This window comes from Flavobacterium frigidarium DSM 17623, from assembly GCF_000425505.1.
GTDB lineage: Bacteria > Bacteroidota > Bacteroidia > Flavobacteriales > Flavobacteriaceae > Flavobacterium > Flavobacterium frigidarium.
Window position 1 is genome coordinate 173,014 of sequence record NZ_AUDO01000001.1, and the last position, 115,343, is coordinate 288,356.

The 115,343-nt window shown below is 33.8% G+C and carries 113 protein-coding genes and 2 tRNA genes (2 of these 115 only partly in view); 76 read left to right on the forward strand and 39 right to left on the reverse strand.

All coding sequences use genetic code 11. The annotated features are described in order from the left end of the window. The 4 genes from rmuC to H603_RS0100825 form a co-directional block, all read left to right on the forward strand. Window positions 1–816: the 3' portion of a DNA recombination protein RmuC gene (gene rmuC, locus H603_RS0100810; RefSeq protein WP_026706798.1), read on the forward strand. It extends 561 nt beyond the left edge of the window; 816 of the gene's 1,377 nt are visible here — the last part of the coding sequence; its start codon lies beyond the left edge, outside the window; its stop codon occupies window positions 814–816. A 10-nt stretch (window positions 817–826) separates the two neighbouring features. Further along, a complete protein-coding gene (locus H603_RS0100815) occupies window positions 827–1,192 on the forward strand; it encodes a hypothetical protein (RefSeq protein WP_026706799.1) in 366 nt (121 codons plus the stop codon). Window positions 1,193–1,194: 2 nt separating this feature from the next. Next, window positions 1,195–1,743 (forward strand): acyl-CoA thioesterase, encoded by a 549-nt coding sequence (locus H603_RS0100820; protein ID WP_026706800.1) that lies wholly within the window; start codon window positions 1,195–1,197, stop codon window positions 1,741–1,743. A gap of 126 nt (window positions 1,744–1,869) precedes the next feature. Continuing rightward, window positions 1,870–2,409, forward strand: coding sequence for a YceI family protein (locus H603_RS0100825; RefSeq protein ID WP_026706801.1), 540 nt, complete (start codon window positions 1,870–1,872; stop codon window positions 2,407–2,409). A gap of 6 nt (window positions 2,410–2,415) precedes the next feature. Here the strand turns inward: H603_RS0100825 and H603_RS0100830 are convergent, their stop codons facing one another. After that, window positions 2,416–3,324: a TIGR01777 family oxidoreductase gene (locus H603_RS0100830; protein ID WP_026706802.1), complete on the reverse strand. Its 909-nt coding sequence runs from the start codon at window positions 3,322–3,324 to the stop codon at window positions 2,416–2,418. Between the two features lie 108 nt (window positions 3,325–3,432). Here H603_RS0100830 and H603_RS0100835 point away from each other — a divergent pair, with 108 nt between their 5' ends. The 6 genes from H603_RS0100835 to H603_RS0100860 are packed head-to-tail and all read left to right on the forward strand — an operon-like array spanning window position 3,433 to window position 8,444. Next, a complete protein-coding gene (locus H603_RS0100835; protein WP_026706803.1) occupies window positions 3,433–4,092 on the forward strand; it encodes a TetR family transcriptional regulator C-terminal domain-containing protein in 660 nt (219 codons plus the stop codon). Next, a complete protein-coding gene (locus tag H603_RS0100840; RefSeq protein WP_026706804.1) occupies window positions 4,092–5,396 on the forward strand; it encodes an ABC1 kinase family protein in 1,305 nt (434 codons plus the stop codon). Before H603_RS0100835 ends, H603_RS0100840 begins: the two co-directional genes overlap by 1 nt. Then, entirely contained in the window at window positions 5,393–5,671 is a 279-nt protein-coding gene (locus H603_RS0100845; protein ID WP_026706805.1) for a TIGR03643 family protein, read from the forward strand. Before H603_RS0100840 ends, H603_RS0100845 begins: the two co-directional genes overlap by 4 nt. A gap of 21 nt (window positions 5,672–5,692) precedes the next feature. Beyond that, the gene (locus H603_RS0100850; protein ID WP_026706806.1) at window positions 5,693–6,376 is read left to right on the forward strand and encodes an SDR family NAD(P)-dependent oxidoreductase; all 684 of its coding nucleotides are present in this window, start codon (window positions 5,693–5,695) and stop codon (window positions 6,374–6,376) included. Window positions 6,377–6,414: 38 nt separating this feature from the next. Continuing rightward, the gene (folE, locus tag H603_RS0100855; RefSeq protein WP_026706807.1) at window positions 6,415–7,014 is read left to right on the forward strand and encodes a GTP cyclohydrolase I FolE; all 600 of its coding nucleotides are present in this window, start codon (window positions 6,415–6,417) and stop codon (window positions 7,012–7,014) included. A gap of 11 nt (window positions 7,015–7,025) precedes the next feature. Then, a complete protein-coding gene (locus H603_RS0100860; protein ID WP_026706808.1) occupies window positions 7,026–8,444 on the forward strand; it encodes an SDR family oxidoreductase in 1,419 nt (472 codons plus the stop codon). Window positions 8,445–8,680: 236 nt separating this feature from the next. Here H603_RS0100860 and H603_RS0100865 read toward each other — a convergent pair whose 3' ends face one another. The 7 genes from H603_RS0100865 to H603_RS0100900 all read right to left on the reverse strand — a co-directional run bounded on the left by H603_RS0100865 (window position 8,681) and on the right by H603_RS0100900 (window position 15,350). Further along, window positions 8,681–9,976 (reverse strand): cryptochrome/photolyase family protein, encoded by a 1,296-nt coding sequence (locus H603_RS0100865; protein WP_026706809.1) that lies wholly within the window; start codon window positions 9,974–9,976, stop codon window positions 8,681–8,683. Window positions 9,977–9,978: 2 nt separating this feature from the next. Then, on the reverse strand, window positions 9,979–10,440 hold the full coding sequence (locus H603_RS0100870; protein WP_026706810.1) for an SRPBCC family protein: 462 nt from the start codon (window positions 10,438–10,440) through the stop codon (window positions 9,979–9,981). A 141-nt stretch (window positions 10,441–10,581) separates the two neighbouring features. Beyond that, window positions 10,582–11,022 carry a sterol desaturase family protein gene (locus H603_RS0100880; RefSeq protein ID WP_026706811.1) on the reverse strand — a complete coding sequence of 147 codons (441 nt, stop codon included), beginning with the start codon at window positions 11,020–11,022 and terminating at the stop codon, window positions 10,582–10,584. Between the two features lie 47 nt (window positions 11,023–11,069). Then, complete coding sequence (locus H603_RS0100885; protein WP_026706812.1) at window positions 11,070–11,909, reverse strand: phytoene/squalene synthase family protein; 840 nt, start codon at window positions 11,907–11,909, stop codon at window positions 11,070–11,072. A 10-nt stretch (window positions 11,910–11,919) separates the two neighbouring features. Continuing rightward, window positions 11,920–13,380, reverse strand: a complete 1,461-nt coding sequence (locus H603_RS0100890) for a phytoene desaturase family protein (protein WP_026706813.1) — start codon at window positions 13,378–13,380, stop codon at window positions 11,920–11,922. A 36-nt stretch (window positions 13,381–13,416) separates the two neighbouring features. After that, the gene (locus tag H603_RS0100895; protein ID WP_035675113.1) at window positions 13,417–14,316 is read right to left on the reverse strand and encodes a MerR family transcriptional regulator; all 900 of its coding nucleotides are present in this window, start codon (window positions 14,314–14,316) and stop codon (window positions 13,417–13,419) included. 71 nt (window positions 14,317–14,387) lie between these two features. Next, window positions 14,388–15,350 carry an ion channel gene (locus tag H603_RS0100900; protein WP_026706815.1) on the reverse strand — a complete coding sequence of 321 codons (963 nt, stop codon included), beginning with the start codon at window positions 15,348–15,350 and terminating at the stop codon, window positions 14,388–14,390. Between the two features lie 221 nt (window positions 15,351–15,571). Here H603_RS0100900 and H603_RS0100905 point away from each other — a divergent pair, with 221 nt between their 5' ends. The 5 genes from H603_RS0100905 to H603_RS0100925 all read left to right on the forward strand — a co-directional run bounded on the left by H603_RS0100905 (window position 15,572) and on the right by H603_RS0100925 (window position 19,787). Next, window positions 15,572–16,255, forward strand: a complete 684-nt coding sequence (locus tag H603_RS0100905) for a nitroreductase family protein (protein ID WP_026706816.1) — start codon at window positions 15,572–15,574, stop codon at window positions 16,253–16,255. A 124-nt stretch (window positions 16,256–16,379) separates the two neighbouring features. Further along, window positions 16,380–17,261 (forward strand): DUF808 domain-containing protein, encoded by an 882-nt coding sequence (locus tag H603_RS0100910; protein WP_026706817.1) that lies wholly within the window; start codon window positions 16,380–16,382, stop codon window positions 17,259–17,261. 11 nt (window positions 17,262–17,272) lie between these two features. Then, on the forward strand, window positions 17,273–17,725 hold the full coding sequence (locus H603_RS0100915) for a GNAT family N-acetyltransferase (RefSeq protein WP_026706818.1): 453 nt from the start codon (window positions 17,273–17,275) through the stop codon (window positions 17,723–17,725). Then, window positions 17,722–18,195: an SRPBCC family protein gene (locus H603_RS0100920; RefSeq protein ID WP_026706819.1), complete on the forward strand. Its 474-nt coding sequence runs from the start codon at window positions 17,722–17,724 to the stop codon at window positions 18,193–18,195. The genes H603_RS0100915 and H603_RS0100920 overlap by 4 nt, the downstream gene beginning before the upstream one ends. 56 nt (window positions 18,196–18,251) lie before the next feature. Then, entirely contained in the window at window positions 18,252–19,787 is a 1,536-nt protein-coding gene (locus tag H603_RS0100925; protein ID WP_026706820.1) for a M20/M25/M40 family metallo-hydrolase, read from the forward strand. 75 nt (window positions 19,788–19,862) lie between these two features. On the opposite strand, the gene H603_RS0100930 is transcribed toward H603_RS0100925, so the two are convergent. The 3 genes from H603_RS0100930 to rpmH all read right to left on the reverse strand — a co-directional run bounded on the left by H603_RS0100930 (window position 19,863) and on the right by rpmH (window position 24,389). Beyond that, entirely contained in the window at window positions 19,863–21,029 is a 1,167-nt protein-coding gene (locus tag H603_RS0100930; RefSeq protein ID WP_026706821.1) for an alginate lyase family protein, read from the reverse strand. 155 nt (window positions 21,030–21,184) lie between these two features. Next, window positions 21,185–24,037, reverse strand: a complete 2,853-nt coding sequence (carB, locus tag H603_RS0100935) for a carbamoyl-phosphate synthase large subunit (protein ID WP_026706822.1) — start codon at window positions 24,035–24,037, stop codon at window positions 21,185–21,187. 190 nt (window positions 24,038–24,227) lie between these two features. Then, a complete protein-coding gene (gene rpmH, locus H603_RS0100940) occupies window positions 24,228–24,389 on the reverse strand; it encodes a 50S ribosomal protein L34 (RefSeq protein ID WP_026706823.1) in 162 nt (53 codons plus the stop codon). 165 nt (window positions 24,390–24,554) lie between these two features. Here rpmH and H603_RS0100945 point away from each other — a divergent pair, with 165 nt between their 5' ends. Next, entirely contained in the window at window positions 24,555–25,070 is a 516-nt protein-coding gene (locus H603_RS0100945) for a hypothetical protein (protein WP_026706824.1), read from the forward strand. Window positions 25,071–25,126: 56 nt separating this feature from the next. Here the strand turns inward: H603_RS0100945 and H603_RS0100950 are convergent, their stop codons facing one another. Both H603_RS0100950 and H603_RS16210 read right to left on the reverse strand, forming a co-directional pair. Beyond that, a complete protein-coding gene (locus H603_RS0100950) occupies window positions 25,127–26,026 on the reverse strand; it encodes a lytic transglycosylase domain-containing protein (RefSeq protein WP_026706825.1) in 900 nt (299 codons plus the stop codon). A 12-nt stretch (window positions 26,027–26,038) separates the two neighbouring features. Continuing rightward, window positions 26,039–26,761, reverse strand: coding sequence for a lipase family protein (locus tag H603_RS16210; protein ID WP_051219074.1), 723 nt, complete (start codon window positions 26,759–26,761; stop codon window positions 26,039–26,041). A 392-nt stretch (window positions 26,762–27,153) separates the two neighbouring features. Between H603_RS16210 and H603_RS0100960 the strand changes: the two genes are divergently transcribed. After that, on the forward strand, window positions 27,154–27,438 hold the full coding sequence (locus tag H603_RS0100960; RefSeq protein WP_026706826.1) for a GNAT family N-acetyltransferase: 285 nt from the start codon (window positions 27,154–27,156) through the stop codon (window positions 27,436–27,438). Between the two features lie 77 nt (window positions 27,439–27,515). Here the strand turns inward: H603_RS0100960 and H603_RS0100965 are convergent, their stop codons facing one another. Beyond that, entirely contained in the window at window positions 27,516–29,150 is a 1,635-nt protein-coding gene (locus H603_RS0100965) for an ABC-F family ATP-binding cassette domain-containing protein (RefSeq protein ID WP_026706827.1), read from the reverse strand. A 216-nt stretch (window positions 29,151–29,366) separates the two neighbouring features. On the opposite strand from H603_RS0100965, the gene H603_RS0100970 reads away from it, so the two are divergent. Further along, entirely contained in the window at window positions 29,367–29,858 is a 492-nt protein-coding gene (locus tag H603_RS0100970) for a YqiA/YcfP family alpha/beta fold hydrolase (RefSeq protein WP_051219077.1), read from the forward strand. Between the two features lie 81 nt (window positions 29,859–29,939). On the opposite strand, the gene H603_RS0100975 is transcribed toward H603_RS0100970, so the two are convergent. From H603_RS0100975 to H603_RS0100985, 3 genes are all read right to left on the reverse strand, one after another. Next, window positions 29,940–31,394, reverse strand: a complete 1,455-nt coding sequence (locus H603_RS0100975; RefSeq protein ID WP_026706829.1) for an alanine/glycine:cation symporter family protein — start codon at window positions 31,392–31,394, stop codon at window positions 29,940–29,942. Between the two features lie 309 nt (window positions 31,395–31,703). Next, on the reverse strand, window positions 31,704–32,879 hold the full coding sequence (locus H603_RS0100980; protein ID WP_026706830.1) for a GlmU family protein: 1,176 nt from the start codon (window positions 32,877–32,879) through the stop codon (window positions 31,704–31,706). A gap of 148 nt (window positions 32,880–33,027) precedes the next feature. Next, window positions 33,028–33,279: a type B 50S ribosomal protein L31 gene (locus H603_RS0100985; RefSeq protein ID WP_026706831.1), complete on the reverse strand. Its 252-nt coding sequence runs from the start codon at window positions 33,277–33,279 to the stop codon at window positions 33,028–33,030. Window positions 33,280–33,520: 241 nt separating this feature from the next. Here H603_RS0100985 and H603_RS0100990 point away from each other — a divergent pair, with 241 nt between their 5' ends. From H603_RS0100990 to H603_RS0101010, 5 genes are all read left to right on the forward strand, one after another. Continuing rightward, complete coding sequence (locus H603_RS0100990) at window positions 33,521–34,057, forward strand: DUF4199 domain-containing protein (RefSeq protein ID WP_026706832.1); 537 nt, start codon at window positions 33,521–33,523, stop codon at window positions 34,055–34,057. Next, window positions 34,057–35,013: a glycosyltransferase family 2 protein gene (locus H603_RS0100995; protein ID WP_026706833.1), complete on the forward strand. Its 957-nt coding sequence runs from the start codon at window positions 34,057–34,059 to the stop codon at window positions 35,011–35,013. Before H603_RS0100990 ends, H603_RS0100995 begins: the two co-directional genes overlap by 1 nt. Window positions 35,014–35,132: 119 nt before the next feature. Further along, the gene (locus H603_RS0101000) at window positions 35,133–36,860 is read left to right on the forward strand and encodes a phospho-sugar mutase (RefSeq protein ID WP_026706834.1); all 1,728 of its coding nucleotides are present in this window, start codon (window positions 35,133–35,135) and stop codon (window positions 36,858–36,860) included. A 78-nt stretch (window positions 36,861–36,938) separates the two neighbouring features. After that, window positions 36,939–38,765, forward strand: coding sequence for an ABC transporter ATP-binding protein (locus H603_RS0101005; protein WP_026706835.1), 1,827 nt, complete (start codon window positions 36,939–36,941; stop codon window positions 38,763–38,765). An 82-nt stretch (window positions 38,766–38,847) separates the two neighbouring features. Further along, entirely contained in the window at window positions 38,848–39,549 is a 702-nt protein-coding gene (locus H603_RS0101010; RefSeq protein WP_026706836.1) for a hypothetical protein, read from the forward strand. Window positions 39,550–39,555: 6 nt separating this feature from the next. On the opposite strand, the gene H603_RS0101015 is transcribed toward H603_RS0101010, so the two are convergent. Together H603_RS0101015 and H603_RS0101020 are read right to left on the reverse strand one after the other, a co-directional pair. Continuing rightward, window positions 39,556–40,278 (reverse strand): hypothetical protein, encoded by a 723-nt coding sequence (locus H603_RS0101015; RefSeq protein WP_026706837.1) that lies wholly within the window; start codon window positions 40,276–40,278, stop codon window positions 39,556–39,558. Between the two features lie 196 nt (window positions 40,279–40,474). Beyond that, complete coding sequence (locus H603_RS0101020; RefSeq protein ID WP_026706838.1) at window positions 40,475–42,172, reverse strand: M23 family metallopeptidase; 1,698 nt, start codon at window positions 42,170–42,172, stop codon at window positions 40,475–40,477. 177 nt (window positions 42,173–42,349) lie between these two features. Here H603_RS0101020 and H603_RS0101025 point away from each other — a divergent pair, with 177 nt between their 5' ends. The 3 genes from H603_RS0101025 to rny all read left to right on the forward strand — a co-directional run bounded on the left by H603_RS0101025 (window position 42,350) and on the right by rny (window position 44,710). Next, window positions 42,350–42,640, forward strand: a complete 291-nt coding sequence (locus H603_RS0101025; protein WP_026706839.1) for a hypothetical protein — start codon at window positions 42,350–42,352, stop codon at window positions 42,638–42,640. A gap of 6 nt (window positions 42,641–42,646) precedes the next feature. After that, on the forward strand, window positions 42,647–42,940 hold the full coding sequence (locus tag H603_RS0101030; protein WP_026706840.1) for a cell division protein ZapA: 294 nt from the start codon (window positions 42,647–42,649) through the stop codon (window positions 42,938–42,940). Window positions 42,941–43,150: 210 nt separating this feature from the next. Further along, window positions 43,151–44,710 carry a ribonuclease Y gene (gene rny / locus H603_RS0101035; RefSeq protein ID WP_026706841.1) on the forward strand — a complete coding sequence of 520 codons (1,560 nt, stop codon included), beginning with the start codon at window positions 43,151–43,153 and terminating at the stop codon, window positions 44,708–44,710. Between the two features lie 81 nt (window positions 44,711–44,791). Here the strand turns inward: rny and xerD are convergent, their stop codons facing one another. Both xerD and H603_RS0101045 read right to left on the reverse strand, forming a co-directional pair. Then, the gene (xerD, locus tag H603_RS0101040) at window positions 44,792–45,691 is read right to left on the reverse strand and encodes a site-specific tyrosine recombinase XerD (protein ID WP_026706842.1); all 900 of its coding nucleotides are present in this window, start codon (window positions 45,689–45,691) and stop codon (window positions 44,792–44,794) included. 80 nt (window positions 45,692–45,771) lie between these two features. After that, a complete protein-coding gene (locus H603_RS0101045) occupies window positions 45,772–46,281 on the reverse strand; it encodes an outer membrane beta-barrel protein (RefSeq protein WP_026706843.1) in 510 nt (169 codons plus the stop codon). Window positions 46,282–46,602: 321 nt separating this feature from the next. Here H603_RS0101045 and H603_RS0101050 point away from each other — a divergent pair, with 321 nt between their 5' ends. Continuing rightward, a complete protein-coding gene (locus tag H603_RS0101050; protein ID WP_026706844.1) occupies window positions 46,603–47,148 on the forward strand; it encodes a porin family protein in 546 nt (181 codons plus the stop codon). A gap of 73 nt (window positions 47,149–47,221) precedes the next feature. Further along, the gene (aroQ, locus tag H603_RS0101055) at window positions 47,222–47,641 is read left to right on the forward strand and encodes a type II 3-dehydroquinate dehydratase (protein ID WP_026706845.1); all 420 of its coding nucleotides are present in this window, start codon (window positions 47,222–47,224) and stop codon (window positions 47,639–47,641) included. Between the two features lie 11 nt (window positions 47,642–47,652). On the opposite strand, the gene H603_RS0101060 is transcribed toward aroQ, so the two are convergent. The 4 genes from H603_RS0101060 to H603_RS0101075 all read right to left on the reverse strand — a co-directional run bounded on the left by H603_RS0101060 (window position 47,653) and on the right by H603_RS0101075 (window position 51,084). Next, a complete protein-coding gene (locus H603_RS0101060) occupies window positions 47,653–48,528 on the reverse strand; it encodes a cation diffusion facilitator family transporter (RefSeq protein ID WP_026706846.1) in 876 nt (291 codons plus the stop codon). Between the two features lie 96 nt (window positions 48,529–48,624). Next, the gene (gene murA, locus H603_RS0101065; protein WP_026706847.1) at window positions 48,625–49,935 is read right to left on the reverse strand and encodes a UDP-N-acetylglucosamine 1-carboxyvinyltransferase; all 1,311 of its coding nucleotides are present in this window, start codon (window positions 49,933–49,935) and stop codon (window positions 48,625–48,627) included. 78 nt (window positions 49,936–50,013) lie between these two features. Beyond that, the gene (locus tag H603_RS0101070; RefSeq protein WP_026706848.1) at window positions 50,014–50,721 is read right to left on the reverse strand and encodes a DUF4290 domain-containing protein; all 708 of its coding nucleotides are present in this window, start codon (window positions 50,719–50,721) and stop codon (window positions 50,014–50,016) included. Window positions 50,722–50,799: 78 nt separating this feature from the next. Next, a complete protein-coding gene (locus tag H603_RS0101075) occupies window positions 50,800–51,084 on the reverse strand; it encodes a DUF493 family protein (RefSeq protein WP_026706849.1) in 285 nt (94 codons plus the stop codon). An 87-nt stretch (window positions 51,085–51,171) separates the two neighbouring features. Here H603_RS0101075 and H603_RS0101080 point away from each other — a divergent pair, with 87 nt between their 5' ends. The 5 genes from H603_RS0101080 to H603_RS0101100 all read left to right on the forward strand — a co-directional run bounded on the left by H603_RS0101080 (window position 51,172) and on the right by H603_RS0101100 (window position 55,821). Then, a complete protein-coding gene (locus H603_RS0101080; RefSeq protein ID WP_245576069.1) occupies window positions 51,172–51,771 on the forward strand; it encodes an AAA family ATPase in 600 nt (199 codons plus the stop codon). Between the two features lie 69 nt (window positions 51,772–51,840). Beyond that, a complete protein-coding gene (locus tag H603_RS0101085; protein ID WP_026706851.1) occupies window positions 51,841–53,733 on the forward strand; it encodes a RecQ family ATP-dependent DNA helicase in 1,893 nt (630 codons plus the stop codon). A 2-nt stretch (window positions 53,734–53,735) separates the two neighbouring features. After that, a complete protein-coding gene (fmt, locus tag H603_RS0101090; RefSeq protein ID WP_026706852.1) occupies window positions 53,736–54,683 on the forward strand; it encodes a methionyl-tRNA formyltransferase in 948 nt (315 codons plus the stop codon). Window positions 54,684–54,859: 176 nt separating this feature from the next. After that, window positions 54,860–55,132 carry an HU family DNA-binding protein gene (locus tag H603_RS0101095; protein WP_026706853.1) on the forward strand — a complete coding sequence of 91 codons (273 nt, stop codon included), beginning with the start codon at window positions 54,860–54,862 and terminating at the stop codon, window positions 55,130–55,132. Between the two features lie 128 nt (window positions 55,133–55,260). Further along, a complete protein-coding gene (locus H603_RS0101100) occupies window positions 55,261–55,821 on the forward strand; it encodes a YqgE/AlgH family protein (protein WP_026706854.1) in 561 nt (186 codons plus the stop codon). On the opposite strand, the gene H603_RS0101105 is transcribed toward H603_RS0101100, so the two are convergent. After that, window positions 55,818–56,654 (reverse strand): aminotransferase class IV, encoded by an 837-nt coding sequence (locus H603_RS0101105; RefSeq protein ID WP_026706855.1) that lies wholly within the window; start codon window positions 56,652–56,654, stop codon window positions 55,818–55,820. The genes H603_RS0101100 and H603_RS0101105 overlap by 4 nt on opposite strands. Window positions 56,655–56,707: 53 nt before the next feature. Then, window positions 56,708–57,100 carry an START-like domain-containing protein gene (locus H603_RS0101110; protein WP_026706856.1) on the reverse strand — a complete coding sequence of 131 codons (393 nt, stop codon included), beginning with the start codon at window positions 57,098–57,100 and terminating at the stop codon, window positions 56,708–56,710. A gap of 152 nt (window positions 57,101–57,252) precedes the next feature. Here H603_RS0101110 and H603_RS0101115 point away from each other — a divergent pair. Together H603_RS0101115 and H603_RS16215 are read left to right on the forward strand one after the other, a co-directional pair. Beyond that, window positions 57,253–57,326, forward strand: a tRNA-Met gene (locus H603_RS0101115). A 1,019-nt stretch (window positions 57,327–58,345) separates the two neighbouring features. Beyond that, window positions 58,346–59,086, forward strand: a complete 741-nt coding sequence (locus H603_RS16215) for a DUF3891 family protein (protein WP_051219079.1) — start codon at window positions 58,346–58,348, stop codon at window positions 59,084–59,086. 528 nt (window positions 59,087–59,614) lie between these two features. Here the strand turns inward: H603_RS16215 and H603_RS0101125 are convergent. After that, window positions 59,615–60,070, reverse strand: a complete 456-nt coding sequence (locus H603_RS0101125) for a DUF4442 domain-containing protein (RefSeq protein WP_026706857.1) — start codon at window positions 60,068–60,070, stop codon at window positions 59,615–59,617. A gap of 213 nt (window positions 60,071–60,283) precedes the next feature. Between H603_RS0101125 and H603_RS0101130 the strand changes: the two genes are divergently transcribed. The 5 genes from H603_RS0101130 to H603_RS0101150 all read left to right on the forward strand — a co-directional run bounded on the left by H603_RS0101130 (window position 60,284) and on the right by H603_RS0101150 (window position 64,586). Beyond that, complete coding sequence (locus H603_RS0101130; protein ID WP_026706858.1) at window positions 60,284–60,739, forward strand: DUF4870 domain-containing protein; 456 nt, start codon at window positions 60,284–60,286, stop codon at window positions 60,737–60,739. Between the two features lie 80 nt (window positions 60,740–60,819). Continuing rightward, window positions 60,820–61,152 carry a PadR family transcriptional regulator gene (locus tag H603_RS0101135; protein WP_026706859.1) on the forward strand — a complete coding sequence of 111 codons (333 nt, stop codon included), beginning with the start codon at window positions 60,820–60,822 and terminating at the stop codon, window positions 61,150–61,152. Window positions 61,153–61,154: 2 nt separating this feature from the next. After that, window positions 61,155–62,924 carry a PspC domain-containing protein gene (locus tag H603_RS0101140; protein ID WP_026706860.1) on the forward strand — a complete coding sequence of 590 codons (1,770 nt, stop codon included), beginning with the start codon at window positions 61,155–61,157 and terminating at the stop codon, window positions 62,922–62,924. 2 nt (window positions 62,925–62,926) lie between these two features. Next, the gene (locus H603_RS0101145; RefSeq protein WP_026706861.1) at window positions 62,927–63,667 is read left to right on the forward strand and encodes a head GIN domain-containing protein; all 741 of its coding nucleotides are present in this window, start codon (window positions 62,927–62,929) and stop codon (window positions 63,665–63,667) included. Between the two features lie 85 nt (window positions 63,668–63,752). Further along, window positions 63,753–64,586 (forward strand): GIN domain-containing protein, encoded by an 834-nt coding sequence (locus H603_RS0101150; protein ID WP_026706862.1) that lies wholly within the window; start codon window positions 63,753–63,755, stop codon window positions 64,584–64,586. Between the two features lie 75 nt (window positions 64,587–64,661). On the opposite strand, the gene trxB is transcribed toward H603_RS0101150, so the two are convergent. After that, entirely contained in the window at window positions 64,662–65,609 is a 948-nt protein-coding gene (gene trxB / locus H603_RS0101155; RefSeq protein WP_026706863.1) for a thioredoxin-disulfide reductase, read from the reverse strand. 159 nt (window positions 65,610–65,768) lie between these two features. On the opposite strand from trxB, the gene H603_RS0101160 reads away from it, so the two are divergent. The 7 genes from H603_RS0101160 to H603_RS0101190 all read left to right on the forward strand — a co-directional run bounded on the left by H603_RS0101160 (window position 65,769) and on the right by H603_RS0101190 (window position 71,622). Then, window positions 65,769–65,843, forward strand: a tRNA-Pro gene (locus H603_RS0101160). 429 nt (window positions 65,844–66,272) lie between these two features. Further along, entirely contained in the window at window positions 66,273–67,040 is a 768-nt protein-coding gene (locus tag H603_RS0101165; protein ID WP_026706864.1) for a ParA family protein, read from the forward strand. A 4-nt stretch (window positions 67,041–67,044) separates the two neighbouring features. After that, a complete protein-coding gene (locus tag H603_RS0101170) occupies window positions 67,045–67,944 on the forward strand; it encodes a ParB/RepB/Spo0J family partition protein (RefSeq protein ID WP_026706865.1) in 900 nt (299 codons plus the stop codon). Beyond that, entirely contained in the window at window positions 67,945–68,514 is a 570-nt protein-coding gene (locus H603_RS0101175) for a DUF5683 domain-containing protein (RefSeq protein WP_051219081.1), read from the forward strand. It begins immediately after the preceding gene. A 55-nt stretch (window positions 68,515–68,569) separates the two neighbouring features. Further along, window positions 68,570–69,271 carry a 4-hydroxy-tetrahydrodipicolinate reductase gene (gene dapB, locus H603_RS0101180; protein WP_026706867.1) on the forward strand — a complete coding sequence of 234 codons (702 nt, stop codon included), beginning with the start codon at window positions 68,570–68,572 and terminating at the stop codon, window positions 69,269–69,271. A 66-nt stretch (window positions 69,272–69,337) separates the two neighbouring features. Further along, complete coding sequence (gene lepB / locus H603_RS0101185) at window positions 69,338–70,912, forward strand: signal peptidase I (RefSeq protein WP_026706868.1); 1,575 nt, start codon at window positions 69,338–69,340, stop codon at window positions 70,910–70,912. A gap of 92 nt (window positions 70,913–71,004) precedes the next feature. After that, complete coding sequence (locus H603_RS0101190; protein WP_026706869.1) at window positions 71,005–71,622, forward strand: WbqC family protein; 618 nt, start codon at window positions 71,005–71,007, stop codon at window positions 71,620–71,622. A 17-nt stretch (window positions 71,623–71,639) separates the two neighbouring features. On the opposite strand, the gene H603_RS0101195 is transcribed toward H603_RS0101190, so the two are convergent. From H603_RS0101195 to H603_RS0101220, 6 genes are all read right to left on the reverse strand, one after another. Continuing rightward, window positions 71,640–72,686 (reverse strand): endonuclease/exonuclease/phosphatase family protein, encoded by a 1,047-nt coding sequence (locus H603_RS0101195; RefSeq protein WP_026706870.1) that lies wholly within the window; start codon window positions 72,684–72,686, stop codon window positions 71,640–71,642. 50 nt (window positions 72,687–72,736) lie between these two features. Then, the gene (locus H603_RS0101200; protein ID WP_026706871.1) at window positions 72,737–73,603 is read right to left on the reverse strand and encodes a rhomboid family intramembrane serine protease; all 867 of its coding nucleotides are present in this window, start codon (window positions 73,601–73,603) and stop codon (window positions 72,737–72,739) included. A 42-nt stretch (window positions 73,604–73,645) separates the two neighbouring features. Beyond that, the gene (locus tag H603_RS0101205) at window positions 73,646–74,413 is read right to left on the reverse strand and encodes a rhomboid family intramembrane serine protease (protein WP_026706872.1); all 768 of its coding nucleotides are present in this window, start codon (window positions 74,411–74,413) and stop codon (window positions 73,646–73,648) included. Beyond that, the gene (gene mutL, locus H603_RS0101210; protein ID WP_026706873.1) at window positions 74,410–76,272 is read right to left on the reverse strand and encodes a DNA mismatch repair endonuclease MutL; all 1,863 of its coding nucleotides are present in this window, start codon (window positions 76,270–76,272) and stop codon (window positions 74,410–74,412) included. Before mutL ends, H603_RS0101205 begins: the two co-directional genes overlap by 4 nt. A gap of 165 nt (window positions 76,273–76,437) precedes the next feature. Then, entirely contained in the window at window positions 76,438–77,010 is a 573-nt protein-coding gene (gene ribH, locus H603_RS0101215; RefSeq protein ID WP_026706874.1) for a 6,7-dimethyl-8-ribityllumazine synthase, read from the reverse strand. Between the two features lie 40 nt (window positions 77,011–77,050). Continuing rightward, complete coding sequence (locus tag H603_RS0101220; RefSeq protein WP_026706875.1) at window positions 77,051–77,824, reverse strand: tetratricopeptide repeat protein; 774 nt, start codon at window positions 77,822–77,824, stop codon at window positions 77,051–77,053. A 245-nt stretch (window positions 77,825–78,069) separates the two neighbouring features. Here H603_RS0101220 and recF point away from each other — a divergent pair, with 245 nt between their 5' ends. The 6 genes from recF to H603_RS0101250 all read left to right on the forward strand — a co-directional run bounded on the left by recF (window position 78,070) and on the right by H603_RS0101250 (window position 83,285). Then, the gene (gene recF / locus H603_RS0101225) at window positions 78,070–79,149 is read left to right on the forward strand and encodes a DNA replication/repair protein RecF (RefSeq protein ID WP_026706876.1); all 1,080 of its coding nucleotides are present in this window, start codon (window positions 78,070–78,072) and stop codon (window positions 79,147–79,149) included. A gap of 72 nt (window positions 79,150–79,221) precedes the next feature. Continuing rightward, a complete protein-coding gene (locus H603_RS0101230) occupies window positions 79,222–79,617 on the forward strand; it encodes a rhodanese-like domain-containing protein (RefSeq protein ID WP_026706877.1) in 396 nt (131 codons plus the stop codon). 9 nt (window positions 79,618–79,626) lie between these two features. Beyond that, complete coding sequence (locus H603_RS0101235) at window positions 79,627–80,307, forward strand: DUF2461 domain-containing protein (protein WP_026706878.1); 681 nt, start codon at window positions 79,627–79,629, stop codon at window positions 80,305–80,307. Window positions 80,308–80,421: 114 nt separating this feature from the next. Then, a complete protein-coding gene (gene murB / locus H603_RS0101240) occupies window positions 80,422–81,441 on the forward strand; it encodes a UDP-N-acetylmuramate dehydrogenase (protein ID WP_262487947.1) in 1,020 nt (339 codons plus the stop codon). Between the two features lie 195 nt (window positions 81,442–81,636). Continuing rightward, window positions 81,637–82,743, forward strand: a complete 1,107-nt coding sequence (locus tag H603_RS0101245; protein ID WP_026706880.1) for a glycosyltransferase — start codon at window positions 81,637–81,639, stop codon at window positions 82,741–82,743. After that, entirely contained in the window at window positions 82,734–83,285 is a 552-nt protein-coding gene (locus H603_RS0101250; RefSeq protein WP_026706881.1) for an RNA polymerase sigma factor, read from the forward strand. Before H603_RS0101245 ends, H603_RS0101250 begins: the two co-directional genes overlap by 10 nt. A gap of 4 nt (window positions 83,286–83,289) precedes the next feature. Here the strand turns inward: H603_RS0101250 and H603_RS0101255 are convergent, their stop codons facing one another. Next, on the reverse strand, window positions 83,290–84,048 hold the full coding sequence (locus tag H603_RS0101255; RefSeq protein WP_026706882.1) for a glycerophosphodiester phosphodiesterase: 759 nt from the start codon (window positions 84,046–84,048) through the stop codon (window positions 83,290–83,292). Window positions 84,049–84,310: 262 nt separating this feature from the next. Between H603_RS0101255 and H603_RS0101260 the strand changes: the two genes are divergently transcribed. From H603_RS0101260 to H603_RS0101285, 5 genes are all read left to right on the forward strand, one after another. Then, window positions 84,311–87,484: a TonB-dependent receptor gene (locus H603_RS0101260; protein ID WP_026706883.1), complete on the forward strand. Its 3,174-nt coding sequence runs from the start codon at window positions 84,311–84,313 to the stop codon at window positions 87,482–87,484. 427 nt (window positions 87,485–87,911) lie between these two features. Beyond that, window positions 87,912–88,742, forward strand: coding sequence for an energy transducer TonB (locus H603_RS0101270; protein ID WP_026706884.1), 831 nt, complete (start codon window positions 87,912–87,914; stop codon window positions 88,740–88,742). 182 nt (window positions 88,743–88,924) lie between these two features. Next, on the forward strand, window positions 88,925–89,794 hold the full coding sequence (lipA, locus tag H603_RS0101275) for a lipoyl synthase (protein WP_026706885.1): 870 nt from the start codon (window positions 88,925–88,927) through the stop codon (window positions 89,792–89,794). Window positions 89,795–89,845: 51 nt separating this feature from the next. Then, on the forward strand, window positions 89,846–90,841 hold the full coding sequence (gap, locus tag H603_RS0101280) for a type I glyceraldehyde-3-phosphate dehydrogenase (protein ID WP_026706886.1): 996 nt from the start codon (window positions 89,846–89,848) through the stop codon (window positions 90,839–90,841). Between the two features lie 14 nt (window positions 90,842–90,855). Then, window positions 90,856–93,042 carry an ATP-binding protein gene (locus H603_RS0101285; RefSeq protein ID WP_026706887.1) on the forward strand — a complete coding sequence of 729 codons (2,187 nt, stop codon included), beginning with the start codon at window positions 90,856–90,858 and terminating at the stop codon, window positions 93,040–93,042. Here the strand turns inward: H603_RS0101285 and H603_RS0101290 are convergent. Continuing rightward, complete coding sequence (locus H603_RS0101290; protein WP_026706888.1) at window positions 93,032–93,844, reverse strand: purine-nucleoside phosphorylase; 813 nt, start codon at window positions 93,842–93,844, stop codon at window positions 93,032–93,034. The two genes, H603_RS0101285 and H603_RS0101290, sit on opposite strands and share 11 nt — an antisense overlap. Beyond that, the gene (gene lpxK / locus H603_RS0101295; protein WP_026706889.1) at window positions 93,816–94,841 is read right to left on the reverse strand and encodes a tetraacyldisaccharide 4'-kinase; all 1,026 of its coding nucleotides are present in this window, start codon (window positions 94,839–94,841) and stop codon (window positions 93,816–93,818) included. Before lpxK ends, H603_RS0101290 begins: the two co-directional genes overlap by 29 nt. Before the next feature lie 81 nt (window positions 94,842–94,922). Here lpxK and H603_RS0101300 point away from each other — a divergent pair, with 81 nt between their 5' ends. The 6 genes from H603_RS0101300 to H603_RS0101325 all read left to right on the forward strand — a co-directional run bounded on the left by H603_RS0101300 (window position 94,923) and on the right by H603_RS0101325 (window position 101,696). Beyond that, window positions 94,923–96,017 carry a Nif3-like dinuclear metal center hexameric protein gene (locus H603_RS0101300; protein ID WP_026706890.1) on the forward strand — a complete coding sequence of 365 codons (1,095 nt, stop codon included), beginning with the start codon at window positions 94,923–94,925 and terminating at the stop codon, window positions 96,015–96,017. Between the two features lie 3 nt (window positions 96,018–96,020). Further along, the gene (locus tag H603_RS0101305; RefSeq protein ID WP_026706891.1) at window positions 96,021–96,800 is read left to right on the forward strand and encodes a zinc ribbon domain-containing protein; all 780 of its coding nucleotides are present in this window, start codon (window positions 96,021–96,023) and stop codon (window positions 96,798–96,800) included. A gap of 39 nt (window positions 96,801–96,839) precedes the next feature. Continuing rightward, entirely contained in the window at window positions 96,840–97,688 is an 849-nt protein-coding gene (locus H603_RS0101310) for an alpha/beta hydrolase (RefSeq protein ID WP_026706892.1), read from the forward strand. Window positions 97,689–97,780: 92 nt separating this feature from the next. Next, window positions 97,781–98,593 (forward strand): 23S rRNA pseudouridine(2604) synthase RluF, encoded by an 813-nt coding sequence (gene rluF, locus H603_RS0101315; protein ID WP_026706893.1) that lies wholly within the window; start codon window positions 97,781–97,783, stop codon window positions 98,591–98,593. Between the two features lie 165 nt (window positions 98,594–98,758). Continuing rightward, window positions 98,759–100,564 (forward strand): hypothetical protein, encoded by a 1,806-nt coding sequence (locus H603_RS0101320; RefSeq protein ID WP_026706894.1) that lies wholly within the window; start codon window positions 98,759–98,761, stop codon window positions 100,562–100,564. Between the two features lie 106 nt (window positions 100,565–100,670). Beyond that, complete coding sequence (locus H603_RS0101325) at window positions 100,671–101,696, forward strand: 2-hydroxyacid dehydrogenase (RefSeq protein ID WP_026706895.1); 1,026 nt, start codon at window positions 100,671–100,673, stop codon at window positions 101,694–101,696. Between the two features lie 62 nt (window positions 101,697–101,758). Here H603_RS0101325 and lysS read toward each other — a convergent pair whose 3' ends face one another. Further along, complete coding sequence (gene lysS / locus H603_RS0101330; RefSeq protein WP_026706896.1) at window positions 101,759–103,462, reverse strand: lysine--tRNA ligase; 1,704 nt, start codon at window positions 103,460–103,462, stop codon at window positions 101,759–101,761. Window positions 103,463–103,797: 335 nt separating this feature from the next. Here lysS and H603_RS0101335 point away from each other — a divergent pair, with 335 nt between their 5' ends. The 12 genes from H603_RS0101335 to H603_RS0101390 form a co-directional block, all read left to right on the forward strand. Next, window positions 103,798–104,346, forward strand: a complete 549-nt coding sequence (locus H603_RS0101335) for an RNA polymerase sigma factor (RefSeq protein ID WP_026706897.1) — start codon at window positions 103,798–103,800, stop codon at window positions 104,344–104,346. A 20-nt stretch (window positions 104,347–104,366) separates the two neighbouring features. Beyond that, window positions 104,367–104,633 carry a hypothetical protein gene (locus H603_RS16220; protein ID WP_051219083.1) on the forward strand — a complete coding sequence of 89 codons (267 nt, stop codon included), beginning with the start codon at window positions 104,367–104,369 and terminating at the stop codon, window positions 104,631–104,633. Between the two features lie 10 nt (window positions 104,634–104,643). Beyond that, on the forward strand, window positions 104,644–105,111 hold the full coding sequence (locus H603_RS0101345) for a hypothetical protein (RefSeq protein WP_026706898.1): 468 nt from the start codon (window positions 104,644–104,646) through the stop codon (window positions 105,109–105,111). 72 nt (window positions 105,112–105,183) lie between these two features. After that, entirely contained in the window at window positions 105,184–105,945 is a 762-nt protein-coding gene (locus H603_RS0101350; protein WP_026706899.1) for a YHYH protein, read from the forward strand. 78 nt (window positions 105,946–106,023) lie between these two features. Continuing rightward, a complete protein-coding gene (locus H603_RS16225; protein WP_026706900.1) occupies window positions 106,024–106,635 on the forward strand; it encodes a toxin-antitoxin system YwqK family antitoxin in 612 nt (203 codons plus the stop codon). After that, window positions 106,616–107,275 carry an SCO family protein gene (locus H603_RS0101360; protein WP_026706901.1) on the forward strand — a complete coding sequence of 220 codons (660 nt, stop codon included), beginning with the start codon at window positions 106,616–106,618 and terminating at the stop codon, window positions 107,273–107,275. The genes H603_RS16225 and H603_RS0101360 overlap by 20 nt, the downstream gene beginning before the upstream one ends. Before the next feature lie 19 nt (window positions 107,276–107,294). Further along, window positions 107,295–108,740, forward strand: a complete 1,446-nt coding sequence (locus tag H603_RS16230) for an aryl-sulfate sulfotransferase (protein ID WP_051219085.1) — start codon at window positions 107,295–107,297, stop codon at window positions 108,738–108,740. A 145-nt stretch (window positions 108,741–108,885) separates the two neighbouring features. Further along, the gene (locus tag H603_RS0101370; protein ID WP_026706902.1) at window positions 108,886–109,611 is read left to right on the forward strand and encodes a hypothetical protein; all 726 of its coding nucleotides are present in this window, start codon (window positions 108,886–108,888) and stop codon (window positions 109,609–109,611) included. A 55-nt stretch (window positions 109,612–109,666) separates the two neighbouring features. Continuing rightward, window positions 109,667–110,446, forward strand: a complete 780-nt coding sequence (locus H603_RS0101375; protein WP_157510378.1) for a hypothetical protein — start codon at window positions 109,667–109,669, stop codon at window positions 110,444–110,446. A 1-nt stretch (window position 110,447) separates the two neighbouring features. Continuing rightward, window positions 110,448–111,149 carry a lipoyl(octanoyl) transferase LipB gene (gene lipB / locus H603_RS0101380; protein ID WP_026706904.1) on the forward strand — a complete coding sequence of 234 codons (702 nt, stop codon included), beginning with the start codon at window positions 110,448–110,450 and terminating at the stop codon, window positions 111,147–111,149. Between the two features lie 505 nt (window positions 111,150–111,654). Next, window positions 111,655–114,723 (forward strand): SusC/RagA family TonB-linked outer membrane protein, encoded by a 3,069-nt coding sequence (locus H603_RS0101385; protein ID WP_026706905.1) that lies wholly within the window; start codon window positions 111,655–111,657, stop codon window positions 114,721–114,723. A 3-nt stretch (window positions 114,724–114,726) separates the two neighbouring features. Continuing rightward, window positions 114,727–115,343, forward strand: the beginning of a protein-coding gene (locus H603_RS0101390) for a RagB/SusD family nutrient uptake outer membrane protein (protein WP_026706906.1). It continues 784 nt past the right edge of the window; only the first 617 of its 1,401 coding nucleotides appear in the window; the start codon lies at window positions 114,727–114,729; the stop codon falls past the right edge of the window.

Here is a 115,343-nt window from a genome sequence, read left to right on the forward strand (position 1 = left end):
CAAATGAGCAAGGAAACCATCAATTTAACCAAGGCATTGAAAGGTGATAGCAAAATGCAAGGAAATTGGGGTGAGTTAATTCTTGAACGTGTGCTGGAAAAATCTGGTTTAGAAAAAGGAAGAGAATACCATGTTCAACAGTCATTTACCGCTGAAGAAGGCAATCGCGTCTATCCTGATGTCGTAATCAATCTTCCTGATGGTAAAAAGATGATTGTCGATTCTAAAGTCTCTTTGACTGCTTATGAAAGATTTAGCAATGAAGAAGATGACGTTTTAAAACAGACCTATTTAAAAGATCACGTCATGTCTATTAGACGTCATGTTGAACAGCTTAGCAATAAAAACTATCATGATTTATACCAAATAGAGAGTCCAGATTTTGTGTTACTTTTTATCCCAATTGAGCCTGCTTTTGCTCTGGCTTTAAGCCAAGATTTTAATTTATATAACAGCGCTTTCGAAAAAAACATTGTAATTGTAACTCCTGCTACGCTACTGGCTACTTTGCGAACAATTGATAGTATGTGGACCAACCAAAAACAACAAGAAAACGCGTATGAAATCGCAAGACAAGCCGGTGCTTTATACGACAAGTTTGAAGGATTTGTGGGAGACTTGCTTAAAATAGGCAAGAAGATAGACGAGAGTAAATCAGAATACAGTAGTGCAATGAACAAGCTTGTAGAAGGAAAAGGAAACTTAATTACTAGCGTTGAAAAATTGAAGAAAATGGGTGCTAAAGCTAAGAAGGCTTTACCTGAAAAAGTGTTGCTGCAAGCTGAGGAAACAAATCAAGACCAAAACCAAAATTAAATTATATAAGATGAGAAGAATCATTGGGATTACAACAGCAATATTCATTCTAGCTATTGTTGGCTATTTTACAGTGACTTATTACGCAACGTATAGCGAGGGAACACGATCTGGTCACCTTATAAAAATTAGCCACAAGGGAATGCTTTTCAAAACATGGGAAGGAGAAATTAGTCAAGGACTATCAGGATCACAAATATTTTCGTTTTCTATACTCGACAAAGACAAGCAAGTAATAGCTGATTTGCAAGAAATGGAAGGTCAATATGTAAAATTAAGTTACATTGAGCGTTATAGAACATTTCCATGGTGGGGAGACACAAAATATTATGTCACGGCTGTGCGTAAAGAGAACTCACCTTTAAAATTTAATTAATTATGAATACTACTTTTAAAACAGTCGCTAGCTCAAATATTAGCATATCTGAATTAATGTTGCCTTCGCATACTAACTTTAGTGGAAAAATTCACGGAGGATATATATTATCATTACTGGATCAAATTGCGTTTGCATGTGCTTCAAAGTTTTGTGGTAATTATTGTGTAACTGCATCTGTAGACACGGTAAACTTTTTAAAACCTATCGAAGTAGGTGAACTAGTTACTATGAAAGCAAGTGTAAATTATGTGGGTAAAAGTTCCATGATCGTAGGAATTAGAGTGGAATCCGAAAATATACAAACAGGATACATCAAGCACTGTAATTCTTCTTATTTTACTATGGTCTCAAAAGATAAGGATGGTTCAAATGCTCGCGTTCCTGGCTTAGTACTTTCTAATTTGCAAGAGGTGCGCCGTTTTACCAATTGTTTAAAACAAATTTCGCTTAAAAAAGAAAAAGACCGTCACGAAGAAAATTTTAATTATAGTTCTATTGAAGCTTTGGCCAATTTAGAAAAATATAATGTCAGAATTGAATTGGGGTAATGGCATCAAAATATCGATTTTAGTGAGTTAAATAATATTTTAGATAAGAATAAAAGTATAGGTCGCTCTATAGCAGATAAATGCAACTTTTTTCGTAACTTTAAGAGAAGCTCAAAAGTAAAAGTTATGATAAAAAAACTACTCCTATTATTTATTCTCTTAGCAAATTCGATTTATGCACAGGAGCGACTTACAACTTCTAAAGGCGAAATAACCTTTGAAGCTTCGGTAGCTTTTTTTGAAGCAGTCGAAGCAAAAAACAACAATGTAATTTGCACACTTAATATCTCTCGTGGTCAAATCTATTTTACCGCCCATATAACTGATTTTCGTTTTGAAAGAAGCTTAATGGAGCAACACTTCAACGAAAATTATTTAGAGAGCAAACGGTATTCAAAAGCCGTATTTAAAGGTGTCATAGATAAATTTGACAGTAAAAATATCGACGCCACTGTAAGAAAACATTGGATCAGCGGAAAAATTACAATACATGGAAAGTCAAAAAGAATAAATGTCCCTGCTTTTATCACAAAAACAAAAGAAGGAATACTTATAAAATCTGACTTTTCCTTAAACACAGATGATTTCAATATCACAATTCCGTTTATGGTAAGAAGCAAAATTGCAAAAAAAGTAAATGTAGCCGTCATAGCTTCACTTAAATAAAATGTATTAGATTACTTTTCTTAATGCCTCTTCGATATCTGTAATCTTAAAGGTAAATCCTGTTTTCCTAATTTTTTCTGACGAAACTCTACGACCTGTCAAGACAATCTTTGACATTTGTCCCATACCCAATTTAATAATGGCAGCAGGAACATGAGGCAGCCACATTTTATAGCCATACACCGCTGCAAATGTTCTCGAGAATGCAATATTATCTGTGTCGTCTTGTATCGCGGCATTATAAGGTCCGCGAACAGTATCATCATTTATTGCTTTCAAATAGATTTCGCACAAATCATCTATATAAATCCAAGGCATGTATTGTTTGCCTGATCCTAATGGCGCGCCCAAACGATATTTAAAAATTGGTTTTAGTTTTTTAATTAAACCATCCCCCTCGCCTAACACAAGTCCCGTGCGAACTTTTACCGTCCGAATTCCTAATTGTCCAATAGTGTCAACGGCAGCTTCCCAAATTTGGCAAGTTCTTCCTAAAAAATCAGAAGCTGGTGGAGTTGATTCATTACATATAGCTTCTCCATTTACAGCACCATAAATACCAATCGCCGATGCCGATATAAAGGCACTAACCTTATGATTTTGCTTCGCCAGCACATTGCGAATTAATTTTATTGAGTCCTCTCTGCTAGCAACAATTGCTTTTTTACGTTTTTCTGTCCAACGTTCTCCCGCAATATTCTCACCAGCGAGATGAATGATGTAATCTGCGTTGTTGACCGCCGCATCTTCAATTGTTTGATTTTTTATATCCCATATATAATAGGATATGTCTTTTTTATTTTGTCGCTTGCTTCTACTTAATATAGACACACTGAAACCGTTACCTATTAAGAGAGCTGTTAAACTTCTACCTACGAAACCCGTACCTCCTGTAATTAAAACATTCTTTTTCATCTGCTTAAAATTTGAGCTTAAACAAATGTACAATTAATTTTGTTTAACTTTAACGTATTTTTGTTAAACAATTCATTATCTTTATACTCTCATTTAAAAACACAACCAATGGCTATTAAGAAAACGATGATAACAAAAGATAAAATAGTTTCACTTTATATGGAATATACTTTGGAACACAATGAAAAACCAAAATCAGTATACTTGTTTGCCAAGCAAAATAATTTTAGTGAAGCAGAATTCTATAGTTTTTTTGGCACCATAGAAAGCATAGAAAAGGAGATTTTTAAAATGTTCTTAGAAAAAACTGTTGCATTACTTCAAATGGATCCTAACTATCATGGATATGATATGAAGAGTAAGATGCTTAGCTTTTACTTTACTTTCTTTGAATTACTGACTGCAAATAGAAGTTATGTCTCACAAAGTTTAACTGCAGATAAAAATCAATTAAAGAATCTAAAACAACTTACAGGTCTGCGAGTGGCGTTTCTAGATTATGTCACTTCGATTATCTCAGATGAGTACCGCATCAAGCAAGAGAAACTACAAAAGATGCAAGAGAAAGCTTTACAAGAAAGCTCATGGATTCAATTTTTAATGACAATGAAGTTTTGGCTGGAAGATGATTCGGCTGCATTTGAAAAGACAGATATCTATATCGAAAAATCTGTGAAACTAAGTTTTGAACTGATGAATATTGCTCCAATTGATAGTTTAATCGATTTTGGGAAATTCATGTTTAAAGAAAAAATACAAAATAGATAATGAAAACAATAGACTATATACCTACCTCTAAAATTGAAAGAGCAACAAAACTAGTTCAAACTGGAGCAAAAGTGGGCGTGAATTATTTAAAGTATTATGGAGAAAAAATGGTCAACAGTGACCTAACTCGTGATAAATTAAATGAAGATAACGCCGAAGACATTTACGATGGATTGAAAAGCTTGAAAGGAAGTGCTTTAAAAGTTGCACAAATGCTAAGCATGGATAAAAGTTTTTTACCACAAGCATATGTGGAGAAATTTTCGTTGTCCCAGTTTTCAGTGCCACCTTTGTCTGCACCTCTAGTTTTAAAAACGTTCAAATCTAATTTAGGAAAAACACCTTACGAAATCTTTGATGAGTTTAATGCTACCTCTGTCAACGCAGCAAGTATTGGGCAAGTGCACCTTGCTGTAAAAGATGGAAAGAAATTAGCAGTTAAAATTCAGTATCCAGGTGTGGCAAACAGTATCTCATCTGACCTGGCTTTGGTTAAGCCTATTGCAATTCGTATGTTCAATTTGCAAGGAAAAGATTCTGACAAATACTTTAAGGAAGTTGAAGATAAGTTAATCGAAGAGACTAACTATATATTAGAATTAGAACAAAGCCAAGCTGTAGTTGCTGCTTGTAACCAAATTGAAAACCTGACTTTCCCTAATTATTATCCAGAATATTCATCTGAGAAAATAATCACGATGGACTGGATGACCGGTGTACATTTGTCAGAGTTTAAAAATAATGATCCCGCTGTAGCCAATAAACTAGGGCAAGCATTATGGGATTTTTATATGTACCAGATTCATATTTTAAAGAAAGTACATGCTGATCCGCATCCAGGAAATTTTTTGGTAAATGAAAATAAAGAGTTGGTTGCACTCGATTTTGGATGCATGAAAACGATCCCCAATGAATTCTACATTCCGTATTTTGAATTAATTGACCCGAAAGTAATCAACGACCCAAAAATTTTTAGCGATAAATTATTCGAATTAGAAATTTTAAGAAAAGATGATACTGCGGAGGAAGTAACTTACTTCACCCAAATGTTTCATGATTTACTTTCACTTTTCACAATGCCATTTCAAGAAGAAACCTTTGATTTTTCAAACGAGGTGTTTTTCGAAAATATTGCAAAACTAGGAGAGCGTTTCGCTAACGATACGAATCTTAAAAAAATGAATGGTAATCGTGGATCGAAACATTTTATATACATGAACCGAACATTTTTTGGACTTTACAATTTAATGTTTGATTTAAAAGCAAAGATTGTTGTAAGTCAATATACAAAATACAAAGCATGAAACTAGAATTAACTGATTTAGAAAAAGATCGAATTATTGAAATGGCGTGGGAAGACCGCACCACATTTGAGGCTATCCAAATGCAGTTTGGTATAAAAGAACAAGAAGTCATTGATTTAATGCGCCTCGAAATGAAACCTTCAAGTTTTAGAATGTGGAGAGCGCGAGTTCAGGGCAGGAAAACCAAGCATGAAAAATTACGCACTTTTGATGAAGGTAGATTCAAATGCAGCCGTCAAAGACAAATAAATAACAATAAAATTTCGAAGAGATAATAATTATATTTTACCCATAAGATGAAGAACATTTTAATCGTAGGAGGAAGTAAAGGAATAGGAAATGCCATTTTGCTACAGCAGTTAGAGCAAAACAAAGTGTACAATATAAGTAGAAATGCTCCAGAAGTAACGCATGATAATTTGGTGCATTTTTCTCTAAATGTTTTAGAGGATGCGCTACCAGAAATTGAATTAATAGACACTATAATTTATTGTCCTGGATCGATAAATTTAAAACCCATTGGTAGTTTGAGTATTGACGATTTTAGAAACGATTTTGAAATCAACGTTATTGGGGCTGTAAAAGTAATTCAGAAATATTTAGCCACTTTAAAGAAAGGAACAAATCCTTCAATAGTATTGTTTAGCACGGTAGCAGCAAAACTAGGGATGCCTTTTCACGCTAGCATTGCGACTGCCAAAGCTGGAGTTGAGGGATTGGTAAAATCATTAGGTGCTGAGCTAGCTAGTGCGGTACGTATAAACGCCATTGCTCCTACAATTACAGACACAACATTGGCCGCGGGAATTTTGCGTAACGATCGAATGAAAGAAAATATGGTGGAACGTCACCCTATGAAAGGATACCTGCAAGCTACTGAAGTTGCAGGAATGGCTGACTTCTTAATTTCTGATAAAGCAAAATCTATTTCAGGTCAAGTATTCGAAATGGACTACGGCATTGTATCATTCAAAATATAAATAATAATTATACCACTTTTTAAAAGTGATCAGCGAACATGAAAAACTACGAAAAAAAGGAATTATACAATACAGAAGCAACAACAGCAATAGCGGAAAATTACAGAAAAATAATCACAGGCATAGGTGAAGATGTCACAAGAGAAGGACTAGAAAAAACTCCAGAGCGAGCAGCAAAAGCGATGCAGTTTTTAACGCATGGTTACGACTTAGATCCGTTAGAAATATTAAAGTCAGCTTTGTTTACAGAGGACCATAGCCAAATGATCGTAGTAAAAAACATTGAGGTTTACTCAATGTGTGAACACCATATGCTGCCCTTTTTTGGGAAAGCTCACGTTGCCTACATACCAAATGGTAAGATCGTTGGTTTGAGTAAAATACCTAGGATTGTCGACGCTTATGCACGAAGAATGCAAGTTCAAGAAAGACTTACTGACCAAATTAAAGATTGCATTGAGGAAGCGCTACAGCCACTTGGAGTTGCAGTAGTTATCGAGGCGCAACACATGTGCATGCAGATGAGAGGTATCGAAAAACAAAACTCATTTACAACTACATCCTCTTTTACTGGTGCTTTTGAAAAAAATAAGACTAGAAAAGAATTTATAAGCTTAATTTCGAGTAAATTGAGTTAAAAAACTACTATATGAAAATTCTCTTAACAGGCGCAACAGGTTACATCGGAAAAAGACTTTTACCTATCCTTGTTAATCAAGGTCACGATTTAATTTGTTGCGTTAGAGATAAAAATAGATTCTACATTCCCTTAGAATATGCAGATAGTATTACCGTAATAGAAGTTGATTTTTTGAAAAAAGAGACTCTTGACACTATTCCTTCAAACATTGATGCTGCCTATTACTTGATACACTCCATGGCAGGCTCAGCATCAAATTATGATGAACTTGAAAAAACTTCGGCAGAGAATTTTGTTTCTAAAATAAATACTACACAAGCACAACAAGTCATTTATCTTAGCGGTATCATCAACGACGACTCATTATCTAAACATTTATCTTCTCGTAAAAAAGTTGAAGAAGTTCTCAGTACTGGTTCTTATGCTATGACCACATTGCGTGCGGGCATAATTGTGGGATCTGGTAGCGCTTCCTTCGAAATCATAAGAGACCTAGTTAACAAACTTCCTGTGATGATCACGCCAAAATGGTTAAATACAAGATGCCAACCTATCGCAATAAATGATGTATTAGAATTTCTATCTAAATCATTATTAAACTCAAAAGTCTACAACCAAAGTTTTGATATAGGCGGACCAAATATTCTAACTTACAAAGAGATGTTATTGGCATTTGCCAAAGCAAAAAAATTAAAGAGATGGATTTTTACCGTGCCTGTTATGACCCCCAAACTCTCTTCTTATTGGTTGTACTTCGTTACATCTACTTCTTACAAACTCGCTGCAGCATTAGTCAGTAGCATGAAAGTTGAGGTAGTTTGTCGCGATACAAAAATCAATCAAATATTGAACGTAACTCCCATGACGTATGATATGGCATTATCGCGTGCTTTATTAAAAGTACAAGAAAATAATGTGCTCTCAAGTTGGAAGGATTCCTTAGTAAGCGGTCGTTTCAAGACGAATATTTCCGCCTATTTGAAAGTACCTAAAAAAGATTGCTTTATTGATCGAAGAAAAAAAGAAATTATAGATCGTGATTTTACTATAAACCAAATCTGGTCTATTGGTGGTGAAACGGGGTGGTATTATGGAGATTGGCTATGGGATTTACGCGGCTTTATCGATAAACTTTATGGCGGTGTGGGTTCTCGCAGAGGGCGAACAAACAAACACACTATTCATGCCGGTGATGCACTAGACTTTTGGCGCGTTTTATATGCCAATAAAGAAGAAGGCAAACTGATTCTCTTTGCCGAGATGAAACTCCCAGGTGAAGCTTGGTTAGAGTTTAAAATCATTGGCAACACCTTGTATCAGTCAGCAACTTTTAAACCGCGTGGTATGTGGGGGAAATTATATTGGTACGCCGTTTTACCTTTCCACGGATTTATCTTTGAGGGAATGTTGAGCAAATTAATCAAGTAATTTATTTTAGGAGCTTTTTCCCGCTATCCGCTATATCTTTTCTTTTTTAAAAATAAAAAATAAATGGATGCCGCTACTATCTGGGCTAGAAGTTTAGTATTTGCAAGACAGCATTTTCTTAAATCCAGCATTACTTTACGACATAAAAAAACCAATAAAAAATGAAGTTCATTAAGTGCTACACCTAACTATACTCAATTTTTTAATGGTATATCAGTATTCGATAAAAATAAAATCTATTTGACTATTCCTTCTTTATATGTCGCGATTGCTCTTTCTCTTGCCATAGCGTGCTCTACCATAGGTTCGTTATATCCCAAATCAAATTCAGGAATCCATTGACGGATGTAAACTCCTTTTCCATCAAACTTCTTTAATTGTATTTCCGGATTAAAAACCCTGAAATAAGGCGCGGCGTCACAGCCGGTACCTGCAGCCCATTGCCAATTACCAACATTAGCCGATAGATCATAATCTAACAACTTTTCGGCAAAATAAGCCTCACCCCATTGCCATTGTATCAACAGGTGTTTGCATAAAAAACTAGCAACGACCATTCGCACACGATTGTGCATATAACCCGTTTCATTCAATTGTCGCATACCGGCATCAATCATAGGATAACCAGTTTCTCCTTTGCACCACTTTTTAAATTCAGCCTCGTTATTGCGCCACTTGATCCCATCGTATGCTGATTTAAAATTATCGGTCATCACTTTAGGGAAGTTAAAAAGAATTTGCATAAAAAATTCTCTCCATATCAATTCACTTAAAAAAACAGCATTCTTTTTGTTAGCCCAAGTTACCAATTTTCGTGTACTTACTGTTCCAAAACGCAAGTGCGGAGAAAGATAAGATGTACTGTCTAAGGCTGGAAAATCTCTAGTTTCTCCGTAATTTGAAATCTTAGTTAAATTGTGTGGTTTAACTACTATTTTGCTTTCTTCAAAACCAATATCTTCGAGTGTGGGAAATTTAAAATTAGAAGGATAAAATTTGGAAAATTGCTTTTTCTCACTGTACCCTGGAAATGCACCATTTTCTTTAAATTTATCCAACCACTTATTTTTAAAAGGGGTGTAAATAGTATACGGTAAACCATCTGCTTTTGTAATTTCAAGCTCTTCAAATATTACTTGATCCTTAAAAGCATATACCTCAGCGTTATTTTTCTTAGCTAGGTCAGTAATTTTTTGGTCTCTTTTTATAGCATACGGCTCATAATCTTTATTATAGAAAACGCCTTGAATATCAAATTCTTCAAACAGTGATTTCCATACGGCTAATGTCTCTCCATTTTTGACTAATAGAGAACTTTTTACCACATTTAAATCGGTATTAATTTTATTTAGAGTTTGGTGTATAAAAGTAACGCGAGCATCATTTTTTGCCAAGCTATCTAAGATTGCAGTATCAAATATAAATAGTGGAATAACTGGATAATCAATCTCTAAAGCGTGAAAAAGTCCAACATTATCTTCTAATCGCAAATCACGACGAAACCAAAAAAAAACGACTTTTTGTTTACTCATTATTATTTCCCGTTAAAAAGTTTGTCTACCATTTTCTCTCTGTGTGCAAAGATTTCATTTAGCTTTCCCTCTACTACTAAACTATTCATAATACGTCCTAAAAATCCTAAAGGCAAGCCGTAATGCACCACATCAGTCATTTTTACCCCTTGAGGTGTAGATTCAAAAAAATGTTTGTGATGCCAAAAAGAGTATGGACCAAAACGTTGCTCATCGATAAAATAACTATTTTCTTTAACCATAGTAATTTCTGTAGTCCAAGCTATTTTAACTCCCGCTAGTGGCGTTACTTTGTATTGTATAATTTGGCCTGGATACATCTTTTTTCCATCAAAATCAGTGATTTTAAAACCCATGCTTTCCGGAGTAATCTTTTGCAAATTTTGCGGACTTGAAAAAAAAGCCCAACACTCTTCTAAGCTCGCATTTACATACTGTACCGATTCTTTTTTGTAAAGCTTCATGATATCGTTCTTTAAAAATGAGATTTATTTGCAGTTTTTACTGCGTGAGGGATTGCAGGCGATATCCGCGCAGCGTAGAGATAAAGCCGTAAAGCCCGACCCTTCCCGATTTTTATCGGGATGGGGCACGCCAAAATTATATTACATTTTGTAGTATTTGAAAGGCACAAACAACATTCCAAAACACTCACCGTGCTCTTTACCTAAATGTTTGTGATGTACTTTATGGGCTTTTCTAAGTCCGATTAAGTACTTGTTTTTAGTGTTTTTAAACCACTTGAAACGCTGATGAATTAAAACATCGTGAATCATAAAATAACACATTCCATAAGCTGTAATTCCCAATCCTATGAAGAATAAATAATTCGTTCCGCCTTGAACTCCATAGTAAAAAAGAACAATGCTAGGTATGGCAAAAATGACGAAGAAAATGTCATTTCGCTCAAATGGATGTGCGTATTTTGGTTGGTGGTGATCTTCATGAAAGTACCACATTAAACCGTGCATAATGTATTTGTGTGTAAGCCAAGTTACACATTCCATAACCAAGAAAACGCTAATGAAAATTAAAAAGGAAATCATTGTGCTGTATTTTAATATTTTTTAATCAGTTAATTTGGTTTTGATTACTAAACTAATCTCAATTTGTAAGTTACAAATGATTGTGCAAGTAATCCGGCTTTGGTATAATTAGAAACTCGAATTCTAGCATTACCTATCTCGTGACAAGGCGTTTTTGCTAATTTTTTCAACAATTTTCTATAATAAACATAGGCAGTATAAACGCCAAATTTTGCTTCGATTGGTAGCTTTTTAATTCCTTCATAAGCTACTCTAAAATCTTCCTCAATTTCAGCAATAATTTGTGCTTTTGCTTTTTCGTCGAAGGAATTTAAATCAACTCCAGGAAAATAGTTCCTGTTTAAAACTAAATTATCGTCTTTTAAATCTCTTAAAAAATTCACTTTTTGGAAAGCAGAACCCAATCGCATTGCTTCACCTTTTAACTGTTCGTAACGCGTGTTGTTTCCTTTTACAAAGACTTTTAAACACATTAATCCCACGACATCTGCCGAGCCATAAATGTAATCATCGTATTCCTCTTTGCTATTATAATCAGACTTTATTAAATCTAATTTCATACTTTTTAAAAAAGCTTGAATAAGGTCGTCAGAGATATTGTTTTCTTTTACCGTAAACTGAAAAGAATTCAAAATAGGATTCAAACTAATACCCGATTTATAGGCTTTATAATATTCTTTTTCGAAATCGTTTATTAATTCTTCTTTATCAAATCCGTGAAAGGTATCCACAATCTCATCAGCAAAACGAACGAATCCATAAATGCTATAGATAGCGTCTCGTATGCTTGGTGAAAGCATATATACTGCCGAAGAAAAAGACGTACTATAGTTTTTTGTTACTAGTTTACTACACTTAAAAGATACATCGTCAAATAACTGCTTCATAATTATTGTTCTAAGATTGCTTATTTATTAAATCTGAAACTAATTTTCCAGATATTAAAGCCGGAGGAACCCCAGGTCCTGGCACGGTTAATTGTCCTGTAAAAAATAAATTTTCTACTTTTTTACTTTTAAGCTTCGGCCTTAAAAAGGCCGTTTGAAAAAGTGTATTTGCCATTCCGTAGGCATTTCCTTTATAAGAATTGTATTCTGTAACAAAATCATTCTTGCAGAAGGAACGTTTAAATATAATATTATTTCTAACACTTTGCTGTGTTAAAGTTTCAAAACGAGTAATTATTTTATCAAAATACTCTTCCCTTAATGCTTCTGTATCAGTAATTCCAGGTGCCAATGGCACTAAGAAAAATCCAGATTCCATTCCCTCGGGCGCAGCAGACTTATCTGTAAGCGATGGGAAGTTAGCATAAAACAATGGCTCTTTTGGCCATCTTGGTTCATCATAAATATCCTTGGCATGTTGCTGAAAATCGACATCAAAAAACAAGGCGTGATGCGATATATTTTCAACTTTCTTGTCAAAACCTACATAAAATAACAGTGAAGAAGGTGCAAACACGCGACTTTCCCAATATTTTTCAGAGTATGCTCTGTGTTCTAAATCTAATAAGGTTTCTGTATGGTGATAATCAGCACCACTTAAAACGATATCCGAATCAATTCTTTTGCCATTAACTACAACTGCCATTGCTTTTTTATTTTCGACAATAATCTTATCAATACTCGCTTTGACTTGAAATTTCACTCCCAATTCTCTAGCTAGATTTTCCATAGCACGAACCACATCAAACATTCCTGTTTTAGGATGCCAAGTTCCTAGTCCAAAATCAGCATAATTCATAAAACTATAAAACGAAGGTGTATCAGAAGGCTTCGCTCCTAAAAACAATACCGGAAATTCTAAAATTTGAATTAGCTGTTCGTTCTTAAATTTCTTGCGGATGTCTTTACTAATATTGCTAAAAAACTGTCCTACCTTTTTAGCAGTCTCCACCGTTACTAATTCTAACGGAGAAACTCCTGGACGGTAAACTAAATCCTTAATAGCAATATTGTAATTGCTTTGCGCTTCCATCATGAAATCGTGCAGAATTTTACCACTGCCTTTTTCAATTTTTTCAAAGGTTACCTCAATCTCTGGCAAATTATCAGCGATGGCAATAAAATCATCAACACCATAATATACGCGATACGCGGGAGAAAGTTTTACCAACTCGTAATAATCAGTTGTTTTTTTTCCAAAGTCAGCAAAAAAGCGATCGAAAACATCAGGCATCCAGTACCAACTTGGTCCCATGTCAAACGTAAAACCATCACTATTTAATTGTCTTGCACGACCGCCTATAGAATCGTTTTTTTCAAATACGGTTACATCGTGTCCGCTTTGTGCCAAGTAACAAGAGGCAGCCAAAGCTGAGAATCCTGAACCTATAATTGTAATTTTCTTTTTCATTTGTTTAGCAAATATACAAATTGTTTAAACAAAACATTAAAGTTCGTTCACTAATTCTGTTATTGAATTGAACGTACTCACATTTTCATGAACTATTTCTTTGTTTATAAATTCGACCATTCGACCAATATACCACAATTGTGTGCTATCATCTAACAGTTCTTCAGTCATTTGTGACACATACTCATCTACAGCACTACGATCTGGCTGCACGGTTAAGTAGGAAATAAAAGTAATCGTATTGAAATGTTTTTTAAGGTCTTTTAAATTTTCGATAGGCATGCTTTCACCAAGATAAATTACCTTAAATCCTTTCAGTAATATTTCGTAATTAATGTACATCAATCCCAATTCATGAATTTCGTTCATGGGTAACGACAATACAAAAACACGCTCTAAACGAGTCGCAGCTTGAGTTTGTAATTTCTCTATATTAACAACTAATTTTTGTTTGATAAGGTAGCTCATAAAATGTTCATGAGCTGGAGAAATAGTATCTGTTTGCCAGAGGACACCTACTTCATTCATCAACGGAATAAAAACTTGATGAAAGACCTCTTTGAAAGGCTTCTCGGCTATTAACCAATCGTAAGTGTTAAAAAATAGCTCTTGATCAAAATTCATCATTGCCATCTTAAAAGCACTGATAGCGTGATTTTTAGCATTTTTAGAAGAAGTAATTTGTTTTACTAAAACTGGAATATCTTCCTCCTTATACGCTGCAATCTTAGATATCTTGTAGCCATATTCATGAAGTAAAGTAATATTTAAAAGTTTTTGCAAGCTCGCTAAATCATACAAACGTATATTTGTATCAGTACGCATAGGTTCTAATACATTGTATCTCTTTTCCCAGATTCGAATAGTATGCGCCTTTATACCAGAGAGATTTTCTAAATCTTTAATGCTAAAAACGTTTTTTATATTGTTTATCATTTTTGAATATTTGATAAACAAATGTAAACGAAATTATGGTATAAACGACTATTTTTGGTAAAAATATTCGTTTACATCAAAGCAACTTTGTCAAATAAATTTAATTTATCAAGATTTAGAACAGTTTTAGAGTTGTCTGTACTTCGTGTATACATAGAGACAAACTTTGCTCCATAGATGACTTCTTCAAAAGTATAAGATGTCCTAGTAGCCACTGTGGCGCTAAACATATCATCAAAGGTTTTAATAAAAACGAGAATTTCACCGTGAATTTCGTTAAAGTCTTTTTGATCAAATTGAAACAACGGACTCTCTTCGGTTATGGGATGTACTAAAGTCCAGCTCAACGACAAGGCGCTGATTTTGTTTAACTCTAAATCCAATTGATAAAACTTATTTGCCATTATTCCATTTTCCATAACACTCATTCCTAATGTCATTTGCGCTTCGGCATCTGTAAAGTTGGTATTCTTAAAAGGCGATAGTCGAACCATCAAAGCAGTTCCTTCACCATAAGGAGCAATGATTGCATTATGAGAAAATTTTAAAAATGCGGTAGGCTTACTAAAACGCCCAAAGAATAATCCCGTTGCAATAGCAAAACTTAAAAGTCCCATCAAAGCTTCGGCAGCAGAAAGTGCACTTGTTAAAAAACCTGTGGGACTTATGTGTCCGTATCCTACCGTTGTAAATGTTTGCGCACTAAAAAAATAGGCTTGCCCAAATTGCACAATTTCACTATCTGATGCAGCAATACCATCGAGATGCTCCATTCCTATTCCGTAATAAATGCTCGCAAAAATAAAATTGATGGTGATGTAAAACAATAGAATGATTCCCATAAACCGCCATCTGGGCATATCAATCATTGTATGGTACCAGCTTATTCGATTAAAAACATGCATGCCAACCTTCTCCACATTTGCCTTACCGTTTTTATTAATAAAGCGTCCGCCGTAATTACTAGAATTCGTTCCAAAACCTGAATTTTTATCCGCAATTGCTTTATTGTTTACTCCTTCTTGTGCTGCCATATTACGTACTTATTACGGAGTAAAATTAGACAAAAATGATTTGTAAATTTTATATGCTGTTATTAGGGTGAACATTTCGAACAAAAATTATACTCTAATTCACACTCTCATCCTAATTTACTAGATGATTAGAACTTGCAATCGAGAAAATTTACCTTCTTTAAAAAGCTATTATAAATCCGATAATATGGTTATATTTGAAATTGTAAAAAAATAATTTTATGCCTGAAACTAAATTAATCGATGGTTATCCTTATGTAAAATATGAGAAACCAGTACTATCTGATGCAAAATCAATTGCACTATCTCAGTCCTTTTATGAAATAATGGATACGCGAAGATCAGTAAGAGAATTTTCTGATCAGGTTGTTCCTAGAGAAGTAATCGAAAATATTATAAAAACTGCTTCGACAGCACCATCAGGAGCACATAAGCAACCTTGGACCTTTTGTGTAATCGGAAATCCCGAAATTAAAAAGCAAATAAGAATTGCTGCTGAAGAGGAAGAATATGCAAGTTATGAAAGCAGAATGTCTGATGAATGGCTAAACGACTTGAAACCTCTAGGCACAGATTGGAAGAAGCCTTTTCTCGAAATCGCTCCTTATTTAATTGTGGTATTTAGAAGGATTTACGAATTTGGACCAGAAGGTAAAAAGAAGAACAACTACTATGTTCAAGAAAGTGTGGGGCTAGCAGGCGGTTTTTTACTAGCGGCAATTCACAATGCAGGATTGGTATCACTAACTCACACACCAAGTCCGATGAATTTTTTAACGAAGCTTTTAGAACGTCCTGAAAATGAGAAACCTTTTCTATTAATTCCCGTAGGTTATCCTGCTGAAGATTGTTGGGTTCCTGATTTAGATAGAAAAGAATTAGCGGAAATAGCAAAGTTCTATTGAGATAAATTGCAATTTTAGAATAAACACAATAGTTAAAATCACAAACTATTTAGATAATTAAATAACTTAAGTAAACTCAAAAAGTAGTTTATTGCATCCTAATAATTAACAAATATAAATACACATGGCCTCAGGATTTTTTGCCCTTTTAGATGATATTGCAGCACTTATGGATGATGTTGCTGTTTTAAGTAAAATCGCTACAAAAAAAACAGCTGGAATTTTAGGAGACGATTTAGCCGTAAATGCCGAGAAAGCTTCTGGATTTGTTTCCTCTAGAGAAATTCCGGTTCTCTGGGCAATTACCAAAGGATCCCTATTAAATAAGTTAATTATTCTACCCTTTGCTTTCTTATTAAGTGCCTTTGTTCCTGCGGTGATTTCGGTAATATTGATATTAGGAGCAGTTTACCTAGCATATGAAGGAATAGAAAAAATACACGAATATATCTTCCCTCACCACGATACAGAGAAGGTAATCGAAACAGTAGCACTAAGTGAAGCTGATATTTTATTAGTTGAAAAAGACAAAATTAAATCGGCTATTGTAACTGATTTTATTCTTTCGATCGAAATTGTAATTATAGCTTTGGGAACGGTTGAAGGAGAGCTAATCTTAAATCAAATTTTGGTTGTGAGTTTTATTGCAGTCCTTGCAACAGTTGGTGTTTATGGTGTAGTTGCTTTAATCGTTAGAATGGACGATTTTGGGCGTGTATTAAAAAGAACAAAAAGTAAAATTGTACAGGCGACAGGTGATCTTTTAATCAAGTCATTACCAAAAGTAATTAAGCTACTAGCATTTGTGGGTACAATCGCATTATTGCTAGTTGCTGGGGGAATTTTTTCTCATAAAATTGAAGCTGTTCATCACATGCTAACGAGTTGGCCTGATATGTTGAAAGAATTTGTTTTAGGTATCATAGGAGGACTACTTGCGTTTGCGGTTGTAACTCCTTTAAAGAAATTATTTAAAAAGAAATCAGATCACGCTTCCGCGAAATAGAATTTTACACAATGATTTCAATCCAAATGATCCATCTGGAACATCCGTTGTATCCTCAAGAACAGGAGCTGCGTAATAAAATATTATTAAGACCAATATGTATCCCTGATCATGCTTGGGAAATGCACGATGCTAAATCATGGCACTTTGTAGCAACGGCAGATAAAACTATTGTAGGTTGCGTTGTTTTAAATCCCTTGAATGAAAATAAAACGAAAGCACAGTTAATGCAAATGGCAGTTGAGACAAATCAGCAGGGAAAAGGCATTGGTAAATTGCTTGTTAATGAATTAATCGCTTTTGCAAAAGCAAATAATATACAAGAAATTGTATGTCATGCTAGAGAAAATGCAGCACCCTTTTACACGCGCTTGGGTTTTCAAATTTATGACGATCCATTTATTGAAGTGGGTATGAAACATTACCACATGAAAATCGTTTTAGCCAACTCAAAAAAAAGATGACAATAGAAAATTCTACTTACGCAGAAGCAGCGATGCTAATTAATAAGCCAGTCGCAACCGTATTTCAAGCCTTTATAAATCCCGAAATTACCGCTCACTTTTGGTTCACAAAATCTTCTGGCAATCTTGAGGAAGGAAAGTCGGTTACTTGGACCTGGGAAATGTACGGCAATCACAGTGTCACAATAAAGGTATTAACAATCAAAGAAAACGAATCAATCACAGTTCAATGGGGTGATGATGAGGAAAATATTGTTGAATGGGAATTCAATGATTTGGGCGAAAGCAAAACATTTGTAACAATTACCTTTAATGGAATTACGGGAACAATTGAAGAACTATGTTCTCAAATTAGGGACACTACAGAAGGCTTTACACTTGTTCTTGCAGGTTTGAAGGCGTATCTAGAACACAACATTGAACTCAACTTAGTTCCTGATCGTTTCCCTATCGAATTAACTCAGGAATAAGTAATTACCACATTCAATACATTTTTTCATTAAATTAGTGGCACTAAAAAACCGCTATGAAAAAATTCAACCAAATAATTGTCCTTTCTATTTTAGCAATACAGCTGATTAGCGCACAATCCCCTGAAAGTTTAAAAATAAAAAAGCAAACTCAGCAAAACGCAAAAGAAATAATAAACGAGTTTACTGATTTCTTGACAATCCCAAATATTGCGGAAAACCCTGTAAGCTTGCGTGAAAACGCTAATTTCATCATGGGAATGATGACTAAAAAAGGCATTAAAAACGTCCAACTTCTCGAAGGGAAAACTAAAAATGCTACTCCCGCAGTATATGGAGAAGTATTAGTAACAGGTGCTAAACAAACATTAATTTTCTATGCTCATTATGACGGACAGCCTGTAAATCCAGTACAATGGAATAAAAATTTAAGTCCCTTTACGCCTCAACTTTATACAGGGGCTATCGATAAAAATGGGGCTAACATACCTTTCCCTAAAGACGGGAAATATAATAACGACTGGAGAATCTATGCTCGAAGCGCCTCTGATGACAAAGCAGGAGTTGGTGCTATTTTAAATGCATACGACGCAATAAATAAGAGCGGATTAAAACCCATCTACAACCTTAAGTTCTTCTTTGAAGGTGAAGAAGAAGAGGGATCAACACACCTTGATGAAATTTTAGAAAAAAACGCCTCTCTTTTACAATCTGATTTATGGATAATTTGCGACGGTCCAGTGCATCAATCAGGGAGAAAACAAATTTATTTTGGTGTTCGTGGAGATACGAATCTTGATTTAACTATTTACACCTCCAAAAGACCTTTACACAGCGGACATTATGGGAATTGGGCACCAAATCCAGCAATGATGTTAGCCCGGTTATTAGCTTCTATGAAAGATGAAAATGGACGCGTACTCGTAAAAGGATTCTATGATGACGTTATTCCATTGAGCCCTTATGAAAAAGCAACTTTGTTAGAAGTGCCCTCTGTCGATAAACAAATGACGTCAGAATTGGGAATGGGTGATCCCGAAATGAAAGGGATATCATTAAGTGAAGCCATCAACCTACCCTCTTTAAATATTAATGGTATGCAAAGTGGTAACACAGGTAAAATGGCTTCTAACCAAATCCCAACTACTGCAACAGCTGTACTTGATTTAAGATTAGTGCTAGGTAATCAATGGCAAAAACAACAACAAAAAGTTATTGATCACATTATCAAACAAGGGTATTACGTTACCAGCAGTGAGCCTACAGACGAAGAAAGAAAACAACATCCAAAAATTATAAAAATAATCGCAAATAAGAGTGGGATAAATGCACAACGCACTTCTATGGATTTACCGATAATTAAGAAAGTAATCGCAGCAGTTAAATCAACTACTAATGAGCAAGTAGTATTACAGCCAACAATGGGTGGTAGTTTGCCATTGTACTTATTTGAAAAGATTCTTAAGGCCAAAACTATCTCGGTCCCTATTGCAAATCACGATAATAACCAACATGCTGAAAACGAAAACATCCGCCTTCAAAATTTATTTGACGGTATGGAAACCATGGGATCAATAATGCTCATGAAATAAAAATCATAGATTAATTTTGAAAATGAAATTCCCAATCAAGGGTTTTCTTTCTTCATAAATGGAGAAAATAGAATATTAATACACTACTATGCCGCTTTTTACTATTTTAAGTTTATCCTTATAATATTTTTGATATACGGCCTTCCCTAGTATTTTATCCACGCGATAAAGTTGCCAACGTAATTTTTCTTGAACTCCTTCCCAATCCTTGATTTGCTGATAAGGAAAAGCTGATTGTGGTTTGTTGACATATTGAACTAAATAATCTACAGCTTTTAAAATACTTCGTCCATCCTGAGATTCCTTATTGAGCAAGTCAATATCTAATGTTTTAGCCATTTGCGACATATCTAAGAAATGAGTCAAATTAAAGGTCGAATATCCTAAACCCGTGGTCCTTGCTAATTCCAGCGGCTGTGATCCGTCAGTTTCTATTTGGGTGAAGAGTCTGTTTTTAGCAAAATTATTTGCAATCTTCTTAGCCAGCTGATTGTTTCCTATAAAGATTGCATAGCGCACTAGTTGCACATCATAAGCAGTTCCATGATTATTTTTTGCTGCTTGCTCTTCTGCTGCTACAGGCGCAGTTTGTAACCAGTTAACATACGTTTTAAACCAATCTTCAATTGCCAGCTGATCTTCAATAGTAAATGCTTGTGATTTTTTTAGAATTTTTACGGCATCTAACATTTCGAAAAAAGAATAGGTATCTAATATTCCTTCTCCCCTACCTAAACCGTTATTAATACCTGGAATTGTTTGTCCGTAATTCATATTTGGATTCATTTTCGTATCCTCATTAATGAACCATATTTTTAAATTAGTGACAGCTTTCTCAGCGTATTTTTCATTGTCCGTTAAATAATATGCTAATGCAAGCGACTCAACACTTGTTGCAAAATCGCTTAAGGGATAACGGTCTAATTTTTCAATTTCTGGATTTGATTTTCCGTCTTTTCGAATATAAGGTACACCATCAATTTTTGTAGGATCAGGCCACCAATACCTTCCCATACTCATGTAATCGTGTTTGTCTCCGCTAGAGGGAGTCAGCTCTTTATCAACGACGGTAATTAAAGTTTTGTCTAATTTGCTATCAGCTTCTTTGATTATCATTCGAATTTTTGGGCTGTTTTTTTCCTTGGCTTCCTTTAAACTTTTTAAATTCCAAACAACTACTTGCGCTGTTGCATTAGTGACTATTAAAAAAGTAAATAGCGCTATCAAATTTATCCGTATCATCAAGTATTAATTTAAATTACTTGTAATTTAGCAAAAAACTAGCTCATAGAAATATTGGTTGACCAATTTATTTTGAAAATAATTAGATATAAATTCGTTCCTTTTTAAACACAAAAAAGCCCCTAACATGGGGCTTTTTAAAAGTATGATTGCGATTACTTACTCAAGTACATTTTTCTTCTAGAGTAAAGTTCGTAAAATTGATCGTCTTTCAAGTCATCAATAAATAAGATGCTCTCTCCTGTTGATTTCATTTCTGGTCCTAATGCTTTATTCACATTATGGAATTTACTGAAAGAGAAAACAGGTTGCTTAATTGCATATCCCTTTAACTGTGGGTTAAAAGTGAAATCAGTTACTTTATTGTGTCCTAACATCACTTTAGTAGCGTAATTCACATAAGGTTCTCCGTATGCTTTTGCAATAAAAGGAACCGTACGAGACGCTCTAGGGTTTGCTTCAATAATGTAAACTGTATCATCCTTGATAGCAAACTGAATGTTTATTAATCCTACTGTTTTTAACCCTAAGGCTATTTTTTTAGTATGATCTTTAATTTGCTGCATTACAAACTCTCCTAAGTTAAAAGGAGGCAATGTAGCATTACTATCTCCCGAGTGAACTCCACATGGCTCGATGTGCTCCATGATTCCTATAATGTAAACATTTTCTCCATCACAAATTGCATCGGCCTCAGCCTCAATCGCACCATCAAGATAGTGGTCTAATAGTAATTTATTACCAGGAATGGTTTTCAATAAGTTTACTACGTGCTCTTCAAGCTCTTGCTTATTGATTACAATTTTCATTCCTTGACCACCCAATACATAAGAAGGACGAATCAACAAAGGAAAGTCTAAAGTATCTGCTAATGCAGCAGCTTCATCAGCTGTCTCAGCAATTCCAAATTGCGGGAAAGGAATTTCTAACTCTGTTAACAAGTCAGAAAAACGACCTCTATCTTCAGCTAAATCCAAAGCGTCGAAGCTAGTTCCAATAATCTTTATACCATATTTAGATAATTTTTCAGCTAATTTCAAAGCTGTTTGCCCACCTAATTGAACTATTACTCCTTCTGGCTTTTCATGTTTGATAATGTCATAAATATGCTCCCAAAAAACAGGCTCGAAGTACAATTTATCAGCTGTATCAAAATCAGTTGAAACCGTTTCAGGATTACAATTGATCATGATTGTTTCGTATCCGCATTCTTTTGCAGCAAGCACTCCATGCACGCAAGAATAGTCAAATTCGATTCCTTGACCAATTCTATTTGGACCTGATCCAAGAACAATTATTTTCTTTTTGTCAGAGACTACACTTTCATTATCTACATAATGTGTACCATCAGCTTTCTCAATTTGAGCTTCAAAAGTAGAATAATAGTAAGGTGTTTTTGCTTTAAATTCGGCCGCGCATGTATCCACTAATTTAAACACACGATTAATATCCATCTCAGTACGTTTTGTATGTACTGCACTTTCAAGACATCCCATCATGTGTGCAATCTGTCTATCGGCAAAACCTTTTTGTTTCGCTTCTAGCAAAAGTTCTCTTGGCAAAGTCTCTACTTTATAGTTAGAAATTTCTTTCTCTAACGTATAAAGTTCTTCGTATTGTTTTAAGAACCACATGTCAATTTTTGTAATTTCGTGAATACGACTCAACGGAATTCCCATTGCGATTGCATCATAAATTACAAAAACACGATCCCAACTCGCAAAAGTTAGTTTCTCTATAATTTGTTCGTAGTTTGTGTAGCCTTTTCCGTCAGCACCTAAACCATTTCTTTTTATTTCTAATGATTGCGTTGCCTTGTGAAGCGCTTCTTGAAAAGAGCGTCCAATTCCCATCACCTCACCTACAGATTTCATTTGAAGACCTAAAGTTCGATCTGCTCCTTCAAATTTATCAAAGTTCCAACGTGGAATTTTCACAATAACATAATCCAAAGTTGGTTCGAATAATGCCGAAGTTGATTTGGTAATTTGGTTTTGTAATTCGTCAAGATTGTATCCTAAAGCTAATTTAGTTGCGATTTTTGCAATTGGATAACCCGTTGCTTTTGAAGCTAATGCAGATGAACGCGACACACGAGGATTGATTTCAATCGCTACAATATCTTCTTTATCGTCAGGAGAAACTGCAAATTGCACGTTACAACCACCTGCAAAGTTTCCAATACTTCTCATCATCAAGATGGCGTAATCACGCATTCTTTGAAAAGTAGTGTCAGATAAAGTCATTGCTGGCGCTACAGTTATTGAATCTCCAGTATGAATTCCCATAGGATCCATATTTTCGATCGAACAAATGATTACTACATTATCATTTTTATCTCTTAAAAGCTCTAGCTCGTATTCTTTCCAGCCCATCAAAGCCTTATCAATTAAGACTTCGTGAATAGGAGAAGCCTCTAAACCTCTCGTTAATAATTCATCAAAATCTTCTTTATGATAAACAATTGCCGCCCCAGTTCCTCCAAGAGTAAATGAAGGACGAATAACTAAAGGGAAGCCAAATTCTTGTGCAATTTCTTTTCCTCGAAGGTAAGACGTACATATTTCTGCCGGAGCAGATGGCACTCCAATTTTTTTCAATAAATTTTTAAACTGATCTCTATCTTCAGTAATATTGATGGCGTTAACGTCAACACCAATTAATTTTACATTAAAATCATCCCAAATTCCTTTTTCTTGCGCTTCAAGACACAAGTTTAAAGCCGTCTGTCCTCCCATTGTAGGAAGTACCGCATCAATTTGTGGATGCGCTTTAAGGATTTCAATAATTGACTTAGTCGTCAAAGGTTTCAAATAAATATGATCGGCCATTGATGGGTCGGTCATAATGGTCGCTGGATTAGAATTTATTAAAATAACTTCTATTCCTTCTTCACGAATGGAACGTGCAGACTGTGATCCTGCATAGTCAAATTCACAAGCTTGACCAATAACAATAGGTCCTGAACCTATTATTAACACTGATTTTATTGAGGTATCTTTTGGCATTTTATTATAATTATGTGTAGTTGTTGTTGTAGTTGTTCTTTCTATCTCTTATTCTGAAAATCAATTAAATAGTCTTTTTAATTGTTACAAAAATCAAGAAATGCATCTATAAAAAATAATAATTTAACGACAAGGTATAAAAAAAGGCGATACTAAAAAAAGTAACGCCTTATTTATGTTTATTCAAACATTATTTTTTGTGTCTTGGGTCACAAGAAACAGTCAATTTATGTCTTCCTTTAGCTCTTCTTCTAGCAAGAACTTTTCTTCCATTCGCAGAAGCCATTCTGTCCATAAATCCGTGCTTATTTCTTCTTTTTCTTTTCGATGGTTGAAATGTTCTTTTGCTCATTGCTTTGTATCTTTAAATCTTAGTTATTTGTCTTCTTTCGATTTGAATAATTGTTATTCTGAAACCGAGTGCAAATATACAAAGACTTTTTTTTCTCGCAAGTAGTTTTATAAAAATATTTTTAATTCCTTTTACTATCTTTGCAAACCTAATTAAACACGTACTATGTTTCACAAGAATATCAAACTAATTATCGCTGGACTTATAACAATTACTAGCATTTGGCAATTTACGGAAAACAATATTGGTAACGGAATTTTCCTATTACTATTGACTGCAATTCCTATTTTCCTTTATTTTAAGAATGAATTCATCTTATTAGCCTTCTTAAAACTAAGAAAACAGGATTTTCCAGGTGCTCAAAAATGGTTGTCTTATATTAAAAATCCAGAAACTGCTCTAGTAAGAAAACAACAAGGATACTTTAATTACCTGCAAGGAATTATGGTTTCGCAAACTAATATCAATGCTGCAGAGAAATTTTTCAAGAAAGCAATTGAATTAGGTTTGTCAATGGATATGGATTTGGCTGTAGCCAAATTAAATTTAGCTGGAGTTGCAATGTCACGCAGAAGAAAATTAGAGGCAACAAACTTATTAAACGAAGCCAAACGTTTAGACAAACAAGGCATGCTAAAAGAGCAAATCACAATGATGAAAGGCCAAATGAAGAAAATGTAATTTTGACTTTCAATCTTATTTATATAGAAAACATCCGCAAGTGCGGATGTTTTTTTTTAATATCCACTCAGTGGAATCTCTATAATGTATTTTTTATTTAGCGTATTATCTAGTTTTCGATCACGAAGCCACGGATTATGAATTTTTAAAATTTTATAATTAATTCCTTGCTCCTTAGCAAATGCCGTCAAATTTGTTATGCTACTATCTACCGCTACTTTTCGAGTTGGAATCAAAGGGTACAAAGCCTCCTTCTTGATATCAAAACCGAATTTAGAGGGATTTTTCATTATTTCTTTTAAAGCTAATATTCTAAAAACGTATCTCGAAGTTTCTTCTGTCAGTAGTAAATCATAATAGTTGCGCTCTTGTTGAATATCCATTTGTTTGTTGACACCTCCCATTCCACCATTATAAGATGCTGCGGCTAATGTCCATGTTCCAAATTTTGCCTTGGCACTTAAAAAATAACTACAGGCCGCCTCTGTCGATTTTACTAAGTCATAGCGTTCATCAACAGTTTCATTTACTTCCATGCCGCGTTCTTTTGCTGTTTCTGGCATAAATTGCCATACGCCTCTAGCTCCAACTGGCGAAACGACATTTATCAAGCCGCTCTCAATTACAGCTAGATATTTAAAATCATCTGGAATACCATTTTTCTTTAATATAGGCTCAATAACAGGAAATACACGATTAGCTCTTTTAATCGCTAGAATTGTTGAAGAATGAAGGTTGATATTTACAATCAACTCCTTATCTAACCGCTCCTTAACATCCGCAATTTGCAATGGAGTAGTTTCATTAGCAAAGTTAGCTTGAGTTGGAAAATAATTTTCTGGTTCTAAAGTATCTGCTATTTCAGATTTTTCGTCGCTCTTAGGTACAGCAAATATTAGTAAGCCACTTACTAAGACAAATGCGGTGAGTAACATTATTCTTTCTACACTTTTCATTTTTTTCCACATTTAAATGTTGTTAACAGCCTGCTTATCTATAATAACACTAGCTTCTTCTTGCTTATTATCTTGGTAAGTCCCTAAAATAATTGCAGGCAAATTAGTATTTATCCATCGGTATTTATTCAAAATCATTGCATGTGTCCCCCCTTTTACTACAATGCATTTTTTTATATTTTTAATAGGAAACACATCATCTCGATCTCCGTGAATATGAATCACCGACTCATCGATATCAGTACGTCCCCACATAATTACTTTTTCAACCGCCCATTCTAGATAGTACAAATCTCTAACAGACAAAAACTTTTCATACAATTTCAATCTCTTATTTAGCCTTTCGCCAAAGGAAAATTTTGTAAGATTCTCTAAATTTAGAAGTAGTCTCATGGGCAACAATTTATAGGCTTTAGTTGTTTTTGCAATTTTCATGCGTCTTGGAAAATCGTGACAACTTCGTACACTTGATATGATTATTACTTTTCTCGTATCCATAAATTTAGCCATCTCTTGCACTAATATCCCACCAAAAGAAACACCAATTAAAACCGGTGCTTCATGAGTTATTTTCTCAGCAATTCTCTTTGCGTAATCCTGTAGCGACTCATGACTAAGCGGAATTTCCCATTCTAAAAGATGAATCTCAAACTGCTCTTGAGGTAAGTCGATGCGTTCAAAAATAGTAGCGCTAGCCGCTAAACCAGGCATAAAATAAACCGCTATTTTACTCATTTTTTCTATTTGAATTTAATTTTTACAATTTAGGTAAATTAGCAAAAAGAAGCTCATAAAAATACTTAATTTAAATAAAGCATTCTTTGAAGCCACGTTATATTAGGATTAAATTATGACCGCTCTATTTACTCCATTAAGGAAGCGTTAAATTCATTTGATATTGAGAATCAAATTAATACCTTTGGGTATACCTATAATTTTAGCTTGAAAAGCACAAAATAACTTTTAATTTACATTCGAAAATATATTTCGCTACAGCATAATAGGAAACTTTTATTTATAGAAGTAATTAAAATTTCAAGAACTAAGTCTTCTATTGTTTACAGTCTAAAATTATAATTGTAACAATTCAATTTAATTAATTAAAGCAGCGAGGAACGCCTATCACCATGGAAATTAAAGACAATACGTTTGCACGACAATTTGAAACTACAACTCCAGCCGGTTTGGTTTCAGTAGAATATTCATTACAGGAAAAAAAGATTTTCCTAACAAAAATTCACACTCCTGAAGACTTTAAAGACGAAGAAACAATTTCGCTTTTCCTTTCAGAAATTATGGCTTTTGCCATTGATAAAAAATTCAAAGTAGTTCCAATCCTACCTAAAATTGTACTCTTTTTCAAGAAAAATCCAGAATACAAAGAACTATTACCTCCTGGTATTCGATTGTAATTTTAGTAAAAAAAAATTGCCCTCAAAGAGCTTTACGCTAGTTGAGGGCAATTTTTTTTATACTAGAATAGATCAAATTACTTTTCGATCTCTCTCATGCTTTCCATTTTTTTATTTGATAGGAATCCGCTAATATCCTCAAAATGCTCTACTACACGCTTGTTACTAAATTCAAATACTTTTGTCGCTAAGCCATCTAAGAAATCACGATCGTGAGAAACTAGAATTAAAGTTCCATCAAAATCGCGTAAAGCATCTTTAATGATGTCCTTTGTTTTCATATCTAAGTGATTCGAAGGCTCATCAAGAATCAACAAGTTCACTGGCTCTAAAAGCAATTTAATCATTGCTAATCTTGTTTTTTCACCACCTGAAAGCACTTTTACCTTTTTAGTGATATCATCCCCTTGAAACATAAAGGCACCAAGAATATTTTTTATTTGAGTACGTACATCTCCTACTGCAATACCGTCAATTGTTTCAAAGATGGTTGCATTCTCATCTAATAATGAAGCTTGATTTTGTGCAAAATACCCTATTTGAGAGTTGTGCCCAATTTCTAAACTTCCGCTATCAATACCTATCTCTTTCATGATAGCTTTTATCATTGTCGATTTACCCTCTCCATTTTTACCTACAAACGCCACTTTTTGACCTCTTTCAATAACAATATTGGCATCTTTAAAGACAACATGATCACCATAAGATTTCCCTAAGTCTTTTACAATTACGGGATACTGTCCAGAGCGAGCCGCAGCTGGGAATTTTAATCGAAGTGATGAATTATCTACCTCATCAACTTGAACAATCACTAATTTCTCTAACATTTTAACACGTGATTGAACAGCATCTGTTTTAGAGAATGTTCCTTTAAAGCGATCGATAAAAGTTCTATTATCAGCAATCATTTTTTGTTGCTCGTCGTAGGCTTTTTGTTGGTGAATTCTACGATCCTTACGCAATTCTAAATAATGAGAATACTTAGCTTTATAATCATAAATGCGCCCCATGGTAACTTCAATAGTACGATTAGTGATATTATCTACAAATGCTCTATCATGCGAAATGACTACAACCGCTTTTGCCTCATTCATTAAAAACTCCTCTAACCACTGAATACTTTCAATATCCATGTGATTCGTAGGCTCATCTAGTAAAATCAAATCTGGCTTTTGTAATAGAATTTTAGCCAACTCAATTCGCATTCTCCATCCACCAGAAAACTCAGATGTTTGGCGCGTAAAATCTTCACGTTCAAAACCTAATCCAGTTAATATTTTTTCGACTTCAGCTTCATAATTCACTTCTTCAACAGCGTAGTACTTCTCGCTTAAATCAGAAACTCTTTCGATCAATTTCATGTACGCATCACTTTCATAGTCGGTACGTATTGTTAATTGCTCATTGATTTCATCAATCTCCAGTTTCATTCCTAATATCTCTCCAAAAGCTTTTGATGCCTCTTCCATTACAGTTGCGCCATCAGTAGTTAATAAATGCTGAGGCAAATAAGCAACGACCGCTTCTTTTGGGGCAGAAACATTTCCTGTTGATGGCTTACTTTGTCCAGCAATAATTTTAAGAAGCGTTGATTTTCCTGCTCCGTTTTTACCCATTAGGGCAATCTTATCATTTTCATTTATTGCAAAAGAAACATCGCTAAAAAGCGTAGTACCACCAAATTGCACTGAAACATCATTAACTGTAATCATTATAGTATTGATTTGTAGAATTACTTACTCAAGAATTGCTACTAGAGTAATTTTTAAAAATGCAAAGATAGTTTAATTAGATAATTAGGCAATTTTTAAACTACATTAGAAAACTGTTAGCTTTTTAAAAATAATGCCTTTTAGAGAATGTATTTATTTTTATTGAAATTTAGCACAACAACTTATCTTTACACTACTAATTTAAGCAGTTCATTCATGACGATTTTATACTTGCACGGCCTTGAGAGCAAATTAAGCTCAGAGAAAAGAGAATTATTAGAAACTTATGGATCTGTTCTCGCCCCAGACATGGATTACAAAGCAAATCCAAACATGATTACTACTTTACAACAAGAATATATTGATCAAAATATAGATGTAATTATAGGAAGCAGTATGGGAGGTTTTGCAGGTTTTTATTTATCGAAATTAATGCAGACACCAGCACTACTTTTTAATCCAGCACTACCTTACAGGCTCAATATCGCACAAGCGATTCCTGAGAGCAAATTAGAACATAGTAAAGCCATTCACATTGTGATAGGCGCTCAAGATAATGTAATAAAAGCTAGTGATAACATTGCACACATTACCGCCTTACTGCCTTTTACAACAGATTTACGTATAAGTATACTCCAAGAACTTGAACATGGTATTCCGCTCACAATCTTTGAAAAAGAGATTGATTTATTTTTTAAAGCATTATAAAACACTCCTCCTTACAAAAGAAAACCTCTAAAAACGATTGATGTCGTTATTAGAGGTTTTTTAACATATTGTAAATAATACTTATTTTTTTTCTTCATTCCATATTTCAGCATTGTCAACACCTATATCTTTTGGATTAAAAACAGGATCTTTTCCTTCTTTCTTCTGCTTTTCATAATCTCTTAACGCAGCTAATGCCGGTTTTTGCAACAATAAGATTGCTATAATATTAAACCAAGCCATTAAACCTACTCCAATATCTCCAATAGTCCAAGCTAATTTTGCTGTATTAATACTTCCATAAATCATTACAGCAATCATTACAGCACGTAATGCATAATTAAACATAGGCGTCTTAAATTTTCTAGTCAAATAAGATACATTAGTCTCAGCAATATAATAATAAGCTAAAATGGTTGTAAAAGCAAAGAAGAACAATGCAATTGCAACAAAGTATGAACCCACACCTGGAAAAACAGTATCCATAGCACTCTGCGTGTATCCAGCACCTGGAGTAACACTTGCTAAACCACTGTATAAAAATTCAGAAGCTCCTTCTTTATTTCCAAAATTTGGATTTTGTACGTTGTATGTACCCGTGATTAAAATCATAAACCCAGTAGCTGAACACACTAAAATAGTATCAATATATACAGAAAATGCTTGTACTAATCCTTGTTTTGTAGGGTGAGACACATTAGCAGCTGCCGCGATATGGGGAGCCGATCCTTGACCTGCCTCGTTCGAATAAATCCCTCGCTTAACACCCCATTGCACTGCTAGTCCAAATACCGCTCCAAAGCCAGCTTCCATGTTAAAGGCACTTCTAAAAATCAATGCAATAATGTTAGGAAGTCTATCAAAATCTATAGCTACGATAGCAATTGCAGCAATAATATAAGCAATAGCCATAAAAGGCACGATTAGCTCTGTAAATTTAGCGATACGTTTCACACCTCCAAAAACAATAGCCGCAAATATCGCTGATAGGGCAACACCAGTAATTAACGGATCAATTTGAAAAGCGTTATCAATTCCCTCTGCAACAGAGTTTGCTTGAACCCCGGGTAACAAAACCCCCATGGCAATAACCGCAACAATAGCAAAAGCCGTTGCAAACCATTTTACACCTAATCCTTTTTCTATATAAAACGAAGGTCCACCACGAAGGGACCCTTTATCTTTCTCTTTGTATATTTGAGCTAATGTCGCCTCAATAAATGCAGTACTAGCGCCAAAAAAAGCAACAATCCACATCCAAAATAGCGCGCCTGGACCACCAAAAGCGATAGCAGTAGCAACACCAGCAATATTCCCTGTTCCCACTCTACCAGCTAAGGACATTGACAAGGCTTGAAAAGAAGAAACACCCGAATCTGAACTTTCACCATCAAATAATAAACGAATCATTTCTCTAAGATGTCGAACTTGTAAAAAACGAGTTCGGATAGAAAAATAAAGCCCCGAACCTAGGCATAAAACGATTAAAGCATCACTCCATACTAAATCATTTAACATACCAATAACCTCTTCCATAAAAATATTTTAAATTAATAATTATCAAAAAATCAGCAAATTCCCAACTTTGTAATTTTTTGTTTATAAAACTATAACATATGGAGAGAAAAAACTAACGAACTACCATATAAATACACATTAAGACATTAATAAATCCGTCCGGACAATCCTTCAAATTTTGAGGTTAAATTACTATTTTATGATTTTAACAAAATATTCACATAACATTTAAAATTAAAGACGGAAAATAACTAAAAAAAACTGCCAGATAGTAGTTATCTGGCAGTTTTTAAAAATCATATTAAGAGGCAATTTTACAAGTAGAAATTATTCTTTTCGCCATTTTTTTGTTATTTCAAATACGTGCTCTAAAATTGCAGCCTCTTGCTCATCAAACTCCATATTTCTGCGACTCATGACAATTTTAGCTGTTTGAAATGCTTTTTTAGTAATGTAGGTAGTAAATCCAGAGGCACCACCCCAAGAAAAACTAGGTACAAAATTACGAGGGAATCCGCTTCCAAAGATATTTGCACTGACTCCCACAACCGTACCAGTATTAAACATGGTATTGATTCCGCATTTACTATGGTCCCCCATCATCAATCCACAAAATTGCAATCCTGTTTTAGCGAAACCTTCGGTTTCATAGCTCCATAGTTTTACTTCTTCGTAATTATTTTTTAGATTCGAATTATTACTATCTGCACCTATATTGCACCATTCTCCAAGAACAGAATTTCCTAAAAATCCATCATGCCCCTTATTCGAATTATTAAATAATACTGAATTATTTACCTCACCACCTACTCTTGAGTTAGCTCCCACAGTTGTAGGTCCGTAAATTTTTGATGCTAATTTAACTACAGCACCGTCACCTAATGAGAACGGCCCCCTAATTACAGAGCCTTCCATTATTTCAGCATTTTTACCTATATATATAGGACCTGTTGAAGCATTTAATGTCACAAACTCCAGCTTAGCGCCTTCTTCTATAAAAATGTTTTCTGGCGCAATAACATTAACGCTTTTAGGTATTGGTTGTGATTGTCTGTCTTCAGTGATGTATTCAAAATCTTGTCTAATAGCAGCATCATTTTTTGAGAAGATGTCCCACGTATTCATAACTGTGATGCAGTCTCCAGTGTATTCGATAATTTCATAATCATCAAAATCTACTTCTTCCTGCTCCTCATTCGAAAAAAATGCCACCACCTCTTCTCCTTTGAAGATTGCTTGTTTATCGCTTAAGTCAGTAATTAAATCTACTAATTCAGCTGTAGGTAAAAATGAAGCGTTAATCATTACATTTTGCTCTAACTCTACCATTGGGTATTTATCAGATAAGTATTCCTCTGTCAAAGTTGTGGTAGTAGAGCCTAGGTGCATTTCCCATTTTTGACGTATGCTTACAATACCGATAAGAACATCAGCAACTGGGCGAGTATAAGTAAAAGGCAATAATGCATTACGAGCTGGCCCGTCAAAAAGTATATAGTTCATTGTATAAAATTTCAAGGTTACAAAGAGCCAAAGTTACAAAGTTTTTATTTGTTTCGTCAACATGTTTACTTCTTATACATTTCATTTATAGCAATAAAAAAAGCCTCCCAAAATGGAAGGCTTTACTATAATCAAAAACAAGTTAAAATTATTTAACGTGTTTAGCGTATTTAGTTTTGAACTTGTCAATACGTCCTGCAGTATCGATAAGTTTGTTTTTACCTGTGTAAAAAGGGTGAGAAGTTCTTGAGATCTCCATTTTTACAACTGGATATTCAACACCATCAACTTCAATTGTTTCTCTTGTATCTGCTGTAGATTTAGTGATAAAAACTTCGTCATTTGACATGTCTTTAAATGCAACTAATCTGTAATTCTCTGGGTGTACACCTTTTTTCATCTTGTAATTCTTTTTTATTTGTTTGGCTATAAATTCTTTTGAAGCTTTCCTTGTTAAAGGGAAAGGTATAAATTCATTATAACTTTTTATTTTATTCTGTTATTTTGAGTTTGCAAATTTACAATTATTTTTCAATAAACAATTCTTTGACTTCTTTTTTTTATTAAATAGTAAAATTATTTTTTTCCTATCTATATATTTGAATTACTATCTTTGCACACTAATGTAAAACCTTATAAATATGATCAGTCAAATTATTAAAAGAAACGGTATAAATTACGGTGTTGTAACAGGAATTGTCCTATCATTAATTACTGCAGTAATCTATGCCATAGATATTAAATTGTTCCTTTCTTTCTGGACCACTTTATTAAGCCTATCTGCTTTTATAATAATTACTGTGATTTTATTAATGCAAACTAAAAAACAAGTAAATAATCAACTCTCATTTAAAGAAGCTTTCACTGCCTATTTTATATGCTCTTTGATTGGTATCGCTTTATTAGTTGGTTTTAAAATGCTTTTATTTAATGTTATCGATCCAAGTTTAAAAGATACTTTACTAGAGCTAACAGTAAAATATTTAAAAGACACTTCTAATAAATATGGCGTTAGCGCTAGCACATTAAACGAAATGATTACAAACTTGAGGAAAAATGATCCATTCTCGATAGCTGAACAACTAAAAGGAGGGTTTATAAATTTATTCTTTGCTTGCATCCTTGGATTAATAATGGCTTTTATATTTAAAACGAAAAACACATCACAAGATAACTAATGAATTTATCTATCCTTATTCCCCTTCTTAACGAAGAAGAATCTTTACAAGAATTATACACTTGGATCATAAAAGTGATGCAAGAACATCAATACAAATATGAAGTTATCTTTTTAGATGATGGAAGCACTGACAAATCATGGTCTATTATTGAAGGTTTTTCTAAAGAGAACCCAAATATTAAAGGGATTAGATTCATGAGAAACTTTGGTAAATCTCAAGCTTTGCATGCTGGATTTGCAAAAGCTCAAGGAGATGTTATCATCACCATGGATGCCGATTTACAAGACAGCCCAGAAGAAATTCCGGGACTATATAATATGATTAGCTCACAGGATTATGATCTAGTTTCAGGATGGAAAAAGAAACGTTATGACTCTGTGGTAGCAAAGAACTTACCTTCTAAATTATTTAATTGGGCTGCTAGAAAAACTTCTGGCGTACAGTTAAATGATTTTAATTGTGGATTAAAAGCATACAAGAATATCGTTGTGAAAAACGTAGAAGTATCTGGTGAAATGCACCGTTACATCCCCGTTCTAGCAAAGAATGCAGGTTTTGGAAAAATTGGTGAAAAAGTAGTGCAACACCAAGCGAGAAAATACGGTGAAACTAAATTTGGTATGGAACGTTTTATAAACGGTTTTCTAGATTTAATCACTATTTGGTTTCTATCGCGTTTTGGAAAAAGACCTATGCACTTATTTGGCGCTATGGGATCTTTAATGTTCATCATAGGTTTTTTACTTGCAGGATATATTGGTGTTTCTAAATTATACCATATGTACAACAACATGCGTTATAACTTAGTTACTGACAATCCTTGGTTTTTTATCGCTTTGACGACCATGATTTTAGGAACACAACTATTTTTGGCTGGTTTCTTAGGAGAAATAATTTTACGTACAAAAAACAACGAAGAGCGCTATAAAGTGGCCAGCGAACTTAACTTATAGTTGGCCCTAGCCCTGATAGTAGCGGCATCCTTTTTAACTTGTTTAAGTTGAAAAGATACAGCGAATAGCAGGAAATAGCTTCTAATAAAAAATAAAATTAACTGATAATAAATAGACATATGGATATCAAACAAAACATTTTAGACGCAGTAAATGAATGGTTAACACCGTCATTTGACACGGCTACTCAAGCAGCAGTAAAAGAATTAATTGCCTCATCACCAAAGGAACTTGAAGAGAGTTTTTATAAAAATCTTGAGTTTGGAACCGGCGGAATGCGCGGGGTTATGGGCGTTGGGAATAATCGTATCAACAAGTATACGCTTGGAAAAAGCACGCAAGGATTGTCTAATTATTTAAAGACTAGTTTTCCTAACCAACCTTTGAAAGCAGTAATCGCTTATGACTGCCGTCAAAATAGTGATACACTTGCAAAGACAGTTGCTGATGTATTTTCAGCTAATGGAATTGAGGTTTTCTTATTTTCAGAATTAAGACCTACTCCAGAATTATCATTTGCAGTAAAACATTTGGGATGCCAATGTGGAATTGTTCTTACTGCCTCTCACAATCCACCAGAATACAATGGATACAAAGTGTACTGGCAAGACGGTGGACAAATTGTTCCGCCAGAAGATGCTGGAATTATCAATGTAATTGAAAACTTAGATTATAGCGAAATTAAATTTGGAGCCAACGAGGATTTGATTCATTATATCGATAAAGACTTAGATGCTGCATTTATAAAATCATCGATTGCAAATGCTAGTTTTAATACACCGCAAGAAGCGAAAGACAATTTAAACATTGTTTTTACTTCTTTGCACGGTACTTCAATTACTGTTATTCCAGAAACTTTATCACAAGCAGGTTATACCAATGTGAATATTGTTGAAGAACAAAGAATTCCAGATGGTAGTTTCCCCACTGTTAAATCTCCTAATCCTGAGGAGCCCGAAGCACTTGCTATGGCGCTTGCATTAGCAGATAAAACGAATGCTGATATTGTGGTAGGAACAGATCCTGACTGTGACCGTTTAGGTGTTGCTGTGCGCAATAACGAGGGTAAAATGATTTTACTTAATGGAAACCAGACTATGGTTTTAATGACTGCATTTTTACTAGAACAATGGAAAAAATCAGATAAAATCAATGGAAAACAATTTATAGGATCTACAATTGTTTCGACTCCTATGATGATGGAGCTTGCTTCTAATTATGATGTTGAATGCAAAGTAGGCTTAACTGGATTTAAATGGATCGCTAAAATGATCAAAGATTTTCCAGAGTTAGAATTTATAGGTGGTGGAGAAGAAAGTTTTGGTTTTATGGTAGGAGACGCTGTGCGTGATAAAGATGCTGTAGCGGCAACTTTATTAGTATGCGAAATTGCAGCTCAAGCTAAAGCAAACGGAAGCTCGCCTTATAAAGAGTTAATCAAGTTATATGTAGATAACGGTTTTTACAAAGAGTATTTGATTTCGATTACCAAAAAAGGAATGGAAGGATTGCAACAAATCACTCAAATGATGATTGATTTGCGTGAAAACCCATTGAAAGAAATTAATGGCCAACGTGTAATTATGGTGGAAGATTACCAATCATCTATCGCTAAAAATTTACTTGACGGTTCAGAAACTACAATGAGCATTCCTAAATCCAACGTATTGATTTATTATACTGAAGATGGATCTAAAATTTGCGCTAGACCTAGTGGAACTGAGCCAAAAATAAAATTCTACATCAGTGTAAATGCAGAGTTAGAAGCTGTGGAAGATTTTAACGAAGTTGAAGCTATTTTAGACCAAAAAATAAAAAACATCATTACTTCAATGCAATTGAATTAAGCATTTTAATTCTACATTAAATATAGCAGACCCGACAAATTTTACTAAAATTGTCGGGTCTTCATAATACCTATCATAATGAATAATTTTAAACGAATATTCTCTTTTCTTGTACCCTATAAAAAGTATGCCTACTTAAACATCTTTTTTAATGTTTTGTACGCCCTTTTTAGCACATTATCTTTTATGTCATTGATACCGATGATGCAAGTTTTGTTTGACCAAACAAAGAGAAACACCGTCGAACCCGTTTATACCGGACTTGGAGGTATTAAAACGTTTGCTGAAAACTATATTAGTTATTTCATCACTAATGCCACAGATACTTATGGTGTAGGCTACACTTTATCGGTGATGGTTGCTTTGATTATTACCATCTTTTTATTAAAGAACTTAAGTGATTATCTAGCGATGTTTTTCATTACTTTTCTTCGTAATGGCGTTTTGAGAGACATGCGTAATGCGATGTATAAAAAAACAATTGAATTGCCACTAGCTTTCTTTTCTGAAAAAAGAAAAGGAGATGTAATTGCGAGGATCTCTGCCGATGTTAATGAAGTTCAAACTTCGTTCTTATCGATCCTGGAGCTTATTGTAAAAGAACCTTTGACGATAATATTTACAATTACTGCCATGCTTTCGATAAGTGTTGACCTGACGTTGTTTGTTTTCATCTTTATTCCAGTTTCTGGCTATGTTATTTCGTTAATAGGTAAACAATTAAAAAGAAAATCTACCGAAGCACAGGAAGAACAAGGTATCTTTTTATCTACGATTGAAGAGACTTTAGGCGGACTAAAAGTGGTTAAAGGGTACAATTCAGAATCGTATTTCAACACCATTTTTTCATCGTCAACACAACGTTTTTTTAAATTATCAAACAGCATAGGAAACCGACAAAACCTAGCTTCGCCAACAAGTGAATTCATGGGAATCATGGTAATTGCTATCCTTTTATGGTATGGGGGGAACATGGTATTGATCGAAAAGACGTTAAATGGCGCTTCGTTTATTGCTTATATGGGACTAGCTTACAATATTCTTACCCCAGCAAAATCAATCTCTAAAGCATCTTATAGTGTAAAAAGAGGTAACGCTGCCGCAGAGCGTGTATTAGAAATTCTAGACCAACAAAACCCAATTACATCTAAAAATGGTGCCATTGAAAAAACTAGTTTCGAAGAGGCTATTACAATCAAGAACATCAACTTTAAATATGAAGATGAAATTGTTTTAAAAGATTTTTCTCTAAATGTAAAAAAAGGACAAACGGTTGCCTTAGTGGGACAATCAGGAAGTGGAAAAAGTACCATTGCAAATTTACTAACGCGTTTTTATGATGTGAATGATGGATCTATAGCAATCGACGGTGAAAATATCAAGGACTTTAATTTACAATCTTTGCGTGGCTTGATGGGCTTAGTTACTCAAGACAGCATTTTATTTAATGACACTATTAGAGCTAACATAGCACTTGGAAAACAGAATGCTACTGATGACGAAATTATCGAAGCTTTAAAAATTGCTAATGCATACGAGTTTGTAAAAGAATTACCTCTCGGGATTAATACAAATGTAGGAGACAGCGGAAATAAACTTTCTGGTGGACAAAAACAACGTTTATCTATTGCAAGAGCAGTGCTTAAAAATCCTCCAATTATGATTTTAGATGAAGCCACTTCTGCACTAGATACCGAAAGCGAAAAATTTGTACAAGTTGCTCTCGAAAACATGATGCAAAATAGAACTTCGATTGTAATAGCACACCGTTTATCAACTATTCAAAAAGCGGACACTATTATTGTAATGCAAAAAGGTCGAATCGTTGAGCAAGGTACACATGAAGAGTTGATAGCACTTAATGGAACGTATAACAAATTGGTAACCTTACAATCATTTGAATAAGAAACCAGAATTGTATTTTTATTCGATGCAAAATTTTTAAACAGACCATATCCAAAGGCTCTTTAATTTTAAAATTCTAAAAATGTATTTGAATAACCCCGACATAAAGCTACCTGAAGATCCCGATACTATAATCTGGAAATACTTAGATTTATCAAAATTTCTAGATTTACTTATGTCTAGAAAATTATTTATGTCGAGATCTGATAAATTTGAAGATCAATATGAAGGTACTTTTAGCGAACCCACATTTGAAGAAATCAGGAAACTCTCTATTGACAATCCTGATTTTTTAAAATTTTATAAAACACATAGAGAGCGTGTAGCCATTAGTAGCTGGCACATCAATGAATACGAATCTTTTGCAATGTGGCAAATTTTCACACAAAATAGCGAAGGATTAGCCATACAATCTACAATAGGGCGATTGCAAGAATCATTGCATCTTGAAAATAATTACAAACAGTATATAGGTGAAGTAAATTATATTGATTACAAGAAAGAATACATTCCGTTTGACGATATGTTCTTTCCTTTTTTATTCAAGAGAAAAAGTTTTCAATATGAGAGAGAAGTTCGCATCATTACAGATGTGAAAGAAAATAAAATCACTTTAAACGATGGTTTGAAAATCAGCGTAGACATTGAAAAGTTAATTGAGAACATTTACATTCACCCCAAGTCAGAGAACTGGTATAAAAACCTAGTTATTCAATTAGTTAAACAACTAGGCTTTGATTTTAATATTGAAAAATCAGATTTAGAAAGTGATATTCTGATTTAATATTTTCTAGATAGGCATGTAAGTCGAAACTTTCCAATCAGCGTTTGATAAGTCAATGTAATTGTAATGCAGCACATCATTTTTGTCAAACTGCCCATTTTTGTTCGTATCTTCTACTGTTCGAAAATACAATCTATTGCTTGATTCTATTAAATTCCAGTCGATCAACTCTTGAAAATCTGCAGAAACTTTTGTGAAATTTGCTCCACTAATATCACTTAAGTACAATGACTTAATATCACTAGCATCTAAGCGACCATCTCTATTAGTATCTACATCGTACATTGTGTACACCATTACTTGTTTTCTAACGCGATCAGAAACAGATCTTAAATACGTAGCTGTTTGAATTAAAGCAGGTTTATCAGTAAGCGGTCTAATGGAATCAGAACCTATTTTTTGGAATTTTAAATTCTGTAAATATCCTGTAATCTCATCTTCTCCATAATTCGAAATTGTAAAACTCAAATCGATTACACTTGACGAACCGTATCTAGATTTTGTTCCGCGTTCGTATACTCTTAGATCAGCGACAGGATGAATAAGATAGTCAGTACCATCCATTTGTATTGGCAAATCAGCAATCGCTACTTGAGCAGAATCCACTTTAGATGTAGTTTTTGATTTGTTTGCTGCATCATAAATTACTTTAGGCTTTTCTTCTTCTTTCTTGCAACTAACAACAAGTAAAACAGAAAGACTCAATAATGCTGTATGTAATTTTTTCATAACCATGTAATATTAAAAAATAAAACCAAATGTAATCATTTTTAAAAACCAATTTATAATTTAACAGCATTTTATGCACTTAAAATAGGCAGCAACCCTGCTAAAAATTTGATAACCAACAGATCAATCCTCCTAAGCAAGATATACAGTTAAGTTCTTTTATTCGATAAAAAAGTAAGAAGTAAGAATCTTAAAATTATTGTTGACTTCTAAAAAAGCGAGTTTCAAATGTTTTAGTATTCCCTACTTTATCCTCCACAACAACTCTAAGTTCGTTTGCCCCTTCAGCTACATTACCATTACTAAAATCATGCGTAATTTTTCCAGTTTTATAGTCATATTCGAATAAAACCCATTTACCGTTCAAATAACCGTTGTAGGATTTTATTCCAGATCCACTGTCACTTATGCGTAGTTGAATAGTTTTTTGACTACTAATCCATTTACCTTCAATAGAGGCAGTGATTGCAATAGAAGGTGTTGTAGTATCACTATATAAACGGTATCTTCCTAACGATCTCACTTTTGCAGAGAATTTATTTCCTTTAATCCAAGTATAATTATAACCAGCTCTGCCCCTACTATCGATATCAGCGATATACATTTTTTCCTTTTCAGCTTCTGTATACGAATCGTCTTCGATTGTGATTGTGAAATTAGACTGTACCGGGATACTTTCATCGCTCATATACAAGGTCTTTCCTTTAACGTCAAAATCCATTTCGAAATCATCGTAGAATGTTCCAGCAGGAATATCCACAGTAAAATTTTCTTTCGAAAAAATATTATCCTTAGCTGCTTTAACAAAATACTCAGAGTGTGTTTGTTCCCTTTTAACAATAGGATTTGTAAGATCATAGTTCACTGGAACTGTAATTACAGTTGTGTTTCCAAAAAAATCAGAAACCTCAATTCGATACACCGAAGCCAGATTAGGCAAAACATCCACCACTCCATTATCTTTATCTGCTTTAATGATACTCAAAGGATACGGCGTTTTCATAAACAACTTTTGAACGCGCTGTGAATTTTGACGGTATTTTGGATAATCAATAAGTGCATTGATATACCTCATCTCGTCAAACGAATAAGTATCTAATTGGTAACCAAAACTTGCACTTCCATTTAAATAGGTTTGTACCTTATATACACCATTTTTATTATAAGAAACGTTATCATAGTCAGCAGCAGTGATCCCGAAACCTATTTTACCATTTGCTTTTACGCTAGTGGCTAAATAAGTACCATCTTTTTGCAACGATAGACTCAATAGCAGCGGACGTTTTGATTGATTAATGATTACGTCGTCCTCTACAGGGTAGACATATAATGCAGAAACCACTGGTTTTTTAGTATCCTTTATAGCGCTATCAAAACCAAACAATAAAGGATTGATAATTTTCTCCGTCTTACTATCTCTAAATTCAAAATGCAAATGCGGCCCTTGAGACGAACCCGTATTTCCAGAGAAAGCAATTACTTGACCTTTTCTAACAGGAAGCTCATGAGGTTTTAAAAATAATTCTACTTCGTATGCTTCCTCCTTATAGTACGCTTTGTAGATATAATCTTTAATTTCAGCATTGGCATTTTGAAGGTGACAATATACCGAAGTGTATCCATTAGGATGCGTAATATAAATAGCTTTTCCATTTCCATATGGAGACATTTTTATACGAGAAACATAGCCATCTGCAACAGCATGAACATCAAGACCTTCACGCTGTAATGTTTTAAAATCGAATCCAGTATGAAAGTGATTGGGTCTTAGTTCACCAAAGTTACCAGACAGTTGTACGGGCACATCTAGCGGTAATCTAAAATAATCTTTAGGGTAATTTGTTTGGGCAATAACACTAGTGGAAAGCACTAGAAATAATCTTAAAAATTTCATGATATACATTTTTGCTAAGGTAAAAAAAGTAATTCGTTATCGTTTATAAAAAAACACAAATCGTAAACATTTACAAGTCAATAATTTGACTATTTTAAAATAAAAAAACCAATAAAATATTGTAATAATAAAAAGTAATACTAAATTTGTAATATTAAGTAATGAATAGAAAATATAATGAGTGTAATTGTAGAAATAATTGATACTCTTGAATATAAAATTGAAAAACTTATATCAAAAATTGAAAGTTTAGAGAAAAATAATCAAGAAATAAAAATCGAATTAACAAAATCTGCAGCAGTCATACAATCTCAATCAAATGAAATTGAAGCACTTAAAACGCAATATGATACACTAAAAATTGCCAACTCATTACTAGGCAGTGACGATAATAAAAGAGATACTAAGCTTAAAATAAATTCATTAATTCGAGAAATTGATTATTGTATTGCACAACTTTCAGATTAAGAAAATATGGACGAAAAGCTGAAAATAAAAATATCAATCGCAGACAGAGTATATCCTTTAACGGTGGATTTCTCTCAGGAAGAAGGTCTTAGAAGCGCTTCTAAGAAAATCGATGTGATGATGAAACAGTTTGAAGAAAATTATGCTGTTCGCGATAAGCAAGATGTTCTAGCCATGTGTGCTTTACAGTTTGCTTCTCAAGTAGAACAAAAACAAATTGATAATTCGATTAATGGTGAAGAAACTATCGAAAGAATTAAAAAATTAAATGCGCTTTTAGATCAATATCTCGACAATTAAACGTTCTTTACAGAAACTAAGATACTGCCTACATTAGTTCACATTTGGTAAACTCAACACTAACATTTTAGAATGAGCGAATCATCACTACTAGAGCATGCCACGCCTTGGCGAGGAAACTTGAACAGTGAGTTAGCTCAAAACTTGTCTTTTCGAGTTTATGCAATCCGGCTAATGTAGGCTTTTTTTATATATAAATTTTAAACAAACATGGACATAGTAACAATCATTGCAGGAATTATAGGGATAATAGTTGGTTTTGGAATTGCCAAAGTCATCGAAAGAAGTAACGTCTCTAATTACCTAAAAAATGCTAAAAAAGAAGCTTCATCTATTTTAAAAGATGCAAAAGTAGAAGCTGAGAATATAAAGAAAGATAAAATTTTACAAGCTAAAGAAAAATTTATCGAACTTAAATCTGAACACGAACAAGTAATTCTTTCTAGAGATAAAAAAGTAGCCGAAGTTGAAAAAAGAATTAGAGATAAAGAGTCTCAAATCTCAAATGAGCTTTCGAAAACTAAAAAAGTAAATGATGATTTCATCAGTAAAACAAATGAAATCGGTGCTAAAATTGAAGTTTTAGACAAGAGACAATCAGAAGTTGAAAAATTACACCAAAGTCAATTACAGCAATTAGAGTTAATTTCTGGATTGTCTGCTGAGGAAGCTAAGAGTCAATTAGTCGAAGGATTAAAAGCTGAAGCTAAATCTAAAGCAATGTCTTTAATACAAGACACAATCGAAGAAGCGAAGTTAACAGCTCAGCAAGAGGCTAAGAAAATCATCATTAACACTATTCAAAGAGTAGGAACAGAAGAAGCAGTTGAAAATTGCGTATCTGTTTTCAACATTGAATCTGATGATGTAAAAGGTAGAATCATTGGTCGTGAGGGTAGAAATATCCGTGCGCTTGAAGCTGCAACTGGTGTAGAAATCATCGTTGACGATACTCCGGAAGCAATTATCCTATCTTGTTTTGATCCTGTGCGTAGAGAGATTGCTCGTTTAGCTTTACACAAATTAGTTACAGACGGCCGTATTCACCCTGCTCGTATCGAAGAGGTTGTTGCAAAAACAGCAAAACAAATCGATGACGAAATTATCGAAGTTGGTAAACGTACTGTTATCGATTTAGGAATTCATGGTTTACACCCTGAATTAATTAAAGTAGTTGGTAGAATGAAATACCGTTCTTCTTATGGACAAAACTTATTACAGCACTCGCGTGAAGTATCTAAGCTTTGTGGTATCATGGCAGCTGAATTAGGATTAAATGTAAAACTTGCTAAAAGAGCTGGTTTATTACACGATATAGGTAAAGTACCAGACGCAGAAAGTGATTTACCTCACGCTTTATTAGGTATGCAATGGGCTGAGAAATACGGTGAAAAAGAAGAAGTATGTAACGCTATTGGAGCGCATCACGACGAAATCGAGATGAAATCATTGCTTTCTCCTATCATTCAAGTGTGTGATGCAATATCAGGAGCAAGACCTGGCGCTAGACGTCAAGTTTTAGATTCTTACATACAACGTTTAAAAGATCTTGAAGAAGTAGCTTACGGATTCACAGGAGTTAAAAATGCTTATGCTATTCAAGCTGGTAGAGAATTACGTGTAATCGTAGAAAGCGAAAAAGTTTCTGATGATAACGCAGCAAATTTATCATTTGAAATCTCTCAAAAAATACAAACAGAAATGACTTACCCAGGACAGGTAAAAGTTACTGTAATTAGAGAAACTAGAGCTGTGAACATAGCCAAGTAATCCTACTACATTATATAAAAATCCCTTTAAACACTTAATAAGTTGTTTAAAGGGATTTTTTTTATCTACTATTTTTAATAACTAAGATTTGCGAGGATGGTAATTATTCACCACTTCTTTCAAAAATTTTCTATCTAGGTGTACGTAAATTTCTGTGGTAGTAATAGATTCATGACCAAGCATTAATTGAATTGACTTTAAATCGGCACCATTTTCTAATAGATGTGTCGCAAAAGAATGTCTAAAAGTATGCGGACTTATCTTTTTTGTTAGTTCGATCTTCACAGATAAATCTTTGATAATGGTAAAAATCATAGCTCTTGTAAGCTGTCCTCCCCTTCTGTTTAAAAACAAAGTATCCTCTGCTCCTTTTTTAATTTTCAAGTGTGCGCGTATACCATCCTTATAGAAACCAATATATTTTTGTGACAGTTCGCTCACAGGAACAAAACGCTGCTTATTTCCCTTACCGGTCACTTTAATAAAACCCTCTTCAAAAAAAAGATCAGATATTTTTAATTCGACTAGTTCAGATACTCGTAGTCCGCAGCCATATAAGGTTTCTAACATGGCTCGGTTCCTCTCACCTTCATTAGAACTTAGATCGATTGCAGCGATTAGAGCATCTATTTCATCTACAGATAGCGTATCAGGAAGCTTTCTAGATGTTCGTGGAGATTCAATTAAAGCAAGAGGATTATCATCTCTATAATCTTCGAAAATTAAAAAAGAGAAAAAACTTTTTAAACCCGAAATAATTCGTGCCTGAGACCTCGCATTAACTTCTGAAGAAACCTTATAGATAAATTCCTGAAGTTCACTTTCTGAAATCTTCAATGGAGAAATCGATATTTTATTTGAATCTAGAAATAAAAGCAGTCGTTCTATATCATAGCTATAATTTTCGACCGTGTTTTTTGATAAACCACGCTCAATTTTCAAATATGCTTGATATTCCTTTATGTATGTTTCCCAATTCATGGTACAAATTAACGTAATTATTAGCCATAAAAAAACCTCCCATTTGGGAGGTTTTATGATCAGCTTATTATGTCAACAAATTAGAATTTGTAATTGAATCCTAAATTCAATGAAGAAAAGTCAACTCCCTCTACAGAGATTCCTTTGTACCCTGCATATAATTCTATTTTTTCATTTTGATAACCAAATTTTGGTTGGTAGTAAACACCACCATCAGAATCCCCTTTTCCAGTGTAAATACCGTAACCTAGGTCTGCACCTAAGAATAAATTATCTGCAAGAGAATATTGAGCAGTGGCAGCAACAGGTATAAAACCTACAGCCTCGCTTTTAAGCGTAAATGAATTAAAGCCGTCACTAAATGTTACGTCTTTTCCAGAATATGAAGTGTAACCAGTAGTTACACCTACTTTAAATTCATCTGCAACATTCCATAAATATGCAACGTCAGCTCCAAGATTAACAGAAGTCAAATCTTTGATGTCTCCCATAGGTAAACCTACATGAACACCTGCTTTAAATTGTCCATCTTGCGCGTTAGCAAATCCAAAAGCTAATACCGCCGCAACAGTTAAAATAATTCTTTTCATTTTGTTTGTTAGTTTAATTAATTTGACACAAATGTATTTAAAACATTACTAAATTTATTTACTGTAAGTAGGAAAAAAGTTGCGTCTAAATTACTTTGAGCTGCAAATAATTGTTAGTCAAAATATTACACTTTAAAAAATCACGGTATTTGGTGAGAAAGAAAATACTTTTCAATAACTATAATTACTAGCTAATTATCTAGCTTCAAGCAAATCTTTATTTATAACGATCATTAAATTAAATCTATGAAGTACAATAAAACTTTTAAAAAAGAGTTAATATTGCACAACAAACATTAAAACAAACTAAACATTAAAACGATGAAAAAAGCATTTATAATTGCTGGGACATTTTTAGCATTTTCTTTAGGAGCTCAAGCTCAATTGGTGAAATTTGGATTAAAAGGAGGATTGAACTACGCTAACTTAACTGGGACTGAAATTCAAACTGATGCGATTACTAGTTATCACGTAGGGCTAGTTGCCGAGGTTAAATTAACCGATAAATTCAAAGTGCAACCAGAGCTTTTATATAGCACACAAGGGGCGTCATACGAAAATGCTGGAAATGAATTTATTAACGAATTAGGATATTTAGCAATACCTGTTTTAGCAAAAATATCTTTAAGCGATGCGTTTACTTTAGAGTTAGGACCGCAAGCTTCCTTCTTACTTAGCGAAAAAGATAATTTTGATGTAAATGATTCTAAGACCTTCGATTTTTCAGTTAATGCTGGTTTAGGATTTAATATAACAAAGAGCATTTTTATCCAAGGTCGTTACAACTTAGGTTTAACAGACACAAAAGTTTCTGATGCAAAAGCTAAAAATTCAGTAGTACAATTATCTGCTGGTTTCTTCTTCTAAAAATATCACAAACAATATTAAAAAACCGCTCTTTATTAGAAGCGGTTTTTTTATTTTTACAAAAACAAGAAGTATGAAAATTTGTATTATCAACGGACCTAATTTGAATTTGTTAGGAAAAAGAGAACCTGAAGTTTACGGCAAATTAACTTTTGAAGAATATTTTACTTCACTTCAAATTAAGTTTCCTTCTATTGAGTTCAGCTACTATCAAAGTAATATTGAAGGCGAACTTATAAACAAAATTCAAGAGTTTGGATTTGATTATGATGGGATTATTCTGAACGCAGGTGCATACACGCATACTTCTGTTGGAATTGGTGACGCTGTAAAAGCAGTTACTACTCCAGTTATCGAAGTTCATATTTCGAATACGTATTCTCGCGAAAGCTTTAGACATCAATCCTATATTTCAGGCAATGCCAAAGGCGTTATTTTAGGTTTTGGATTAAATAGCTACGAACTTGCCGTACAATCTTTTTTAATATCGTAGAGAGAAGAACATCATTCGTAGGAATCAGGCTCTACATGAATAAGCACATGTCCTAATTCAGGAATTTGACTTAGCAAGACGTCATTCAATTTGTGTGCTAATTCATGTCCTTCCTTCACCGAAATTTTCCCATCGACAATGGCATGCAAATCAACGTGAAATTGCATTCCTGCTTTTCGAATAAAACATTTTTCGGTGTCAATGATGCCATCGACTGAACGAGCTACTGTACGAATTTCTACAATCACATCATCATATAAATGTTCGTCCATAATTTCGCCTAATGCAGGTCTAAAAATGTTGTAGCTATTGTACAAAATAAATACCGAAGCAAATAGTGCAGCCCAATCATCTGCAGATTCATAACCTTTACCTAAATATATCGCTATCGAAATTCCAATAAAGGCGGCTACCGAGGTGATTGCATCACTCCTATGGTGCCATGCATCTGCTTTTAAAGCAGAACTATTTGTTTCTATGCTTCTTTTTATTACTACTCTATACGAATACTCTTTCCACAAAATAATCATTCCCAAAACTATTAACGTCCACGGCTTAGGCGATTCATGTGGCCTTTGAATGTTTAAAATACTTTCGTAAGCAATCACCGTTGCCGAAGTAATTAAAAAACCCACTACTAGAAAGGTAAACAAAGGTTCGGCTCTTCCATGTCCGTATGGATGGTTTTCATCTGGAGGCCTATTCGAATATTTTATTCCACACAATACTAATACTGATGCAAAAATATCTGTAGTCGATTCGATTGCATCTGCAATCAAGGCGTACGAATTGCCAAAGAAACCCGCAAAACCTTTTATGACAGCTAAGCATGTATTTCCTAAAATACTGAAATAGGTCGCCTTAATAGCTGTTTTTTCTCGAGACATAACTTATGATTATTCAAATTAAAAAATCGTTTAAATAATACTTTTAAAATGCTAAAAGAATTATTTAAACGATTAATAAAAAATTTATAGTTGAATTTACGCGCGAACGATATTAGCTCCAATAGCTCTTAAACGCTCATCAATATTTTCATATCCACGATCAATTTGTTCGATATTTTGAATGGTACTAGTTCCCTTTGCTGAAAGCGCTGCAATCAATAAAGAGATTCCTGCACGAATATCAGGAGACGACATGGTAGTTGCCTTTAATTGAGACTGAAAATTATGCCCCATAACAACTGCTCTGTGAGGATCACACAACATGATTTTTGCTCCCATGTCAATTAATTTATCGACAAAGAATAAACGGCTTTCAAACATTTTTTGGTGAATTAATACATCTCCCTTTGCTTGAGTTGCTACAACTAAAACGATACTCAATAAATCAGGTGTAAAACCTGGCCATGGTGCATCTGCAATAGTTAAAATAGAACCATCAATATCAGTTTTGATTTCGTATCCATTCTCATGTGAAGGAATGTAAATATCATCACCTCTTTTTTCTAATGTAATTCCTAACTTTCTAAATACTGAAGGAATCACACCTAGATTATCCCAACTTACATCTTTAATTGTAATTTCACTTCTCGTCATAGCAGCCAGACCAATCCAGCTTCCTATTTCGATCATATCAGGCAAAATTCTGTGCTCACATCCACTTAAACTTTCTACTCCTGTTATCGTTAACAAGTTTGAACCTACTCCAGTAATATTTGCTCCCATTGAATTCAACATCTTACAAAGCTGTTGCAAATATGGTTCACATGCTGCGTTGTAAATTGTGGTTGTTCCTTTTGCAAGAACAGCTGCCATTACAATATTTGCAGTCCCTGTTACAGATGCCTCATCAAGTAACATCGATGCTCCTTGAAGACCATCTGGAGCTTCAACACCATAAAAGTGATCTTCTCTATTGTATCTAAATTTTGCTCCTAAATTAATAAAACCTTCAAAGTGAGTATCAAGACGTCTTCTACCTATTTTATCACCACCCGGTTTCGGAATATATCCTTTCCCGTAACGTGCTAATAATGGTCCTACAATCATGATTGACCCTCTTAAAGAACCTCCTTCTTTTTTAAAAGCTTCGGTTTCTAAATAACCAATGTTGATATCGTCAGCCTGAAAAGAATACGATCCAGAACCGTTTTTTTGAATTTTCACTCCTAAATTGCCTAAAAGAACTATTAACTTATTGATATCTATAATATCTGGAATATTATTGATTATCACTTTATCTGAAGTTAATAATACAGCACACAAAATTTGTAATGCTTCATTTTTTGCTCCTTGTGGAGTTATCTCTCCTTTTAGACGAATGCCTCCTTCTATTTTGAAAATTCCCATATATTACTTTATCATTTTAGACTATTGCGTGCAAAAGTACCAATTACACTTGAATATTTGAACTGGATTTAAAATCCTTTATTGTTGTTTCTTGTATTTTGGTTTTGTTGTCTTACTATTCTTATTACTTTGAATTTTTGGTTGACTAACGGCTGATATTTTATTCGAAATACGTTTGTTAGTACGCAATAAATCGGTTGTATTCAACAATTCCTCAGAACTGTGTAGTAAGTTCAGTTTCCCATCTGAAAGTTCGTAGAGATGTTCAAAAATAACATCATCTTTAACGGTATCTTTATTCCAACTTAAATAAGACTTTTTCATGTGATTTGCGATAACTTTTACCAACGCATTTTTCATATCACCATCTTCCCATTTATTTGCAACATCAATCATGTACTTGATGTTGTTACCGTAATACCTGTACTTAGGAAAATTTTGTGGGTACTTTAAAACATCTGGCTTAAGCTGTAAAACTTCGCGAGAAGGAATAGGATAAGGCGATTCTACATCTAATTTAAAATCAGACATAATAAAAAGTTGATCCCATAATTTGTGTTGAAAATCTAATACATCACGCAAATGAGGATTCAAACTCCCCATCACTTGTATAATATACTTAGCCGCTTTATTGCGCTCCTCATTATCTTCAATAGCAGTAGCTTGATCGATCAATTTTTGTAAATGACGGCCATATTCTGGAATAATTAAGTGTGACCTTTCGGCGTTATATTCCAAATGATGCACAACATCATTCGCATTTTCTTTTGTATATTTTGAATTCATATTCGAATTTTAATTAGAAGAAACATAGCAGTCAAAAGCTATTGATAAATAAGAGTGCTTTAAGCTAAAAAAACATCTTTAAAGTGAGACAACACCTTCGATTGCAGAGACCTCTTGGTATTTTTGAATGATTTCTTTTGCGCTTTTCATGGTAACATCTACAGATACACTTGTGTATTTACCTGTTTTTGACTTTGTAGTTTTAATTACAGCACCCATACAATCAAATGCAAGTGCTACTCGTTCTACATTATCTGCAACTGAAGGCACAATAAATTTATATAAATACAAAGCTGGCCATTCATTACTTCTATCCAACTCTGCTTCTAACCTTTCGTAGAATTCTTCGGTTTTCTTATCCATTTTTTGTAAAAAATTAAAGCAAAGATACATTTTCAAACGCAAAATATGAATTCTCAAATATGAAATTTTATTAAATCGATAAATTTTATGTCTATCGTTTTTCAATTCCCGATAAGTTTGAGTAAGTTTGCGCCTTATTTCCAAAAAGTGCATAAAGAAATCATCATAATTATCGGCGGTCCTGGAACAGGAAAAAGTACTCTTATTGACGGATTAGTAGCTAAAGGTTATTGCTGCTATCCCGAAATTTCAAGAGAAGTAACACTAGAAGCTAAAAAACAAGGTATCGAACAATTGTTCTTAGAAAAACCTTTACTTTTTAGTGAGTTACTACTCGAAGGAAGAAAAAAACAATTCATAAGTGCTCAAAACGAACCTCATGAAGTAGTATTTATTGATCGCGGAATACCAGATGTTCTTGCCTACATGCATTACATTGGCGACAGCTACCCTGCCTCATTTGATGATATTTGTAAAGAATACAAATACTCTAAAATATTTATCTTGCCACCGTGGGAAGAAATTTATGTAAGTGATGACGCTCGTTACGAAAATTACGAGCAAGCCAAATTAATTCAAAATCACTTGATCGAAACTTATGAAGGTTACGGTTATAACTTAATTGAAGTACCTAAAGACACTGTGGATAACAGAATTCTTTTTATATTAGATAAAATTTCTGGGTAATTACGGCAATTAATTCGATGTAAAATACTTTTCTTACCCTTCAGAATACAAAATTCAAAATTATAATGAATGTCTGAAGCACTAAAGATTCTTCAAAAATATTGGAAACACCAAGAATTTCGACCATTACAGAGCGACATCATCGATGCTGTTTTAAATGGTCAAGATACTTTTGCATTATTACCAACAGGTGGCGGAAAATCGGTTTGTTTTCAAATCCCTGCCCTGTTACAACCTGGAATTTGTTTAGTTATTTCTCCTTTGATTGCTTTAATGAAGGATCAAGTAGCTAATTTAAACAAGCGAAATATAAAGGCCATTGCTTTAACAGGAGGTATTCGATCAAACGAAATGATCGATCTTTTGGACAATTGCCAATATGGAAATTATAAGTTTTTGTATCTATCGCCAGAGAGATTGCAATCTGACTGGATTTTAGAGAGAATAAAAAGCCTACCTATAAATTTAATTACTATTGATGAAGCGCATTGTGTATCGCAATGGGGTCACGATTTTAGACCTGCGTATTTAAAAATTGCTTTATTAAAGGAACATTTTCCCACAACACCATTTTTAGCTTTAACTGCTACTGCTACCCCAAGAGCTCAAAAAGATATTATAAACGAACTAGGTTTAAAGAATCCACAAATTTTTCAGAAGTCTTTTGCTCGAAAAAATATCGCTTACATGGTATTTCAAACGGAGGATAAACTTTATAGAATCGAACAAATATTAAAAAAGAATCCAGAATCTTCGATAATATATGTTAGAAACAGAAAATCGTGTACTACAATTTCGACTCAGTTAAATGCTTTAGGATTTAAAGCCACTTATTACCATGGTGGGTTAAGCCCAAAAGAAAAAGATAAAAACATGAATTTGTGGATGCAAGATAAAGCGCAAGTAATTGTCGCAACAAATGCATTTGGAATGGGAATTGACAAGGCAGATGTAAAAACTGTGATTCATATTCAATTACCCGAAAATTTAGAAAATTACTATCAAGAAGCTGGTCGCGCAGGACGTAATGAAAATAAAGCATTTGCAGTCTTACTCACAAACCCATCAGATATTATTCAAGCCGAAAATCAGTTTTTAAATGTTCTTGCAGATAAAACTTTTTTAAATTCGATTTATAAAAAATTGTGTACCTATTTACAAATCGCTTATGGCGAAGGAATAAATGAACAATTTCCTTTCAACCTTAACCATTTTTGTACCAAATATAATTTTCCTGTTTTGAAAACTTATAATGCTTTTCAGTTCTTAGATCGACAGGGAGTGATTGCACTTTCTCAAGAATTTTCAGAAAAAATTAGCCTACAATTTATTATCTCGTCAAAAGAAGTTATTCGATATACTAGTTTAAATCCAAACGACGAAGAAATTATCTTGACTATTTTAAGAACATATCCTGGAATTTGCGAAATGCAAACTGCTTTTAATGTGGTTCTAATCGCTAAAAAATCTCATCACTCAGAAAGCCAAATAACAGCTTTACTTCATAAACTGAAAGAGAAAGAAATTGTTGCTTTTACAGCAAAAGGCAATGATGCAATACTCACATTTAACGAGATTAGGGAAGACGAGCGCACGATTAGCAAAGTGATTAAATACTTAGAAAATCAAAATAAATTAAAAAAAGAGCAATTCACATCTGTTATAAAATATGTTCAAAACGAGCAGGAATGTAAAAACAAAACCATTCTATCTTATTTTGGAGAAATTGTAAGTGAAGATTGTGGCATCTGCTCTTACTGCATTACCAAAAAAAGCAAAAAATCAAATTCGCTCACTTTGTCTGCAGAAATAATCAGTCATTTAAAACAAAACGAATTAAATTCGAGAGAACTTCAAGTAAAAACTAATGGTAACAGTAACGAAGTTATCTTTGCAATACAAACACTATTAGAAAACGAACAAATAATCATTAAGTCTAACAATAAATACTCCCTAAAATAATAATGGAAAAATTAAAAATTGTATTTATGGGAACCCCAGAATTCGCGGTGGGAATCCTAGATAGTATTGTAAAAAACAATTACGAAGTTGTTGCAGTTATCACTGCAGCAGACAAACCAGCAGGTCGTGGACAAAAATTAAAATTCTCTGCCGTTAAGGAATATGCCGTAGCAAATAACTTAAAATTGCTACAACCAACTAATTTAAAAGATGAAACTTTTATTGAAGAGCTAAGAGCTTTGAATGCCAACTTACATATTGTAGTAGCCTTTAGAATGTTGCCTAAAGTCGTTTGGGACATGCCAAAGCTTGGAACCTTTAATCTTCACGCTTCATTGCTTCCTAATTATAGAGGTGCTGCTCCTATAAATTGGGCAATCATTAATGGCGAAACTAAAACTGGTGTCACCACATTTTTTATCGACGATAAAATTGATACTGGTGCCATTATTTTAAGTGATGAAACTGAAATAGAACCCTTAGAAACAGCCGGGGAATTGCATGATCGTTTACAAGCTTTGGGGTGTGAGACGGTAAATAAAACATTGAAATTAATCGAAAAATCAGAAGCTAATCCAGAGATCCAACAAGAAACTGCCGAGACAAAAACTGCATATAAATTAAATAAAGAAAATTGCAAGATCGATTGGACAAAATCGGCCAAAGAAATTTTCAATCTTATTAGAGGTTTGAGTCCCCATCCTGCAGCTTGGTGCTATCTTACTGATCAGGCAGAGCCGCATTCTATCAAAATATATGAAGCAGAAATAGTTGAAGAGGAACACCGTTTTGAAATTGGTCAACTTTTTTGCACCAAAAAGGAAATGAAGGTTGCAGTAAAAAGCGGCTTCATATTAATTAAGAGTCTTCAGCTTCCAGGTAAAAAAAGAATGAAAATTACTGAATTATTAAACGGAGTAACCTTTTCTGAACACGCCAAACTGCAGTAAAGTCAATAAAATAAGGACTTTGACTAAAACCAAGCTTGTATATTCTGCTTTTATCAACAAATTCAATAAGTTATTAACAAAACAAGGTAAATTAACAGAAAACTCTTGTGTGGTAAGGATTTCCTGCTAAATTTGTTATCGACAATTTTTTTAACCAACAATTAATAACTATTATTATGAACAAATCAGAATTAATCGATGCTATCGCTGCAGACGCAGGAATAACTAAAGCTGCTGCAAAATTAGCTTTAGAATCATTTTTAGGAAACGTAGGTGAGACTTTGAAAAAAGGCGGAAGAGTATCTCTTGTAGGATTTGGATCTTGGTCTGTATCTGCTAGAGCGGCTAGAGACGGTAGAAACCCTCAAACAGGTAAAACAATTCAAATCGCTGCAAAGAATGTTGTAAAATTCAAAGCTGGTGCTGAGTTAGAAGGTGCAGTAAACTAATTAAAGTTTTTGACCTAATAATATAATTAGAAACCCTCTTTTTTGAGGGTTTTTTTATGCACTTTAATTAGTAAAATTCGCTTTTATTAAAAAAATTTCTTAATTTTAATAAAAAAATTGCAGAAAATATGATTTCAGAAACACTCATAAAAGGACAACTGCTTATTTCTGAGCCTTCTATAATTGGAGATTTATCATTTAATAGATCTGTAATTTTGTTGGCTGATCACAATAAGGAGGGCTCTGTAGGCTTTATCATGAATAAACCCTTAAAGTATACCATCAATGATCTTATTCCTGAGATAACCTCAAAGTTTAAAATTTACAATGGCGGACCAGTAGAGCAAGATAATTTGTATTTTATACACAACGTACCCGATTTAATCCCAAATAGTATCGAAATTTCAAATGGTATATATTGGGGCGGAGATTTTGAGTCTACTAAAGACCTGCTAAATACCGGTCAAATTGATAAAGATAACATTCGCTTTTTCTTAGGCTACACCGGTTGGGACATGAATCAATTAGAGACTGAAATGAGCGCAAATTCATGGATTATTACCACTAATAACTATAAAAATAAAATTATAGGAAAGGCAGCAGCCCATTTTTGGAAAGAGCAAATAATTGAATTAGGTGGTGACTACTTGATCTGGTCAAACGCACCAGAAAATCCTTATTTGAATTAACCTGCAATCAATTCATTAAGCAGTGTAGTCAATTCCTGAGCAAGCGTTACAGTAAATTCTTTCTTTCTATATTTTGTTATAGGCTGAATTCCTTTGATAACATTTGTTAAAAATAATTGATCTGCTTTTTGCAAGTCAAATGGAGAAATTATCTCTTCGACAACTGTAAGTTCAGGTAATTTTTTAGCTAGTGCTAAGACTTGTTTACGCATTACACCATTTAAACAACCTTCTGAAACTGGCGGTGTAATCAATTTATTTCCTACAAGCATGAAGATATTTCCTTGAATAGCTTCTACAACATTTTTAGTATCATTTAGCAAGATACAGTTATCAAGACCGTTCTCACTAGCGTAGATACTTGCTGTAACGTTTAGCAATTTATTAGTTGACTTAATAGATGAAAGCAATTGCTTAGTAATGTAAAAATCTTTAAATAAATCGACTTCGTATGTATTATTATTGGTCTTATACGATATCTCTTCTAAGGCAGTCGCATGAATAAGGTACGAAACATCATTAGTTACGGGCAAATAATAGCCACCATCATTTCTAAACATTGTTATTCTGGCACGAGAAGATTGAACTAAATTATTTCTTTTAACCAAAGATAAAATTTGCTCTTCAAAAAATTCCATGGTGAAGTTCATCGGAATTTCCATTCTTACTACTCTCATAGAGGCCATTAATCTAAAATAGTGATCTTCTAGAAATAGTATTTTACCATTAACAATTTTCACTGTTTCAAATACACCATCTCCATAAAGGAAAGAGCGATTTTCAGTTAATATATTGCTATCTTTAAGTACGATGTTCCCGTTAAAATTGATCATAAAAAACCCTGAATTTAGTTCAGGGCAAATATAAGTTTAAATATGCAATTTTACTATACAGAACCAATCAGATGTTTTAAATCTGAGATTTGATTTTCCCATAATAATTTTGCCTCATCAATTTCATCTTCTTCAGCAAAATCGACCACCATTATAGATACATCTTTTGTAAGTTCGTCAACAAGAATATGGATTTCAAAAAAATATTCAGTGTCTTTATTTTTGTCATCAACCCATTTGAACTTCACTTTCTCTCCTGATTTTTTTGAAGCTAAACGTGCTTTTTCTTCAGAACCGTCCCAAATAAACGTAAAAAACTCACCACGTGAATTCACATTATCAGCAAACCACTCAGACAATCCAGATGGAGTTGCAATATATTGATATAATAACTGTGGAGATGAGTTAATTGGAAACTCTATTTCGTAACGTTTTTTCTGGTCCATGAGCGCATTTAATTTTTTTCGAATATATAGAATATAAAGCCTAAAAAAAAATCTTTTTAAATTTATTTTATTTTTTTCAAAAACGCTTGTAAAGACTAATATTATTTATATCTTTGCACCCGCAATCAGGGATGGTTGCAACATTAACCTCTGGCGAGGTAGCTCAGTCGGTTAGAGCGCAGGATTCATAACCCTGAGGTCACGAGTTCAAATCTCGTTCTCGCTACTTGAAATCAACCCTTAAACAGTACTTGTTTAAGGGTTTTTTATTGACATAATATTAAGTCATTATATACTAATAACAGCGCAGAGAATTTATATTCATAACTACGCTCTAGAGTTCATTCGCCGCGGCGAACTCGCTACTTGAAATCAACCCTTAAACAGTACTTGTTTAAGGGTTTTTTATTGACATAATATTAAGTCATTATATACTAATAACAGCGCAGAGAATTTATATTCATAACTACGCTCTAGAGTTCATTCGCCGCGGCGAACTCGCTACTTGAAATCAACCCTTATACAACAATTGTTTAAGGGTTTTTTATTGACATAATATTAAGTCATTATATACTAATAACAGCGCAGAGAATTTATATTCATAACTACGCTCTAGAGTTCATTCGCCGCGGCGAACTCGCTACTTGAAATCAACCCTTAAACAGTACTTGTTTAAGGGTTTTTTATTGACATAATATTAAGTCATTATATACTAATAACAGCGCAGAAAATTTATATTCATAACTATGATTTATAGTTCATTCGCCGCGGCGAACACTCTACTTGAAATCAACCCTTATATAGCAATTGTTTAAGGGTTTTTTATTGACCCGATATTAAGTCATTATATACCAATAACAGTGCAGAAAATTTATATTCATAACTAAGATCTAGAGTTCATTCGCCGCGGCGAACTCACTAATTGAAATCAACCCTTAAACAGCAATTGTTAAAGGATTTTTTACTAATTAAAATTTTTAAAAATCATGCGAAATTTTGTTTTGCTGTGGACTGCATATGCAGGACTAAAAATTAGAAATAGCACGTACTATCTCTAAATTAGAACCTAAGCGTTTTGCTCAAATGCATACGTAATTTGTATAAAAATTAACTCTTCAGTAGTATATCGATACCTATATTTATTTGACGTGAAGTCAAAATTTTATACTTTTGGTAAAGAGCCATTTTTTAAAAAAGAGATGTTCATTAAAACATTTCCAAAACCCTATTTAAAATCACTGCATTATGATAGTTGCTTCACATCAAAAAGGTTGGAAAATTATTAACCAACGTTCCCACGGACTCCTCGCTGCTATGTTAGCCTATCAATATGATATTGATTTGCCCAATGATATTATTGTCCCAACGCTTATTACCATTGCAGAACACGACGACGGTATTGCCGAAACCAAAGAAAATAAAAACCTTACCGACGCTGGTGCCCCAAAACATTTTTTAGCACCAGGCGGTTCAAAAAAAACAGACTTAAAGCAGCATTATAATGTAATGGAAATTGCGACTTCCAAAAGTCAGCTGAATGCACTGCTGACATCAATGCACATGAACTTTATTTTCAGCGGTAAGAAACCAAGTGATGATAAAGAATTGGACACTTTCTTAAAAGACCAAGCTAAAAACCGCAAGGCTATCCTAAACCATTTGGAAATTGACCAAGACTATGCCGAACGTTTATATAGTTTTGTAGAATGGTGCGACGCCTTTTCGCTTCTTATTTGTATGGACAAAATCCAACCCGAAGGTCGAAAAATGGAAATTTCCAAAAATCCGGACGGTATTCTAAATCAAACTTTTTACAAATCCGAAAACGTCATTTCAGTCGAGCCATGGCCTTTTAAAACAAAAACTTTTAAAGTGTTCTATGAATATAAAATCGTAGAACAATTAGAATTCAAATCCATTGAAGAATTTGATGCCGTGTGCTCAAATACGAAAGTACGTCGACAAGAGTTTGTGCTTTCGAAATAACCGGCACTCGTCCTCGTTTACCAGCTCTTTAAATTGTGAACCCAATACTCTTCGATGGTCTCTGACCCCGAAGCCCTATAATTGCTAAGCTACAATAAATTCTCACCTCCAGCTCACTGAGGTAAATTAGAAAGCTGGGAAGTTGGAGACATTCAGAACGGTGCAAATTTGCGCAATAGTAACTAACAGACCTTTTTGAAATTCTAGTTCATAATCACCATTTTTCTTTAATATAAAGTTTAATTATATCTGTCAATGCACTAGATACGCAAATAACCCCACAGTACTAGTTAAGCAACATTTTATAAAACATTTTTGATACCGAAAAAAAATTTGATTAAAGAACACATAGTCGCCTCTGTGCTAAACATGATCAAGCAAAAGAAGATTGCTTACGAGAAGTACACATGTATACTATTTGTACTAGCCAATATCAATTTGAAACTTAATATTGAGTTATTAATGAGAATAGTGCAAAATAAAAAATGCCTCAATATTGAGACATTTTTTAGAAATATAGAATATGTTTTATTTTTTTACACGTACACTCCATTCAAAATCCATTTCAGATACTTGAATACCTTCTTCATTGAGTCCTATTGACTTCATCCAAAATGTTTGCCCCTCGCCTGTTGCAATAGTTTCTTTAATCGCGGCTTCAATAAGATGTCCGTCTTTGCAAATAAAATTAATTCTTCCAGTTGCTTTTTTAGAAAAGTTTCCCTTGTTATTAGCTACAAGCATTGATATCTTGCGACCACTTTTTTGAATTTGGTACATAACAAGCGCACCAGTTGTTAATTCGGCTGCCATTGCTTGAACTGCAAAGTACATCGAGTTAAAGGGATTTTGATTGATCCAACGATGTTTTACAGATACCACGCATTTGCTTTCGTTTATTTCCTTTACTCTCACTCCTGAGATATAAGCTGATGGTAATTTAAATAGTAAAAATTTATTAAGTTTTGAGGCTGTAAGAATCATTATCGTTGGTTTTTTTGCTAATCTACAAAAAAATACTATGCGTACATATAATTTTTTATTGTTAAATAAATGTTAACATATGGTACTATGCGATACAAGATACTGTCTTTTAACCATATATTTGCATAAGAGATTACCGCACACTATCAATTTATATAATTAACCGGAGTTTCAATCATCAATCAACTTTTAATCAATCAAAATCAAATCATTATGGTACTGCAGTCAGAAAAGAATACCGCAACATTTATCCACCTAAGTTTATTAACTAAATATTTTATCCCTTTTGGTAATTACTTATTTCCCATTATACTTTGGAATCTAAAAAAAGACAAGTCTGAATACATAGACCACAATGCCAAGCAAGCATTAAATTATCAATTGAGTTTGCTCCTTTATGTAGTGGTTCTACTTATGATTGCTGTTCCCTGCATCCTTGCTACAGTTTTCAACAATATTGCCTTTAATACCCTAATTACTGATCATGCTTTAAATATTACTAGGTTTGACTTTTCAGGGAATATAGGTTTAATTACCACTGGATTTGTTGCCTTGTTTTTAATAGCGATGATAAAAATTACTGAGTTCTTTTTTATTATTTACGCCGCAGTAAAAACTTCTAACTTAGAAAATTTTAAATACCCACTGACTATCCCTTTCATAAAATAATCAAGAAAACCTGATAAATACCACTAATCATCAAATCAATCAAAGAATGAACAGTTTAATCCAAAAACAAAGAAAAAATTATGAACATTGAAAACACAAAAGCCCAAATGCGCAAAGGTGTTCTTGAGTTTTGCATCTTATCTGTATTAAAAGAAAAAGACGCTTATACATCAGAAATATTAGACACTTTAAAAAACGCAAAATTATTAGTAGTTGAGGGAACCATATACCCACTATTAACTCGATTAAAAAATGATGGATTACTCAGCTATCGCTGGGAAGAATCGACTTCAGGACCACCAAGAAAATACTATGGTCTTACAGAAGTAGGTCAGACATTTTTAACAGAACTAAGTGGCACCTGGACAGAACTATCCGATGCTGTAAATTTAATAACCAACCAAAAGAAATAGCCATGAACAAGACAGTAAATATAAATTTAGGAGGAATGTTTTTTCATATAGATGAAGATGCTTATCAAAAACTGAGTCGTTACTTCGATGCTATAAAAAGTTCGCTATCAAATTCGTCTGGTAAGGACGAAATTATCAAAGATATTGAGATGCGTGTGTGTGAATTATTAACTGAAAAGCAAATTAACCCTAATCAAGTTGTAAGCGTTAAAGATGTTGATGAAGTCATTGCTGTAATGGGACAACCTGAGGATTACATCATTGAAGATGATTACACGACACAGCAAAATTTTAATCAAGAAAGTTATTCTTCAAAATCTAGAAAACTTTACCGTGATACAGATGGTGGAATGATTGGTGGTGTATTGGCTGGTCTAGGACACTACTTTGGAATAGATAAAGTTTGGTTGCGTGTGATAGTGTTGTTACTCGTTTTTGCTTTTGGTACTGGAATTCTAGCTTACTTAATTTTATGGGTAGTAATGCCTGAAGCGAGAACAACTTCTGAAAAATTAGAAATGCACGGTGAGCCTGTTAACATTTCGAACATCGAAAAAAAAGTTAGAGAAGAATTTGACAATGTTTCTGATAAATTCAAAAACGTAGATTACGATAAATACGGAAATCAAATTAAATCAGGAGCTAATAGAATAGGAAGTACTTTCAGTGATATTTTAATGACCGTATTTAATGTTTTCGCTAAGTTCATGGGCGTGATATTAATAATCTCTGGAATTGCTTTGATAGTAGTATTCTTGATTGGAGTATTAACTCTTGGATCCACTCACTTTAATGATTTTCCTTTTCACCAATTTATCGAAACCGGAAATTTTACTGACTGCCCTATTTGGGTTTTTGGATTAGCATTTTTTCTAGCAGTTGCTATTCCAGCATTTTTCTTGATTTTATTAGGTTTTAAATTAGTTTCTCCCAACTTAAAATCTATCGGGAACATTGCCAAATATTCTTTATTGGCTTTATGGATTATCGCTATCGCTTTGCTTATTTCGATAGGAATCAATCAAGCTTCAGCTTTTGCAAACGATGGTAGAGTGGTGAAAAAACAAAACATAGCATTACAAAGCATCGACACTTTAAAAATTAAATTTGTACACAACGATTACTATGCTAAAAATGTAAACGATAGAACAGAATTTCGCATTACGCAAGACTCTTTAGGCAACGATGTGATTTATTCGAATGAAGTTCGTTTTAGAATCGAAAGCACTGATAGTAAAATAGCTTATGTACAAATAGAAAAGGAAGCTAAAGGAAAATCATTATCTGAAGCTAAGAAAAGAGCCAACCAAATAAGATACAAATACCAATTAATTGGAAATCAACTTGTTTTTGACAACTATCTGCTTACTGATATTTCGAACAAATTTAGAGATCAAGAAATCGAAATCACTTTATTTTTACCAGTGGGAACCGTTTTTAAAGTTGACAAAAGCGCAAAAAACTACGACAGATCAAATGACGAATTTTTCGATCTTAATGAAAGTTCCGATAGATATACTTATAAAGTTATAAATTCGAAAGTCCAGTGCCTTGACTGCCCAGCAGATGACTACAACAATGACTATGAAGATGAAGACACTGATGTTGATGTGGACGGTGAAGTTGACATCAGATTAAATGAAGGAGGAAACAATAGTATTTCAATTAATAAAAACGGAATTACCATAAACAACGACACTATTGTAAAGTCTACTACCACAAAACATGAATTGAGAATAAATAAAGACGGAATCATTATTAAAACCAAATAACCATGCTAAAAATTATAACCATTATTACCAAATTTATTCTAGTCACACTCGCTGCATTACTAGTAACATCTTGCAACTATTCTGTAAATATGAACGCTGTTAAAGGAAGCGGGAATGTTACTACAGAGATACGTAGTATTAATGAAGATTTTAACTCGATAGACGTAAGCAATGCAATTGATGTCATCATAGAACAAGCAGATACCTATGAAGTTAAAGTTGAAGCTGATGACAACTTACATGATAAAATCAAGATTGAAGTAGAAAACGGAGTTCTAGTAATTAGCTCTGACGATAGTTCGTTTATGGATGTAAGCGCTAAAAAAGTATTTGTAAAAATGCCTTTAATAGAAGACTTACACGCATCATCCTCGGCTACGATTAAAGGTAGTAAAGTACTTAAATCTAACGCAATAGACATAAGTAGTTCTAGCGCCGCAGAAATTAGCGTTAATATTGAGTCTGACAATGTAAAATGTGAGTCTAGTAGTGGCAGTGACATTTATCTAGAAGGCTTAGCACTGTCACTTGAGGCTACAGCTAGCAGTGGTAGCGAAATTAATGCTGCGGATTTGCCTGCAAATAAAGTTACCGCCAAGGCTTCTAGCGGAGCAACTATTAAAGTGCAACCTATTTTAAGTTTGAAAGCAAAGGCATCAAGTGGTAGTGATATTACCTATGTTAAAACGCCAAAAACTATTGAGAAAAAAGAGAGCTCTGGAGCAAATATCTCTAAGGAATAGCACTTTCCAGCTCATTTATCAAGAAATCATCCATAAATCATGGATGGTTTTTTATATTTGTAGCAACTCTAATTAAAATCAAATAATGAAAAAATTCACAGTAGTCTTACTCTTAAGCTTTGTAACATTTATAGGATCTGCTCAAAAAAGCGAAAAGATTAAAGGATCGCGCAATGTTACCACAGAGTCAAAAAATAGCGTTGATTTTAATTTACTGGAAGTAGATGACAACTTAGAAGTGTACCTACAACTCGGTGAAAATACTGCAATAAAAGTAGAAGCAGATGATAACTTGCAAGATGTAATCGAAATTACCTCTAATGGTAAGGCGCTATACATCCACACTACAAAAGATGTAACTCGATACAAAAAAATGATTGTTCGCATCACCTACACAAGCGAATTGAATAAAATAATTGCAAGAGGAAAAAGTGAAATTAACGTCATTCAAGGAATTATTGTAGATACATTAAATGTGCGTACTTATGATAAATCAAAAATGTTTATGAATGCCACTGTAAGTAACTTTACTTTAGAAGGTGATGACAAATCTACTACAGAATTAAACCTTAAATCTATAAACTCAAAAATTGTAATGAGCAAGGATAGCGAAATAAAAGCATTGATAAACGCCACCGACCTTACATGTGATTTGTACCAAAATGCTTCTGCTAAAATTGAAGGTGATGCTGCAAATGGAACGATTAGAGTTGATAATGGATCAAAGTTAACTGCTGATAAACTGAATATTAAAAAACTTACAATTTTATCTGAAGGATCTTCAGTAGCCGTTATTAATGCTTTAGAAACTGTCGCTATCGAAGCTTACAACAAATCAGAGATTGATCTTTACGGAAATGCAAAAATAGATTTACGTAATCTAACCGAAGAAGCTAAGTTAATTAAAAAGATGAAGTAATATTCTTTTATATATTAGAAAGCCCCATTTACTATTGTGTAAATGGGGCTTTCTTTATAATAACAAGTTAGAGCATTACTCTCTTGAAGCTAAGTATCTTTCAGCATCTAGTGCAGCCATACAACCTGTACCTGCAGCAGTAATTGCTTGACGATACACGTGATCTGCAGCATCTCCTGCCACAAATACACCAGCTACATTTGTTCTAGAAGTACCTGGTACACTTACGATGTAACCTGTTTCATCAAGTGTAATATAGTCCTTGAAAATGTCTGTGTTTGGCTTATGACCAATAGCAACAAAGAATCCTGTTACTGGAATTTCATAAGTCTCTTCGGTAGTTTTATTTAAAACTTCAACTCCCGTTACTACCTGCTCATCTCCTAAAACTCTAAGAGTGTCATGGTTTAATAAAATGGTAATATTTTCTGTCTTACGTACGCGTTCTTCCATGATTTTAGAAGCTCTAAATTTTTCGCTACGCACTAACATTGTTACCTTTTTACATAATTTAGAAAGGTAATGTGCTTCCTCACAAGCCGAATCTCCTGCACCTACTATCACAACTTCTTGGTTTCTATAAAAGAATCCGTCGCAAACAGCACAAGCAGAAACTCCTCCACCCATTTGTAAATAGTGTTGCTCAGAAGCTAATCCTAAATATTTAGCTGAAGCTCCTGTCGAAATAATTACCGTTTCGCAATGCAATTCTATCGTGTCATTAATCCATACTTTATGAATATCACCGCTAAAATCTACCTTTGTAGCCCAACCGTCACGTACATCAGTACCAAAACGCTGTGCTTGCTCCTGCAACTGCACCATCATTTCTGGCCCTGTAATTCCAATTGGGTTCCCTGGCCAGTTTTCTACCTCATTAGTAGTAGTTAATTGACCACCTGGTTGCATTCCTTGATATAATACTGGATTCATGTTTGCTCTAGCAGCATAAATAGCCGCTGTATACCCAGCAGGTCCTGAACCTATGATAAGACATTTTATTTTTTCAATAGTATGTGACATAATCTTGTTTTTATTAGAAATTTGATAGTACAAATGTAGTTTTTTAATGAAAATTAAACACATAAAAACATCAATTTTAGCTATTTGAAAATAATCGCATTCTATTTTTATCGAATGCTTGGAAAACTAAATAAATGTTATATCTTTGCATCCGAATTACGGGGTGTAGCGTAGCTCGGTTATCGCGCCTGCTTTGGGAGCAGGAGGCCGCAGGTTCGAATCCTGCCACCCCGACAAAAGTCTTTTCATTTATTTGAAAAGACTTTTTTGTTTTATAATTATTTTTAAAAATAGCTTATCCAATATTATAGTAAGCACGCAGTATATGACTACTAGTAATTTTAAAACGCTGGTATTCGAAATAAAAACTTCTATTTAGTTATTTCGTTTAAACCGATTGTAGAAATTCTACTACTTCAAAAGTTCACTTCAAGCTCAGCTGCTTTATTTTCGAAAAAAAATATAGAACTCCACAGTTCATGATGTAAAAGCAGAAACATATAGGACATCTACTGTACTAAAACGAGATTGTCAATTTAAGTATTCTCACATTGGAAAACACAATCAAAAGTCATCGAATCAGCGTTTAGCAAATGTTAACAAAATAGATTTTTAGAAACCATAATAAATTGTATTTTTACGGTTCAAAATTTATAAAAACACATGGGTAAAATCATTGCAATTGCTAATCAAAAAGGAGGAGTAGGAAAGACTACAACATCAGTAAATCTAGCTGCTTCCCTGGGCGTATTAGAGAAAAAAGTATTACTCATAGATGCTGACCCTCAAGCAAATGCCAGCTCAGGATTAGGCATTGATGTCGAAAATGTCGAGATAGGAACCTATCAAATTCTCGAGCATAGTAATACTCCTAAAGAGGCTATTATTAAATGTAGCGCTCCTAATGTAGATGTTATTCCTGCACATATTGACCTTGTAGCTATCGAAATAGAATTGGTAGACAAAGAAAATAGAGAATACATGCTTAAAAAAGCATTAGAAAGCGTGAAAGATGATTATGATTTTATCATTATTGATTGTGCCCCTTCTCTTGGATTGCTAACATTAAATGCATTGACAGCTGCAAATTCTGTAGTTATTCCTATTCAATGCGAATACTTCGCTCTTGAAGGTTTAGGAAAGTTATTAAATACAATTAAAAGTATTCAAAAAATCCATAATCCCGATCTAGACATCGAAGGATTGTTATTGACGATGTACGACTCAAGACTGCGATTATCAAATCAAGTAGTTGAAGAAGTTCAAAAACATTTTAATGATATGGTTTTTGAAACTATCATACAGCGTAATGTAAAACTTAGTGAAGCACCTAGTTTTGGTGAAAGTATTATCAATTATGACGCTACAAGTAAAGGAGCAATAAACTACTTGCACCTAGCTCAAGAAATAATAAAGAAAAACAGCAAATAGTTTTATGGCAAAAGCAATTAAAAAACAAGCCTTAGGTAGAGGATTATCAGCATTATTAAAAGATCCTGAAAACGATATTCAATCAGTTGATGATAAAAATGCTGACAAGGTTGTTGGGAATATTATTGAGCTTGAAATTAGTGCTATTGAGATAAACCCGTTCCAACCTAGAAGCAATTTCAACGAGGATTCGTTAAAGGAATTAGCAATATCTATTAAGGAATTAGGAGTTATTCAACCAATCACTGTTCGTAAATTAGATTACAACAAATTTCAATTAATATCAGGAGAGCGACGTTTACGCGCTTCCACTTTAGTAGGATTAACAACGGTTCCTGCTTACATAAGAATTGCTAACGATAACGAATCACTAGTAATGGCGTTAGTTGAAAATATTCAACGTCACGACTTAGACCCTATCGAAATCGCACTGTCTTACCAGCGATTAATGGATGAAATCCAATTGACACAGGAGCAAGTAAGTGATCGTGTAGGTAAAAAAAGATCCACAATTGCAAATTACCTCCGTCTTTTAAAATTAGATCCTATCATTCAAACAGGAATTAGAGATGGTTTTATAAGCATGGGACATGGTCGTGCAATCATAAATGTGGAGGATTTAGACAAACAAACAGATATCTATCACAAAATTGTGAGTGAGAATCTATCTGTTCGTGACACTGAAGCATTGGTAAAAAGTTACCAAGAAAGCTTAAAACCTAAAGCAGCTCAAAAAGCTAAAGTAGCCTCTTTCACTGTTGATGAGAGTGAAAAAAATGCTTTCAATAGTTATTTTGGAAATAAAGTGGACGTAAAGGTGGCTGGCAATGGAAAAGGAAAAATCACCATTCCGTTTCAATCTGAACAAGATTATCAAAGAATACTCGAATTAATTAAAAAATAAGTGAAGCAATTACTTTATATAGGATTTTGTATTCTTCTTTTAAATACTACAACCGTATTTGCTCAGGCAACTACGGCTGTACCTAATGTGACTGTCAAGGACACTTTAAAATCTACAAGCAACGATATAGATCCCTTAACACCTGCAAAAGCAGCCTTTTTTTCTGCAATATTGCCAGGATTAGGTCAGGCGTATAATAAAAAGTATTGGAAGATTCCTTTGGTCTATGGCGCTATGGGAACGAGTTTGTACTTTTATTTAGATAGCAATAAAAAATACCATCAATATAGAGATGCTTATAAAAGAAGGTTAGAAGGCTACAGTGATGATGATTTGTCTTATCTAGATGATAGCCGACTTATAGCTGCACAAAAAGTGTATCAACGCAATAGAGATTTATCTGGCCTATTCGTAATAGGCTTCTATGTTTTAAATATCATTGATGCCAATGTTGACGCTGCTTTAATCCAGTTTAATGTAGATGAAAATTTAACCGTTAGACCACTTATTTATCCTAACGATGTAACATTTAAGGCAAACGTAGGTCTAACTCTTAATTACAGTTTCTAAAAACAAGAGACTAACAACATCTATTTACTTTTAAAATTATCTAATAAAATATCACATGAAAATTGCGCTTTTAGGATACGGCAAGATGGGTCAAGTAATTGAACGAATTGCAATAGAAAGAGGACACGAGATTGTTTTAAAGAAAGATCAAGATAACGATTACAGCGGCTTAGAAAATGCTGATGTAGCTATAGATTTTAGCGTGCCATCTGCAGCTGTTGAAAATATTTCAAACTGTTTTAAAACTAACGTTCCTGTAATATCGGGGACAACTGGGTGGCTGGAACATTATGACGAAATGGTAAAATTATGTACTGATACTAATGGTGCATTTATATCAAGTTCTAATTTTAGTTTAGGAGTTAATGTTTTTTTCGAAATCAATGCTTACTTGGCCAAAATGATGGCAAAACTAGATAGTTATAAAGTGACGATGGAAGAAATTCATCACACTCAAAAACTGGATGCTCCAAGCGGAACTGCTATTTCACTAGCAAAAGGAATTATCGAAAACAGTTCTTATACCGAATGGACCTTAGAAAATCCATCTGAAAAGCAAATCAAAATCGACGCAAAGAGAATAGGAACTGTGCCAGGAACGCACACTGTAGATTACAGTTCAGAGGTAGATTCTATCGAAATAAAACATACTGCAAATAATCGTGAAGGTTTTGCACTTGGTGCAGTTATCGCTGCAGAATGGATTATTGGAAAGCATGGAATCTTTGATATGAAAGACGTTTTAGATTTAAAATAAAAACAACATTACTATTCGGTTCTACGTACTTTTCTAAAAACCGATTATAATCAACAAATAAAAGTTATGACACTATATCAATGGTTTGTGTTTTTCTTATTAGTTCAAATTGTGCATTTCCTAGGAACTTGGAAACTGTATGAAGCAGCTGGTAGAAAACGTTGGGAAGCAGCGGTACCCGTTTACAATGCAATAGTATTAATGAAAATTATTAATAGACCCACATGGTGGACATTTTTACTTTTTATTCCAGTAATCAATTTGATTATTTTTCCTGTTGTTTGGATTGAGACTATCCGTAGTTTTGGGAGAAAATCTGCATTAGATACATTCTTAGTATTAGTAACTTTTGGATTGTACATTTATTACATTAATTATACGCAACCATTGACGCACATTCCAGACAGGAGTTTGCATCCACAAAATAAAACAGCAGATACTGTTAGCTCATTTTTATTTGCTATTGTTGTCGCTACCTTTGTGCACACCTATTTTGTACAACCCTTTACAATACCATCTCCTTCATTAGAAAAGTCCTTATTAGTTGGTGATTTCTTATTTGTAAGTAAAATAAATTATGGTGCTAGAGTTCCTATGACCACTGTGGCTTTGCCAATGGTTCATGACTCGATACCGGGTACAAAGAAAAAATCATACTTAAAATGGCCTGAGTTACCCTATTTTAGATTACCTGGAGTAGAAGACATTAAACGTACCGACATTGTAGTGTTTAACTGGCCTGTTGATACGGTGCATTATTTCTTTGAACCTAAAGGAAACCCCGGTGTTATCAAACCTGTTGATAAAAAGTCCAATTACGTTAAAAGATGTGTTGGTGTTCCTGGAGATAGCTTGTCTATCAAAGACGGACTAGTTTATATCGATGGAAAATTATTAGAACTGCCTGAACGCGCAAAGCCACAATATGCTTATAAAGTAGCCGTAGATGGGAAAACAAACATTGATTTTGAATATTTGTTAAAACAAATGGACGTTACAGATCCTGTTTATTTTTTAAACAACGATCGTAGAGACACCTTGCTTTTTAGAGCGCTTACAGCAGCATCTGCAGATCAACTAAAAAACACCCCTGGAATTACTGGTGTATTTAGAGAGATTGCAACTGCTCCAGAAGCGGCTGTTTTTCCGCAAGACAACAAATGGAATCAAGATAATTACGGTCCGATTTATATTCCGCAAGAAGGTAAAACAGTGGCATTAAATACTAAATCACTTCCTTATTATGAGAGAATCATAACAGAGTACGAGCGCAAAGATGACGGTTCTAAAAATGACTTAAAGGTAACTGGAAGCGAAATTAGAATAAATGGAGAGGTTGTTTCTAATTATACATTTAAGCAAAATTACTATTGGATGATGGGGGATAACCGCCATAACTCTGAAGATAGTAGATACTGGGGTTTTGTACCAGAAAATCACGTTGTAGGAAAACCAGTTTTTATTTGGATGAGCTGGGATACAAATGGAAAAGGATGGAAAAAAGTGCGTTGGGATCGTGTTTTCACTACTGTTAATGGTGAGGGGCAACCACAATCGTACTTTAAATATTTCTTAATTGCACTTGCTGCTTTCTTTATTGGAGAGTACTTTTGGAAAAAAAGAAAAGAAAACAAAGCTTAAAATTACTAGCACATAAATTATAAAGTCATAAAGCTATTCCTTTTAGAGTGCTTTATGACTTTACTTTTTTTAACAATATTAAACGCAATTAGATGACTACAATTTTGCATCCTACATATTTTCCTTCTATCAGCCATTTTGTAGCAATGGAGCAGGCAGATACTGTCCTATTCGAAGTTGAAGATAATTTCCAAAAGCAAACCAATAGAAACAGAACTTATATCTATAGTCCTAACGGTTTGCAATTATTGAACATTCCGGTTAAGCATAACAAGACCAATCTTCAAAAAACAAAGGAGATTATAATCGATAGCGATTATGACTGGCAAAAACAACATTTTAAATCACTAGAAACTGCGTATAGAGGTTCGCCATTTTACGAATATTTCGAAGATGATTTAAGAAAACTATTCGAAAAGAAACACCATTTTCTATTAGACTTAAATTTTGAAACTTTAGATTTTATCGAAAATTCGTTACGTTACAAATTTGCTCATACAAAAACTACAAGATACGAAGTTGAAATAAATTCCAGTGAAATCACAGACCATAGAATGTTGGTTAATGGTAAAAAAGATCTATCTAGTTTTGAAAGATACATTCAGGTATTTGATGAGAAACACGGATTCTTAAATAATTTAAGCATCCTTGACCTACTGTTTAGCGAAGGAAAATATACTATCGATTACCTTAAAGAACAACAATTATAATGACTGCTTTTCTAATCCTAATTCATTGAAAATTGTGCCATAATAGGATAATGGTCTGAGTTTTCGAAATCAGAAAAAGTCTCTAATTTTTTTACGGTCATACTTGCATCGGCAAAAATATAATCAATTCTTGCAGGATAATATCTAAACTTATAAGTCTTCCCAAAACCTAGACCTGCCTCCTCAAAAGAGTCTTTTAAATCACCTCTAATATCGCGATATACATAAGAATACGCACTGTTATTCATATCGCCACAGATAATAATTGGATACTTACAATCTTTCTTGTGCTCTTTAAAAATTTCTGCTTGTATTTGCTGCTTTTTGAAGGCCTTACTTATTCGCGAAAGCATCTTTTGAGATTTGTCCTGATTGATGGCATCAATATTTTCTGAAATTTCCGTAACATCTGGTGAAATCTTAATGGACTGTAAATGCATATTATACACTCTAATAATGTCTTTACCTCTCTTAATGTCGGCGTAAATCACATTATTACTCGAATTAGGAAGAGTAATACTGCCTTCGTTTATTATTGGGAATTTAGAGAAGATCGCTTGACCTGTTCTAATTTTATTTCCTTCCATCAATATAAATTTGTGCTTGTATACTTTCAAATCAATTTTGGCCGACGTTGAAAACTCTTGAATACAAAGAATATCAGGGTTTTTTTCATTTACAAATTCGAGTATTTCACCTGCGACATCGTCTTTATCAAGCCATTGAAATAAATTAAATAGCCTAACGTTGTAACTCATGACTTTAAAACTTTTATCATCATCAGCATACTCTTTCTCTGAAAACTTATAAAATTTATTAATAAAAGTAATCCCCATTAATAAAACCAAGCCCGATAAGATTAAACGCTTTTTGAACTGAATTAACCAGTACATAAAAAACAGCGCATTTAAAACAAAGAAAGCAGGAATAATGAGTGTTAAAACAGATAGAATAGGAAACATTTTTGGCGCAAGATAGGGCAGCACATACGCGATGAACGTAACCATAATGAGTACAATGTTTAAAAAATACATCAGTTTATTGAACCAAGAGAGGTTTTTCATATTTTATGTATATCCCGTCTTTCGACATTTATTGTTTTAAAAGCGTCACTTTACTTTCCTGTTTTAAACAAGAACTCTTTCTCGTCTTTAGATAAGCTGTCGTAACCTGACTGACTAATTTTATCTAAAATCGCATCAATCTGTTGCTGATTTCTATCTTTTGTAATAATCTTAGATGTCGTTTTAGCTTCTTTAGGAGCTTTATAATTTTTATGGACTTTTTTGAAAGGAGTACTTGGAGATTTCCTGAACAGCTTAGTAAAGAAATCGATTGCCTTAGATACTCCAACCGTGAGATCCATTCCATTTTTAAGAAGAACGATATATAAATAACCAAATAATGCTCCGGCTAGATGTGAAATATGCCCTCCAGTATTCCCGCCTCTAAATTGCAATAAATCAAGTAAAATAATCACTCCCGTGATATGCCATAGTTTGACATTACCTACTAGAAACATTCTAATATTCATTAAAGGCTGATAGGCTGTTACAGCTACTAATATCGCCATAATTGCCGCAGAAGCTCCTACAATTAAAGCGTCATACCCCATTATAAAATAGGAAAGCACAAATACCAAACCAGCGAAAATAGCACTTAAAATATACACTCCTAGTAACTGCTTTTGTGTGAAAAAAGTCAAAAACAATTGGCTCGCAAAATTTAAGATAATCATATTAAAAAACAAGTGAAAAAATCCATCATGAAAGAAGGAATAACTCAAAAATGTCCAAGGGAAAATTAAAAACTTTGAAACATCGCTATTTAAAGCAATCCAACTGGGGTATAAAAAATTTTGAGATTGAAAATCATAAAAGAGGATTATTGCTGCTATAAAACAACCTACATTCCAGTAGATCAAGCGCTGCGCAATCCCACCAGCTTTGTACTGCGTCTTTATGTCATCTAGTATATTCATCTCCTTTATTTAAATATTTTTTATCTGTTTCCCTTAAAAAAATTAATTCCAACGTTTATCATTGAATTGATTTTTCTTCCAATACCAAACCATTACAAAACCGGTAACAGCACCACCTATGTGAGCATAATGTGCTACACCCTGCCCTATTCCCATAAAAGAATTTCCTAATATACCAAAGAAACCATCGTACAGTAACATCCAAACAGGCACAAAGTATTTTGCTTTGATAGGAACAGGAATAAACATAAGCGCTAATTCGGCATTAGGAAACATAAAAGCAAAAGCCACTAACAATCCGTAAATAGCACCGGAGGCTCCCACAACATTACCTAAGAACGCTCCAGTAAAATTCTGAAATTCTGATACTGTCATGATCTCTTGCCATCTTGTATCGATTTTACCCTCGTTTAAGATTTGTAATACATCCGTATTAGAAAAACCGCTATTTGCTAGAGTCGTTAATCCTTCGTTGAAAAAGTAATAATTAATACCGGTATGAAGTGCTATCGCACCTAGACCACAAGAAAAGTAGAAAAATAAAAATTTCTTACTTCCCCAAATATTTTCAAGAACAGATCCAAAAGAATACAACGCAAACATATTGAAAAAAATATGCATAAAGCTACCATGCATAAACATATGCGTAAGTATCTGCCAAAATTGAAAATTGTCATTTCCAGGAAACGACATAGATAAAAGTCTGAACGCAGGATTGCTGAAATCAAAATTTCCTAGCAACATTGTTCCTACAAAGAAGAGCACATTGACTATCAATAACTGCTTAACTGTTTCGGTTAAATTTCTCATAATGCAAATTTTTTATCAATATCTTCCACACGCATAGTGATGAAAGTTGGTTTTTGAAATGGGGAAACATTAGGATCTTTACAAGCAAAGAGTCCGTTTACTAAATTTTCTTGTTCTTTGACACTTAAAGCAGTACCCGTTTTTACAGCCAAACTTCTCGCCATAGATTTTGCTATTGTATCATTTTGACTAAAACTACTACTAGGAATTCCATCTTGTAAATCACTTAGCAATTGTTCTAAAACGATAGATACTTCACTCTCGGTCACATTCACAGGAATTCCTGAAATCACAATATGGTCGCCATGCGTATCTTCAAAGACAAAACCTGTATTAATTAACGACTGTTTCAACTCGGCTATAAGTTCGATTTCAACCGTAGAAAAATACAAATCTAACGGAAACAGTAACTGCTGGCTTGAAGCCTGTTGTACTGTCATGTTTACTAGAAACTGCTCATACAAAACGCGTTGGTGTGCCCGCTGTTGATCAACAATAACCATTCCTGATTTAATTGGTGATACAATATATTTTTTATGAATTTGGTAGGCTATATTTACAGATTGCTCGACCTCTTCATCATTGAACAATGAAGCTGTTACTGTTTCACTTTCAAATGACATCTCGCCACCTTCAGTATCAAAATCAGTATCTTGTTTTAAACCTACATACAAGCTTTCCCAATTTGCAGTAGCCTCTGTCTTGCGACTGTAGCTACTTGGAGCAGCATAATGCTTGTTTACTTTATCATCAGAGAAGGGATTAAAACTCCTATCTACTTGTATAGTAGGTGTTGCTCCCTTCATATCTTTGTAACTGTAAGGTGTATCGAGATTGGCATCTCGATCAAAATCCAACACCGGAGCAACATTAAATTGACCCAAACTATGTTTAATCGAAGCTCTCAAAATAGCATACAATGCATGTTCGTCATCAAATTTAATCTCTGTCTTGGTAGGATGAATATTGATATCTATTGTATTAGGTGGTACCGTTAAGTATAAAAAATAGCTCGGCTGAGCACCGTCTTTTAAAACACCATCATAAGCAGCCATAACGGCATGATGCAAATACCCACTTTTAATAAAGCGATCATTTACAAAAAAGAATTGCTCTCCCCTACTTTTCTTGGCAAATTCAGGTTTACCTACAAATCCTTGAATTATAATAATATCAGTCTCTTCTTGTACAGGAACCAGCTTTTCATTTGTTTTACCAGCAAATACATTAACAATGCGTTGTCTTAAAGAGGTAGGAGGCAAGTTAAACATCTCGCTACCATTATGATAAAACGTAAAATAGATATTAGGATGAGCCAACGCAACACGCTGAAATTCATCAATAATATGACGGTATTCCACCGTATCTGACTTAAGGAAATTGCGTCTTGCAGGAATATTAAAAAATAAATTTTTTACTGCAAACGAAGTCCCTCTTGGTAATACCGCTACTTCTTGAGACACAAATTTGCTGCCTTCGATAACTATCTGTGTTCCTAATTCATCTTGGTCTTGTTTCGTTTTCATCTCCACGTGTGCAATTGCCGCAATAGAAGCTAATGCTTCTCCACGAAAACCCTTTGTGCTCAATGAAAATAAATCCTCTGCTAATCTTATTTTTGAAGTAGCGTGACGTTCAAAACACAAGCGAGCATCGGTAACATTCATTCCTTTACCGTTGTCAATCACTTGTACTAATGCTTTTCCAGCATCTTTTATAATCAATTTAATATCCGTAGCATTTGCATCAACGGCATTTTCTAATAGTTCTTTTACAACTGAAGCTGGTCTTTGAACTACTTCTCCTGCAGCAATTTGATTTGCAACATGATCAGGAAGTAACTGAATTATACTCGACATTAATGAATTTAATTTTAAAGTTTACGGTTTCAAATTTTGAAAACCAAGAAGCACAAATTTAAGGAATTTCTATTGTCTTTACCGCCTTAGAGCATCATAAATAAAACAAAAAACCTATACTATTTTGACAAACAGTATAGGTTTAAATTGGTATTATATAATAGTTTATTCTCCTATTTTCAAAGGCAAATCTTCAATTTGTAATTGACCTGATGAAAGTGTCTTTTGTGAATCATAAGTATGAGTCAAAGAAGCTTGCTGGCGAATAAAAGCCATCTTAATTGCTGCTATTGCTGCTTCGGTTCCTTTGTTTCCATGAATTCCTCCACTTCTATCAATTGATTGTTGCATTGTGTTATCTGTTAGTACACAAAAAATAACTGGAACATCTGTTTGAACATTCAAATCTTTAATTCCTTGAGTAACTCCCTCACATACAAAATCAAAATGCTTTGTCTCACCTTGGATAACACACCCAATTACGATTACAGCATCTACATTTTGCGTTTGCAACATTTTCTTTGCACCGTAGATCAACTCAAAACTCCCTGGTACATTCCAGCGTATAATGTTTGAATCTTGTACTTCATTGTCAAGAAAAGCATCATATGCTCCCTTGTACAATCCTTCAGTTATAGTATCATTCCACTCAGAAACGACAACTCCAAAACGAAAATCCTTTGCTTTAGGAAGTGTACTTTTATCGTAATTTGATAAATTCTTATTTGCTGTAGCCATACTATTATTATTTAATTGAGATTTTAATCTACAATATTAATTATTGCGCTAATCCTATGAATGCGCCTACTGTAGCAGCTTCAGGAGCAGTATCAAAATTATCTTTAATATCTGTAAAGTATTTTAAAGCATCTTCTTTCTTCCCTAATTCTAAAGCGGTTTTACCTGCTTTCAATAAAAACCTAGGTGTAGTAAAATCATTTTTGTTGGCAGAAACTGCTTTCAAATAATTATCTAAAGCCTCTTGAGGTTGGTCTTTTTGAGCGTAAGCATCTCCAATTGCTCCTTTAGCTAAAGCACTCAATACAATATCTTCTGATTTGAATTTCTCTAAATAGTCAATCGCTTCAGCATATTTTCCAGTGTTTAAGTAAGCAACTCCAGCATAGTAATTAGCTAAATTTCCTGCATCTGTTCCTGAATATTCATCTGCAATCTTGATAAATCCAAATTTACCTTCAGATCCATTAAGTGATAAAGTGTATAGTGAGTCACTTGCAACTCCATCTGTAGCTAACTTAAAGTTTTGTTGTGCTACAAACATTTCATCAGCTGCTTCTAATTGTTTAGGCTCAGCGATAAACTTTTGATATACTACGTAACCTACAGTAAACAAAGCCACTGCACCTACAATTCCTATGATGATTTTTTGATTCTTGGCAACCCAGTTTTCTGTTTTAGAAGCAGTTTCGTCTAACTTAGAAAAAACCTCAGCCGTTGTGCTTTCAGTATCCTCAATCGTAACGCCTTCTACTGTGTCTTTTACTTCTTTTTCTTTTGGAGTTTTATATCCTCTTTTATTGTAAGTAGCCATTTAAATTTCTATTTAGTGAACCGCAAAAATAAAATTTTTATTCAAACCCACGCAAAAAAACAAGATTTTTATATTTAAATTAAAAAAAAGTATTTTTTTACCACACAGCCGTACCTTTGTAACATAGGAATAAAGAATAAAATGAAATAATTGAGGGAGCATATTCACAGCTCTTTTAAATGTTATAAATTGAAACAACAGCATTCCTTTACTAACTAAACACTGTAAAATAGTCGCATATAAAAATGTATTTAAAAAAAATATCTTTATTCAATTATAAAAATTTTGACGAGGCAAGCTTCGAGTTCAAAGAAAAAATTAATTGCTTTGTGGGTAAAAACGGAATAGGAAAAACAAATGTCCTTGATGCAATTTACCATTTAGCCTATGGCAAGAGCTACTTTAATCCCTTAGCAGTTCAAAACATCAAACACGGTGAGGAGTTTTTTGTGATTGACGCTGAATTCGAAAAAAACGAAAGAGCAGAACATGTTGTTTGCAGTTTAAAGAAAGGCCAAAAGAAAATTTTAAAAAGAAATGGCAAGGCTTACGATAAATTTTCTGACCACGTAGGTTTCATTCCACTAGTAATTATTTCTCCAGCAGACAGAGATTTAATTATCGAAGGTAGCGAAACACGCCGAAAATTCATGGACAGTGTTATTTCGCAGTCTAATTCAGAGTATTTACAACAGCTCATACAATACCAAAAAGTGATGAGCCAGCGTAATGCCCTCTTGAAGTATTTTGCTCTTAACCATGTATTCGAAAAAGATACTTTAGCAATATATAATGAGCAACTCGATGCTTTTGGGAGTTATATTTTTAAAATTAGACAAGAGTTCATCGCTGAATTTATTCCTATTTTTAACAAGCATCATCATAATATTGTAGGTACAGAAGAAGTGGTACAAATAGTTTATGAAAGTCATCTATTCGAAAAAGATTTACTAACGCTTTTTCAAGAAAATATTAATAAAGACCGCGCTTTGCAGTACACTAGTGTAGGTATTCATAAAGACGATCTCGCCTTTGAAATTGACGGACATCTAATTAAAAAATTTGGTTCACAAGGGCAACAAAAATCTTTTTTGATTGCATTAAAATTGGCTCAGTTTGAATTTTTAAAAAAACAAAGTGGAGTCAAACCCATACTTTTGTTTGATGATATCTTTGACAAGCTCGATGAGAATCGCGTTGCAAAAATAGTAGCTATGGTAAATGGAGATACTTTTGGACAATTATTCATTTCAGACACCCATGCAGAAAGAACCGAGGCAATTGTAAAATCAACGCATCAATCTTACCAAATTTATAATTTGTAAAGCCGCGATAAATTTAATCTGTACCCTCAAGGAACTCAAGTAAAATAAAATTCAAATCAAAAACCTAACATCATGAAAAAATCTTTTTACCTATTTATACTCTCTAGTGTCTTATTCTTAAACTGCCAGAAGCAGTATTCACAAAGTACAAACACGGTATCTCCTGAAATTTTTGCAAATAAAATTGAAAAAACAGCCCAAGCACAAATTCTAGATGTTCGCACAGCTGAAGAATTTAACGCAGAGCATTTATTTAATGCAAAAAATATCGATTGGTTGGGTACAGAGTTTGATGCTAAAAGTGCCACACTCGATAAAAATAAGGATGTCTTTGTTTATTGTCGAAGTGGTGCCCGTAGTAAAAAAGCCTGCGCTAGATTGAAAGAATTAGGTTTTACTTCAATTTACGAATTAGATGGCGGATTTATTAGGTGGAGCACAGATGGACACGCTAGTACTAAAGAATAAAATGCAATTATGTTAACACAAGATAGTTTACAATTCCTAGACGATTTAAAAGCAAATAACAACCGCGACTGGTTTATAGCAAATAAAAAGAGGTACGATATTTTTAAAGCAGATTATCACCAGATGGTAGCTCATTTTCTTGAAGCAATGAAGCCTCTTGATCCTTCTCTAGGAATGCTGGAAGTAAAAAACTGCACGTTTAGAATCAATCGTGACATTCGGTTTTCTAAGGATAAGTCACCATACAAATCACACATTGGCGTTTGGTTGTCGTCTGGTGCAAAGGGAAACAATCGAGCAGGATATTATGTGCATATTGAACGTGGAGCGAGTTTTATAGCAGGAGGGTTTTATGCACCTCTACCTGATGATTTAAAAAAAGTACGCAAGGAAATCGCCTTTTTTCATGAAGACCTAGAAGCTATTCTCGATGATAAAAAATTCAAAAAGGAATTTGGCACTTTTGCTCGAAACGAAAAAACTGCGCTCAAAAACCCTCCAAAAGGATATGATAAAGAACACCCAGCTGTGGATCTATTAAAATTAAAAAGTTTTGAAATGATGCAGCAGTTTGACATTAACGAAATCATGCAAGAAAATTTCGTTCAAGAAAAGGTGAAAAAACTACTATTATTGAAACCTTTGAATGAATTCATGAATCGCGCATTAGAAGTAGATGAAAATTTTTAGAACCTATAAATTTATCTAGCTAAAATTTTAATAGCAAATTATATAAAATAGCTCATGTTACAATAATATATAATCGCTACTTTTGAACTCATTTTTCAAGTAAGCAAAACCATTATTTTTATGGAAATTCAAACTAATTTCTCTTTAAAGAATTACAATACTTTTGGTATCGAAGCCAAAGCCGCACAATTTATTGCGGTACATACTGTAGCAGAATTAAGAACAGTTTTACAAGAAAATAAAGACACCCCCAAATTCATCCTTGGTGGCGGTAGCAACATGCTTTTGACTCAAGATATTAATGCGCTTGTTATTCATGTAGACTTAAAAGGAAAACGAATTGTAAATGAAGATGATGATTATGTTTGGGTAGAAAGCATGGCGGGTGAAAACTGGCATGAATTTGTTTTGTGGACCATAGGTCAAGACTTTGGCGGATTAGAAAACATGTCATTGATTCCTGGAAATGTGGGTACCACTCCTGTCCAAAATATTGGTGCTTACGGTACCGAAATCAAAGACACTTTTATTTCTTGTGAGGCTATTGCCATTAACAATCAAGAAACACAAATTTTTACGGCGCAAGAATGTAATTTTGGTTACCGAGAAAGTGTTTTTAAAAACGAAATAAAAGATCAGTTCATCATTACCTCGGTAGTGTTTAAATTGAGTAAAAGAAACCATAAAATAAGTATCTCGTACGGAGATATCGCAGCCGAGTTAGCGCACAAAAATATCATAACACCTTCATTAAAAAATGTGAGTGACGCTGTAATTGCTATAAGAAAAAGCAAATTGCCAGATCCTAAAGAGCTAGGAAATAGCGGTAGCTTTTTTAAAAACCCTATTCTTTCTAAAAAAGATTTCGCTCCCATCCATAGTAAATTTCCTGAGATGAAATATTACGAAATATCAGACACTGAGGTTAAAGTACCTGCAGGATGGCTTATTGAGCAAGCAGGCTTTAAAGGAAAACGCTTTGGTGATGCCGGAATTCATAAAAATCAAGCACTTGTACTCGTGAATTATGGACAAGCAACAGGTCAAGAAATTCTAGAAGTATCCAAAAAAATTCAAGAAACAGTTTATGAGCGATTTGGAATAAAAATTGACGCCGAAGTAAATATTATTTAATTTTAGTAAGGTTTTAAAATAAGCTCTTAAATTTTGTATTCGACCGCTTTATTAGTGTAAATAAAGGATGATTGCATTTTATTTTAGGGGAAATTTTACCCGTTTTATTTTCGAATAAAATTCATAAATTAAGCTCCTTTTTTACTAATTGTATTCTTACCTTTGCCGATGATTTAAAAACCATATTAAACTCTGATGCTTATACTGATCCTCTACTTTTTTATATTTATTGTTGTCCTTCAGTTGTTTTATTATCTAGTGATTTTTGGGAAATTTGCTTTCGCGAAAGCGCAGAAAACAACACCTAAAAAATTGCCTATCTCAGTAATTGTATGTGCTAAAAATGAGGAGGAGAACGTAAAAAAATTCATCCCTCTTTTAGCAGAACAAGACTATCCTGATTTTGAAATAATCTTAATCGATGATGCGTCTAGTGACAATACCTTAGAGGTATTTGAAGAATTCGAAAAAATGTACCCCAATATCACATTGGTGAAAGTTCAAAACAATGAAGCTTTTTGGGGAAATAAAAAATACGCTTTAACTCTAGGGATCAAAACAGCTAAAAAAGAATATTTGTTATTCACTGATGCTGACTGCTACCCTACCTCAAAGGACTGGATTGCCACTATGAGTTCGCAATTCACAATGCAAAAAACGATTGTTTTAGGCTACGGTGGCTATGAGAAAATAGCAAAATCATTTTTGAACAAATTAATTCGTTTTGAAACAGTTTTAACTGCAACGCAATATTTTTCTTGGACAAAATTAGGCCGTCCTTATATGGGTGTGGGTCGAAATATGGCATATAAAAAGGAAGAATTTTTTAATGTAAACGGATATATTAATCACATACAAGTGCGCACGGGAGACGACGATTTATTTATAAACGAAGCGGCTACTTCTAAGAACACAACAGTGATTTATGCACCCGAAAGTTTTACCTACTCTAAGCCAAAAACAACATACAAAGAGTGGAAAAACCAAAAGAGACGCCATTTATCTACTGTGAGTCACTATAAAAAAAGAGATAAATTTAAGATGTCGCTGTTTTTTATATCTCAATTGCTCTTTTTTGTCTTGCCAAGTATCTTGTTAGCGTACGAATTTGAATGGATCATCGTTCTAGCAATAATTTTTGTGAGATACGCTGTGGCATGGACAGTGGTAGGCTGTGCTGCAGGAAAATTAAAGGAAAAGGACTTAAAATTTCTATTTCCTATTATCGAAATCGTTTTTATTTATTTCCAAATCAATACCTTTATAGCTAACCTTATTTCAAAGCCAGCACATTGGAAATAATTACCCAAATAGACAAAGCTAAAAATGGCGACCAAACCGCCTTTACTTTTCTTCTGAATTTTTATTGGAATGAAGTTTATGGCTTTATGTTAAAACGAACAGAAAATGAAACTAGTGCTGAAGATATTACCATTGAAACTTTTTCTAAAGCATTTGATAAAATAGCATCTTACAATCCTGAATTCCAGTTCAACACTTGGTTAATAAGCATTGCAAAAAACGTTCATATTGACTTACTCCGTAAAAAGAAGTCTAGCCTTTTTATCGAAATTACAGATCGAGAAGATCAAAAAGCATACAACATAGCAGACACTACTCCATCTGCCGAAGACGAACTAATTACCGAGCAAAATTTATCTCAATTATTGCGATATATAAAGGAATTAAAGCCGCATTATCAAGAAGTGATTCAGCTGCGCTATTTTCAAGAAATGAGCTACCAAGAAATAGCCATTGCTATTGACGAACCTTTAAGTAATGTAAAAGTTAAATTGCTTCGAGCAAAGAAATTATTAGCAGAGATTATTAGAAATAGAAGGTAATCGGCTAATTTATTCTCACTCTATCGGGATAATTGGTGATTATTCCATCAACTTTATATTCTTGTAATTTATTTATATCTGTGACTTCATCAACTGTCCAAGGGAAAACTTTGAAATTATTCTTTTTTAAAGTAGCTATTTTAGCAGCAGTCAATGTTTTATAATAAGGATTAATAGCTTGTGCTTTAATTTCTTTACCAATGGAAATAGCCTCATCAATATCATCTTTGTAGGTTAATAATCCAATCGCTATTTTCTTGTTCAGCATTCTCATCATTTTTAATTCATTTACTCGAAAACTCGAAATAAAAAAATCACTATCCTTCCAGCCTTTTCGTTTGTAAGATGTGATGATATCATTTGCTACTTCAGCCGTTTGTTCACCTTTCAATTCAATATTTAAAATTGCACGCCTGTCGATAACTTCAATTACTTCCTGTAATGTGGGAATCTGGTATTTGTCTGCGACTAAAAGTTTTCTGAGCTCATCAAATCGTAATACTTCTATTTTTCCTGTACCATTAGTGATGCGTTCTAAATTGTCGTCATGAAAAACGACAACTTCCCCAGTTTGAATTTTAAAAATGTCAATCTCAATCATGTCTGCTTTTAACGCTATCGCTTTTTTAATCGAGGGAATGGTGTTTTCTACTTCATAACCCATTGCACCCCTATGACCACACACAACAAATTTGCTTGAAGAACAACCGTAACTAGCGGACAAGATAATAAGCGACAGGAAAATTTTTATAGAACTAGACATAAATACCATTTTTAATTTTTTTCGAAGATAACACTCGCACAAAAATCAGCTTTTAAAATAGTATTAAATGATTGTTATTTCGAACGTCTTCTAAATATAAATTAGAGATAAATTTATTTACAATTACTTTATATATGGTAACCTAGTCTGACTCTTTTAACCGTTTTATTTAACGTAGCATGACATTATTGATAGCATTTTCGTAATAAAAGTAGTTGAGATTTTAAATTTCTTTGTCGAATCAAATTCTAATTAAATCTTTATGAAACAGCTTAGACTTCTAGCTATTATTTTATTGCTTGCTTTAATAAATTCTAAAGCAAGCGCTCAAACCACACAAGCATCCATATCAGGAGTTGTTTTAGACGAAAAATCTAAAACTATTAAAGATGCTATAATCGTCATTAAAAACGAGTCAACTGGATTTACCACAAATTCGCTTTCAAATTTTAAAGGGGTTTTTACTTTTAAAGAATTGCCCCTAGGCGGACCTTATACTATTACTACAAACTATGCTAATTATGGTGAGCAGCAAAGAACAGGCTACATGCTAAACCAGGGAGACAATATCAATGTCGAAATAGTCATGCAAGATAATGTTCAAAATTTAGAAGTAGTAGAAGTTATTAGCCGAGGGTTAAAAAATAAAACTAGAAATTTAGGTGCCTCCACAGCAATCACTTCTAAACTTATAAATGCATTACCGGTCAATGGAAGAAATTTTACAAGTTTGATGGACTTATCTCCCTTGAGTAAAGGAGGTAATATCTCAGGCCAACTAGCATCTTCAACAAATTATACCTTAGACGGTATGAATGCTAAAAATCCAACATCTGCAGGATCTACAACGAGCCGCAGTGGTGCGCCCTACTCTATTTCTATAGAAGCTGTAAGAGAATTTAAGGTGGTGACAAATGAGTACGATGTTAGTTATGGTAGAAGTGGTGGTGGAACTGTAAGCGCGGTAACAAAATCTGGAACAAACGAATTCTCAGGTAGTGTTTTTGGATACAATAGAGCTGATTGGTTGTCCAGTCCCTATGACATTAGAGGAAATAAGCGACAAAATGATTTTTCTACTGCTCAATACGGAGTTACTTTTGGCGGACCAATAATTAAAGACAAACTTCACTTTTTTGTAGCTTGGGATCATCAACGCGACCTGAGACCGTTGATTATCGCCGATGTGCAATCAGCAGATGACGAACTTCGATTTAATATCAATAAGTTAACGCTAGATAATTTTGTTACTATCGCACGCGACAAATATGGCGTAGCAAATTCCGAACAATATGGAACTTTCGATAAAAAAAGAAATTCTGACGCATTATTTGCTCGTTTAGACTGGCAAATTAATAGTAATAATTTACTAACTGTGCGTGATAATTACACCTACGATAATAATAAATTGGGATTACAAGACAACACCACAATAAGCTTGTACGAGTCATTTGGAAATGATTTAAATATTGATAACAGCATACTTGCTTCGTTGAGAACAAAGGTAAATGAAAAAATAACCAATGAATTAAAAGTACAGCATCTGTACACCTATCAAGATAGTAGCCCAGGAGATCAATTACCTGCTTACAATATTCCTCGTGCTGTAGTTGAAAATGTGGGCTCTACGATAGATGGAGCAATTAAAACAACAAACATACAAATAGGTGGCCATCGATTTGCTCAAGAAAGCTTTACTAATAATGTTTTTCAGGTAGTAGATAATTTATATTATAATACTGATAAAATTAAATACACATTTGGTTTAGACTTAATGCACACAAATTCAGAATCTTTATACGGTAGCGAAGTTAACGGTCGTTTTCATTTTAATGGAATAACTAATTTCGAAAATCAAACACCTTATCGCTATTATAGAGAAGTACCATTGAAAGACGACCCGACGGTAGTTTCAAATATTTTAAATCTTGGAGTATATGGCCAAATGCAAACAAAAATCGCAACTGGTTTAGACATGACTTTAGGCCTAAGATTCGACTATGCTAAATATCCCACAGCAACATTTAATCAATTAGTATTTGATGAATTAGGAATAAGAACAGACAACAAATTACAGTCAGCTATACTACAACCTAGAATTCAGATGACTTGGGATGTCAATGAAAATCACAAAGATTATATTCGTTTAGGGGCAGGAATTTTCGCTTCAGATTTAAATAATTATGCAATCATCAATAATTTATATTTTGATGGAAACCATACTGCAACTGTTGATGTACGTTCACCAAACGTTCCTTTTCCAAATTTTGCTGATTACCGAAACAATTACAATAGCATACCCACTCTAGATGCTTTTCAACTTTCTACTATAAATTTCACTGGTAAAGACGCTAAAGTTCCTGTAGTATATAAAACTAATATTTCATACTCCCATTTCTTTACAGACAAGTTAAAAGCAGGTGTAGCAGGTTATGTGACGTTAGGTCGCAATAATTATGTTTATGTAGATCAAAATATGGTAGCAGATCCTTTCTTTAGATTAGCTAATGAGGATAATCGTGGTGTATACGTTCCTGCAAATTCAATTCCTGCAAATGGCGCTGGCGACTGGCTGCAAGGAAGAATTAGCGATAAGCTAGGGCGTGTTTTAGAATTAAATAGCGAAGGAAAAGTAAATCAATATGCAGTTGTTGTCGATGCAACTTACCGCTATTTTAAAGATGGAGAAATCTCTATGAGTTATACTTTTAATGACACTAAAGACAACACATCTTTCAACGGAAACGTGGCTAATACTGCAACTCTTGTACTTCCCGTAAAAGATGATCCCCGTGACTTATCAAATATGACTTACTCTGACAATCAATTTAGAAGCAAGGTGGTTTTTTATGGTACCCTACCTACTATTTATGGCTTTAGCGTAGGTGTTCGTTATTCTGGAATAGGCGGTACTCGTTACAGTTTATTATCAGGAGGAAATACTAACGGTGATTTTGTTTCTTCATCTAATGATTTAGCATATATATTTGATGCAAATGGAACTGCAACACCCCAAAATATTAAAACGGGACTACAAACAATATTAAACAATCCAGAAGCAAGTCAAAGTTTGAAAGACTACATTAATAAATATTCTGGAAAAATAGCCGAAAGAAATGGAGGCATCAATGATTTTTACGGACTTGTAGATGTTAGAATAAGCAAAAAATTCACTACTTACAAAAAGCAATTTATTGAATTCACAGCCGATATCTTTAACGTTGCTAACTTACTAAATAAAGAGTGGGGAGTGAATAAATCATTAAGCTCTCAATCATTGTACGCTCTAGGAACTCCTGCGGCAAATGGTGCTGCAGCTGTTCCAGGATTTGACGCTAGCAGTCAACAATTTAATTACAGGGTAAACAATGCGGGATTACCCTCGTTATCTGGCAATCCATATCAAATTCAGTTAGGACTAAAATATGCCTTCTAAATTAAATCAGTAAATAAACAAGACTAAAGCGGTGCACCTAAAAAATGCACCGCTTTTATTTACTACAAAATTTACTGCTTGCTATCAGACTAGATGCGTAATCGTTTCAATTTATCTTTGACCTAACAAAACGTAATCTTTTACTAGAATAACAATTCCAAAGACTACTATTCTGACTAAAATCACTAGCGATAATAATTTGGTAGGACCTACTTTAACCACAGTTCCAAATAACTCAAACAAAATCCCTTTTAATCTCCTATTTCAAATAGTAGAATTAATAACCTCTAGTGAAAATAAATTAAATATTTAACACAAATATAAAATTAAACGAAATAAATTACTTAATTTTAGAATAGAATTCCTACCGTTGTTTTTATTACATAATGCCTTTCTTAATAATTATCTAACCTCTAAATATATTATTATGTCTAAACCTAGCATTTACGAAACCAGTTGGATTGATTTAGTTTTCGAAAACAGAAACAAAGAATACGGCGCCTATCGATTGCGTCAAGAAAGTACTAAAACCGGATTATTTTCACTATTTATAGGCTTATTATTTTGTGCCGCCTTAATGACTATTCCTAAACTATTGAACTTCTTGAATATTTCTACCAATACAGTTGAAGCAACTAGCACACCCACTATTGATCAAATTGTAGAGTTGACAGCCATTGTTCCGCCGGTAACCAAACCCTCTCAGCAGATGCCCGTAACACAAATACCAGTCGAAAAGCCCGCAGAGATAGTAATCAAAAAGCAACTTACTAATCCCACAATCGTAAAACCAGAACTAGCTACAAATGAAATCGCTACTAATGTTGAGGCGATTTCGATCAAGAAAACAACTATTGAGGGAAATGGAATTTCAAATGGAGCTCCTAACACTTCCACGGGTTCAGGAAGCACGAGTACTGCAGCCACTGATTATGGCAATGCATTAGTTACAAGTTCGGTTTTAGACAAGCTACCACAATTTCCAGGCGGAATGGACAAATTCTATAGCTTCGTAGTGAATAAATTTAGAACCCCTGAAGTAAATAATGAAAAGATAATTAAAATCTATATATCATTTGTTGTTGAAAAGGATGGATCAATGACTGATATCAAAGTTGTCAATAATCCGGGATATGGACTCGATAAAGAAGCCATTCGCGTGCTGCAATCTATGAGAACCAAGTGGTCTCCAGGAATGATAGGATCAAAGGCCGTGAGAACCGCCTACAACCTACCTATAATAGTTCAAGTGAATTAATTATTTTAAGAGCAGAATCTTTCAGATTCTGCTCTTTTTATGTTTACTATTTTGCTGGAATTTAATCCTTAAGAATTCTTATCAAGAAATCTCTTATCATTAAAAAAAATCCCTAAGCTTCAATTACTAAAACCCTTGTATTTAATACACATTCCTTATCTTTGTATATTGAAAATTAATATATGGAAACTGTTTTAGATAAAAATTTACCTGTAGGGAAACCAAAATGGTTAAAGGTAAAACTCCCAATAGGACAAAAATATACTGAGCTTCGAGGTTTAGTAGACAAATATAGCTTAAATACAATTTGTGCTTCTGGTAGCTGCCCTAATATGGGTGAGTGCTGGGGTGAGGGTACTGCAACATTCATGATCTTAGGAAATACTTGTACGAGATCATGTGGGTTTTGTGGTGTAAAAACAGGAAGACCTGAAACGGTTGACTGGGACGAACCTGAAAAAGTAGCACGTTCTATTAAAATCATGAATATTAAACACGCTGTTATTACTAGTGTGGATAGGGATGATTTGAAAGATGGTGGATCGATTATTTGGATCGAAACTGTTAAAGCTATTCGTAGAATGAATCCTAACACTACACTTGAAACTTTAATTCCTGATTTTCAAGGAATCGAAAGAAACATAGATCGTATTGTTGAGGCAAATCCTGAAGTCGTTTCTCACAATGTAGAAACGGTAAGAAGATTGACTCGTGAGGTTCGTATTCAAGCAAAATACGATCGAAGCTTAGAGGTTTTGAGATATTTGAAAGAAAAAGGAATTAACAGAACCAAATCTGGTATTATGTTAGGTCTTGGCGAGCAAGAAGAGGAAGTATTTCAAACTATGAGAGACTTGCGTGACGCAAATGTTGATGTGGTAACTATAGGTCAATATTTACAGCCTAGTAAAAAACACCTACCCGTGAAAGAATTCATAACACCTGAGCAATTTGCCATATATGAAAAATATGGTTTAGAACTTGGATTCAGACACGTAGAAAGCGGACCATTAGTTCGTTCTTCATACAAAGCACAAAAACACATTTTATAAAATATTTAATCGATTACCATCGTAATCGGTTGAGCCATCAACCCATAAAAATTGAAAACAAGAGTTGCCATAAATGGATTTGGAAGAATCGGTAGAAATTTATTTCGCTTACTTTTAAACCATCCACAAATTGAAGTAGTGGCTATTAATGACATTGCCGACACGAAGACAATGGCTCATTTACTAAAGTACGACAGTATTCATGGGGTACTTAAAAAAACAATTGAAAGTGATGATAGCGGATTTTTAATTGAAGGACAGCATTTTGCTTTTTTTCACGAGAAGGAAATTTCAAAATTAAATTGGGCTTCCTTGAATGTTGATTACGTAATTGAGTCAACCGGTAAGTACAAAACTTACGAAGATTTAAATCAACATATTTTAGCTGGCGCAAAAAAGGTAATTTTATCTGCGCCTTCTGAAGTAGACACAATAAAAACTGTAGTTTTAGGAGTAAATGAGCACATCCTAGACGGTAGAGAACAAATCATATCTAATGCGAGCTGCACTACTAACAATGCAGCTCCTATGATTAAAATTATTAATGATTTGTGTGGTATAGAGCAAGCCTATATTACAACCATACATTCATACACCACAGATCAGAGCTTACACGATCAACCGCATAAGGATTTACGCCGAGCTCGAGGGGCAAGTCAATCGATTGTTCCTACAACGACAGGTGCGGCTAAGGCATTGACAAAAATATTCCCTACATTAGAGGGCAAAATAGGTGGTTGCGGAATTAGAGTTCCAGTTCCAGATGGCTCATTGACAGATATTACTTTCAATGTAAAACATGCAGTGACTATCGAAGAAATAAACCTTGCGTTTAAAAATGCCGCTCAAAACAGTTTGAAAGGAATCTTAGATTACACCGAAGACCCAATTGTTTCTGTCGATATTATTGGTAATACTAATTCCTGTGTATTTGATGCACAATTAACTTCTGTCATTGATAAAATGGTAAAAGTTGTAGGATGGTATGACAATGAAATAGGCTATTCGTCTCGATTAATCGACCTGATACTGATTACTAGGGCATAGTAAAATAAAACTGGATGAAATATTTTTTGGTTTTTCTTCTTCATTTTTCCATACTACTACATTCACAAACTAATGTGAATTTAGATAGTACACTTTTTTACAGCAATTTAGCAGCTAAAAACAGTACAGAGGACAACTATAAAAGTGCCATATATTATACTCAGAAAGCAATAAACTATAGCGAACAAAGCAAAGACAAATACAATCAAGCACTTCAAACTTTTTTATTGGGTAAACTTTATTTCGAACTTAACAAAAATGAAGATGCCGAAAATTTTCTAAATGAAAGTATTGCGTTGTTCAAAAAACAAGCCGCTTCTATTCCCTATTCAGATGCTTACTATTTTCTTGGCTTAGCCAAAATAAGAAAAAAAGATTATACCTCGGCAGAACGATTTCTTGATAAAAGTCTAAAAATAAGAAGAGCATTAAAGATTCCGCAACACGACTTAGATGATGCTATTACAGTTCAAAAGGGAATTATTTTCAGATCTATTGGTAGACCTGAAACAGCTGCAAATTTATTCAACAGCATTATTTCTAAAGATATATCCGCCGAAAAAATTACACTTAAAGCAGAAGCCTATTATCAAATGGGCTTGATCGAATTAGCAAATAATCGCTACAACTTTGCATTAAATTATTTTTCTAAAGCTTTCGAAAAAAATTCAGAAAGTGAAAATATTGCGCAAAAATCGGAAATTGCATTTGCCTTGAGTACAGTATACGAGAAATTGCTTGAAAAAAACAAAGCGTATTCTTTTTTAAAATTACACCTCAATTTAAAAGAAAGTTTAAGAATTGCAGACAATCAAAAGCTAAGAATTGATGATTACGATCAATTCAAAGAAAGCCAACAACTCAAAGCAATTGAGCGAACAAATAAAGAGCAAGCCGAAGACGAGAGAAACAACAAGTTTTCTAAACTCATCAATATTTTAGCTATTGCCCTAATCTCTATTTTATCTTTGCTCAGTTTGTCTTTATACAAAAACAACGTGATACGGACTAAAACGAATTTACTGCTTAAAGACAAAAATAAAGAGCTAATTTTAGAAAAAGAAAAAACAGAAAAAGCGTCAAAAGCGAGATCTGAATTTTTATCTACGGTAAGTCATGAACTACGAACGCCGTTAAATGCCATAAACGGAATAACCCATTTACTCCTTGAAGAAAATCCAAAAAAATCCCAACTGCATTACCTGGCATCACTCAAGTTTTCAGGTAACTATTTAGCTACTTTTATAAATGAAATTTTAGAAATCAATAAAATCGAATCTGATAAAATTGACGTAGAACATATTCCCTTCAACTTAAAAGAATTACTTACCGATATTAAAAGTTCACTGAATGGTTTGGCAATTAAAAACAATAATGATTTCAAGGTGTTACTTGACGAAAAAATCCCTGAAACATTATTAAGCGACCCAACGAAATTGTCTCAAATTTTCATGAATTTGATTAATAACGCACTAAAATTCACTCAAAACGGCTCTGTAATTATTTCAACTACAGCAAATCTAATTTCTGATAATGTGGTTGCCGTTTATTTTAATATCACAGATACAGGTATAGGAATAGCAGAGGATAAATACGAAACTGTATTTGAGAGTTTCTCTCAAGGCTCTGTTGAAATTAATAGAAAATACGGTGGAACTGGTCTAGGATTAACAATCGTTAAAAAACTAGTTTCTGTTTTAGGAGGAGAGATACAACTAAAAAGTACGTTAGGAGAAGGGTCAACTTTTAATTTTCAATTAGAATTTGAAATAGATAAAAACCTAGCAGGAAATAATACTCATTTATTAGTTGCTGATCACTCCATTCTAGACGGAAAAAAAATATTAGTAGTTGAAGACAACAAAATTAACCAAATGATTACTGTAAAAATGCTGCAAAATAAAGGTGCAAATTGTACAGTGATTGACAATGGTGAAGAGGCGATTACAAATATTGCCAACAATCATTACAATATCGTTTTAATGGATGTGCACTTACCTGGAATTAACGGCACAATTGCAACGCAAGAAATAAGAAAATTCAATACATCAATTCCTATAATTGCCATAACAGCCATTTCTCTAGATGAAAATAGAGAAATGCTATTATCTTACGGCATGAATGATGTAGTTACAAAGCCTTTCTCTCCTGAAAACTTTTACAATGTAATTTCAAAAAATCTTGTTTTAACTAGTAGTTAATTATTAACTCTCTGATTAACTTTCTTACATTAGGTTCTGCGCTTTGCGCTGCTTCTAAAACTTCATCATGAGAGATAGAATCAATATTAGCTTCATCACCAATATCTGTAATTACTGACACTCCAAATGTTTCAAGATCCATATGACGTGCTACAATAACCTCAGGAACAGTAGACATTCCCACACAGTCTGCACCAAGAATTTTAACCATTTTATATTCGGCTAGTGTTTCAAAGCTAGGACCTTGAAGGCCAAGGTAGATTCCATCTTTTACTTCGATGTTTAATTCCTCTGCTAATTGCTTTGCTTTAATAATCATCTTGCGAGAATATGGTTCGCTCATGTTCACAAATCGTGGACCAAAACGTTCATCATTTATTCCTCTCAAAGGGTGTTCTGGTGTGAAATTGATATGATCTTTGATAATAATTATTTCACCTATTTTATAGTCAGGGTTTACACCTCCAGAGGCATTTGAAACAATCAATTTTTTAACTCCTAAGTATTTTAAGACACGCACAGGAAAAGTAACTTCCTTCATCGAATAACCTTCATAGTAATGAAAACGTCCTTGCATAGCAACCACTTTCTTGGTGCCAATCGTACCAAAAACTAATGCTCCTTTATGCCCTTGGACAGTAGAAACAGGAAAATTAGGTATTTCATTATACGGCAGTGTAAATTCTATTTTTATATCCTCAGTAAAACTACCAAGTCCTGATCCTAGAATCACGCCGTATTCTGGATTAAAATTATTGATTTTATTAATGTAATTAACCGTTTCTTGTACTTGATCCCACATATTTTAAAATTGTTTTATCAAACAAATCAGCTCCTTCTAGAAATTTACTTTTAATAGGTAGATAGTACAATTGTTCCTCTAAAACACTCCCTTTTAACCTCACAAAATCTTTTTCAGTTGTTACAATGATATTGTTTTTTGATTTATTTTTTATCTCTATAATGTCATTATCTGTAAAATGATGATGGTCTGGATATACCATCGTTAAATCATTTGCAGCCTGCAAATATGCAAAAAAAGACTCGGGTTTAGCTATTCCAGCCAAAAGTAATTTGTCTTTTTTGATAATTTCGCTTACTTCTAAGCTACCATGTGCAGAGTAAGCAGTATCGTCATATGAGATTGTAGTGAAGAACAACTGCTGCTTTTTTGTTAAACGCAACTTGGTTCTTATCTCTTCTTTGCTCTGTGTAGACAATGTGGCTGGACACTTTGTGACCACTATACTATTGGCACGCTTTCCACCGCTTTTATATTCTCTCAAATTCCCTGTGGGCAACATACAGTCATCAGCATATAAATCACCATAAGCGGTAAGTAACACATAAAATCCAGCTTTTACTTTTCTATGTTGGTACGCGTCATCAAGCAATATTACCTCTGGTTTTAGCGCTTGTGAAAGCAATTGCTCGATACCATTTTTACGGCTAGCGTCCACCGCAACTTGGATTTTAGAAAATTTCTTATAATATTGAAAAGGCTCATCACCAACTATTTTTGCTGTTACATTTTCATCTGCTAAAATATATCCTTTAGATTCTCTTTTATACCCACGACTCAAAGTAGCCACCCGATAATCATTTTGTAGTAACCGAATTAAATATTCAATTTGAGGTGTTTTGCCCGTTCCTCCTACACTTAAATTCCCTACAGCTAGTATAGGAATGGGAAAAGCCGTTGATTTTAATACTCCTTTATCGAATAAAAAATTTCGAATGGCAGTGACCAAACCATAAATAATGGCAATGGGAAAAAGGATTTTTCTCAGTAAATTCATTATACGAAAGTATATTTTTTATTTTAAAGTTGATTTGTTTATTCGTTAATTTGTTAATTTGTTTATTCGAAAAAATGAAAAATGAAGATAAAAGAGATTCTTACAGTATTAGAAGAGATGGCGCCATTAGCTTATGCCGAAGATTTTGACAATGTAGGCTTATTAGTGGGTAATCAAAATCTTGATGCAACTGGCGTTTTAGTTTGTCATGATGCACTAGAAAATGTCATAGACGAGGCAATAGCTAAGAACTGTAATTTAGTAGTGTGCTTCCATCCTATTCTTTTTGCAGGATTAAAAAAAATTACGGGAAAGAATTACGTAGAGCGAGCCGTTATAAAAGCAATTAGAAACGATATTGCAATCTTTGCCATTCATACCGCACTCGATAATCATCAAGATGGTGTCAATAAGATATTTTGCGATGCACTAGGTTTGAAAAATACGAGTGTGTTGATTCCGAAACAAAATTTTATTCGAAAATTAATCACTTTTACTACCCCTGAAAATGCAGAGCAAGTTAGGCAAGCTTTATTTAATGCTGGAGCCGGCAATATAGGCAATTATGATGACTGCAGCTTCAGTTCAACTGGAATAGGAAGTTACCGTGGTAATGAGAAAAGCAATCCCGTTATAGGAAAGCAATTTGAAAACGTACAAACTAACGAAGTCAAAATCGAAGTTACCTTTGAAAAATATCTTGAATCAAAGATATTAAAAGCATTATTTGATAGTCATATATATGAAGAGGTCGCATACGAAATTTATGAACTGCAAAATACGCATCAAAATATAGGTTTGGGAATGCTAGGAATATTTGAAGAACCTATGGAAGAAGAAGTTTTTCTACAACTTGTAAAAGACAAAATGATTGCTGGAGGTATTCGTCATTCTGCTTTTACAAATAAAAAAATAAAAAAAGTAGCCGTTTTAGGTGGATCTGGAAGTTATGCTATAAAAAATGCAATTATGGCTGGTGCCGATGCCTTTTTGACTGCTGATTTAAAGTATCACCAATTTTATGAAGCCGAAAATCAGCTTTTATTAGCAGATATTGGACATTTTGAGAGCGAACGCTATACAAAAAATTATATTGTTGATTTTCTTCGGAAAAAAATCCTTAATTTTGCAATCATTTTATCTGAAGAAAATACAAATCCAGTTAAGTACTTATAGAATATGGCGAATACGAAAGAATTAAGTGTTGAGGACAAGTTAAGAGCAATTTACGATTTACAATTGATTGACTCTAGAATTGACGAAATTAGAAATGTAAGAGGAGAACTGCCTCTAGAAGTGGAAGATTTAGAAGATGAAGTTGCTGGTTTAAGCACACGTTCTGAGAAATTGAAAGGGGAACTAGAAGTAGTTGAAGACCTAATCAAATCAAAAAAGAATGCGATTGATGAGCACAAAGAGGCTATCAAAAAATACACAAAACAACAAGAAAGTGTTCGTAACAATAGAGAATTCAACTCTTTAACTAAAGAAGTTGAGTTTCAAGAACTTGAAATTCAATTAGCTGAAAAGCAAATTAAAGAAATGAAAGCCTCTATTGAAAACAAAAAAGTAATCATTTCTCAGTCTAAAGAGAAGTTAGAAACAAAATCTAACCACTTGAAACACAAGAAATCTGAGCTTGAAGCTATCATGTCAGAAACTGCAAAAGAAGAAGCTTACTTAACTGAAAAATCTCTTGAATTTCAAAATTCAATTGAAGAAAGACTTTTAGCAGCTTACACAAGAATTAGAACAAGTGTTCGTAACGGTTTAGCAGTAGTATCTATCGAAAGAGGAGCTTCAGCAGGATCATTTTTTACGATTCCACCACAAACTCAAGTAGAAATTGCTTCTAGAAAGAAAATCATTACTGATGAGCATTCAGGAAGAATTCTAGTAGACAGTCAACTTGCAGACGAAGAAAAAGAAAAAATGGAAAAATTATTTTCTAAATTTTAATTATATTTAAGTCCCGATACACATCGGGACTTTTTTATTATGCAAAAAATCTTTAAAACAATTTTTACAAAATCCATAGGTTTATATATCAATATCCTGAGTTATGTAAATCCTACAAAGGCAATCAAGATTGCTTATTCCCTATTTAGCGAACCCCGAGATGGTCGATTAAATAAAGAAGAGCTTCCTTCTATCCTACAAGAAGCAACCACTGAAACACATCGCTTAAATAAAGATTACTTTCAAAGCTATACCTGGACAGGAAACGATACCATAATATTACTTGTTCACGGTTGGGAAAGCAATGCTTCTCGCTGGGAAAATCTAATTCCCTATTTAAGAAAATCTGGAAGCACTGTAATTGCCATAGATGGTCCTGCACATGGATTGTCAAGTGGAAAAGAATTTAATATTCCCCAATATGCTGCTTTCATAGATTTAGTTGCAAAAAAGTACCCACCCACCTACCTGATTGGTCATTCGCTAGGAGCCAAGACCTGCTTATATTATCAAGCCAAGTATCAAAATTCTAATATTGAAAAAATTGTCATTCTTGGTTCTCCAAGTGATTTTAAGGTGATTTTGAATAATTACATTAAAATGCTTAGTTTGAACACTGCAATTTACAACGGCCTCAGAGATCACTACCTTAATCATTTCGAACTTAAACTAGACCAATTTTCAGGTAAACACTTTGCCTCACAAATTTTAATACCTGGTTTAATTGCACACGACTCACAAGATAGCGTCGTGTTATTTGCAGAAGCAGAAAAAATAGCCTCTTCCTGGAAAAATTCAGTATTAATTGAAACAAAAGGACTAGGACACAGCATGCATGATGAAGTCTTGTACAGTAAAGTTGCTCAATTTTTATTTGAATCGAAATAAAATAGTGCTCGAGATACTCCAAATTTTAAACACGCATTAAATAAATATTCTACCAAGTAAACGATTTAACAATTTAGTACTACTTTTGTACTATGGAAGAAAATCTAAAACGACTTAACAAATTTATTGGAGAAACTGGTTTTTGTTCTCGCCGAGAAGCTGATAAAATTATCGAACAAGGCAGAGTGACAATTAACGGCGTCGTTCCAGAATTAGGGACCAAGGTATCTATGCATGACGAAGTGCGTATTGATGGCAAACTAATTAGAGAAAATAGAGAAAAATCTGTTTATCTCGCTTTCTACAAACCCATTGGTATTGAATGTACCACTAATTTAGATGTACAGAACAATATTGTTGACTACATAAATTACCCAAAGCGCATCTTCCCTATTGGTCGATTAGATAAAGCCAGTGAAGGACTGATATTTATGACCAATGATGGAGATATCGTAAATAAAATTTTGCGCGCCAGAAACAATCACGAAAAAGAATATACCGTTACCGTAGACCGCCCAATCACAGATCGTTTTATCGAAAGAATGGGAAATGGAGTACCTATATTAGATACCATCACCCGTAAGTGTAAAGTTGAACAAATAAGCAAATACACTTTTAAAATTATTCTAACACAAGGCTTGAATCGTCAGATTCGTAGAATGACTGAATATTTGGGTTATGAAGTAACTGCTTTAAAGAGAATCCGTATTATAAACATCTCGCTTGATGTGCCTGTAGGGCGCTATCGTGATCTTACAGACGCAGAGATTAAAGAACTAAACGAACTTATCGAACCTTCGAGTAAAACAGAAGAAGCTAGTTTACCTAAAGCAGAAGCCCCTAAAAGGAGAACCGAATTTATTAAAAGAGATGATCCTAGATTTAAAGATCGTAATGATTATTAAAGATTAAGAAAATTTATAATGCCCCAAATTACCTAGTAGTTTTGGGGCATTTATTTTATAAAATAGTATCTTCTTAAAAAAATAATCGTCGGCTGATATTTATCAGCTTTTATACTGCTCGATATACCCATATTTGTAAATCATTTATTTCAAAATTTACATTTTATGACAGCGAATAAATCAACACAAACTTTTCATATTCCTGTAATGGGACTAGCTTATACAATCGACAGTCCTATTAGAGTAGCACACTTAGGTATTTCATCAGTAATTTCAATAATCGACGATGATTTAATTGAACGAATGAGTTCTTTTTATAGCACTAAATTCAATCTTCCTCACCAAGAAATCACTAAAAAGGCACAAGATCATCGCGCAGAGCGTATTACCAATTATTTAAATTTGGTGAATGATATTGTAAAAGACAAATTCGATACTTTTAAAAACGAATTAAGTGAAAGCAAACAAACGCTAGAGAATTATATTGCTATGCTCCCTAACAAATCTGAGATTAAGCAAGGCTTGCAAATCATCATGGATGATGGCAAAGAGGCAATTAAACAATACTTAGAGTCACATCTACATGCTGGAGCCATTGACGTCAACATTATGACTAAAGTCGATAAAGATAATTTTATAAAAGACGAACAACTACCAACAGAATTTAATGATGCTCATGCCTCTTTGCGTGGTTTTGCAAATAGTAACTTAAACTCCTCAGTAGTGCTATCTGCTGGGATGAATCCAAGGTTGTACAGTTATTTCGAAAACTTTGATGTCTTTTTTCCTGATGATAACAATCAATTAGGCAAAAAAATAATCCTAAAAGTGAGTGATTTTAGATCGGCTATGATCCAAGGGAATTTCTTGGCTAAGAAAGGGCTTTGGGTTTCTGAGTATCGCATTGAGTCAGGTTTAAATTGCGGCGGTCATGCCTTTGCAACCGAAGGATTGTTATTAGGTCCTATCTTAGAGGAATTCAAAGCTAAGAAACCGCAATTAGCGCAGTCAGCACATGACTTAATGGTTAAAGCTCTTGCTCAAAAAGGAAAGCACATTCCTTCAGAACCATTAGAATTAAAAATTACAGTACAGGGTGGCGTAGGTACAGCAGCAGAGCATGATTTTTTATTAAACCATTTTCAAGTAGATTCTGTGGGTTGGGGAAGTCCGTTTTTACTAGTTCCAGAAGCTACTTCAGTAGATACACAAACTCGTGAACTTTTGGCGAAAGCCAAGGAAGAGGATTTGTACTTGAGTCCCATATCGCCATTAGGAATCCCCTTCAATACTTTAAAAGGAACTACCAATGAAGCATTAAAGCAAAAACGAATTGAAGAAAATAAGGCAGGGAGTTCTTGCCCAAAAAGATTTTTGGCACTAAGTAAAGAATTTGGCCCAGAGGGAATTTGCACTGCTTCAAAAAAATATCAAGATGCAAAATTACAAGAGTTAGAAGCTTCAAAAAAGACATTATCTGCTACAATGTATGAGAATGCTAAAAATAAAATAACCGATAAATCTTGTCTCTGTGTAGGCTTAGCTAATGCTTCCTATCTTGAAAACGAAATGCAAATAAAAGGGCAAGCTCAAGGAGTAGTCATTTGCCCAGGCCCCAATATGGCATATTTTGATAAGGAAGTTTCGCTTCTAGAAATGACACAGCACATCTATGGCACTGGAACTATATTAACAAAAAGCGATAGACCCAATATGTTTGTTAAAGAATTGAAAATGTATATTGACTATTTAAAAAATGAACTCAATACTGTTTCTCAAACAGTAAACACTGCTCAGGTTAAAAAGTGGAACGCTTTCAAAAATAATTTGTTGCAAGGCATTAATTACTATGAAAATCTCTTCAGTGAAAATTCATTTTCGAAAATAGAAAACAACAAATCACAGGCATCGATAGCTGTTTTAAAGCATGATTTAATCGAACTTAAAATTCCGGAATTAGAATTAGTATAAATATAAGAGCGACTTGTCTAATTACAAGTCGCTTTTAGCTTTTACTCTAGATTAAATACGTAAATTAACTGAAAACTGATTTTCAAAAATATTCTCAATAAATCTTATGAACTCAACCACTGAAACTCAAAATAATAAAATCGCCTTTTTCTCGACACAATCGTATGATAAGACTTTTTTTGAAAAATATATTCCAGATTTTAATATAGATATTACTTTTTTAGAGTCTCAGTTAAATAGTAAAACTGTGAATCTTATTAAGGATGAAACTATCGTTTGCGTTTTTGTGAATGATATCGTAAATGCAGCAGTTATCGAACTTTTGGCTAAGAAAAACATCAAGATAATAGCATTGCGTTGTGCGGGTTTCAATAATGTAGATTTAGAAGCTGCCAAAAAAAACAACATTAAAGTTTGTCGAGTTCCGGCTTATTCTCCTCATGCGGTTGCTGAGCATGCGATGGCAATGATATTAACTTTAGACAGAAAAACGCATAAAGCATATAACAGAGTTCGAGAACAAAATTTTTCTTTAAATGGCTTGTTAGGTTTTGATCTGTATGGAAAAACTGTGGGAATAATTGGTACCGGAAATATAGGAAAGGTTTTCGCAAAAATAGTAAAGGGATTTGGTTGCAAAATTCTAGCTTTTGACGTTATAATAGATTCCGAATTAGAAAATGAGGGTGTTGTTTACACCGATTTAGACACTATTTTTAAACAAGCTGATATTATCTCTTTACACTGTCCATTAAACACAAATACAAAACATCTCATAAACAAAGAGACACTTGCTTTAATGAAAGATAGCGTAATGATTATCAACACAAGTCGTGGTGCTTTAATTAATACTTCGGATGTAATTGAAGCCTTAAAAACTATAAAAGTGGGATATTTAGGAATAGATGTTTATGAGCAAGAGGAAAAATTATTTTTCAAAGATCATTCTGGAGATATTATTCAAGATGACGAGATTCAGCGATTAATGAGTTTTCCAAATGTCCTCGTTACGGCGCATCAAGCTTTTTTTACTAATGAAGCTTTAACGCAAATTGCACTGACAACTTTAGGCAATATTGAATCATTACTATTAAAAGATAGTATAGATAACAAATTGGCGCTGTTAGCGTAAAATCAAAAAAGGAACTTCTAGTCGAAGTTCCTTTTTTTTAATATATAATTTAAGCGCAAAAATTATCCTTTTAATCTACACGCTTTAACATCTCCTTCAACAACGACTTCAGTCATCCCTAAAGCAGAAAGGTTTTTCATGGCTTTGTCCCATTTTTTACCGCTTAATTCTGATTTTATTTTTAGTAAACCAAATTCCATTTGGTTTTCATTCGCTTGTAAAATAGCAACTATCGTTTTCTCGTCAGCTTCGAGTTCAATAGTGATTTGTTTTTTCTCTGGTCTCATTTGAGGGAAAAACAATACTTCTTGAATTGATGCGTTATTTGTCAAGAACATCATTAAACGGTCCATTCCTATTCCTAATCCAGAAGTAGGTGGCATACCGTATTCTAATGCTCTCAAGAAATCTTCGTCAATAATTCCTGTTGCTTCGTCATCTCCTTTTTCAGCCAAACGCATTTGATCTTCAAAACGCGCTCTTTGATCAATTGGGTCATTCAGCTCAGAGTACGCATTTGCTACTTCTTTACCGCAAACCATCAATTCAAAACGCTCCGTTAATTCAGGATTGTCACGGTGCTCTTTACAAAGTGGTGACATTTCCTTTGGATAATCTGTAATGAATGTTGGCTGAATGTAATTTCCTTCGCATTTCGCTCCAAAAATTTCATCAATCAATTTCCCTTTACCCATTGTCGCATCTACTTCGATACCCATTCCTTTTGCCGCTTCAAAAAGTTCTGCTTCTGTTTTACCAGAGATGTCAAAACCTGTAAAATGCTTGATAGAATCAGTCATTGTTACACGCGCATAAGGAGCTTTAAAGTTGATTTTGTGTTCACCAAAAGTAGCTTCACTAGTTCCATTTACACCAATAGCGCAATGCTCTAATAAATTTTCGGTGAATTCCATCATCCAGTTGTAGTCTTTGTAGGCTACATATATTTCCATTGCGGTAAATTCTGGATTGTGCGTTCTATCCATTCCTTCATTACGGAAGTTTTTAGAAAACTCATACACTCCATCAAATCCACCTACAATTAATCTTTTTAAGTATAACTCATTTGCAATACGCATGTACAATGGCATATCAAGTGAGTTATGGTGTGTAATAAACGGACGCGCCGCTGCACCACCAGGAATCGATTGTAAAACCGGAGTTTCTACCTCAAGATATCCTGCATCATTAAAGAAAGAACGCATCGAGTTAAACAATTTTGTTCTCTTGATAAAAGTTTCTTTGACGTTTTGGTTTACCGTTAAATCGACATAACGCATTCTGTAACGCAATTCAGCATCATTAAAAGCATCATGTACTTTTCCGTCTTCATCAACCTTTGGTAAAGGCAACGGACGTAATGTTTTACTCAAGAAAGTAAATTGGTCCACGCGTATACACTGCGCACCAACTTTCGTAGTAAACAATTCTCCTTCGATACCTATAAAATCACCTAGATCGGTTAGTTTTTTAAATACTTGATTGTACAATGTTTTATCATCGCCTTCACAAAGCACATCACGATTCACATACAATTGAATACGCCCTTCACTATCTTGTAATTCAGCAAAACAAGCTTTTCCTTGATCTCTAACACTCATCAAACGCCCAGCTACAATAACCTTCTTTCCCTCTTCAAAACCTTCCTTCACTTGCTTCGAAGTATGATTTACAGGGAAAAGATTTGCTGGATAAGGGTTGATACCCAAATTGCGTAAGGATTGTAGTTTTTCTCTACGGATAATTTCTTGTTCTGATAATGCCATTAGGTTCTTGTTTTTAAGAGTGCAAAGATAACAAATAGATTGCAAAATTCAGAATTCAGAATTTAGATTTTTTGAAGCAGTTCGTTTAATAATTTTAATGACGACTTGTCCCGCTATTCGCTATATCTTTTATGCCTCCCGATAGTTATCGGGAGGCATAAAAGGATACCGCTGCTATCGGGGCTAAACGAGAAAATATTTGTGTTTCAAGACGTGCATTAAAGCAAGTGCAATTCAAATACGTATACTGCAATAAAAAACAAGCAAAATCCAGAAAGCAGTTAAACCTTTCGATACATTTAACAGTCTTACATTCAAATAATACCACTCCTTCTATGAATTCCAATCCGGAATCTTTTCCTGAACTATACGCTCAATTCAAGTCACTCGTGTACAACGTGGCGCTGAGTTATGTTCAAAATAACGAAGATGCCGAAGAAATAACACAGGATGTTTTTATAAAACTGTTTCAGTCCTTTACCGATTTCAAACAAGAATCGACCTTGAAAACATGGATCTACCGCATTACCATCAACCGAAGTTTAGATTTTTTAAAGCATAAAAAAAGTCAGAAGCGCTTTTTTATTTTTGGTAAGCGATCAGAGAACGAATACGAAATCCAAAATATTTCCACATTTGAACATCCTGGTATTTTGTTAGAAAATAAAGAAAAATCCAAAGTATTATTTGAAGCAATCAACCAGCTAAACGAGAATCAAAAGACTGCTTTTATCTTATCTAAAATAGATGGCTTAAGCAATCCTGAAATTTCGACCATCATGGAGTTGAGCATCTCCTCTGTAGAATCACTCGTTTTTAGAGCCAAAGAGAACCTCAAGAAAAAATTAGAAAATAAATTTGAAGAATACCACAAGAAAAAATAACAAACAGCGTCTATTATAGTATGGAAAAGGAAAATTGGATCAACGAAATCTTAAGTAGCACTGACAAAATTGTAAAAGTGCTTCCTAGTGATGGATTGTATGCTAAAATTCAGTCCCAAATTCAGCAACAAAAAACAGTCGAAAACAAATGGGTTTGGCTCGTAGCTGCATCAATGCTATTATTAGTAAGTCTTAATATCAAAATGGTTTCGAACGAATTAAAATCAGAGAAAAAAAATCAAGAGAAAGCTTTAGTTGCTTTAGTAACTGATTCATACAATTTTTAGAATACAAAACATGAACAAAATAAAAGTATTAACCTTTTCCGTGATCGCACTTGTCATTCTTAATTTAGGCATGATACTCTTTTTTATGGTTATAAAACCTAGAGAATTTAAAAACCAAAAAAATGGTTCTCGACTATTCATTGTTGAAAAACTTCATTTTGACGAGCCACAAAAAAAGCAATTTAGAGTATCAATTGAGCAGCACATTACTAAAATTAAACGGTATGAAAGCACAATTTTAAGTACAAAAGAAGTGCTCTATTTACAACTAAGTCAGGCAAAAATAGATTTGAAAGCAAAAGATAGTCTGATTGCCGTATTAGGAAATATGCAGAAGAAGGTCGAAACAGCACGCTTTGAACATTTTAAAGCAATAGAATCTATTTGCAACACACCCCAACAAAAAGAAGACTTCAACAGTTTAACGATAGAATTGGCACAAAAAATTGGAGAGCCAAATCCGATTTCGAAAAAATAAATAATAAACACCGCACGAATAAAGTAAAACTATCGTCAAAGAAGAGGTAAACCAATTTAAAATACCCACACTATGAAAAAAACAAGTTCTTTTTTAATCCCTTTTTCAGCAATCTTAATAATATTTGCTTGCAGTAATTCAGGTGATGATACTTCTTTAATTGACTCTAACACTGGTTCTGCTGTAGTACCAGAAGTATATAAAAAAATATATGGAGCTTCTAGTGTAACTTCTGACGGCACTTTTATTACTATTAAGACTAATGGTCAACCAGATCATAAAAGTGTTTATTATGGCACCAGCGATAGCCGATATGAAAGTTTTAGCGGAACTACTTTTGGTGGAACTACATTCACTAAAAACCCAAATACAATTAATTTAAATTTAGCTTTCACTTATAAGATCCCTTTAAATCCTGTTGTGGCAACAACACATGCTTCTACTCCACTTGGTGCCATAGGTGTGGCTGTAAATGGAGTACCTTTTTTTAATCAATACGCTGGACCTAACCAGCCTTTAACAAATGAAGTGACTTCTTTCGATCAGTATTTAGGACATCCTCAAGCAACAGGTGTCTACCATTATCACGTTGAACCTACCTATTTAACAACAACTAAAGGTAAAGAAGCCCTAATGGGATATTTACTGGATGGATTTCCAGTGTATGGCCCTGAAGAAAATGGTGTTGCCGTTACCAATTTAGATATTTACCACGGTCACACTAGCGTAATTGCAGATTATCCAAATGGCATTTACCACTACCACGTTACAAATTCAGATCCTTATCTTAACGGGAATGGATTTTACGGAACGCCAGGTACCGTTTCAAACTAAGATGTATACCAACTAGAAAATTCGTTAACTTATTTGTGCTTTAAAAGTCACTTTTTTATCGAATAGTAAAAGGATCTAATGAATTTCAACAAATTACATATAAAAACTATTTATCTACTCGCTTTTTTTGCACTGGCAGTGAACAGTTGCAACAAAAAGCAAGTGGATTATACCGCTAGAAAAGCAAAGCAAATTCCCGAAACGTATACGCTAGCAACAGATATGGCTTTCCACTTTAAGCAAGACACCTTATATTTTGATGCTAAAAAGTTCTCAGGAAAACAATATCTCTTGTACCCAAATAAAGACACTGCTTTTGTTAAGATGTATTTGAACGGTTTGCTTGAAGGAACGCAAAAGCAATGGTATCCCTCCGGCGTGCTAGCTGAGGAACGATTGTATGTTTCGAACAAAAAGGAAGGCGAACATAAAGGCTGGTGGGATAATGGAAAACCCAAATATACCTACCAATTTTTTAATGATGAATACCAGGGTGAAGTTCAAGAATGGTATTTCTCTGGAAAGTTGTTTAAGCGATTTCATTATGATAAAGGCCAAGAAGAAGGTAGTGAAAGATTATGGTATGAAGACGGTAGCGTGCGTGCTAATTATGTGATTAAAAAAGGCAAGAAGTACGGTTTAATCGGAATCAAATTATGTAAAAACCCTTATGAAAAAAGTATTAAATAACAACTGGACATTAGTAATTGCGTCAATAATGATGATCTCCTCTTGCAATAAAGTCAATGAGGATGATGAAGGACTTCCCTTTTTTAATTCTTATGAATTCACTCCAGAATGGATCAATCCAGATAGTCCAGAATATGCAAAAATTCATACTATTCCTGACTTTTCTTTCACAAATCAAAATGGCGAAACAATAACAAAAGAAACGGTTGACGGTAAAATTTATGTCGCTAATTTCTTTTTTACCAGCTGTGGTAGCATCTGTCCAAAGATGACTGACAATATGGGAATCATACAAGAGAAATTTAAAGATGATAATTCAGTTTTATTATTATCGCATACTGTTGCTCCGGAGATTGACAAAGTTCCCATATTGAAAGAATACGCAAAGGAAAAAGACTGTATTTCTGGAAAATGGCACTTGCTTACTGGTGATAAAGAGGCACTTTATTCGATAGCAAAAAAACAATATTTTGCCGGAGATTCTATTGGATATTTCGGGAAGGCGAATGATTTTCTACATACAGAAAATTTTATCTTGGTGGATAAAAAACAACGTATCCGCGGAATTTACAATGGTACCCTTGCTATAGAAATGGATCGAATCATAGAAGATATTATCACTCTCAAGAAAGAAGGTTAAAATTACAAAAGCATCCACCATGATTCAAATTCATTTCAACCATAAAAAATTAGTAAGCATCATTGCTTTTTTGTTTTCGATCAGTATTTTAATATCATGTAGCTCTTCAAACGAAGAAGGAAACGAAATTGAAACGCTTCCAACGCAAACCAATACCGTAGGGTTAATTCGTAACGATGCTGGAGCGCTAAATGACGGCTATGTTTTATTTGCACCAATAGGCAGTACCACTACTTATTTAATTGATAAGTGCGGAAAGCAGGTGAACACTTGGCCAAGCACTTATAAACCAGGACAATCTTGCTATATATTAACTGACGGAAGTTTGCTTAGACCAGGAAACGCCAACAACACAACATTTAATGCTGGTGGAAAAGGCGGAGTCATTGAAAAGATTGATTGGAACGGAAATGTGACTTGGACTTACACATTATCTGACGCATTAAAATGCCAACATCACGATATAAAAGCTTTACCTAATGGAAATATTTTAGTGATTGCATGGGAGTCAAAAACGATTACGGAGGCAATCGCTCAAGGACGAAATCCAAATTTGGTTCCCGCAACTGTGTGGAGTGAGCAAATAATCGAAATCAAACCTACAGGAACATCTGGAGGTACCATTGTATGGGAATGGCATTTATGGGATCATTTAGTTCAAGATTTTGACGCATCAAAACCAAATTACGGAACGGTTGCTTCCTCTTCAAAATTAATTAATTTAAACTATAACGCAAGTGCTACAAATCAAGATTGGATACATCTCAACTCAATAGATTATAATGCATCATTAAATCAAATATTGGTTAGTTCGCATTCTTTCAACGAGGTTTGGATTATTGATCACAGTACAACTACTGCTCAAGCCAAAAGCCATTCGGGAGGAAAATCAGGCAGTGGAGGCGATTTACTTTATCGATGGGGGAATCCTTTGGCATACAACACGGGAACAACGACGCAATCATTTGGACAACACAACGCTTACTGGATCGAGTCGGGATTTCCATTCGAGAACCAAATCATGATTTTCAACAACGGAAACGGAAGAACTGGAGGAAATTATTCGACTATAGAAATTATAAAGCCGCCTGTGAACGGCTACAATTACATACAGTCCTTCCCTTATGGTCCCACTGCGACATCATGGAATTACAATTACGGAAATCCAAACAATGTTTACGCCCAAAACATATCGGGTGCACAGCAATTATCTAATGGTAACGTACTCTTTTGTAATGGTCCAGCAGGAGTTTTTACTGAAATCAATACTAGTGGCAACATAGTATGGCAATATGTAAATCCTGTAGCGACATCAGGAATTTTAAAACAGAACGATGTTGTTGCACAAAACAGTGTTTTTAGAAGTACATTTTATTCTAAAAGCTTCAGCGGTTTTAGCGGGCGCACACTTACAGCAACTACTACAATTGAGGATGTAAATGCACTTGCAGCATCATTTAAGTAAAAAGAAAAAAGATTCAAGCATTGCGTACATAATTTAGAAAAGGCACTTTAAGAGGTGTCTTTTTTTTTTTGTAATAGTATCCAATACTAGATTGTAGTAAAAAAATAAATCGCAGTACATTTAGCGTTGTAAAAAACAAGACACAATGACAAAATCTATCCTATTACTACTTGCATCAGTATTGTTAGCAAGCTGCGAAGTTGTTGAAACAATAAATATCAATCCAGATAATTCTGGAACAATAATGGTTGATATGCATAGGAATGAAAACAGTTATATGCAAATCGCAGGAGAGCAATATGCAAAAGAAACTATTTTTAGAGATACGACTTATGTTTTTCAAGACTACATAGAAAAATACAATGGTAATTTTGTAAAATATACTGCTACTGAGCAAGAGCTTTTCAATAAATATAGAAATGTAAAAGTGCATATTAAAAAGAGTTCATTTGATAAAGACTTTAGAACAATCATTTCGCAAGATTTTATCAATGTAGAAAAAGTAGCTGATCTTTCGAAAACAGAAAATTACATTAGTGATATCGTACATAATTATGCATTAACCGCCGAAGAACATTATTACAACATTAAATACACATTGAAAGACAATCAATTTAATAGAGTTGTTACAATTACAAATGATGTTATTTTTGAAAGAGAGAAGAAAATTTTAGAATCTTACAATAAAATATACGACCTCAATTTGGTTCAAAGCTATTTATTGAAATATCATTTTCCACGAAAAATTAAATCAGTTTCTAACGCAAATGCCATTATTAGCTCCGATAGAAAATCTGTTGAATTGAAGTTTTCAATATTAGATTTTTTAAAAAATCCAGTGAACACAAATCTTGAAGTGGTATTAGAATAATCAGTTTAAAACAGCTTACTCCTTTAAAGTAGAGTTCGTATCTTTGCAAAAAAAGATGAAGAAAATATACGTATTGCTACTCTCAATTTTTATTTTTACAAGTTGCACCATCAAAGAAAAGATGGTAATTAATGAAGACGGTTCTGGTTCTTTTTCTTATGGTTTTGATGTATCCTCTTTAATGAAAATGGGCAAATCTACAGATTCCTCAAAAGTTCCTAAAGTGATGGATTCGACTTTTACCTTTAAAGAGTTAATGTTGCCATTAAAAGACAGTATATCTAAATTATCTGATGTAGAAAGAGCACAATTTAAGTTACTAGAGAGTTTTAGGGTCAACATGAAAATTGATGAGATCGAAAATGAATTTAGCTACGATATGGAATTTGATTTTCCTGCAGTAGATAGTGTATCAAATATGATGTCACCTACTAAAGCAGCATCGCTCCTATCCCTTTCAGATAAAAACATTGCAACTAAAAAGAGGAATTCAAATAAGGACCAAAATGATAGTAATACCAGTTTTAGTTATGACGGTAAGTATTTCACAAAAACCGTAACACTTTCAAAATCGCAGTTAAAAAAATTAGCAAAGCAAAAATCAAAGACGAAATTTAAAACAGAGGAAGAGCCTGAAGATGAGTTTTCGAAAAAATTAGCTGATTTTTTAAAAGAATGTAAGTACTCAATTGAATATCATTTTCCAAAAAAAATAAAAACAGTATCAATACCAGGCGTAACTATATCCGAAGATAGAAAGAGCTTTGTGAAAGACATCGCAATCGAAAATTTATCAGAGAATAAAGATCTAAGCTTTAAAGTAGAATTTGAATAAAATGAATAAAAAAATACAGCTTCAAGATCTTGGTAATAAAGATTATAAAGCAACTTGGGAATACCAAGAAGAATTATTTAAAGGAATTGTTGACATCAAAATTAGAAATCGCAGAGAGGAACTTGAATTAGAGACTCCCAATTATTTTCTCTTTGTAGAGCATCCTCACGTCTACACCTTAGGAAAAAGCGGTGACCTAAGCAACCTATTATTATCAGAGAAACAGCTCGCCGATAAAGGAGCAACCTTCTATAAAATCAATCGAGGAGGTGATATTACTTATCACGGCCCAGGACAAATAGTAGGTTATCCTATTATTGATTTAGAAAACTTTTTTACAGACATTCATAAATACCTGCGTTTTCTAGAAGAGGCAATCATTTTAACGTTGCAAGAATACGGTTTAGAGTGCGGCCGCAGCGAAGGAGAAACTGGCGTTTGGTTAGGTGTAGGAACTCCCTTTGCTCGAAAAATTTGTGCTATGGGCGTGCGAGCTTCTAGATGGGTTACTATGCATGGCTTTGCTTTGAACGTAAATGCCAACCTTGGTTACTTTGACAATATTATTCCTTGTGGAATTCGGGGCAAAGCAGTGACATCATTAAATGTAGAATTAGGCATAGAACGAGTGGATGAAGAAGATATTAAAGCGAAAATTTTAAAGCATTTTTCTGAATTGTTTGAAAGTGAATTTACGCGATAAAACATATGTATAGCAGTTAAATGTTGCAAAATTAAATATTAATAGGCTAGAGCGAAATCGTTTTAGCCAATTTTTTTTATATATTTCAAACATTATTAGATTTTAGCTAAAAATAAATCCTTACAAATAAAAATTACGATATAAGACAAAACTAACACAATAAATTAGTTAAAAAATGTGATTTTATGCAATAAATTAAGGTATTCAAACATTGTAATCGGCTGCAAGTAATTGTATAAATGATAATAGACAAATAGCATAAACTTAACAAAATGTTAACAATAAAACCCTGCCAACCCTTGCCAATAGTGATATTTTGCAGAAAATGAAATTTCGTAAAAAGTTGATTTTGATATAATAATTTGGATAAAAAATTCTTTTTTAACCTTTTTAACTATTTATATCTACGTGAATGTTAAACTTTATTTTTATCCTACCCTGACTGTTCGATATTTAAGCTTTTATTATGAGTTTTGTATAAATAATTAATTCAAAAATTCAAATAATGAGATTAAAATTCAAATGGATTTATGCGCTAGTAATGGCGATGTCTATTCAGTTTGCTTTTGCACAAGAGCAAACTATTAAGGGTGTTGTTTCGGATGCAATGGGTTCTATCCCCGGAGTTAATGTAAACGTGAAAGGAACAAAAAATAGTACTCAAACAAATTTTGATGGAGAATATACTATCAAAGCAAAAACGGGTGATGTTCTTGTGTTTACTTTTGTAGGTATGCAAAATACTACTGCAACTGTTGGAACTACTTCTAAAATCAATGTTACGATGAAAGAAGAAGGAAAACAGTTAGAAGAAGTAGTAATTTTAGGATACGTTTCTAAAGGTAAAAACGAAGTAACTGGAAGTGTGAAACAAATATCGGGAGACATCTTGAAAGGAGTTCCTGTAGTTTCTGTAGACCAAGCTTTACAAGGTAAGGTTGCTGGTTTACAAATTTCGCAATCATCTGGAACACCGGGATCTGTACAAGATATCCGTATTAGAGGTGTGGGTTCTGTATCTGCAAGTAACCAACCTTTATATGTTATTGATGGTGTACCAGTTATCAACGATGCTTTTGCAGCTAGTGATAACGTTTCTACATTATCACCACTTGCTTCTATCGCAAGTAGCGATATTGAAAGCATGACAGTACTTAAAGATGCTTCTGCAACTTCAGCATATGGAGCTAGAGGATCTAATGGGGTTATCATTATTACAACCAAAAAAGGAAAATCAGGTAAAACAGTATTCAATTTGAATACTTCTATCGGTTTTCAAAACAATGCAGTGAAAGGACAAACCCCTTTAACTGGAGCACAAAGAAAAGAGTTATACCTTGATGGTGTTTACAATACTTATGGTGCTACAAACGGATTTACAAGAGAAGGTGCTGAAAACTTTTTATTAGGTACTCCTCAAGGATTAGCTATTGATGACAACTTTGCTGGATTACAGTATTGGGATGGTAAAGAAGCTAACTGGCCTGAATTGTTACAAAACAAAGACGCCATTTTAAGATCATATGATATCTCTGCTAGTGGTGGTGATGAAAAATCGACTTTTAATGTGTCTTTAGGATACAATAAAACTGAGGGTACGGTAATTGGATCTGAATTCAGACGCCTTACTGCTAAAATTGGTATGACTAGAAAATTAACTGAAAACGTGAAATTTTCAACAAATAACAGCTTTGCAGATTCTAAGCAATCTGGAGTACTTGAAGGTGGTGGTTTCTTTTCTAACCCGCACTTAGCACGTTATTTCATGACTCCATGGGCTAACCCTTACAACGCTGATGGTTCACTGAATATTGAAGACATTAAGGATTATACAGGTTTACCAAATACATTATATGTTGTTGAAAACAATATTATTGAAAATGATTTGGCTAGAATTATCTCTAATAATACATTAGAATGGAAAATTACAGATAGATTCAAATATAAATCAGTATTCGGAATCGATTATAATTTAGCAACTTTTCACCAGTATGACAATCCAGTTCATGGAGATGGTGCTAACGTAAATGGAGATTCGCAACAACAAGTATCTCGTAACTTAAACTTAGTTGCTCAAAACTCTTTGAACTATAACTACAGATATAAATTACATAGTTTTGATGCTACTGCTTTATTCGAATATCAAAAAAACACTTACAATGAGTTAGGTGCTTATGGAGAAAATATAGCTTCAGGCGGACTTACTTATGTTGATAATGTTGTATCTAATATCGCAGTAAACGGAAGTTTTAATGACTGGTTAAACGTTTCTTATTTAGCGTTGCTTAACTACAACTATAACGGTAAATATGTTGTTGACTTTACATATAGAAAAGAAGGGTCATCTCGTTTTGCACCAGGAAAACGTTTTGGAGATTTCTGGTCTGTAGGTACAGCATGGAACGTTCATAAAGAAGATTTTATGGCTGATACCACTTTCAGTGAATTAAAATTGAGAGGATCTATTGGTACTTCTGGAAACAATGCTATCGACTTGAATCAATACCAAGCTTTACTTGCTTATGATGCTAACTACGCAGGGAACCCTGCAATTTACCCATCTACTTATGGTAATTTAAATTTACAGTGGGAGAAAAACAGAACGATAGATTTAGGAGTTGACTTTGCTATTCTAAACAACCGTATTTCTGGTAGTTTAGGTGTTTACAACAAAACAACTTTTGACTTATTACAAGATGTTCCTTTATCTAGAACAACTGGTTTCAATACTTTAGCTGCTAATACAGGAGAAATTGTAAATAAAGGAGTTGAAGCTGATTTAACTTTCAATGCAATTCAATCTAAGAATTTCAACTGGACAATTTCTACAAACTACGCATTCAATGATAATGAGGTAACTAAACTAGCGAAAGATGCTTCTGGAGTAGATATCAATATCGCTACAGGAACAAAAATCACTAAAGTTGGTGAAGCTGTTGGAACTTGGAATATGAGAAAATGGGCTGGTGTTGATCCTGCAAATGGAAACCCATTATGGTATATAAACGGTAAAGACGGTGAAACAACTAGTATTTATAACGAAGCCCAAATCGCAGTACAAGGTAAATCTTTACCTACTTACACAGGTGGAGTTAGCACACATTTAGATTTCAAAGGAGTGTTTTTTGACGCAAGTGTTTACTTCGCAGGTGGAAACAAAGTTTTTGAAGACTGGGCTTCTTATACACAAAGCTCAGGAACGAGGACTACAGTTAACTATAATGGAGTTGAAACATTATTGAACAGATGGCAAAATCCAGGAGACATTACTGATGTTCCTAAAATGGACCTAACATCTACAGGAAATAACTCTGCTGCTACCTCTACTCGTTTTTTATATGACGGAGATTATATCAGAATTAAAGATTTAACTCTTGGTTACTCATTCAACAAAGAGGTATTAGAAAAAATTAGTTTAGATGGTTTAACATTATCTATAAGAGGAACTAACTTATTCACTTTTGTAAAAGACAGTCGTCTTAAATATGACCCAGAGGTAAGAGCTGACGGTTTTACTCGTTTGTCTACTCCTCCTGTTAAATCAGTAACTTTTGCCATGAACTTTAAATTTTAAGAAATGAAAATAATAACAAAAAGCATCTTAGCACTGTCTCTACTGCTTTCAGTAGTTTCATGTGATGATTCAGATTTAGACCCAACATTAAGTGTAAATAAAGATATTTCTACAATTGAATCAGCTAATGATTTAAGTTTAGTTCTTTCTGGAGCTTATAATAGAATGACTAGTGAATTTTACTACGGTCGTGATATATTAGTATATGGTGATGTACGTTCAGATAACGCATATTCAAGTGGTAACTCAGGACGTTTTGTAACTCCTGGATCTATGGATATGGTAAACTCTGACGGATATGCAAGTGATACATTCACATTAATCTATAGAGTAATCGGAAGTGCTAACATCGTAATCAATTCAACGATTGCTGGTACTACTGCAGATGAGACTAACCAGATTAATTATTACAAAGGTCAAGGACTTGCTCTTAGAGCATTAGCTCATTATGACTTGTTACGTCTTTACGGTCAACAAAATGTAAATGGCGGTGGTTTAAACGCTGCAGGTGTTGCTTACGTAACTGAATTTCAAAGTAGCAACCAAACTCCAGCTAGAAAAACTGTAGGTGAAGTTAAAGATTTAATTTATGCTGACCTAGATCAAGCATTGACTTTAAT

Excerpts from the sequence above, each read along its gene's own strand:
- H603_RS0100815 (WP_026706799.1), top strand. The coding sequence starts at position 827 with ATGAGAAGAATCATTGGGATTACAACAGCAATATTCATTCTAGCTATT.
- H603_RS0100820 (WP_026706800.1), top strand. The coding sequence starts at position 1,195 with ATGAATACTACTTTTAAAACAGTCGCTAGCTCAAATATTAGCATATCT.
- H603_RS0100825 (WP_026706801.1), top strand. The coding sequence starts at position 1,870 with ATGATAAAAAAACTACTCCTATTATTTATTCTCTTAGCAAATTCGATT.
- H603_RS0100830 (WP_026706802.1), bottom strand. The coding sequence starts at position 3,324 with ATGAAAAAGAATGTTTTAATTACAGGAGGTACGGGTTTCGTAGGTAGA.
- H603_RS0100835 (WP_026706803.1), top strand. The coding sequence starts at position 3,433 with ATGGCTATTAAGAAAACGATGATAACAAAAGATAAAATAGTTTCACTT.
- H603_RS0100840 (WP_026706804.1), top strand. The coding sequence starts at position 4,092 with ATGAAAACAATAGACTATATACCTACCTCTAAAATTGAAAGAGCAACA.
- H603_RS0100845 (WP_026706805.1), top strand. The coding sequence starts at position 5,393 with ATGAAACTAGAATTAACTGATTTAGAAAAAGATCGAATTATTGAAATG.
- H603_RS0100850 (WP_026706806.1), top strand. The coding sequence starts at position 5,693 with ATGAAGAACATTTTAATCGTAGGAGGAAGTAAAGGAATAGGAAATGCC.
- folE (WP_026706807.1), top strand. The coding sequence starts at position 6,415 with ATGAAAAACTACGAAAAAAAGGAATTATACAATACAGAAGCAACAACA.
- H603_RS0100860 (WP_026706808.1), top strand. The coding sequence starts at position 7,026 with ATGAAAATTCTCTTAACAGGCGCAACAGGTTACATCGGAAAAAGACTT.
- H603_RS0100865 (WP_026706809.1), bottom strand. The coding sequence starts at position 9,976 with ATGAGTAAACAAAAAGTCGTTTTTTTTTGGTTTCGTCGTGATTTGCGA.
- H603_RS0100870 (WP_026706810.1), bottom strand. The coding sequence starts at position 10,440 with ATGAAGCTTTACAAAAAAGAATCGGTACAGTATGTAAATGCGAGCTTA.
- H603_RS0100880 (WP_026706811.1), bottom strand. The coding sequence starts at position 11,022 with ATGATTTCCTTTTTAATTTTCATTAGCGTTTTCTTGGTTATGGAATGT.
- H603_RS0100885 (WP_026706812.1), bottom strand. The coding sequence starts at position 11,909 with ATGAAGCAGTTATTTGACGATGTATCTTTTAAGTGTAGTAAACTAGTA.
- H603_RS0100890 (WP_026706813.1), bottom strand. The coding sequence starts at position 13,380 with ATGAAAAAGAAAATTACAATTATAGGTTCAGGATTCTCAGCTTTGGCT.
- H603_RS0100895 (WP_035675113.1), bottom strand. The coding sequence starts at position 14,316 with ATGATAAACAATATAAAAAACGTTTTTAGCATTAAAGATTTAGAAAAT.
- H603_RS0100900 (WP_026706815.1), bottom strand. The coding sequence starts at position 15,350 with ATGGCAGCACAAGAAGGAGTAAACAATAAAGCAATTGCGGATAAAAAT.
- H603_RS0100905 (WP_026706816.1), top strand. The coding sequence starts at position 15,572 with ATGCCTGAAACTAAATTAATCGATGGTTATCCTTATGTAAAATATGAG.
- H603_RS0100910 (WP_026706817.1), top strand. The coding sequence starts at position 16,380 with ATGGCCTCAGGATTTTTTGCCCTTTTAGATGATATTGCAGCACTTATG.
- H603_RS0100915 (WP_026706818.1), top strand. The coding sequence starts at position 17,273 with ATGATTTCAATCCAAATGATCCATCTGGAACATCCGTTGTATCCTCAA.
- H603_RS0100920 (WP_026706819.1), top strand. The coding sequence starts at position 17,722 with ATGACAATAGAAAATTCTACTTACGCAGAAGCAGCGATGCTAATTAAT.
- H603_RS0100925 (WP_026706820.1), top strand. The coding sequence starts at position 18,252 with ATGAAAAAATTCAACCAAATAATTGTCCTTTCTATTTTAGCAATACAG.
- H603_RS0100930 (WP_026706821.1), bottom strand. The coding sequence starts at position 21,029 with ATGATACGGATAAATTTGATAGCGCTATTTACTTTTTTAATAGTCACT.
- carB (WP_026706822.1), bottom strand. The coding sequence starts at position 24,037 with ATGCCAAAAGATACCTCAATAAAATCAGTGTTAATAATAGGTTCAGGA.
- rpmH (WP_026706823.1), bottom strand. The coding sequence starts at position 24,389 with ATGAGCAAAAGAACATTTCAACCATCGAAAAGAAAAAGAAGAAATAAG.
- H603_RS0100945 (WP_026706824.1), top strand. The coding sequence starts at position 24,555 with ATGTTTCACAAGAATATCAAACTAATTATCGCTGGACTTATAACAATT.
- H603_RS0100950 (WP_026706825.1), bottom strand. The coding sequence starts at position 26,026 with ATGAAAAGTGTAGAAAGAATAATGTTACTCACCGCATTTGTCTTAGTA.
- H603_RS16210 (WP_051219074.1), bottom strand. The coding sequence starts at position 26,761 with ATGAGTAAAATAGCGGTTTATTTTATGCCTGGTTTAGCGGCTAGCGCT.
- H603_RS0100960 (WP_026706826.1), top strand. The coding sequence starts at position 27,154 with ATGGAAATTAAAGACAATACGTTTGCACGACAATTTGAAACTACAACT.
- H603_RS0100965 (WP_026706827.1), bottom strand. The coding sequence starts at position 29,150 with ATGATTACAGTTAATGATGTTTCAGTGCAATTTGGTGGTACTACGCTT.
- H603_RS0100970 (WP_051219077.1), top strand. The coding sequence starts at position 29,367 with ATGACGATTTTATACTTGCACGGCCTTGAGAGCAAATTAAGCTCAGAG.
- H603_RS0100975 (WP_026706829.1), bottom strand. The coding sequence starts at position 31,394 with ATGGAAGAGGTTATTGGTATGTTAAATGATTTAGTATGGAGTGATGCT.
- H603_RS0100980 (WP_026706830.1), bottom strand. The coding sequence starts at position 32,879 with ATGAACTATATACTTTTTGACGGGCCAGCTCGTAATGCATTATTGCCT.
- H603_RS0100985 (WP_026706831.1), bottom strand. The coding sequence starts at position 33,279 with ATGAAAAAAGGTGTACACCCAGAGAATTACAGATTAGTTGCATTTAAA.
- H603_RS0100990 (WP_026706832.1), top strand. The coding sequence starts at position 33,521 with ATGATCAGTCAAATTATTAAAAGAAACGGTATAAATTACGGTGTTGTA.
- H603_RS0100995 (WP_026706833.1), top strand. The coding sequence starts at position 34,057 with ATGAATTTATCTATCCTTATTCCCCTTCTTAACGAAGAAGAATCTTTA.
- H603_RS0101000 (WP_026706834.1), top strand. The coding sequence starts at position 35,133 with ATGGATATCAAACAAAACATTTTAGACGCAGTAAATGAATGGTTAACA.
- H603_RS0101005 (WP_026706835.1), top strand. The coding sequence starts at position 36,939 with ATGAATAATTTTAAACGAATATTCTCTTTTCTTGTACCCTATAAAAAG.
- H603_RS0101010 (WP_026706836.1), top strand. The coding sequence starts at position 38,848 with ATGTATTTGAATAACCCCGACATAAAGCTACCTGAAGATCCCGATACT.
- H603_RS0101015 (WP_026706837.1), bottom strand. The coding sequence starts at position 40,278 with ATGAAAAAATTACATACAGCATTATTGAGTCTTTCTGTTTTACTTGTT.
- H603_RS0101020 (WP_026706838.1), bottom strand. The coding sequence starts at position 42,172 with ATGAAATTTTTAAGATTATTTCTAGTGCTTTCCACTAGTGTTATTGCC.
- H603_RS0101025 (WP_026706839.1), top strand. The coding sequence starts at position 42,350 with ATGAGTGTAATTGTAGAAATAATTGATACTCTTGAATATAAAATTGAA.
- H603_RS0101030 (WP_026706840.1), top strand. The coding sequence starts at position 42,647 with ATGGACGAAAAGCTGAAAATAAAAATATCAATCGCAGACAGAGTATAT.
- rny (WP_026706841.1), top strand. The coding sequence starts at position 43,151 with ATGGACATAGTAACAATCATTGCAGGAATTATAGGGATAATAGTTGGT.
- xerD (WP_026706842.1), bottom strand. The coding sequence starts at position 45,691 with ATGAATTGGGAAACATACATAAAGGAATATCAAGCATATTTGAAAATT.
- H603_RS0101045 (WP_026706843.1), bottom strand. The coding sequence starts at position 46,281 with ATGAAAAGAATTATTTTAACTGTTGCGGCGGTATTAGCTTTTGGATTT.
- H603_RS0101050 (WP_026706844.1), top strand. The coding sequence starts at position 46,603 with ATGAAAAAAGCATTTATAATTGCTGGGACATTTTTAGCATTTTCTTTA.
- aroQ (WP_026706845.1), top strand. The coding sequence starts at position 47,222 with ATGAAAATTTGTATTATCAACGGACCTAATTTGAATTTGTTAGGAAAA.
- H603_RS0101060 (WP_026706846.1), bottom strand. The coding sequence starts at position 48,528 with ATGTCTCGAGAAAAAACAGCTATTAAGGCGACCTATTTCAGTATTTTA.
- murA (WP_026706847.1), bottom strand. The coding sequence starts at position 49,935 with ATGGGAATTTTCAAAATAGAAGGAGGCATTCGTCTAAAAGGAGAGATA.
- H603_RS0101070 (WP_026706848.1), bottom strand. The coding sequence starts at position 50,721 with ATGAATTCAAAATATACAAAAGAAAATGCGAATGATGTTGTGCATCAT.
- H603_RS0101075 (WP_026706849.1), bottom strand. The coding sequence starts at position 51,084 with ATGGATAAGAAAACCGAAGAATTCTACGAAAGGTTAGAAGCAGAGTTG.
- H603_RS0101080 (WP_245576069.1), top strand. The coding sequence starts at position 51,172 with ATGTCTATCGTTTTTCAATTCCCGATAAGTTTGAGTAAGTTTGCGCCT.
- H603_RS0101085 (WP_026706851.1), top strand. The coding sequence starts at position 51,841 with ATGTCTGAAGCACTAAAGATTCTTCAAAAATATTGGAAACACCAAGAA.
- fmt (WP_026706852.1), top strand. The coding sequence starts at position 53,736 with ATGGAAAAATTAAAAATTGTATTTATGGGAACCCCAGAATTCGCGGTG.
- H603_RS0101095 (WP_026706853.1), top strand. The coding sequence starts at position 54,860 with ATGAACAAATCAGAATTAATCGATGCTATCGCTGCAGACGCAGGAATA.
- H603_RS0101100 (WP_026706854.1), top strand. The coding sequence starts at position 55,261 with ATGATTTCAGAAACACTCATAAAAGGACAACTGCTTATTTCTGAGCCT.
- H603_RS0101105 (WP_026706855.1), bottom strand. The coding sequence starts at position 56,654 with ATGATCAATTTTAACGGGAACATCGTACTTAAAGATAGCAATATATTA.
- H603_RS0101110 (WP_026706856.1), bottom strand. The coding sequence starts at position 57,100 with ATGGACCAGAAAAAACGTTACGAAATAGAGTTTCCAATTAACTCATCT.
- H603_RS16215 (WP_051219079.1), top strand. The coding sequence starts at position 58,346 with ATGATAGTTGCTTCACATCAAAAAGGTTGGAAAATTATTAACCAACGT.
- H603_RS0101125 (WP_026706857.1), bottom strand. The coding sequence starts at position 60,070 with ATGATTCTTACAGCCTCAAAACTTAATAAATTTTTACTATTTAAATTA.
- H603_RS0101130 (WP_026706858.1), top strand. The coding sequence starts at position 60,284 with ATGGTACTGCAGTCAGAAAAGAATACCGCAACATTTATCCACCTAAGT.
- H603_RS0101135 (WP_026706859.1), top strand. The coding sequence starts at position 60,820 with ATGAACATTGAAAACACAAAAGCCCAAATGCGCAAAGGTGTTCTTGAG.
- H603_RS0101140 (WP_026706860.1), top strand. The coding sequence starts at position 61,155 with ATGAACAAGACAGTAAATATAAATTTAGGAGGAATGTTTTTTCATATA.
- H603_RS0101145 (WP_026706861.1), top strand. The coding sequence starts at position 62,927 with ATGCTAAAAATTATAACCATTATTACCAAATTTATTCTAGTCACACTC.
- H603_RS0101150 (WP_026706862.1), top strand. The coding sequence starts at position 63,753 with ATGAAAAAATTCACAGTAGTCTTACTCTTAAGCTTTGTAACATTTATA.
- trxB (WP_026706863.1), bottom strand. The coding sequence starts at position 65,609 with ATGTCACATACTATTGAAAAAATAAAATGTCTTATCATAGGTTCAGGA.
- H603_RS0101165 (WP_026706864.1), top strand. The coding sequence starts at position 66,273 with ATGGGTAAAATCATTGCAATTGCTAATCAAAAAGGAGGAGTAGGAAAG.
- H603_RS0101170 (WP_026706865.1), top strand. The coding sequence starts at position 67,045 with ATGGCAAAAGCAATTAAAAAACAAGCCTTAGGTAGAGGATTATCAGCA.
- dapB (WP_026706867.1), top strand. The coding sequence starts at position 68,570 with ATGAAAATTGCGCTTTTAGGATACGGCAAGATGGGTCAAGTAATTGAA.
- lepB (WP_026706868.1), top strand. The coding sequence starts at position 69,338 with ATGACACTATATCAATGGTTTGTGTTTTTCTTATTAGTTCAAATTGTG.
- H603_RS0101190 (WP_026706869.1), top strand. The coding sequence starts at position 71,005 with ATGACTACAATTTTGCATCCTACATATTTTCCTTCTATCAGCCATTTT.
- H603_RS0101195 (WP_026706870.1), bottom strand. The coding sequence starts at position 72,686 with ATGAAAAACCTCTCTTGGTTCAATAAACTGATGTATTTTTTAAACATT.
- H603_RS0101200 (WP_026706871.1), bottom strand. The coding sequence starts at position 73,603 with ATGAATATACTAGATGACATAAAGACGCAGTACAAAGCTGGTGGGATT.
- H603_RS0101205 (WP_026706872.1), bottom strand. The coding sequence starts at position 74,413 with ATGAGAAATTTAACCGAAACAGTTAAGCAGTTATTGATAGTCAATGTG.
- mutL (WP_026706873.1), bottom strand. The coding sequence starts at position 76,272 with ATGTCGAGTATAATTCAGTTACTTCCTGATCATGTTGCAAATCAAATT.
- ribH (WP_026706874.1), bottom strand. The coding sequence starts at position 77,010 with ATGGCTACAGCAAATAAGAATTTATCAAATTACGATAAAAGTACACTT.
- H603_RS0101220 (WP_026706875.1), bottom strand. The coding sequence starts at position 77,824 with ATGGCTACTTACAATAAAAGAGGATATAAAACTCCAAAAGAAAAAGAA.
- recF (WP_026706876.1), top strand. The coding sequence starts at position 78,070 with ATGTATTTAAAAAAAATATCTTTATTCAATTATAAAAATTTTGACGAG.
- H603_RS0101230 (WP_026706877.1), top strand. The coding sequence starts at position 79,222 with ATGAAAAAATCTTTTTACCTATTTATACTCTCTAGTGTCTTATTCTTA.
- H603_RS0101235 (WP_026706878.1), top strand. The coding sequence starts at position 79,627 with ATGTTAACACAAGATAGTTTACAATTCCTAGACGATTTAAAAGCAAAT.
- H603_RS0101245 (WP_026706880.1), top strand. The coding sequence starts at position 81,637 with ATGCTTATACTGATCCTCTACTTTTTTATATTTATTGTTGTCCTTCAG.
- H603_RS0101255 (WP_026706882.1), bottom strand. The coding sequence starts at position 84,048 with ATGTCTAGTTCTATAAAAATTTTCCTGTCGCTTATTATCTTGTCCGCT.
- H603_RS0101260 (WP_026706883.1), top strand. The coding sequence starts at position 84,311 with ATGAAACAGCTTAGACTTCTAGCTATTATTTTATTGCTTGCTTTAATA.
- H603_RS0101270 (WP_026706884.1), top strand. The coding sequence starts at position 87,912 with ATGTCTAAACCTAGCATTTACGAAACCAGTTGGATTGATTTAGTTTTC.
- lipA (WP_026706885.1), top strand. The coding sequence starts at position 88,925 with ATGGAAACTGTTTTAGATAAAAATTTACCTGTAGGGAAACCAAAATGG.
- H603_RS0101285 (WP_026706887.1), top strand. The coding sequence starts at position 90,856 with ATGAAATATTTTTTGGTTTTTCTTCTTCATTTTTCCATACTACTACAT.
- H603_RS0101290 (WP_026706888.1), bottom strand. The coding sequence starts at position 93,844 with ATGTGGGATCAAGTACAAGAAACGGTTAATTACATTAATAAAATCAAT.
- lpxK (WP_026706889.1), bottom strand. The coding sequence starts at position 94,841 with ATGAATTTACTGAGAAAAATCCTTTTTCCCATTGCCATTATTTATGGT.
- H603_RS0101300 (WP_026706890.1), top strand. The coding sequence starts at position 94,923 with ATGAAGATAAAAGAGATTCTTACAGTATTAGAAGAGATGGCGCCATTA.
- H603_RS0101305 (WP_026706891.1), top strand. The coding sequence starts at position 96,021 with ATGGCGAATACGAAAGAATTAAGTGTTGAGGACAAGTTAAGAGCAATT.
- H603_RS0101310 (WP_026706892.1), top strand. The coding sequence starts at position 96,840 with ATGCAAAAAATCTTTAAAACAATTTTTACAAAATCCATAGGTTTATAT.
- rluF (WP_026706893.1), top strand. The coding sequence starts at position 97,781 with ATGGAAGAAAATCTAAAACGACTTAACAAATTTATTGGAGAAACTGGT.
- H603_RS0101320 (WP_026706894.1), top strand. The coding sequence starts at position 98,759 with ATGACAGCGAATAAATCAACACAAACTTTTCATATTCCTGTAATGGGA.
- H603_RS0101325 (WP_026706895.1), top strand. The coding sequence starts at position 100,671 with ATGAACTCAACCACTGAAACTCAAAATAATAAAATCGCCTTTTTCTCG.
- lysS (WP_026706896.1), bottom strand. The coding sequence starts at position 103,462 with ATGGCATTATCAGAACAAGAAATTATCCGTAGAGAAAAACTACAATCC.
- H603_RS0101335 (WP_026706897.1), top strand. The coding sequence starts at position 103,798 with ATGAATTCCAATCCGGAATCTTTTCCTGAACTATACGCTCAATTCAAG.
- H603_RS16220 (WP_051219083.1), top strand. The coding sequence starts at position 104,367 with ATGGAAAAGGAAAATTGGATCAACGAAATCTTAAGTAGCACTGACAAA.
- H603_RS0101345 (WP_026706898.1), top strand. The coding sequence starts at position 104,644 with ATGAACAAAATAAAAGTATTAACCTTTTCCGTGATCGCACTTGTCATT.
- H603_RS0101350 (WP_026706899.1), top strand. The coding sequence starts at position 105,184 with ATGAAAAAAACAAGTTCTTTTTTAATCCCTTTTTCAGCAATCTTAATA.
- H603_RS16225 (WP_026706900.1), top strand. The coding sequence starts at position 106,024 with ATGAATTTCAACAAATTACATATAAAAACTATTTATCTACTCGCTTTT.
- H603_RS0101360 (WP_026706901.1), top strand. The coding sequence starts at position 106,616 with ATGAAAAAAGTATTAAATAACAACTGGACATTAGTAATTGCGTCAATA.
- H603_RS16230 (WP_051219085.1), top strand. The coding sequence starts at position 107,295 with ATGATTCAAATTCATTTCAACCATAAAAAATTAGTAAGCATCATTGCT.
- H603_RS0101370 (WP_026706902.1), top strand. The coding sequence starts at position 108,886 with ATGACAAAATCTATCCTATTACTACTTGCATCAGTATTGTTAGCAAGC.
- H603_RS0101375 (WP_157510378.1), top strand. The coding sequence starts at position 109,667 with ATGAAGAAAATATACGTATTGCTACTCTCAATTTTTATTTTTACAAGT.
- lipB (WP_026706904.1), top strand. The coding sequence starts at position 110,448 with ATGAATAAAAAAATACAGCTTCAAGATCTTGGTAATAAAGATTATAAA.
- H603_RS0101385 (WP_026706905.1), top strand. The coding sequence starts at position 111,655 with ATGAGATTAAAATTCAAATGGATTTATGCGCTAGTAATGGCGATGTCT.